Below are 114,044 nucleotides of genomic sequence, written 5' to 3' on the forward strand. Positions count from 1 at the left end.
AGGGTGGTAGGACGGGGTTGTGCTTCATGCACTGGCTTTTAACACACTGTTGAGTTCTCAAGAAACGGACGCGTACACCATCACCCAGACCCAGCCAACCAGCCGGGTAGAACTCCGGGGCGTTCCATTTCGTATTCACTATCTTATCGAGAGCGTCGTTTTCGTGTCAAACTGTCGGATTCTCCGACGCTCGACTCGATCCCGTCGAACCCGCTAGGATTGCGACGCCCCGTTTCCAGGGCAACCCCTCTAACTTACTCCAACATCCGGCCGCTGTCCAATCGTACGGACGCGCCCGGTTTGCCGGGATGGAGAGAGGGGTGTGCCGGGCAGTTCGTCCGCCCCTGGAGGTTTAAACCTGGGGGTTCGCTGCCCTGCGGAAAGAACACTACCAGGACTCTCACGTCACAGAGACAACTTGCCAACCTTCCCAGCGGCTCGCGCGTCCCAAACAGTCATAGGAAGTCGAAGCGCGCAACCAGACGTCAAGCCATCCGCAATCGACGCTGGATACGAAGTAGGCGCGAGGGTCAGATTCCTGACTCCGCCGTGGAGGTGAGCATCATGACCCGCTCGGAGTTCGACGACATCCGCGCGCACATCGACGCGGAGGCCGACCACCCAGGTGACCTACTGAGGGTCGCCAGGTCTCTGCTGAACGACCTTGAAGACGCACGTATGAGAGAGGCGACCCTCCGCGCCTACTATCTGCGTCTCCTCACCGCGGCTCGGGCAACGGTCGCCGCGGAGGCGGCCGGCTACCCGGAGCCGTTGACCTTCCTCACCGACGAGCTCGCCAAGCGCGGCCAGCTCCCGACATCCGAGGACGAGGTGAACCGGATCCTCGCCGACGCCCACACCGCGGCGGCACTGCTGGCCTGTCTTGAGGAGAATCCTTTTGGAGCGACTCCGATGAACACCGGCGGGGCTCGCGCGCGGAGGTGTGCCGGCACAAGCCGTAGCCTCCCACGATGAGGCGTTCCGCGTCATTGACCTGGGCTTGAACCAAGATCTGTAAGACTCCAGGCATGTTGCAGCGAGGGCTGAATTGGGCCGCGGCGACCCTCGTGGGCGCCTTCGGCTTTGTCTGGACCGGTGTAGTGATGTTCGCGGCCGTCGAGACCTCGACGTGGACGTGGATCGGGCAGGTCTCCTTCGGGGCCTTCCTCACCTGCTGGGCTTTCTACAAGGTGAGCCTGCTGGCGCGCCGCACCAAGCCCAGTTTCGTCCCGAGACATCGCCGGGTGCGGGCCAGAGCCTGAGAGACGCCGTCGCGGGCCGGGGCCCGGCAGCCGCCCACCGGCGCCGGACCCCGGCCCGGAGTCCAAGGACGCCGGGAACGGTCCCGGGGACGAGCCCCAGGTCGCCGGGGACCGGGCGGGCTACGACCCCGTCCGGAACGAGCGGAGCTCGTCGGCCACCTGCTGGCACGGCACCCCCAGGTCGAACCGGCTGAGCAGGTGGATGCCCTCCCCCGTGTCGATCTCCAGGAGTTCCGTACGCGAGGTGAAACGGGTCCGCGTGTCCACCCGGATACGCTCGACGGACCTCCACGGCACCCGTTCGAATCCGGCGAAGCCCCTCACCACGACGAGGCCCTCGCCGTCGGCGGTCAGCCGTACCGGCGCGAGGACGTCACGCACCGCCAGCGCCGCCAGGATCGCGGACGCGGCACCCGCCAGGAGCGCCCCCCGGACGTCGCCGAGGGTCAGGATCGTGAGCACCGCGAAGGCGAGCGCGCCGACGATCTTCATGATGAGGAGGTCGCGGCGCACGCGCCAGCGCAGGACAGGTTCGGACGTTTCGGCCACAGCCGCACGCTACCTCTCGGACTCGGGCACCCGTCGCACTCCGGCGTCCCCCGTACGTCCGGTGCGTACGACGTGCCTTTCCCGCGCCGACGCCCAGCACGGGAGGCCGGAAATGCGAAAAGCCCTGATCTCTGGGAGATCAGGGCCTTCCGATTGGTAGCGGGGACAGGATTTGAACCTGCGACCTCTGGGTTATGAGCCCAGCGAGCTACCGAGCTGCTCCACCCCGCGTCGGTGTGTTTGAACAATATCCAGAACCCCCCTCCGGCTGCAAATCGGCGCGGGAACGCGGGGTGGCGCGCCTCGCTCTCCCAGCCGGGTGGCGCGCCTCGCGCTACCCCTCCCGTGGGGACTCGGGCCGCGGTGTGATCACCCAGACCAGCATGCCCACGGTGAGCGCGATGAGCCCGAGGGCCAGGGGCACGTGGACGACGGTGATGCCCTCACCGCCGGTCATCGACTGCGCGAAGCCGCCGACGAGGAGGACGAGGCTCGCCAGGGCGGGCCAGGCCGGGCCTCGGCCGGGCCGCCAGAGCAGCACCGCGGTCACCAGTTGGACGAGCCCAAGCACGTGGACGGGCAGGGCGCCCATACCGTGCAGGCTCAGGGCGTCCGTGGCGCCACCGAGGACCTGCCCGGCGGTCAGGCCCTGCAGGACGATGACAAACACCTGCAGGGCCAGTACGGCTCCGAGGACGATCCGTGTCCTGGACTCTCGGGGTCCGGACCCGCCGGGCTCGGTGCCTGCCTTGCCCCCGGCGGTCGAGGAGCCGTCGGATGTGGGATCCGTGTGCATTCCATCTGCCTTTCACCGCTCGACTCACGTCTGGAATCGGCGGAAGAGGCGGGTGAGAGGCCCGCCGTCTCCCGTACGGCTCAAGGGTTGTCCCGGACACGTGGCCGGGTCGTCAGACCGTGGGCGGTGGATGCCCTACACCCGTCGGCGTAGACCGTGCCCGGCGAGGGGCGTGACCCGGCTTTTCGGAGACGGACACGTGAAAAAGGCTGAGTGGGGCAATACAAAAAGCCCCGGTCGCCGTTTCCGGCGACCGGGGCCTTTCTTTGGTAGCGGGGACAGGATTTGAACCTGCGACCTCTGGGTTATGAGCCCAGCGAGCTACCGAGCTGCTCCACCCCGCGTCGGTGTATGTCTCAACCATACCCGGCTTTGGTGGTGGACGCGAATCGAATAGCGCTGAGCCCCCGGTGTCTTCTAGGGATTCGGTGTGGGTGTCGGTGTGGCCGATGGGACCGGGGTGGCGGACGGTGTCGCCGACGGCGCCGGGGATCCCGACGACGAGGGCGACGGGGTGGGCGCGGGGCTCGGCGTCGCCTCGGTGCCCTTCAGCTTCGACAGCGCCGCCTGGAGCTCCTTCTGGGCGTTGCCGTAGTCGGTCCAGTTCGGCGGGTTGGCCCGGAGGGCGGCCTGCGCCTTGTCGTACGCCTTCTGCGCCTCGTCGATGGCCTGGGCCAGCGCGGTGGTGGACTGTGCCTCCTCCGGCTTGGCCTCGCCGGGCTGGGTCTCCTGCTGCGGCGCGGCCTGGGTGCCGTTGCCGAAGACCTGCTCCAGCGCGCCCTTGAGCGTGTCGGCCGAACCGACCTTGCTGCCGTAGGCCACCAGGACGCGGCGGAGGATCGGGTACGGCTCCTGGCCGGAGGCGGCCGCGATCTCCACGTAGACCGGTTCGACGTAGACCAGGCCGTCGGCGAACGGCAGGGTCAGCAGGTTGCCGTAGCGGACCTTCGCCTGGCCGAGTCCGAGCAGGTTGAGCTCGCCGGAGAACTTGTTCTGGAAGTTGTTCTGCACCTGACCGGGGCCGGGGATCGTGGTGTTGGACGGCATGCGCAGGATGCGCAGCTTCCCGTAGTCGTCTCCCGGGGTGGCGTCCACGGCCATGAACGCGGCCAGGTTGGGGCCCTGGCGCGGCACGAACGTGGTGGTCAGCGAGAACGAGGGCGCATCGGTCTTCGGCATCTTGACCGACAGGTAGTACGGCGGCTGCTTGATGTCGCGCTCGCCCGAGGACGGGTCGTTCGGGACGTTCCAGAAGTCCTGGCCGCTGTAGAAGGCGTTCGGGTCGGCGATGTGGTACTGGGAGAGCACGTCACGCTGGACCTTGAACAGCGCCTCCGGGTAGCGAAGGTGCTGCCTGAGCTCGGTCGACATCTCCGTCTGCGGCTTGATGACGCCGGGGAACGCCTTGCGCCAGGTCTGCAGGATGGGGTCCTTCTCGTCCCAGGCGTACAGGCTGACGGTGCCGTCGTAGGCGTCGACCATGGCCTTCACCGAGTTGCGCATGTAGTTGATCTGGTCGCGCGGCTGCGGGACCACCAGGCGCGGGTCGGTGATGGTGTCGCGCGTCATCGCCTCCAGGCTCTTGCTCTGGGAGTACGGGTAGGCGTTGGACGTGGTGTACGCGTCGGCGATCCAGACCACCCTGCCGCCGACGATGGCCGGGTAGGGGTTGTCGTCCAGGCTCAGGAACGGCGCCACCTTGGCGATCCGCGCCTGCGGGTTGCGCTCATAGAGGATCTTGGAGTTCGCGTTGACGTCACCCGACAGCAGCAGGTTGATCTCACCGTACTTGGCGGCGTAGAGCATCCGGTTGAGGAAGGACCCGACCGGGACGCCGCCCTTGCCGTCGTAGGTGGTGTTCTTCTGGCCGGTGCCGCCGCTCTCGGGGTAGTCGAGCTCCTGCTTCTGCTGGCCGGTGCCGCCGACGACGACGTACTCGGTCGAGCCGGGTGCCTCGCCGAAGTAGATCCTCGACTCCTTGAGCTTCGTCCGGTCCACCAGGGCGCCGGTGACCGGCATGTCCTTGGCGTCGAAGTTGGGCAGGCCCTCGGAGTCGACCTCGTTGCCGGGAGCGGCCACGAAACCGTTGCCGTGGGTGTAGACGAGGTGCCGGTTGATCCAGTTGTTCTGCTCGGCCGGCGGTCCGGTGAGCTCTCGCACGGCCACGACGGTGTCGCGCATCGTGCCGTTCGCGTCGGGGTAGCGGTCGACGTCGAGCGGCTCGTGGAAGTCGTAGTAACCGCGGATCCGCTGCTTCTGCTGGTAGGTCTTGGCGACCAGGCTCGGGTCGAGCAGGCGTACGCCGGAGATGGAGCTGTCGGCGGTGACGTTGACCTTGGTCGGGTCGCCCTGAGCCGTGTAGTCGATCACCTCGGCGTCGTTGACGCCGTAGGCTTTTCGGGTCGCGTCGATGTTGCGCTTGATGTACTCCTGCTCCTTGCCCTGCTGGTTCGGCTTGACCTGGAACTGCTCGACCAGGGCCGGGTAGACCCCGCCGATCAGGATGGCCGAGAGCACCAGAAGGCCGAAGCCGACGCCGGGCAGCATGCCGCCGGACCGCACGACCCCGGCGAAGAACAGGACCGCGCAGATCAGGGCGATGATCGCCAGGATGCTCTTCGCGGGAAGCACCGCGTTGACGTCGGTGTAGGAGGCACCGTGCCGGAATCCCCGGTCGGAGAAGACCAGCCCGTACCGGTCGACCCAGTAGGCGATCGCCTTCAGCAGCACGAAGATGCCGAGCAGCACCGACAGGTGCGCCCTGGCGCCGCGCGAGGCGTGCACGCCGGGCGACTGGAGCCGGAACCCGCCGTACAGGTAGTGCACGATCGCCGCCAGCAGGGCGGAGAGCACCACCGCGACGAACAGGAAGTTCAGCACCATCCGGATGAAGGGATAGGTGAACATGAAGAAGGAGATGTCCATCTTGAACTGCGGGTCGGTCTCACCGAACGGCGTCGCGTTGATGAACTCCAGCCAGGTCTTCCACTGACCGGAGAAGGACGATCCCGAGAACAGGCCGAGCACCGCCACGCCGATGAGGAAGATCAGCTTGCGGTGCGGGTCGAGTGCCATCCGATACCGGTCGGCGCCGCTGGCGCCGCCGAACATCCCCGGACCGAACATCGGCCGCATGCGGTACGCCATCAGCATGTTGCCGCCGACGATCCCGACCATCAGCAGTGCGCCGACGGCGAACAGCAGGATCTGCGTGACGACCACACCGGAGAAGACGGCCGTGTAATTGACCGATTCGTACCAAAGGTAATCAGTGAAAATACCGGCAAAAAGGAAGAACAACGCAACTATCGCGACCAACGCGATCGCGACGGGAACTAGCAGTCGTGGCCGGCGGGGCAAGCGCATTGCCCTGCCGGCTCCGGGGGTCCGGAAGCTCAAGGCCAACCCCTTGTCGTAAGAGCACGGTCCGTGTCTGGCAACCTACACCGGCGGGAGTTGGGTCGCGTTCAGCCTTTCGGGCACGGTCCGGCCACAACACCCGTCTGGTCTCGGGTCCACAGGTCCAACGTACGAGAGCCCTGATGAGTGCCCCACGACGCGGTCCAGGAGCGGAAAACCGGATCTTTTTACCTCATTCGGATGCCGCGTCCCGCTTTCCGGGCTTCTCCTCCCGCCCGATTCCACGGCCGATTCCGGGGTCGGCCCGCCCGGTTCGGGGGTCAGCCGGCCGGACAGGCCGGCACGGGGCCGGAGCCGGTGCGGATCGCGTCGACCGCCTGGACGGCCTCGCGCAGGGTCGCGACCTTGACGAGCCTGAGGCCGGACGGGATCGCCTTGACCGCCTCGGCGCAGTTCTCCGCGGGGGTCAGGAAGACCGTCGCCCCCGCCTTCCTGGCGCCGACCATCTTCTGCTGGATGCCGCCGATCGGGCCGACCTGGCCCTCCGCGGTGATCGTCCCGGTCCCGGCGATGGATCTGCCGCCGGTCATCGCCCCGGGGGTGAGCTTGTCGACGATGCCCAGCGAGAACATCATCCCCGCGCTCGGCCCGCCGACGTCACCGACGTTGATCTTGACCTGGAAGGGGAACTTGTAGCCGACCCGCATGGTGATGCCCACGAGGGGGGTGCCGTCCTTGCCCGCGGCGGTCGGGACGGCGACGGTCACGCTCTGCGCGCCCCGGTTGACGACGAAACCGACCTGCTCCCCCGGCTTGTGCCTGCGGACCGCGGCGGAGACGGTCTCGCGGTCGGACACGGGCGTGCCGTCCACCGAGACGATCTCGTCGCCGACCTTGAACTTCCCGTCGGCCGGCAGGCCCTTCTCCGTGGAGGCCACGGTCACGACCGAGCTGTAGGGGATCTTCAACTCCGTCAGCGCCGCCGCGGTCGCGTCGTCCTGGGAGTTCGTCATCTCCTGGGTGTTCTGCTCCTCGACCTGCTTCGCGGTGGTCGCCGGAGGGAAGATCGTCTCCTCGGGCACGACCGCGATGGTGGGATCGATCCATCCCTTGAGCGCGCTGAAGAGGTCGATCCTGGTGCCGGGGCCGCCCTGGTAGGCGACGGTGACGAGGCTGAGCTTGCCCTCCGTCGGGTACGTCTGGCGCCCCTCGACGCTGATCACCGGCTTGCCGTCGACGTCACCGATGGTGTTCTCGGTCGGCCCGGGGCTCAGCACGACGTACGGCACCGGCAGCAGGCCGCCGACCAGCGCGAACATGAGCGTGAGGAAGCCCGCCACCATGAGGGTCAGCGCTCGTCGGGACATGGACAAAGCCTATGCCGTACGACAGGTCATGAAACCGCACCCGGACGTCGCCGCGCCGACGGCCGATCTCACTCGCAGGCCCCCACCCACTCGGAGGAGCCATCGGTGAAAACCTGGTTCTTCCAGATGGGGACCTGGCTCTTGAGGTCGTCGATCAACCTGCGGGATGCCTCGAACGCCTCGCCCCGGTGTGGCGCGGCGACCGCGACGACGACCGCGACGTCACCGAGTCGCAGGTCGCCGACCCGGTGGACGGCGGCCAGCGCGGTCACGGGGAAGTCCGTGGCGATCTTCTCGGCCACCCGGCGAAGCTCGTCCGCGGCGCTCGGGTGCGCCGAGTAGGACAGGCTCGTGACCGGCTTGCCGTGGTCCTGTTCGCGTACCGTGCCGACGAAGACCGTCGTGCCGCCCGCGGCGTGGTCGCCGACGGCGGCGAGCACCTCGTCGACGGAGAGCGCGCTGTCGCGAATATCGAGCAACCGGATGACATCCACGCCGCAAAGCGTACCGCCAGGGAGAAACGGCCCTCGGCCGCGTACCCCCCGGGATCTCTTGCCCTTCGCATGGGCGTACGAGCCCGTACGGCCCGCGCGGACGTCAGGTGCGGCGCTTCTTGCGGGCGGCGCGGACGATCGCCGCGGTACCGAGGACGGCGACGGTGGCGCCGGCCGCGGTGAGCGTGGCCTCCTTGCCGGACAGACGGCGGCCCACGACGGTGTGCCTGCCCTCGCGCAGCTCCAGGAGCTGCTCGAACGCGGCCTCGTTGGTCCACACCGGCTTCCATCCGGCCTCGCGCAGCGCGGCGCAGTCGACCACCCACGGGTAGACGACGTAGTGCAGGTCGGTGGCCGGGGCCGGGGTGACGCCGAGGCGGTGCAGGCGCTGGGCGGTGCCGAAGGTCAGCCCGGCGGGCAGCTCCAGCCGGCGCAGCCCGGAGATCTCCTCCACCTGCTCCTGCTCCAGCCAGCCCTCGCCGCCGACGGCCACCACCCCCGAGACCGTGCCGAGCGCGGCCATCTCAAGGGCCGAGACGAGGTCGTCCACATGGCAGAACTGCCAGCGGGGTTCGCATCCCTTGACGGTCAGCAGCCGGGGCGCCTCGAAGTGCCGGGTCACCACGCTGTCGACGCCGGGACCGACCACGGCGGCGGGCCGGACCACGGTCACGCCGAGACCGGGGTGGCTGCGCAGGGAGCGCCTGGCCAGCGCCTCGATCTCCAGATGGTCGCCGACCATGCCCGTGTCGGGCTCGGCGGCGACCGGCGCCCCCTCCGGCAGCGGGACCGGATTGTCGGGAACGGCGCCGTACACCATCGCGCTGGTGACCAGCACGACCCGCCGCACCCGGGCGGCGGCGCTGGCGGTGAGCACCGTCTGGGCCGCTCGCAGATTGTAGGCGCGCCGCTCCGCCGGGTTGGCGTCGAGGGCGTAGTCGGCCGCCAGATGCACGAGCACGTCAATATCGGATATGCGGTTCGCCAAGAGCGGATCTCGAACATCGAGGACCCGCCAGGTGACGTCGGGAACGTCACCACGCTGCTCGTCGATGGCCACGACCCTGCGGAAATCCGCAGACGAGGCGACCTTCGCGAGGAAGGCACGGCCTAGGCCCGAGGCGGCGCCGGTGACGGCGACGACGGGGGGCCGGGAGCGTTTCGAGGTAGGCACCAGGTCCTCACTTTGCACTGACCCGCCATGCGACGGATAACGTGGCGGATGTGGACTCCTCCATCCTGCACGAGGTAGAGCGGTGACTGACTTGCCAGGTCGGGAAAACGACCCCAACGAGAATCCGTTCGCCATGTTCGGCAACCCGGAGCAGATCGCAGCGGCAATGCGTCAGTTCGCCGACATGCTCTCCGCTCCGCCGACCTCAGGTCCCGTCAACTGGGACATGGCGAAGAACATCGCACGACACGTGGTGGTCGCCGAGGGCGATCCAAGTGTCATGGAGGGTGAGCGGCGCCAGATCGTCGACGCCCTGAATCTGGCCGACCTGTGGCTCAACGAGGCCACCTCCCTGCCGAGCGGGGTGAGCAACCCCCAGGCGTGGAGCCGTTCCGAGTGGATCGAGAAGACCGTCCCGGTCTGGCAGAAGCTCTGTGACCCGATCGCCGCCCGCATGGTCGAGACCATGAGTGGCACGCTCGGCGCCACCGGTCTGCCCGCGGAGGCCCAGGCCATGGCCGGGCCGCTGATGGGGATGATGAAACAGATGGGCGGCATGATGGTCGGCCAGCAGATCGGCCAGGCCGTCGGCTCGCTCGCCCTCGAAGTGATCGGCTCCACCGACATCGGCCTGCCGCTGTCGGACAACGCCGCCCTGCTGCCCGGCGGCGTCGCGGCGTTCAGCCAGGGCCTGGAGACCCCCGCCGAGGAGATCCGCCTCTACCTCGCCCTGCGCGAGGCGGCCCACCACCGGCTCTTCCAGCACGTGCCGTGGCTGCGCGCGCACCTGCTCGGAGCCGTGGAGGAGTACGCCAGGGGCATCACGGTGGACGCGTCCGCGCTGGAGGAGCAGCTCCGCGGGCTCGACATCAACAATCCCGAGCAGCTCCAGCAGGCGCTGAGCGGCGGCAACCTGCTCAAGCCCGAGGAGACCGAGCGGCAGAAGGCCGCCCTGTCCCGGCTGGAGACCATGCTCGCCCTGGTCGAGGGCTGGGTCGGCACCGTCGTGGACGGCGCCGCCGACGGCAAGCTCCCCTCGGCGACCGCGCTGTCGGAGACCGTACGGCGCCGCAGGGCGACCGGAGGCCCCGCCGAGCAGACCTTCGCCACGCTCGTCGGCCTCGAGCTCAGGCCCCGCCGCCTGCGCGAGGCCGCCACCCTGTGGCAGGCCCTGGAGGCCGACCGTGGCGTCGACGGCCGCGACGCGGTCTGGAACCACCCCGACCTGATGCCCACCGCCGACGATCTCGACAACCCCGAGAGGTTCGTCCGGGGCGAGCCCGAGCTCGACCTGTCGTCCCTGGAGGGGACCCGGCCTCCGGCCGCCCCCGGCGAGGAGGGCGACGGCGACGGGAAGGGCCGGGAGGACGACGGCGGCCGGGACAGCGGCCGGGACGGCGGCGCGTGAGCCTGCGCGCCGATGCGAAGGACGTGCTCACCGGGTGGACCGCGCCCACGGCCGAGGAGGAGATCCTCCGCAAGGAGTTCCTGGAGCACGTCCACGCCCATGACGACGCGATGTGGCGCGAGTGCGTCCCCGGTCACCTGACGGCCACGACCGCGGTGCTCTCCCACGACGGCGAGCGGGTGCTGCTGACGCTGCACCCCAAGGCCGGGATGTGGCTGCCCATGGGAGGTCACTGCGAGCGCGGCGACGCCTCCCTGGAGGCGGTGGCGCTGCGTGAGGCCACCGAGGAGTCCGGCATCCCGGGCCTGCGGCTGCTGCCGGGCCCGCTGGCGCTCGACCGGCACGTGGTCTGGTGCCACCCGCCGCACAGCAGCCACCTCGACGTCGAGTACGGCGCCGTCGCCCCCGCCGACGTCGAGGCCGTGATCAGCGCCGAGTCGCTCGACCTGCGCTGGTTCCCGGTGGAGGAGATCCCCGAGCTCTCCGACGAGGCGACCCGCCGCCTGGCCCGCCGCGCCCGCGAGGTCCTGCGCACGGTTCCGTGACCGGTCCCGGCCCGTCCCGCGCATGCCCCGGGGACGTTGGACCGTTTTACGCTTGTCTCACCTCTCCCCGGATATCTTCATCCTCGTTGAGCTGTACGAAGCGGATCGGGGCACTGTGAGCATGGACGTTGTGGCTGACAGGGGCACCGATGACATCGGGGGCACCGTCGTATCGCCGGGGCGACGGCGGCGCTGGAGGATCCCCACAACCCTCGCCTGGGCCGCGGTGACCCCGTTCGCCGCCTGGGCGGTGGCCCGGGTGGCCGGGCTCGAACGCGACGCGCTGACCACCCAGCTCATGACCGGCACCCCGTACGTGGCCGCGGCCTCGCTCGTACCGGTGCTGCTGGCCGTACTGGCCCGCAACCGGGCGGTTACGGCGGTGGCCTTGGTCACCACCACGGCCCTCGGCTTCAGCGTGCTTCCCCGGGCCTTCCGTTCCGGGGATCCCGTGGCGGGAACGCCCCTGCGGGTGCTGACGCTCAACACGCTGTTCGGGCACGCCGAGCCCGAAGCCGTGATGGCCCTGGTCAGGCGGCTGAACCCGGACGTGTTCAGCACCCAGGAGCTGACCCCGGGGATGGTCGAGAAGTTCCAGGCGGCCGGGCTGGAGAAGATCATGCCGTACCAGGTGCTGGAGCCGGAGTGGAGCGCCGGCGGCAGTGGCCTGTACTCGCGGTATCCGCTGACCGCCAGGAAGGACCTGTTCGAGGCGATCGGGCACAACATGCCCGCCGCGCTGATGACCGTGCCCGGCGCCATGCCCGTCGAGATCGTCGACGTGCACCCCTTCCCGCCGCTGGGCAGGCAGGTGTACGACTGGACGGCGGCGCTGGACGCCCTGCCCTCCGCCGCGCCCGGCACGATCCGTATCCTCGCGGGCGACTTCAACGCCAGCCTCGACCACGCGGCCATGCGCCGTTTCCTGAGCCGCGGCTATCTGGACGCGGCCGACAGCGCCGGGGAGGGCCTCACTCCCACCTGGCCGGTCAACAAGCGCGTCCCGGCACTGATCACGATCGACCACGTCGTGGCGGACCAGCGGGTGGGGGTGAACGCGGTCAGCGTGCACACCGTTCCCGGCACCGACCACCGGGCGGTCTTCGCCGACCTGCGCCTGCCCCCGCCCTGAGAGCCTCTTCGGTTTTCCCGGGTTTCTCGGGGTCCTTGGCTTCCCTGGGCTGTGGATCTGCTTGGGCACTCGGCCTGAGCTCCTGAAATCAGGGTGATCAGGGTGATCAGGGTGAGAGGAGGGCCCGGGTGTTGTCCCAGCCCTCCAGGCCGGGGTCGAGGAGACGGATGTCGTCGGGAGTGCGCAGGCGGTGCCAGCCGGGGCCTCTCGCGACCATGCGGCTGCCGGGCGCGGAGGCGCGGAGCGTCTTGACCGGGTCGAGGTCGTCGAAGCCCACCGCGGCCCATTCCGGATAGGGCAGGTGGGCGGCGAGCGCCACCGTACCGCCCCCGGCGTCCGGGCAGACGGCGATCCTGGCCCGGCCCAGCTCGCGGAAGAGCTTGCCGATGAGCAACGGGGGCAGATCGGGCGCGTCGGCGCTCAGCAGGACCGCCTGCCGACCGTACGGCAGGGCCGCGAAGGCGGCCTCGACCAGGGCGCCCCCCGAAAGATCGGGGATCTCGACGACCGGGGTGCCCGGCCAGACGATCTCCTCCATGCCGGGGACGCTCGTCACCACGACGGGGGAGACGAAGTCGAGCCCGGCGACGAGCTCGTAGGCGTCTTCGGCGACGGCCGTGAGGAAGTCGGCGGCGTCGACTCCCGGGGGGGCCGCGTCCGCCACGGAGGGCGTGACGAGGACGGCCACCACTCGATCTTCCGTCAACATTCCTCCGCGGAACCGTGAGCCGCCGTGGAGAATCCCTCCAGGAAGCCCCGTGCCCGCTCGGCCTTGGGATATCGTTCCACAAGCGCCCAGAAGCGTGAGCCGTGGCTCGGCACCAGCAGGTGGACGAGCTCGTGCATGATCACATAGTCGACCACCCACGATGGCATGCCCCGCAGCCGCGTGGAGATCCTGATGGTCCCGTGGTCAGGGGTGCACGAGCCCCAGCGGTGTTGCTGGTTCTCCACCCAGCGCACGCTCGACGGCTTCGCCTCTCCGCCCAGATAGCGGGCCGACAGATCGACGGCCCGATCGAGGAGATCGTCGTCGGAGGGGCGTCTGCGCTGTTCCTTGGCCGCGAGGCGATCGAGCATGCGACGCACCCATTGTTCCTCATCGGTGCTACTCAGACCGGCGGGGAGGAGCACGATCGTTTTCTCGCCGTCGCGGTACGCAGAAACCGTCCGCCGGCGGCGAGAACTGCGGCGGACCTCGACTGTCTCGGGGGGCACATATGAACGGTAGCCGAGAATGACGAATTCACACCAGGGGGTAGAACACGTTCCCGCTGGTCAATCCCCGTTCGCCGATTGTTCAGCGCGGGTGATCAACTATGACCGTGACTTATCTAATTAACCTGGATATCAGCCGTCTCATGCGTTGCCGAAACGCGGGACCCGCTGTTCTCTCTGGGCTGCCAGCCCTTCGAGCATGTCGTCGGAGACCATCGTGACCGGCTGGGCGAGGGACTCCCAGCGCAGCGCGGCGTCGAGGTCCGCGTGCCCGCCACCCGCTAGAGCGATCTTGGTGAGCCGGGTGGCGACCGGCGCGTTGGCCGCGGTGCGCGACGCGATCCCCATCACCTCGGCCATCAGCGACTCGCGGGGAAACGCCCTGGTCACCAGCCCCGCGGGCGCGGCCTCCGCCCCCGTCATCGTCCGTCCTGTGAGCAACATCTCCCTGGCCACGCCCACCCCCGCGACCCTGGGCAGCAGGTAGGTGGCCGCCATGCCGGGGTGCAGGCCAAGGGAGGTGAAGGGGGCGAGCAGCTTGGCCTCCTCGGCGGCGTAGACCAGGTCGCAGGCGAGGGCGAGGCACAGCCCCGCCCCGACGGCCGCGCCGTTGACGGCCGCGATCGTCGGCACCTCCAGATCGGCGATCGCCAGCCAGGTCCGGTAGAAACCGAGCATCCGCTCACGCAGGGCGGGAACTCCCTCGGTCGCCCGCTCGGCGAGCCAGGACAGGTCTCCCCCGGAGCAGAACGCGTTTCCCGCCCCGGTGACGACGACGCATCGGAGATCGCGGTCCGCCGCGAGATCGGCGACGGCCAGCCGCCACCGCGCGGTCATTCCGTCGGTCATCGCGTTGCGCCGGTCCGGGCGGTTCAGAGTGAGCACCGCGACGCCGTCGGCACGCCGGTCGACCAAGAGCTCGTCCATGCCGGGGAGCGTAACCCACCCTCTCCCGGCTCCCGCCCGGGGATGGGTTATCCACAGGGTGGGAGTTATCCAGTGGGAGTTATCCACAGGCGGCGGGAAAGGCGTCCGGGATCTTGAGGGAGCGTGCCACGCTGACACCCCCGGCAGGCCACTTCACCTGCTCACCCCCTGCTCACCTGCTTGCCTGCTCGCCTCGCCTGCTCACCGGCAGGCTGCTCCCACGAAGGGCTCTCCGATGAGACCACGCCTGAAGCCCGCTCTGCGCCGCGTCGCCCGCGACGGACGCACCCTGCAGTTCGGTCTGCACCCCCGCCACGCGGTGGTGCTGACCGATCTCGAACCGGAGGTCCGCCGCTGGGTGGAGAGCCTCGACGGCGTGCGAGATCTCGCGGGTGTGCTGGCCGGAGCCGCCGAGGCGGGTCTCGGCGAGGAGCACGGCCGGACCCTGCTCGACCTGCTGGTCAGCCGTGGCGTGGTGGACGACGCGGGTGCGGGTCCCGGCCCGCTGCGCGCGCTCGCGATGGCCGAGCGTGACCGGCTCCAGCCTGATCTCGACGCGCTCTCCCTCACTCCGGGCACGATCGACGGCGGGCTCGCCGCTTTGGAGCGCAGGCGGGAGGCCCAGGTGCGGGTCTACGGCGCGGGCCGGGTGGGCGCGCAGGTCGTCGGGCTGCTCGCCGCCTCCGGGGTCGGCCGGATCTGCGTCATCGATCCCGGTACGGCCCGGCGACGGGATGTCGTCCCCGGCGGGCTCGGCTGGACGGAGGTGGGGATGAGCAGGCAGGACGGCGCGGTCGCGGTGGCCAAGCGGCTGGCGCCCGGTCTCATCGCGTGGACCGGCGACGGGGCGGCCCAGCTGGCCGACGGGGCGAGGCCGCCGGACCTGGCGGTGCTCGCTCCGGTGGTGCCCCTGGACGGCCTCCTGGTCAAGGAGCTCGTCGAGTGGGAGATCCCGCACCTGCTGGTCACCGCCTTCGAGGGCTCCGGGTCGGTCGGCCCTCTGGTGTTGCCCGGACGGAGCACGTGCCTGCACTGCCTGGATTTGACCCGGCGAGATCGCGACCCCGGCTGGCCCGTCGTCAGCGCCCGGCTGGGCGGTTTCCCCGCGGGGGAAATCGCGTGTGGGACGGTGCTGTCGACGCTGGTGGCGGCGTCGGCGGCAGGCCACGCACTCGCTGTGATCGACGGCCGTGAGCCCGCTGTGACCAACAGCACAGTGGAAGTATTGCCAGATTGGAGCTGGAAGAGGCGATCCTGGAGTGTTCATCCTCAATGTCGTTGCTTCCGAAACGAGTTGGGTTCGCTAACAATGGTCGCGTCGGCTACCTGCCGCTGACGGACACACAGCGAAGGGAGGGAGCGGCGTCTCGCTATACCAGCGGATGCGCCGCTAACCAAGGTGAGTGACCTTCCGCGCCGCGCCGTTGCGCGCTCCGCCAAGCTGGCCGCCCTGCCAATCGGGTTCGCCGGACGCACCGCTCTCGGTCTCGGGAAACGGATCGGCGGCAAGTCAGCCGAGATCGTCGCCCAGGAAATTCAGGAACGCACCGCCGAGCAGATCTTCAAGGTTCTCGGAGAGCTCAAGGGCGGGGCGATGAAGCTCGGCCAGGCGCTGTCCATCTTCGAGGCGGCGCTGCCCGCCGAGGTCGCCGGTCCCTACCGCGCGACCCTGACCAAACTCCAGGACGCGGCACCGCCGCTTCCCGCGGCGACCGTGCACAAGGTTCTCGTCGAGCAGCTGGGCGACGACTGGCGGGAGAACTTCCTGTCGTTCGACGACAAGCCCACCGCCGCCGCGTCGATCGGGCAGGTGCACAAGGCGGTCTGGCACGACGGCCGGACGGTCGCGGTCAAGATCCAGTATCCGGGGGCGGGGAAGGCCCTGCTCTCCGACTTCACCCAGCTGGCCCGGCTCGGCAAGCTCTTCGGGGTGTTGCTGCCCGGCCTCGACATCAAGGCCGTCCTGAGCGAGTTGCGCGAGCGGGTGGTCGAGGAGCTCGACTATCTCCACGAGGCCGAGGCGCAGCACGCCTTCGCCCTGGAGTTCAAGGACGACCCCGACTTCCTGATCCCGGACGTGATCGCCGCCAACGAACAGGTGCTCGTCTCCGAATGGGTCGACGGCACCCCGCTGTCGCGGATCATCACCGACGGCACCCAGGAGGAGCGTGACCGGGCCGGGCTCCAGCTCGTCCGTTTCCTGTTCTCCTCCCCCGCGCGACTGGGCATGCTCCACGCCGACCCCCACCCGGGCAACTTCCGGATCGTCGAGGACGGCCGGATGTGCGTGCTCGACTTCGGCGCGGTCAACCGGATGCCGCACGGATACCCACCGATCTTCGGGAAGCTGACCCGCATCTTCAACAACGGCGACATGGCGACCGTGGTCCAGGGCCTGCGCGACGAGGGCTTCATCCAGCCGCACATCGAGATCGACCCCGAAGCCCTGCGGGCGTTCCTCGCCCCCTATGTCGAGCCGACCGCCGTGGAGGAGTTCTCGTTCAGCAGGGAATGGCTCCAGCGGCAGGCGGCCACCGCCACCGATCTACGTCCCGGCAATGTGGTGCGCCAGCTCAACCTGCCCGCCTCGTACGTCCTCATCCACCGCGTGCACGCGGCGGGGGTCGGCGTCCTCTGCCAGCTCGGCGCCACCGCCCGCTTCCGTGAGGAGGTCATCCGCTGGGTCCCCGGATTCACCGACGAGGATTCGGGAGAGCCCACCCTCACCAGCGCCTGAGAAATATTTTCCTTCTTACATCCGGCGACACCCGCCCTCTACAACGCCCGGCGACGTCCCACAATGTCCGCCGACCTCTCGCGCCCCCGCAGTATCCAGCGATGTCCCACGGTGTTCGCCGACCCCCCATACCCCCGCAGTGTCCCTTGACGTTCAGCGACGTCCCATGGTGTCCACCGATCTCCCGTGACACCCGCGACGTCCCATGGTGTCTATGGTGTCCACTGACCCCTCGCGACACCCACGACATCCCACGGTGTCTATGGTGTTCGCCGACCTCCCGTGACACCACGACGCCTGGCGACGTCCCACGACATCCCATGGTGTCCGCCGATCCCCACGACAACCACAAGGCCCGGCGACATTCCACACGACATCCCACAGTGTCCGCCGACCTCCGCGACTCCCCGCAGCGTCCAGCGACGTCCCACAATGTCGGCCGATCTCCCGCGACTCCCGGCGGCGTCTCATTGTGACGTCCCCTTGTGGGGTGGGCTCGGCGAGATGGCTGAGGGGTGGCCCGCCGAAGCGGGTCACCCCTCGTTGTTCGTTCGTCTCGCTCTTCTGGTCCGTCTCGTTCTGTGATCTGTCTGTTTTCCGTGCGGCTTCGCGGATGTCTCGTGCGTCTTCTCCACGTCGCCGCCGGTCCTTCCGGTCAGGTCAGACAGGCCAGACAGATCAGACGAGGCGCAAGATCGCGCTCCGCAGGCGTGCCGAGGCGCGCTCCGCGTTGCGCTGGGCGCGTTGGAGGCGCTGAAGGCTGGCGGCCCTGCGATGCTCCTCCGCCTCGCGGTGGAGGGTCCGTATTCGGTCACGGACCAGTTCTTCTTGCATAGACGACAGGTCGAGGCCTCTGGAGGTGAAGTAGCTCATCGGAATGGTCCTTTCGGAAACCGCGGCTCGTGGTCGGCCAGGTTCTCGGTGGTTCAGGTTCTCGGTGGTTCGGGTTCTCGGTGGTTCGGGCGACGACCGGATTGTTCAGGCAGCGACCGGGTTCTTGCGGGGACGCCCGCGCGGACGCTTCCGGGGGACGATCGCTCCCCGCAGAACGAGCTCGCCGCCCCAGACACCCCACGGCTCCTCGCGCTCCAGCGCGCGGGCCAGGCATGCCTCACGGATCGGGCAGCCCCCGCAGAGCGCCTTGGCGAACTCCACGTCCTCCGGAGACTCGGCGAACCACAGGTCGGGGTCGGTACGACAGGGGATTGTGGCTTCGTCGATCAGGTCCATGACCGTCTGGGCCCCCATCTGCTTCACCTCTCAGCTAGGTGTTGATCTTCGGTTACCTCTTGGGGTGGGGGTCAGGAATGACGCGGACAAACAAGAAGGCCGCGGATCCTGGATGCGGATCCGCGGCCTGAAGGCTTTTTCCTCGGTCAGGTTATGACCGGAGGATGCCCCCAGGGTTGCGGACCGCGCAGTCCACCGTTTCCGATGTGCTTGGTCATTGCTGCGTAGCTGCCGCCCACCCGGTTACGAGTAGCCGGGACGTCCGTCGCCGGGAAGGCGATCGGAGCGAGCCAACGGCCGGTTTCGACCTGGAAATGGGCAGAATCGGCCTGCGGAGCCAGAGCTGCCACACCATCGGCGAGGATGGTCTGACCGCCGCAAGGCAGAGCGGTGTTACGGCGCGCGGAAGTGAGCCCCATCTGGGACGACATCAGGATGTTCTTCACAGCGGACTCACCTCCATTCGTGGATCGTCGGACAGTAGCGTCCGACTTGCTTGACCATGACCCTAAACCCCGGCCCGGGGAGGGGGCAACATATTTTCTACCTGCGACTTTGCGACTATCTCACGCGGATCATCGCCTCCTGCACTACCGACACGGCCAGTTCTCCGGACCGGGTGAACATCTCCCCCTTGGCGAGCCCCCTCGCCGCCCCCGACCACGGCGACTCCTGGGCGTAGAGCATCCACTCGTCCACCCGAAAGGGACGGTGGAACCACATCGCGTGGTCCAGCGACGCGCCGGAGAGGTTGGACGCGCCCCACGCGAGGCCGTGGGTCAGCAGCACGGTGTCGACCAGGGTGAAATCGGAGGCGTAGGCGGCGAGCACCACGTGCAGCAGCGGATCGTCGGGAAGTTCCGCGTCGTAGCGGAACCACACGTTGGTGTTCGAACCGCGAAGCTCCGGATCGCGATGGGCCTCCCAGGTGAGGGGGGTCACATAACGGGCGTCCACCGGCCTCGGCCTGGACACCCACTCGCGCAGCGGCGAATCCGCCCCCACGGCCCGGAGCAGCCGGTCCTGGAAGGGTGGCAGGCCCTCGGGATCGACCACCTGGGGCATCGTGGCCGCCTGGTGCTCGACGCCGGGCTCCGTCACGTGGAAGGAGGCCGACATGGTGAATATCGCCTTGCCGTGCTGGATGGCCACCACCCGCCGGGTGGTGAAGGACCGGCCGTCACGGACCCGTTCGACGTTGTAGACGATCGGGATGGCCGGGTCGCCGGGACGGATGAAGTAGGCGTGCAGCGAGTGGACGTTACGGTCGCCGGGCACCGTCCGTCCCGCGGCGACCAGTGCCTGGGCGGCCACCTGGCCACCGAAGACCCGCTGGATGCGCTCCTCCGGGCTGCGCCCCCTGAAGATGTCGAGCTCGATCTGCTCCAGGTCGAGCAGGTCCAGGAGCTCCTTCAACGCCTCGTTCACGCGCCCTCCGTCTGGTTCGCGGCGGTACGGCACAGTTCGAGTACCGCCTCGCCATAGCGATCCAGTTTGACCCGTCCTATTCCAGTGATCGCAAGTAGGTCCTGTTCTGAGCGCGGTGCCCGTTCGGCGATGGCCTGGAGGGTGACGTCGGTGAAGATCGCCCACTGGGGGATCTTCTGGTGTTTCGCCACTCCCGTACGCCAGGATTTGAGCGCCCCGAGCAGCGCCTCGTCGTAGTCGGCGGGGCAGCCGACACACCTGCCGAGCTTCTGCTCCGCGGCGGCCGCCAGGGTCTTGCCGCAGACCCGGCAGCTGATCGGCGCGGCGACCTGGCGGCGATCGGCTGCCACGGCCGGGGTCGTGGCGCGGTTTTTCTGCGCGGAACGGCCGGTGAGCCCGTCCAGGAAGCGGGAGGGTCTGCGGGAACGCCGTCCGCCGGGCGAGCGTGCCAGCGCCCACGACAGCGCCAGGTGGGCGCGGGCGCGGGTGACGCCGACGTACAGGAGACGGCGCTCCTCCTCGATCTGCTCGGGCGTCTCGGCGTAGATGATCGGCAGCATGCCCTCGGTGACGCCGACGAGGAAGACCGCGTCCCACTCCAGGCCCTTGGCCGCGTGCAGCGAGGCCAGGGTGACCCCCTCGACCGGCGGCGCGTGCTGCTCTCCGGCCCGGCGTTCCAACTCGGCCACGAAGGCGGGCAGGTCGGCGCCCGTGGCGGCGAGGTCCTCGGCGAGGTCGGCGAGGGCCTTCAGCGACTCCCACTTCTCGCGGGCCTTGCCGCCGCCGGGGGCCTCGGGGGTGAGCCCGGCGGTGGACAGGATGTGGTGCACGGTCGAGACGAGCGTGTCGCCGGGCTCGAAGGAGCGGGCGGCGCCGCGCAGCAGCATGACCGCGTGACGGACCTCGGGACGCTCGAAGAAGCGGTCGGCGCCACGCAGCACGTACGGCAGACCGGCCTTGGCGAAGGCCTGCTCGTACGTCTCGGACTGGGCGTTGACCCGGAACAGCACGGCGATCTCGCGGGTCGGCACGCCACCGCCGACGAGCTTCCTCACCGCCCGCGCCACGCCCTCCGCCTCGGCGGTCTCGTCGTCGTACTCGGTGAAGACCGGTTCGGGGCCGTCCGGGCGCTGGGCGATCAGGGCGAGCTTGTGCGGGGTCCGCGCCCTGTCGAGCACCCGGTTGGCCAGGGAGACGACCTGGGGGGTGGAACGGTAGTCGCGGACCAGCTTGATCACGGTGGCGTTGGGGTGCTCGACCGAGAAGCCGGTCAGGTAGCGGGGGGTGGCGCCGGTGAAGGAGTAGATCGTCTGGTTGGGGTCGCCGACCACGCACAGGTCGTCGCGCCCGCCGAGCCAGGTGTCGAGCAGCAGCTTCTGCAGCGGGTTGACGTCCTGGTACTCGTCGACCACGAAGTAGCGGTACTGCTGGCGGATCTGGGTGGCCACCTCGCGGTGCTCGGTCATCACGGCGGCGGTGAGTTCCAGGATGGTCTCGAAGTCCACCAGGTGCCGCTCGCGGCGGAGGGTCTCGTAGGCCTCGTAGAGCCGGAAGACCTCCTCGGGGGCCACGGGCGAGGTGCGGCCCGCCTTCTTGGCGGCCTCCGCGTAGTCCTCGGGGGCGATCTGGGTGACCTTGGCCCATTCGATCTCGGAGGCGATGTCGCGCAGTTCGGAACGGTCCTGGTTCTTGCGCAGGGAGCGGCAGGCGTCGATCAGCAGCGGCAGCTTCGACTCGATCACCCTGGGCGGGTCGCCGCCGATGACGCGCGGCCAGAAGTAGGTGAGCTGGCGCAGCGCGGCGGCGTGGAAGGTGCGCGCCTGCACGCCCGGCGCGCCGAGCTGCCGCAGCCGCTGCCTGAGCTCACCGGCCGCACGTGTGGTGAACGTCACCGCCAGCACGCCCTGGGCGTCGACCACCCCGCTGTGGATCGCGTGCGCGATGCGGTGGGTGATGGCACGGGTCTTGCCGGTCCCGGCTCCGGCGAGGACGCAGACCGGCCCTCGGACGGCTTCGGCCACCTCACGCTGCTCGGGATCCAGGGCCGCCAGAACGTTGTCGGGCTCCACGGGGACTCCTTACACGCAGTCGAACGGACCGGGCGGCAACATCCTCCCAGTCACTGGCCAAGCATCAGTCATTCTGGCAACATGCCGCCGTCAACCTATGCGGTTCGTCGAGATGCACAAAGTGGGCTTTTTACTCCACAATGGGGACCGAACGATTCGGGGAAGGAAGAGGCCCGTGCGAACTGGGGTAACCGTGGGTGCGCTCGCCCTGGCGACGGCGATGATCGGACCCGCGGTGGTGTACACAGCCGCACACGCCCACACACTCTCGGCTCCGACCCAGCCCGGTGGCACACCCGGCCCGGCGAAGGCCGTCGGCGAGAGGGCCTCCGCCAGTACGGCGAAGGCCGGCTCGGGCAAGACGGACGTCGGCACGTACGGCATAGCGAAGGCCAGTACCGGAGTGGCCGACATCGGCACGGCCGATACACACGCGACCGAGACCGGGACAGGTTCCGGAGCGGGCAGGACCGGTACGGCCGCGGCCAACCCGGAGAAGACCGCCACCCAGAAGACCACCACCCGGAAGAGCGGCGCGGGCGATCCGACGCCCCCTCCGGTGGCCCAGCCCGACCCGCTGGTCCAGGGCACCGTCGTCAACACCGTCGCGTACGGCCCGCACGTCCGCCAGCGCATGGACGTCTGGTACCAGACCGACGAGCTGAAGCGGCCGGGTGTCTTCCTGATCCACGGCGGCTGGTGGTCGTCGGGTGACAAGAAGTACATGACCGAGATAAGCCGGAGCTACGCCGAGCAGGGCTACGTCGTCTTCAACATCAACTACCGCCTCTCCACCGACGCCTCCTGGCCGGCCCAGCGCACCGACACCCTCGACGCCATCGCCACCGCGCGGCGGCACGCGGCGCTGTGGTCCTTCGACCCGGGCAACTACGCGATCGTCGGCTTCTCCGCCGGAGGCCACCTGGCCGGTGCCACGGGCACCTACAAGAACGGCCTGCCCGGCCTGCGCGGCGTGGTCGGCATCTCCCCGGTGATCTCCCCGCTCACGGCGTACACCGAGGGCACCGACACCTTCGACCTGGAGAGGCGCAAGCTTCGCGAGTCGGCCATCAAACTCGCCGGGGGCTGTGAGCCCACCGGCAGGTGCGCCAAGGTCTGGGCGAGCATGGAGGTGCCGTGGCACGCGAGCCGTGGGGACGCGCCCATGCTGGTCGTGCACTCGGAGGACGAGTTCGTGTCGCCGGAGCACGGCAGGCAACTCAGGGAGCACCTGCGCCAGGTCGGCGTGCCGGTGACGCTGCTGACCGCCCCCGGTATCGAGCACAGCGCGCCTCTTTACCGGCTGCCCGGCGTGGCGGAGCGGGTTCAGCAGTGGGTCGCGGAGAGGCTGCTCTCATCGGGAAGATGAACGGCCCTCGCTTTGTTGCCAATGGCGCCGGACATCACATGAGGGGATTTCTCACGACATGGCGCTGACTGTGTACACCACGACCTGGTGCGGCCCCTGCAAGCGACTGAAGAGCCAGCTCAGTCGCGAGGGGATCTCCTACAACGAGATCGACATCGAGAGCGACCCGGACGCCGCCACGTTCGTCATGAGCGTCAACAACGGCAACCAGGTCGTCCCCACCGTCGTGGTCGACTCCCCCAGCGGCCGGGTCGTCAGGACCAACCCGTCGGTGATCGAGGTCAAGCGCATCCTGGCGGGCGCGAGCGTCTAGCCGCCCCCTGCCGGCGTCGGAGCCCCGATCCCGTTCCCACGGACACCGGGGCTCCCCGCGTGCCGGGGGCTCCCGCGACGCCGAGACTTTTACGAACGCCGGAACGGCCTTGGCGTCGCGGCCCGGCGACCCTGCGGTGGGTGGGATTACCAGTCGCCGGTCAGCGGTTCGCCGTACCAGGTCTCGATGAGCCTGCGGGCGATCGACACCTCGGGCGGCAGACGCACCTCGCCGCTCTTCGTCGCGGCCAGCAGCTCGGCACGGCTGAACCAGTGGGCCTCGGCGATCTCCTCGTGATCGAGGACGAGTTCCGTCGATGTGGCCCGTGCGAAGAAGCCGAGCATCAGGCTGCGCGGGAACGGCCAGGGCTGGCTGCCCAGATAGCGCGGCTCGGTGACGCGCACACCGACCTCCTCGGCCACCTCGCGCGCCACGGCGTGCTCCAGCGACTCGCCGGGCTCGACGAACCCGGCCAGCACCGACAGCCGCCTCTCGGGCCACTGCGGTCCCCTGGCCAGCAGGCACCTGTCATCGTCGTCGTGGATCAGCATGATCACCGCGGGGTCGACCCGGGGGAAGTGCTGGCTGCCGTCCTTGGGGCAGACGCGCACGTGGCCGCCCGCGCGCACCTCGGTGGCGCTCCCGCACCGGGGACAGAACTCGTGGGTGGAGTGCCAGGCGTCCAGGGCGACCGCGTACACCAGCAGCCCGGCGTCCAGATCCCCCAGCAACGACCCCACCTGGCGGAGCCCGGTGGTGAGGGTCTGTCCCTCCTCCAGCTCCGAGGGGGCGAGCGGGGAGACGATCCGTTTGAGGGAAGCGGTGTGGGTGCTGTCGGCCAGCGGCGCCGCCACGGCGAAGTAGGCGATCCCCTCGGCGTCGACGCCGAGCAGGTAGCGCTCACCGTCCGGCGCGTCGGCCGTGGGCAGCAGGACCAGCTTGGCCTCTCCGCCGCTGCGCCGGATCAGCGCCTGCCCGTCGTCGACGACCACGACCCTGGTCGCGGTGTCCGACCAGGCCCTTTCGAGCCACTCGGCGTTGCCGCGAAGCGCCGCCGACCGGTCGACGGCACTGCGTGCGAGCAGCAGTGGTCCCAACAGTCCTTCTTGTGCCGTGATCTCCACGCCGTTCCGCCTCCCCCAACCGAGTGCACATACTATGCCGCCTGACGAGGCCCCTCTATGCGCGTCTCGGCGTACGGACGGGAGGGATACCGTGCATGTCGTCACATCACCGGCTTTTCCATTACTTCTCGCTCTTTGTCCGGTTCTCCTTGCCCCCGGTTCTTCCGGTTCCGGGCTCCCCGGGGTTTCGCTTGGCCCTTTGAAGTTTTTCCAAGCTTTTCCAGTTACTTCCGTGCTTTTTGGCACGACCGAGGTGCGGGGATACCGGCGGAGGCGCGGGTACCGGGGGGTTCCCCGGTACCCGCGCCTCTCGTGACGCCCCACCCGCTGTGCCGGTGGTGCCGCGCCGTCAGTTCGCGAACACGATCACGTTGTCCCGGTAGCTGCGCCGCTTGCTGTCGAAGGTCCCGCCACAGGTGATGAGCCTCAGCTCGGCTCCCTTGGAGGATCCGTACACCTGCCTGTCGGGGATCCGGCTCTTCGGGAAGCGGGCCAGGCGCCGGACGGTGAACGTCACCGTGCTTCCGTCGGCCCTGTCGACGTGGACGCGGTGTCCCGGACGGAGTTTCCCGAGCCTGTAGAAGACAGCGGGTCCCGTCCTGGAGTCCACGTGCCCGGCGATGACCGCCGCACCGGCCTCGCCGGGCTCGGGACCGGCCTTGTTCCAGCCCACCCGGTCGAAGCGGACCGGGGCGACCAGCTTGTTCCTCGCGTCCAGCTTCAACGCGATCACCGTGGTGGAGACGCCGATCGCCGGTACGCGGAGCCGCACGGGGTTGGCGACCTCACCCTTGGCGGGAGGCCGTACGACCCGGGCGGCCGTGGAGCCTGTGGAGGTCATGGAAACCGTGGAGGCGCTGTGCGCGGCGACCTCGGTGGAGCACGCGGTCAGGGCCACGAGGGCGGAGAGAGTGGAGAGAGCGGCCACGAGGGCACCGGGGGTCCGCACGGTCAGCTCCCCGAGGTGAATCGGCGGTTGAACCAGAAGCCGCCACCCGCCAGCAGACCGGCACCGGCCAGTCCCACCGGCACCCAGAGCGGCATGCCCTCCCCCTCGGCCGTCCCGCCGAACCCGGTCTCCACCCCGCCGACCGGAGCACGGTCGTCATCGTCGTCGTCATCGCGGGAGACACCACCCTGACCGGTGTCCACCCCACCGGCGGGCGCACGGTCATCGTCGTCATCGTCGCGGGAGACACCACCCTGACCGGTCTCCACACCACCCGCAGGCGCACGGTCATCGTCATCATCGTCATCGTCGCGGGAGACACCACCCTGACCGGTCTCCACACCACCCGCAGGCGCACGGTCATCGTCATCATCGTCGTCGTCCCGCGACGCACCGCCCTGACCGGTTTCCACACCACCGGCCGGAGCACGGTCATCGTCGTCATCGTCGTCGTCCCGCGACGTACTGCCCTGGCCGGTTTCCACGCCGCCCCGGGGGAGGTCGTCGTCGCGGTCTCCGGCGGGTCCGGCTCGCCGGTCGTCGCGGTCGTCGTCACCGCCGTCGTCATCACCGCCTCTGTCGTCGTCGTCATCATCGTCGTCGTCATCGTCCGCGACGTGGGTCGCCGCCGTGGGCGAGGCCGGGAACGCGGACGCCTGGGCCGCCGGGATTCCGGCGAGGACGCCGGTGGTCCCGAGTCCGAGGGTGATCGCGATGGCGAGCAGGGTCCGCCGCAGTACCAGGCTCATCTGGCCCTCCTGAAGGTCGTTCCGCACCTTCTGTGCGGATGACTCCAGATTTCCGGTGGCCGGTGGACCCATCATGAGCGTGGGATGAGAGGGCTCTCACCCGACGCGCAGGCGGTAGCCGGAACCCCTGACGGTCTCGATCCGCTGGTTTCCCAGCTTGCGGCGCAGGTAGCGGACGTAGACGTCCACCACGTTCGAGCCGGGGTCGAAGTCGAACCCCCACACGTGGCTGAGCAGCTGCTGGCGGGTGAGAACCTGGTCGGGGTGGCGGCAGAAGATCTCCGCGAGGGCGAACTCGCGGGTGGACAGGTCGACGGTGCGGTCGCCCACGTGAGCCCGCCGGGTCCGCAGGTCCAGGGCGAGGTCACCGACGCGCAGGACGGTCGCCTCGGGAACGCGTTCCGGGCGCAGGCGGAGCCGTACCCGGGCCAGCAGTTCCTCGAAGGAGAAGGGTTTGGCGAGGTAGTCGTCCGCGCCGCCCTCAAGGCCCGCGACGGTGTCGGCGACGCTGTCACGGGCGGTGAGGATGATCACGGGGATGGTCGCCATCTCCTGCCGGAGCCGTCGCAGGACCGTGAAACCGTCGCTCAGGGGAAGCCCGATGTCCAGGATCATCAGGTCGAAGCGACCCGCGCGGGCGTACTCGTACGCCGCGACCCCGTCCGTGACGACGGTGGTCGTGAAGCCGTTGCCTCGCAGGCCCTTCTCCAAGAAGGACGCGATCCGGCCCTCGTCCTCGGCTATCAGGATGCGGTTCACCCTCGGCTCCTTCCTCGCTTCCTCGGGGACTGTCACGGTCGCGTCTTCCACACCGCGCGGCGTGGAAGAACCTCGTACGGGGACATCAGTTCTCGTACGGGGATGTCAGGGGGATCTCCTCGTACGGGAAGGAGATCAGGAAGAGCGCCCCGCCCCCGTTCGCCTCGCGGACCCGCACGGTGCCCCGGTGTGCCTCGGCGATGGAGCGGACGATGGCGAGGCCGAGTCCCGCTCCGTCGTGCGCCCCGGTGCGGCCGGTGCCCCGGACGAGCCGTTCGAAGATCCGTTCGCGATCCTGCTCCGGCACGCCGGGGCCGGTGTCGCGCACCCACAGCTTCACCTCTCCCTGCCGTACGGCGGAACCGACCGCGATCAGGTCGCCGGGAACGGTGTGCCGCACGGCGTTGGCCACGAGCTGCATCAGCGCCTGGGTGAGGCGCTGCCTGTCGGCCATGACCTGTTCCTCGGCCACCTCGTCCACCCGCCAGCGGCGTTCTCCCAGGGCGCGGGCCTTGGCCACGACCTCGACGGTGAGGTCGGCGAGCTCGACCTCGCCGGGGGTGACGAAGCCCGGCTGCTCCGACCTGGCGAGGACGAGCAGGTCGTCGACGATCCGGTTCATCCGTCCCAGTTCGTCGGTGACCAGGGCCAGGGTCGCGGCCCGGTCGTCGGGGTCGTCGCCCATGAGTTCGAGGTGGCCCCGGACGACCGTGATCGGGGTGCGCAGCTCGTGCCCGGCGTCGTCGAGAAACTCGCGTTGCACGGCGAAGGCGCGTTCCAGCCGGTCGAGCATGTGGTTGAAGGTCGCGGCCAGCGCGGAGACGTCGTCATCGCCGAGGACGACGAGGCGTCGGCTGAGATCGCCGGAGCCGCCGATCCGCTCCGCCGTCTGGCGGACCAGCCGCACGGGGGCGAGGACCCTTCCCGCGACGAACCATCCGGCGGCCCCGGCCAGGACCAGCGCCGCCAGCGCGGTGAGGCCCAGCACGCGCACCGCCTCGACGACCTCGCGGCGTTCGAGGTCGTAGAAGACGATGGCCACGAAGGCGCCCTCGACCTCGCCGTCGGCGACCACCGGGGCGACCGCCCAGCGGACGAGCCCGGCCGTGCTGGGAGCCCAGTCCCAGGTGGGTTCGGTCGCGGCGGCCATCCGCGCCACCAGCGCCCGGTCGGTGTCCAGCGCGGCCGGGGGTTCGGCGTACGTGCGCCAGCGGACCTTCCCGTCCAGGATGACGAAGAAGGTCTCGTGGCGGTCGGGCGCGTTGACCTTCAGGTACTCCTCCAGCAGCGCCGGTGGGGAGGCCTTCGAGTTCTTCGCGTACCAGTGGAGTTTCTCCACCTCGTTGGCCAGCTCGGCGTTCACCCGGTCTTCGAGCCTGACCAGCAGGATGGTCCAGGTGGCGAACACCGAGACGCTCAGGGCGAGGGCGACGACCGCGAGCGTCCACCCCACGATGCGGGTCCGTGCGCTCACCGTCCGGCCGTCACCGCTCCGGCCGTCGCCGTTCCGCCGGTCACCGTCTTGACCGTCGCCGCTCCGGCCGTCGCCGCCCTAGTCGTCTCCGTCATCGCCGCCGTCGTCATCGTCGTCGTCTCCCCCGCCTCGCGGCGGCGGTGGCGGCTGTACCCGTTCGGCCCGTTCCCTTCCGGTCAGGCTGGACGCGCCGGGCTCGTCGGAGGTCGCGGAGTCCGGAGGCGTCCGGTCGTCCCGCGCCTTCGGATCGCCGGGCGCCCCGGAGCCGTCCGAGGCCCGGGGGCCGGCCGGTGCCGTGGGATCCACGGAGGGACTCGGCCGCGCGCTGCCCGTCCCGGCCGTCTCGTTCCCCCGGCCCCGGTCGACCACGACGGCCTCCCCGAGACCGCTGGAATCGCCCTGGACCAGCACCACGACCGCGACCATCGCGACCGCGGTGGCGAGTATTCCGATCACCAGGGAGACGGTGGATGTCCTGCGGCTCATGGCCTCCACGCTAGGCGCCGCCGCAGGAGATCAGGCTGTGATGGAGATGAGAAGACTCTCATCATTGGGCGACACGGACATGTAATGTCAATAGGCCGATCGCCCCCGCGTAATGATCGACCTCAGGCTAGGATCACCGAGTTAGGTTAGCCTTGCCTGATATTCGGGGGTCCCTGCATTGCGGCTGTACCTCACCGCGCTGAAACCGACCGACTCGGTCACCGACGGCTTCCTCCCGGCGGCACGCGCGCTCGGCTGCGAGGTCACGATCCTCACCGACCGCCCCGAGCGGTACCGCGACTCCGGGGCCGAGGTGCTCCGCTGCGACGTGCGCGACGCGCGAGCGGTGATCGACACCGTCGCGCACCACCGCGTCCCGGACGCGATCTTCTCCAATTCCGACCACATCCAGGCGGAGACCGCGCTCGCCGCCGCGTACTTCGGCCTCCCCGGCAAGGACTGGCGGGCCTGCGTCGACACCAAGAACAAGGCGCTCACCCGGAGGCGGCTGGCCGCCGCCGGGGTCGAGACCGTCCGTTCCGCGCGGCTGGCACCGGCGGACCCACTGCCCTCGGACATGCCGTTCCCCGCGGTCGTGAAGCCGCGCGAGGGCGTGGCCAGCGAGGACGTCGTACTGGTCCGCGACGCGGGCGAGCTCGCGGCGGCCGTCGCGGCCATCCGGGACAGGCGGCCGGGAGAGACATTGGTCGTGGAGGAGTATCTCGACGGCCCGCTGCACACGATGGAGACGCTCGGCGACGGCGAGCGGGTCAGGGTGCTCGGCGGTTTCCGCACCACCCTCGGGCCGCTGCCGCACTTCGTGGAGGAACGGCTCGACTGGGAGCCGCCTCCCGGCCGCGACCACGTGCTGCGGGCGCTGGAGGCGCTGCGGGTGGGGTTCGGCGCCTGCCACACCGAGTACGTGATGACCCCGGCCGGGCCGCGGATCGTCGAGGTCAACTACCGGGTGATCGGCGACCACTGCGACTTCCTGCTGGCGAGCATGCTGGACGCGCCCCTGTTCGAGCTCGTACTCAGGGTGCACCTCGGGGCGGAACCGCAGCTGCCCGACCGGACCGAGGGGCACGCGACCGCGCTGAGCCTGGTCGCCGACCGCCCGGGGACCGTGGTGAGTGCCCCCGGCACGGTCGTTCCCGCGCCCGGCGATCCGGTCCGGATCTGGCACCGGCCGCTGCGCGCCGTGGGTGACCGGATCGACCTGAGCAACACCAACCGCGACTACATGGGCATCGTCCGCGCCGTCGGACCCGATCGGGCACGTGTGGACGCGGCCGTCGCCACGTTCACGGCGGAGAACCCGTGGGTGATCGCGTGAGCCGGGAACGATACCTCGCCACCAGGGTGCTGAACGCGCTCCTGCGCGAGGACTACGGCGGCCTGGCCGGGCGGGTGACCCGCGGCAAGGACGGTGTCGCGCTGGTCCTGCCGGGGGGCAGGCGGGTGCGGCTGATCCCCGGCTCGCTGTTCCAGGACTTCGTGGCGGCCCCGGAGGAGTCGCTCCGCCTGGAGGAGGTCCTGCACGCCCTGCGGGAGATCTCCGCCCCCGCCGACGCCGCCGGGGTCGAGTCGTTCGTCACCGAGTGCCGCGAGGCACTGCGCGCCCTCGACCTTCACGACGTCCACCGCGAGGAGGTGTTCGCCAGGCTGAACGCGACCGTCGCCACCCCGCGCCCCGACCTCACGCGTACGACGGAGAACGAAACCGGACGCGCGGCGGGAAACGGGACCGCGCGCACGGCGAGCGGCGCAAGGGGAAGCGGGAACGGGCGGGGCGGTGTGTGGTACGAGACGCTGGCCGCGTTCCTCGACCACCCCGTCTACCCGACGGCCCGGTGCCGGACCGGCCTGTCCGACGAGGATCTGACCGCGTACGCGCCGGAGTTCGCGCCCGCCTTCGAGCTGCGGTGGGCCGCGGTGCCTCGGGAGCGGCTCACCGGGACGGAGATGCCCGGGGCGCCCGGATTCCCCGCCGTCGGCCTGGCCGGGGAGCTCGCGGAGACCCATGCGCTGTTTCCCGTACACCCGCTGACGGTCCCCACGGTCGAGGAGATCCCGTGGACGATCGTGGCCCCGCTGGCGCACCTGGAGGTCAGGCCCACGCTGTCGATGCGCACGGTCGAGGTCGCCCCGGGCACGCACCTGAAGCTGCCGCTGACCACCAGCACCCTCGGGCTGCGCAACCGGAGGTCGCTCAAGCCGGAGACGCTGGCCGACGGGGCACGGGCCGAGTTGCTCCTGCGGGCCATGCCCGACCCCGATGTGCTCCTAGCCGACGAGCAGACGTACGGGCACGCCGGGCACGAGTACCTGGGCTGGCTCCTGCGCCGCCATCCCGCGGGGGAGGTCGTCCCGGTCGCGGCGCTTCCGGCGCCGCTGCCCGGGGGCGGGCTGGTCGTGGAGGAGCTCGCCGGGCGGTGGTTCGGCGGGGACGTCACCCGGCTGCTCGGCCGGTACCTGCGGATGTTGTTCCGCTTCCACGTGCGGCTCTTCGTCAGGTACGGCACGGCGCTGGAGGCCCACCAGCAGAACCTCTCGCTGGTGTTCGGCACGGAGGAGGCCTTGGACGGAAACGCGAACGGCGAAGGTGTCGTGCGGCTGCTTGTCAAGGACAACGACGGCCTGCTGACCTCGCCCGACAGGCTGAGGGACGCCGGGCTCGCGGTGCCCGACCTCACCGACGCGCGGATGTTCACCGACGACCCGCACGCGCTCGCCGACGTGTTCGTGACCATCACCCTGCACCTGGCCGCGGCGGCCGTGACGTTCGGCGCGCTGCCGCCGCCGAGGGCCTTCGAGCTGGTCCGCGACACGCTCACCGAGGCGCTCGACGAGTACGGGGAGGATCCGATGGCCCGGCTGCTGCGGGCCAGGACCCTCGACGCCGCCCGGCTCGTGGGCAAGTCGATGGTCACCGCCGGGACCCTGGTGGACAAGACGCGCACCGGCGCGCGGGACGTGAACAAGTTCTATGGCACGAGCGGTCCGAACTATCTCCGCCAGCCTCCCCCTCTCCAGATCACACGAAGGACGACATGACCAGCCTCGCCCTCGGCTCGCCCGCCGCCGTCGCCGTCGCCGAGGAGGCCTCACTGTCGGCGCTGCTGCGCTGCTGCGTGCGGGAGCTCTCGGGGCCTCGGGGGCAGGTCGGTCACGAGGATCCGTACCTGCTGCTGCGTGTCGCGGGCACCCGCCTGCGGGTCCGCGCGCACGGCGGGCTCGCGCTGCGCTTCGAGGGGCGGCCCGAGTGGCTGGAGAACGGGTCCTGGCGGCCGCTCTCGGCGGACATGCTCGTCCGGCTGGTGGAGACCGAACTCGGCGAGGACAACGACGAGTTCGCCGCCCAGGTGGCCGCGAGCAGGGACGCCATGGCGGCGCTGATCGCGGCCCGGCGGGAGGTGCCGCCGCCCGCGGACCCGTGGCTCGCCTCGGAACAGGCGCTGGTCTTCGGGCACCCGTTCCATCCCAGCCCGAAGGCGCGCGGCGGCGAGGGCTGGCTGCGCTACGCGCCCGAGGCGCACGCGAGCTTCCCGTTGCGGCTGCTCGGGGTGAGGGACGACGTGCTGGCAGAGGCGGGTGACAGCGGCTCGCTCGACGAGCTCGGCCAGGCGCCGCCCGGCTACTCGCTGCTGCCCGCGCACCCGTGGCAGCTGGAGTTGCTCGCGGCGGACCTGGCCGCGCCGCTGGCCGACGGCCGTCTGGTCGACCTGGGCGACAGTGCCAGGACGGCGGTTCCCACGTCGTCGGTCCGCACGGTCTACGAGCCGCTGATCGACCGGTGCCTGAAGTTCAGCCTGGACGTGCGGATCACCAACTGCCTGCGGAAGAACTCCTGGTACGAGCTGGCGGGCGCGGTCGAGCTGAGCCGTCGTCTCGAACCGGTGTTCCTCGACCTGGAGGCCGCCTTCCCCGGCACCCGCTGGCTGCCCGAGCCGGGCTACCGCTCCGCGGAGCTGGGCACCCGGCTGCTGGAGGGGCTCGGCGTGATCGTCAGGATCGGCCCGTGGTCGGTCTGCAGGCCGGGGGTGACCCCCCTGCTGAGCGGCGCGCTGGCCGCCGGGCCGCAGACGGCCGGAACGGCGCCGGGCGGCGTACCGGGAATGGCCGGGTGGCCGGTGGCCGATCCGGTGCGCTGGTGGCGGGCGTACGTGGAGCGCGTGGCGCCGCCGGTGTTCGACGCCTACCTCGACCACGGCGTGGTGCTGGAACCCCACCTGCAGAACGTCCTGATCGGCGTGGACGCGGACGGGCTGCCCGTGGAGGCCGTCTTCCGCGACCTGGAGGGTACGAAGCTCGTCGCCGGGCGGCACGACCTGTCCGGGCTGCCCGGCCGGGTCGCCGAGGCGCTCACCTACGACGCGGCCTCCGGCTGGAACCGGGTGGTCTACTGCCTGCTGGTCAACCACCTCGCCGAGATCGCCGCCTCTCTCGCGGGGACCGGGTCCACACGGGAGCTGTGGGCGGTGGCCGGGGAGGTCCTGGCGGAGTACGCGGCGTCACGGGGGTGGCCCCGGCCGCTGTCGGACCTGCTGTCGGGGGCGCCGCTTCCGGCCAAGGCCAACCTGTCGGTCCGGTGGGCGCGCTCGGCGGACCGCTCCGCGGGGTACGTGACGGTCGCCAACCCGCTGGCCACGGCCTGACCTTCCCTCGGGATCCGGCCCGGCGGCAGGCTCGGGCCCGAAAGTGGGAGACGGCGGTGACCGTCACCACCGTCTCCCCGGCCGGTGACGGTCGCCACCGTCTCCCCGAACGGTGACGGTCGCCGCCGTCTCCCGGGGCGGTGACCATCACCGTCGTCTTTCTCCCTCTACGTCACCGGGGATAGACCTCCAGCTCGTAGAGGGAGTAGCCGTACGACGTCCCCCGCGTGACACCCTGCATGCGGACGTACCGGGCGCTGGTCGGGGTGAACCTCACGTTGTCCACACCCCCGTTTCCGGTGGTGGTGGAGTAGACGGTGGTCCAGGTGGAGCCGTCGGTCGAGGTCTGGATCGAGTACGCGGCCCCGTAGGCCGTCTCCCAGCGCAGCAGGGCCCTGGACACGGTCGTGGCGGACCCGAGATCGACCTGGAGATACTGGTTGTCGCTGGACGAGCTCGACCATCGGGTGGTCGGGTCGCCGTCGACGGCCCTGCTCGCCGGGTAGAAGAGCTGGGTGCTCGACGCCCTGGCGCTCCTCCCCTCCGCCACGTTGGCGATCGCGTCGCCCCGGTGGGCGGGGAACGACAGGACCTGCTGGTAGGTCGGCCGGTTCTGCCAGGAGATCAGCGAGTGCGTGATCCCGCCGAGCGGCGACTGCTCGACGGCGTCGGAGCACCACTGGTCGCCCGCCGAGCACACGTCGTCCGCCGGGTAGGTCGTGGCCGAGGGTTCGGCGAGCGCCGCCGCCAGGCTCTCCAGCAGGACGGTACGGCAGCCCGCCACCGTGCCGTTCCCGCAGTACCTGGCGGGCAGCGGTCCGGAGACCGGGTCGCCGAGCACGCTCCTGAGATCCTTGCTCACGTAGCCCCACCAGCCGTACTGAAACGCCGACCCCTTGTGCGCCTGGGCCTCGTTCGCGGAGGTGGGCAGGGTGGACAGGTCCCCCTGCTGGTGGCCGGAGGGTGACTCGTTGATCTGGATGGCGTTGACCACCGACTGGTAGAGGCCGTCACCCAGCCCCGGCCTGAACTGCGCGCGGACGAGCTTGGGCCACCACGCGTCGAACGCGCGGATCGCCTCGGCGTGGGCGTACGCCCTGCTGCCCGGCGAGGTCTCCAGCCTCCTGGACCCCGACGACGTCCAGGCCGACAGCTTGGCGACCGCCGAGGCGAGGGCGGGGTCGGTCACGGCCACGCTGTTGATCACCCGGAGCAGGTCGGGCAGGACCCTCTTGCCGCGCAGGTCGGTCACGGCGGCATCGGCCATGATCTTCGTGGTGCCCGCCCTGTCGAGCTTGCCGCCTCCCGACAGGGCCGCCTTGATCGGGGCGTCCAGCAGGTCGGCCCGGTGAACGGGGCCGAAGCTGAAGTTGCCGTCCGCGGCGCCGTAGTCCTTGGCCTGCTTGTTGTTCCAGCTGACGAAGTAGTCCTGGTTGACCGCCTGCGGGTGGGTGGCCGGGGCCGTGTAGGTCGCGGTGTTGGCGGCCGGGTCGTAGCCCGCCCACTCGTGGGCCGCGTCGGCCGTCATCGGCAGGTTCGGGTCGGACACCGCGGACCTGACCGGGGTGTTGCCCGACATGAAGTACGCCGAGTCCCTGGAGTTGACGTAGAACCAGTTGAACGCGAAGCCGATGGTGGAGGCCGAGTTCGTGAACGCCGCCGGGTCACCCATCTGGGCCGGGTCGTTGAACATCTGGAAGCCGATCGCCGAGTCGACCTCGTGGTGGTACGTCGACCGCAGCGTGGCGAAGGCGGTGGGCTGCCCGCCGACGGTGCCGCGCCAGCTCACCAGCCCGTACTTCGTGCGCTGGATGACGAGGTCGTACGATCCGGCGGCGGTGGAGTCGGCGACGGTGGGCTTCCACCTGTTGGTCTTCCGCAGCGTCTCCATCTCCGTGCAGACGCCCCGGTAGAGGTAGTGGTTGGACGCGGTGGTGACCGCGCCGCCGCCGGGCGCGCAGAGCTGGAGGGCGTAGGTGTCGGTGATGTCCTGGCCGCTGGAGGTCGCGCTCCAGGCGTAGTCGGTGCCCCGGCCGAGCAGCACGTAGAGGTTGAGCCCGGCGAACGCGGCGCCGCGCGCCCGGACACCGGGTCCGGAGAGCTCCTGCAGCATGAGCAGCTGGGGGGCGAAGTAGCCCGTCTGCGGACCGAACACCGCGACCGGGTTCCCGGTCGCCGACTTGGCCGCCGACACCACCACGGCGTTGGACATGCCGGGCTTGGAGTTGTCGACGAGCAGCCCGTCGAGCACGCCCTTCTGTGCCGAGGCCGAGGCCGGGGAGGTGGCGGAGCCGGTCTCGTTCGCGGTGACGTCCACCGGCGCCGTCGACGGGTCGGGGAGGACGACCCCGGTGGCTCCGGCGGGCGCATTACCGAACGGGAAGCTCTGGCCGTCGTGCAGGGTGAGCGTCGTCTCCGGGTCGTTCCGCGCCCGGAACGCCGACCAGACCTGGTCGCCGACCGCGGTGCCGTACTTGGCGCGGGCCGCGACCCGCACCAGCGCGGACTGCATCTCCGCTCCTCCGCCACCGCCGAACAGTCCGCCGATCACCCCGGAGATCGCGACCAGGTCGGTCATGGTGAAGTCCACCGGCCCGCCCGCGTTGGTGATCGCGTCGAGGTGCCCGGTCAGGACGTACTCGCCGGGGCAGTTCCGGTCGGCCATGCAGCGGTCGATGTAGGCGTTGACACCGGCGATGTAGTGCTGCACGTCGGTGTAGAGCCGCGCACCCCGGGGGCCGGAGTCCCTGAGCCTGGTGATCTGCGCCTGGAGGTCCGCCTCGGTGTAGGGGGAGTTGCGCCAGGCGCTCTGCTCCAGCGCCCGGTTGCCCGGCGCGCCACCGGCGAACGGCGTCAGTTCGCCACGGCCGACGTGCCGCATCAGGTCCATCACCCACAGGCGGTCCTGCGCGCCCGCGTACCCGGCGCCGAACATCGTGCCCTCGCGGGTCGTCCCGGTGATGTGCGGGACCCCGGTCGCCCTGTCCCTGACGATCGTCACGTCCGACCGCGGGCTCACGGTGCTCTCCACCTGCCCGGCGGGCACCCCGAACGAGGCGTCGTTGAAGAAGTCGGCGATCTGGTCGTTGGTCAGGCCGGTGTAGCCGGACAGGAGGTTCGCGTACCTGCCGAGCTGGTCGTCGCTGTGCCTCGGCTTGGTCCCCAGGGTCTGGTGGGCGAGGATCCCGGCCAGGGTCGCGTTGCCGTTCTGCCCCGGGGGCAGGATGTCGGCGCACTCGCCGAGGCAGTAGTCGTCAGGAGGGAGGACGGCCGCCTTGGTTTTGGACGCGGTCCTGGACGCGGTCTCGGACGCGGTCTCGGACGCGGCGGCGGATGCGGGCACGACGGGGGATGCCAGCGCGAGGACCAGTAACAGCCCGGAGGCCGCCGTGGTCACCCGCCGGAGACGTGCATGCATAGGAGGGTCCCCTAAACATGAGGCGTACTCGGATGGTGAGAGGACCATACGTTCCGCCCAACACCGAATCAATGGTGACTGTGATAATCGCCCGTACCATTTTTGACTCGTTGTCAGAACGCCCGGTCGACTCTTCCACGGAGCCCGGCAACCGGGACCGGATCCGCACAACCGACGGCGGAGCGGGAGACCCCCCACGCGACCCACACCGTCTTGCCTCCTCCGTCGGCTTCGACGGGAACGACACCCCAGCGGTCGGCCAGCGCCCCGACGATCGCGAGCCCCCTGCCGTGAGAGGCGTCCTCGCCGAGGTCGAGCGGGCGAGGCCATCCGGAGCCGTGATCGGTCACCCGCACGCAGACTCCCCGCGCCATGCCCCACAGCGACAGCCGGATCGATTCCTCCCCACCCCCGGAGCCTCCGCCGACCACCAAAACCGCGCCGTTGACGAACCCGGACGGACCGGACGGTCGACGGCTACCCGAGGCCGTGAACGATTCGCCCCCACACGGCTTCGGCGTCCCGCTGGGAACCGCGCGCCGTCTCGGTCATGGTGACTCGGCCGCCCTTCCGCTCGGTTCGTCGAACGACGTGGTTACCGCCTTCGGCGCACAGCTCGTACTCGACGTCGCCACGTACGACGAACTGCTTCATGCGAGAGCGCGAACCTCGCAAGAAGTACGGCTGCCATTCCAGATCGGGAAGCGACTCCGACGCTGTCATTTCGCGTCCTCCGTACTTGGCTCACACCGGTGAAGCACGCGATTCGTCATCGTGCTGTCCGCGTTCGATCCACAGCGAGGGCAGGGAAACAGGCAACTGAACATGCCGGAGCACGCCGGACAGGCGTGGATCGTGAGCGTGGAACCCCGAGACGGTTCGGGCGTGGTCATCGGGCGTTCCCCCACGTGGCGTGGTAGGTCGCGATGACGCGTACACCGCACGCCATGACTTCCAGCTCGATCCATGAATTCGCGATGATCTCGTTTCCCGTTGACCGATGGCGCCCTCGCCATCGGCCGTCAGGGTCACGCGAAATGTCGAAATCTGGAATCGCTGTAGCGAGTTCGGACTGTACGGGAGCATTTCCCGCGTCCGTGCGCCGAGAGGATTCGTACTCCACGCCTCCCAGGAAACGAGAACGCGACCGTTTCGGGGGTAGCCCGGACTAGTAGCCCCGCGAGAACGATTAAGCGCCAAGCGGGGCAATATAGACATTCGCAAAGAACGTCCCGACGGAAGCCGCGTGCAGGTGACCGGACAGTCCCCGGTCACCTTCAATGGCCATCACGACGTGAATGTGAGGCTTACCGTTGACAATCTCCCCGGTACCGGCCATCTCGGCAGGCTGGTCATAGTCCGTGACGATATCTTTCAGCGCGTCGTCGGCGGACATGGTAGAGATCCGGAAGGAATCCACGGCGCCGATAAGGGAGACGATCGCACCGTTCGTGATGCCGAGTTCGGCAACCCTGGCCGTAAGCGTCTCGATCAGTTCGCCGTTCTTGATCTCGATCAAATGCACGGGTCCACTCCATTCAAGATCAGGCCAATGGTTCGGATGTTCTCCGAAACCGGCTCAGATCGTAGAGCAGCGAGAAGCGCCGACGTCGTGACTTTGCCCGGTGTGTCACGGAGCAACATCGCCGAGCACCACCGAGCCCCCGCGTCCTTCGGGTTGTACAGCTCCCGGATCAGGGCTTGCGGACTCTCGCCGACCCGCTTCGAGACGGCCGACAGGTACAGAGCTCGCATGTCCGCGTCTCGCCGTAGCGCGTGTGATGCCGAGTCGATCAGGTCGAGCTTCTCCGTCTTCGCGATGATCCCGCACGCGTTGACGCGTAAGACGGCTGAGCCTTCGTCCAGCCATCGAACGAGACGGCGCACGCTCCCTGAATCCTGGGAAGCGAAGTGCGAGATGAGCAGGTCGGTCTCGTGCGAGGTCTGCACGGTGGCCAGCGGGCTGGAGTCGCCACCGGCGATCGATGACACGATCTCGGATGCCGTGTCTCTCGTGACCGTCGGCACAAGCGGACTCAATGCGCCGAGGGTGGCCCCGACCACGAACGTACGTCGTTTCACTTCCCCGGACTCCAATACACTCAGGGGAACGTTCAGCGCTTCCGAGAGGAAGGGAAGCCAGAACGTTGGATTGCGCTTCCCATTCTCCCAACGTGAGACCGTTTCGCGCGTCACCGTAGGTCTTTGAGAGAGATCACAGAGGATGTCCGCCAGCTTCGACTGTGAAAGTTCCGCTGCTTCACGCAGGTCTTTGATCAGGGGTCCGATCGACACGTCTCGATCGTACGCTTTGAAGCTCTGATCATGCTTGGATCAGGTCATTCTCACCAACATTTACCCCGTGCCTGTCGCGATACCTTGCCTTGTTGTTGAGGAATACCTACATGTCACCGTAGCCTCTGGAGGCGGGGTCGTGGCGTCGCCCACGAGCGTTCAACTCGTTCGTCACTCTGGAGTTCCCCAAGCTGACCGACCCTCATGCGGTGTATGTCGAAACCATGGCAGGTGACCTCTACCTTGAAGAACGCACCGATACCACCGACTATACGATCGCGTTCGAACGGTCGCGCGCCACAGCTCTGTCGTCGGGACTCCAGCGCGAATAAGGAGCCTGCTACTGGAGGCGTGCGATGACGGTGGAACCGACGTTCGATGACCTGTTCGGTGAGTGTCGCCGTTCCGCGCTCCATTTGGAGATGCGTGACGACTACGGCACCTCCAGTCCGGGATTCGTCGCCTGGCGCGACGGTTTCCCCTTCGATCGCGACCACTTCGACGCCCCATGGGTGACGCTGGTCAGCGGTGCGGTCGCTCGGGGTGTGACCGTACGACGTGCCCGGATCGTGTCGGAACCGGTGAGCGACTACATCCGCTACGAGCACTCGGCCACCCCCTACGCCAACCTCGCCGGAGGTGAGTGGGTGCGCTGGCTCCCCCGGCGACTGGCGTCCGGCCTGTCCCTGCCCGGCAACGACTTCTGGTTGTTCGACGAACGGTTGATTCGGTTCGGCTACTTCTCAGGAGACGGTGAGCCCACCGGTCACGAGTTGTGCGATGACCCCGCCGTGGTCAAGCTGTGCCTGACGGCGTTCGAAGCCGTCTGGGAACGGAGCGTCGACCACGCGGAATATCGGCCCACCTGACACCGACCCGCACATGTCCGCGAGCGGGGGCTAGGTGGTTCGAGTGACGGCACCCGGCGGGCGGAGGGCGTTCACGGCAGGATCTCCAGCCGAACGTCGGGGATGCTCTCGTACAGGTGCGGTGCGGAGGTGATGATCCGCCAGCCCCCGCGCGCCTCGGCAAGGATCACGGCGTGAGCCGCGGCGAGGAGCGCCACGAGAGCCATACCTCACGACGAGCCGCCACCATCCCGCTCGCAAGGCTGCCGATTTCGTCACATGACATATCTTGGCCGTCGCAGAGGTGGCAGGACAGCCCGCTCGGTCGGCGGAGGAAATAACCGTCAAACAGGACATAAATCACCTCCTGTCACTGCCAAGACGCGAAAGACTCTCTAAGATCAGCCCCAGTACAAATGCGGGAGAGTCTGGAGAAACCGTGGACGATCAGACTTCGCCGGCCGGTGTTGACCCGAGCGTGCCCAACGTCGCCCGGATGTACGACTACTACCTGGACGGCAAGGACAACTTCGCCGCCGACCGGGCCGCGGCCGAGCAGATGCTGAAGCTCTTCCCCGACGCCCGCGACTCAGCGCGGGAGAACCGGGCGTTCCTCGCGCGTGCCGTACGCCATGTCGTCGAGTCGGGTGTCCGGCAGATCGTGGACCTGGGCTCCGGGCTGCCCACGCGGGGCAACACGCACGAGATCGCGCACGCGGTCGCGCCCGACACCCGCGTGGTCTACGTGGACTACGACGCCGTCGTGTGCGCGCACAGCCGGGCACTCCTGGGGAACGGCGACAACGTCACCGTCGTGCAGGCCGACGTACGCGCCCCGGAGCCGCTGCTGGCCGAGCTGCGCGAGCACGTCGACTTCGACCGGCCCGTGGCGTTCCTGCTGCTCGCCATCCTGCACTTCGTCCCGGACGAGAACCCCGACGGCGCGGGCGCCTACCAGATCATCGAGCGGCTGCGCGAGGTGAGCGCACCGGGCAGCCACCTCGTGCTCAGTCACGCGATCGACTCCCGCTCCGACAGCACGCCGGAGGCGCTGGAGATCTACAAGCGGGCCACCGAGGCGCTGAGCCTGCGCACGCACGCGGAGATCGCCCGCTTCTTCGACGGCTACGAGCTGGCCGAGCCCGGCCTGGTGTTCCCCCAGGACTGGCGACCCGTCGATCCGCCCCTGTTCGGCGAGCGGAAGGCCCCGATCGGCTACGTCGGAGTGGGCCGCAAGCGCTGACGGTCACGCCCTCCCGTCCCGGGTGACGTGCCGGGCGAGCGAACAGGACCGCGTGTACGTGGCCGGTCAGACTTTGCGGCCGACTCCGCCGAACGCGTCCACCTCGTCCGGCTCGCCCCACGGGTTGTGCTCGGGACGCCACCGCGACACCGACACCACGCCGGGGTCCAGCACTTCCAGGCCCTCGAAGAACCAGGCGATCTGCTCGGGGGTCCGCAGCCGGTAGTCGTAGGCGCGGCCCTCCTCCACGAGCTGCTCCACCTCCTTGGCCGCGTCCGGGATCACCACGTTCGTGCCGTCCTCGAACACCAGGTAGCTCCCCGGGGCCAGCGCGTCCATGAACCGGCGGACGAGGGCCCGCGCCTCGTCGTTGTCGTAGACGGTGCCCATCACCCCGAACAGCATCAGCGCGATCGGCCGGGTGAAGTCCAGGGTGTCGGACGCGGCCCGCAGGATCGCCTCCGGATCGCGGGCGTCGGCCTCGATGTAGGCGCACTCCCCCTCGGGGCTGCTGGAGAGCAGCGCCTGGGCGTGGGTGAGCACCAGCGGGTCGTTGTCGACGTAGACGATCCGGCACGTCGGGTCCGCCCGCTGCGCGACGTCGTGGGTGTGGTCGAGGGTGGGCAGCCCGGTGCCGACATCGAGGAACTGCCGGATCCCGGCCTCGTTCACGAGGAAGCGGACGGCACGGCCCTGGAACGCGCGCGCCTGCCGCACGACGGTCTCCATCTGCGGATAGCTCTGGAGGATGTACTCCGCGGCGATCCTGTCGGCCTCGTAGTTGTTCTTGCCGCCGCCCAGGTAATCCCACACCCGGGCCTGGTGCGGCACGTTGGGATTGATGCCGGAGATGTCGGTCATGGCGTTCTCTTCTGTTGTGATCAATTTCTGCACAACATAAGGGGTTCGCCGGTATGGTGCGTCCACTTCGTCGGATGCTTTCGTCCTGATTCGCCCTCGGCGTGACGAACGAACGCCACGGCCCGCGTCTCCGTGACGAACGAACGCCACGGACCGCGCCTCCATGACGAACGAACACTCACAGACCGCATCTCCGGACCTGCACACGCCCGCGCGCGGGGCTGAGGGCTCCGGGAGGCGGCGATCGTCGTGCGGAGCGGACGCCCCTCACGACGGTCGCCGCCGGACCGCTCGCACGAAACCGCCTCACGAGCGGCAGGATCGCCGCGGCTCAGGAACCGGAGGTGAGCAGCGGCAGCCTCCGTACCCCCGTCATGTTCGGGCTCGGGATGAACTGCGGCGGCTCGTCCGGATCGGTGCGCAGGTGCGGGAAGCGGTCGAGCAGGATGTCGAGCGCGACCCTGCCCTCCAGGCGTGCCAGCGGCGCGCCGATGCAGAAGTGGATGCCCCTGCCGAAGCCGAGGTGGGGGTTGGGGACGCGGGAGGGGTCGAACACGTCGGGGTCGGCGAACTCCCTCGGGTCGCGGTTGGCCGCCGCGATCCACACCATGAGCAGCCGGTCGGCGGGAATCCGCTGCCCGCCGAGCTCGACGTCGGTGTTGGTGACCCGGCCGAGGGCCGCGAACGGGCTGAAGAAGCGCAGGGACTCCTCGATCACGGCGGGGATCGTCGACCGGTCCTCGCGGGTCCGGGCGAGCTGTCCGGGATGGGCGTCCAGGCACAGCACCGTGTTGCCCAGCAGCATGGTCGTGGTGATGTGCCCGGCCACGAGCAGGATGTTCGCGAAGTTCACCACCTCGGCCTGGGTGAGGCGCTCGCCGTCGACCTCCGCCTCGACGAGTTTGGTGAGCAGGTCGGCGCGCGGGTGGCGTCTGCGGTCGTCGGCGTGCTCGCCGATGTAGTCGGCGAGGTGCTTGAACTGCTCCATCGCGACCGCGACGCTGCGCTCCTGCTCCTCGCTCTCGTTGACGAGGGAGAACTGCTGGGTGTTCTCGAACATCTTGTCCACCCACTGCTTGAACAGGTGGCGGTCACTGCCGGGCACCCCCAGGAGCTCCGCGATGACGATGACCGGCAGCGGGTAGGCGAGGTCGGTCACCAGCTCCAGGCGGTCCGGGTCGGCCACCTCGTCGAGCAGCTCGCGGGTCAGCTCGGCGATTCGCGGTTCGAGGTCCGCGACGACCTTCGGGGTGAAGGCGTGGCTGACGAGCTTGCGCAGCTTGCCGTGCGCGGGCGGGTCCATCTGCGTCAGCATGCCCTCCCTGCCCGTCTCCAGGCTGGGCACCAGGCGGCCGGTGTCGGAGGAGAACGTCTTCGGGTCGCCGAGGATCCGCAACGCCTCGGGGTGACCGAAGACGTTCCACATCCCGGTGGCGGCGTCGAAGCTCACCGGCTGGTCCGGGTGCCGTCCACGCAGCCAGAAGTGCCCCTCGTGCAGGCCCCATGTGTCGGCGATGGTGGTCATGGTTTGCCTTTCTCGTCGGGACGGGTCCGGGATCAGCCGGGCTCGTGCTTGCGTTCGTACGCGTAGATCCAGGTGCGGTAGGGCGGGATGAGGGCCTCGAAGACGGCGATGACCTCGGCGGCGGCCTCGGCCAGCTCCTCGGGTCCCGGTGGCTCGGGCGGCTCGAAGGCGTGCCTGATGACGAACGAGATCGACTCGGCCCTGGCCCGCATGTCCATCTCGACGCCCACCAGGTGCGCGGTGTCGTCGAGGTGGAACCCCATCATCATCGCGCTCAGCGTGTACGACAGGCTCGGCACGTCGTCGCGGAACAGGCCGTGCCGGGTCATCAGGCCGTAGAACCGCTCGGAGGCGAGCAGCTCCTGGCTGTGCAGGAAGGCGTCGGTGAACCTGCCCTGCCTCTGTCGCAGGTATCCCTCGGACAGCGCCCGCAGCACCGGCCTGCCGCCGACGATGAGGAAGGACTCCGCCACGAAACGGTGCGGCAGCAGCAGCGCGGGATCCCTGCGCAGCCCGTCGAGGAGTTGCTCGACGTACGAGATGGCCTCGCGCAGCAACAGGGCCTCGAACAACTGCTGCTTGGTGCGCCAGTGCAGGTAGACCGTGCCCTTGCCGATGCCCGCGAGCTGGGCGATGTCCTCGACCGTCACCTTCCGGTAGCCGAGGCGTACGAGCAGCTCGCCCGCCGCGTCGAGGATCCGGTCGGCGCGGCCGTCGGCCTGCCCTGCTCGCTCCGCCATCCGGAACCTCTCACCCTGAGCACTCTGACTTCGTGACCAATTATGAAATCTGGTCAACACGTCAGACAGTAGACCTCTCCCCCGGGTATGGGCAACCCTCCTGGACGTCTCCTCGGCGACCACCGGCACCGGGCATCCCGCGCCCCCGCCGTGAAGCGCCCGCCGATCCGCGACACGCTCGCCGGTCGCGCAATCCCTCGCACGCCGACGACCGTCACTCAAAGTAGCATCATGAAAGCTCAGAGTCGCAACAGGGTTATCTCGCCCAGGAAAGCAGAACCCGATACACCACGTCGTGTCGTACTGCTGATCGGGCAGCTGAGAGTGGGCGGCACCGAGAAGCAGATCTTCCTCCTCGCCACGGGCCTGGCCCGCAGCGGCGTGAAGGTCGACGTGGTGACGCTGAACTCCGACGGCCCCTACCGCGACGCGCTGGAACTCGAGGGCATCCCGGTGCACAACGCGGGGTTCATCGGGCTGTCGACGGGGCCGCTCGCCCTTCCGCGCAACCTGCTCGCGGCGGCACGCCTGGTCAGGTTGGTGCGGCGGCTCAGGCCGGACGTACTGCACGCCTTCCTCTACCACGCCTACGTGGTCGGCGCGCCGATCGCCTGGCTGGCCAGGGTTCCGGTCATCGTGGCGGGGCGGCGCAGCCTGAGTGTCTTCAAACGGATCCGGTACGGAAGCCACGTGCTGGAGCGCGTCGCCACCCGGCTGACGCGGCACGTGGTGGCCAACGCCGTGGCCGTGGCGGAGGACGCCAGAAGGACGGAGGGGCTCACCCCGGAGAAGATCAGTGTGATCTACAACGGGCTGCCCGGGTCGGCCTTCCTCCCCGTCGTGCCCGCGTCGATCGTCACCGACCTGCCGGTCGTATGCTGCGTGGCCAGTTTGAGGGAGCACAAGGGACACCGCTTCCTCGTCGAGGCGATGGCGTTGCTGGCCGACCGGGGCACGCCGTGCACGCTGGTGCTCGCGGGCGAGGGGCCCGAGCACGACGTCCTGGCGCGACAGGCGGCGAGCCTGCGCGTGGACCTGCGCCTTCTGGGCCTTCGCCGGGACGTCGAGGCCCTGATGGGCCGGGCGTCGGTGGTGGTGCTCGCCTCGCTCCACGAGGGGATGAGCAACGCGGTCATGGAGGCGATGGCGGCGGGTAAGCCGATCGTCGCCACCGCGGTGGGCGGGACCCGCGAGCTACTGAGCGGGCGCGGGCTGCTGGTTCCCCCGCAGGACCCCCTGGCGCTGGCCGACTCCCTGGAGCGGCTGCTGCGCGACCCCGGCCTGGGAGTGTCCCTCGGCGGTGCCGCGCGCGCCTGGGCGCTCGGCAACCTCGGCGTGGACTCCATGATCGACCGGCATCTGACGCTGTACCGGCATCTGCTGGAGGAGCGATGTGCGCGATAGCCGGTGCCGTCTGCCCGGACGGAGTGGATCCGGACACGGTCCGCGACATGTGCGAGACGATCGCGCACCGCGGCCCCGACGGCGGTGGCCTGCACGTGGAGCACACGGCCGTGCTCGGGACGCGCCGTCTGGCCGTCGTCGACGTGGCCGGTGGCGACCAGCCCGTCTACAGCGAGGACGGCCACGTCGTCGCGGTGTTCAACGGCGAGATCTACAACTTCGCCGAGTTGCGGGCCGAGTTGCTGGCCAAGGGACACCGCCTGACCGGGAGCGGCGACTCCGAGTGCCTGGTCCACCTGTACGAGGAGTACGGCGACGCCCTGGTGCACCGGCTGCGCGGCATGTTCGCCTTCGCCCTGTGGGACGGGCGCAGGCGCAGGTTGCTGCTGGCCCGCGACCGGGTGGGCAAGAAGCCGCTGTACTGGGGGATGCGATCCGGCTCGCTGCGTTTCGCCTCCGAGCTGAAGGCGCTGGTCCGTGACCCGCACTGGCGCGGCGAGATCGACCCGGTCGCCCTGCACCACTATCTGACGTTCCAGTACGTGCCGGCTCCCTGGTCGATCTTCGAGGGCATCGGCAAGCTCCCGCCGGGCTCGATCCTGGTGTGGCGGGACGGCCGGGTGCGCGTCGAACGCTACTGGCGGCTGGACGCCACCCCCCGCCCGGTGGCCACCGTCGAGGAGGAGGCCGAACGGCTGCGCGGGCTGCTGGTGGAGGCGACCCGGTTGCGGATGGTCGGCGAGCGCCCGATCGGCGCCTTCCTGTCGGGGGGCGTCGACTCCTCCGCGGTCGTCGCGGCGATGGCGCGGCAGTCCTCACGGCCGATCCGCACCTTCTGCGTCGGCTTCGAGAAGGCCGCCTTCGACGAACGCGAGCACGCCGGGGAGGTGGCCGCCCTGTATGGCACCGACCACTCGGAGCTGATCCTCTCCGACGCCCCGCTGGACGTGTTTCCCGCACTGGCCTGGCACTTCGACGAGCCGTTCGCCGACTCCTCGGCGATCCCCAGCCTCCTCGTCGCCCGGATGAGCAGCCGCCAGGTGACGGTGGTGCTCACCGGGGACGGCGGGGACGAGTCCTTCGGCGGCTACCGCCGCTACGTGTTGCTGCGGCGGGCCTCCCGGCTGTGGCTGCCCCTGATGGCGGCGCCGTTGCTGGGCGCGGCGGGCCGGAGCGTCCAGGCCCTGTCGCACCAGGGGTCGATGCTCCGCAAGGCGGGGTGGGCCATGGAACTGGCCGGACTGCCGACGACCGGCAGATACACGCGCCTGATGTCCTACTTCACCGAGGAACAGAAGCGGAAGGTCTACACCCCGTGGCAGCGTGACCGGATGGCGGGCGTCCACAGCGGGGACATCGTCGAGCGGGCCTTCGCGGAGTCCTCCGCCGGCTGCGACCTCACCCGGGTCATGGACGTCGACGTCAACACCTACCTGCCCGGCGACCTGCTGGTGAAGACCGACATCAGCACGATGGCCTACTCGATCGAGGCGCGCTCCCCCTTCCTGGACCACGTCCTGATGGAGTGGGCCGCGGGCCTTCCCGGCGAGCTGAAGATCCGCGGCCGGACGACGAAGTACCTCCTCAAGCGCGCCCTGGCGGACTGGTTGCCCGAGCACCTGCTGCGACGTCCGAAGATGGGCTTCGGGGTGCCGCTGGCCTCCTGGCTCAGGAGCGGGCTGCGTCCCCTGGCCCACGACCTGCTCACCGACGCCACGGCCCGTGACCGGGGGATCTTCGACCCGGGGGCCGTCGCCCGCCTGCTCGCCGAGCACGCCGCCGGCCGTGACCACTCCGAGCGCATCTGGGCCCTGCTGCAGTTCGAGCTCTGGCACCGGACCCACCTGCCCGCACGACCGGCCGCGGATCGTCATCGGCGATCGCGGCTCACGTGAGTGCCCCGGCCACGGCGGGGCGCCGGGACGCGACCGCCACCCGCCTGGCCCACCTGCTCCTGACCCGCCTGACGCTCGCCGTCGCCGGAGGTCTCACCAGCGTCATCGTGGCCCGCGCCCTGGGGCCGGGCGACCGCGGCGCCTACTGGGTGATCGTCACCGTCGCGACCACGGCGGCGGCGATGGGGAACCTGTCGGTGGAGAAGTCACAGACGACCCTGTGGACGCGGGAGGGCGACCGGCCGGCGATCGCGGCGAACGCCCTGTGGCTGGGGCTCGCCGTGGGCGCGGCGGCGGCAGGGGTCTCGTTCCTCGTGGCCGTGCTCCTGCTCGGCGCGGCGGCGGACCGCTCCGCGCTGGTCTGGGGGCTGGCCGCGGTGCCCGTCATGATGGCGGTCGTCTACGTCAACAACGTGCACGTCCTGCGCGCCCGCACCGGGGTCGTGAACCGGGGCTCGCTGGCCGGAGCCGCCCTCCAGTGCCTCGCCCTGGGCGCCCTGGGGGTTCCCGGGTGGCTCACCGTCGAGGGAGTAGTGATCGTCTGGACCCTCTCCGCCGTGGTGAACCTGCTGCTCCTGCTGCCGTCCCTGCCCGTGTCCCGGCCACGCGAGAGGCGGCTGGTCGCCCGTACGCTGTCGTGCGGGCTGCGCCACCATCCGGGCTACGTCTGCCATTTCCTGCTGCTGCGGCTCGACATCCTCATCCTGAACGCCATGAGCACGCCCGCCGCGGTGGGGATCTACTCCATGGCGGTGACACCGGCCGAGCTCCTGCGGGCCATGACCGGCACGGTGGTCCAGGTCGCCCTGCCCCGCCAGATGGAATCGAGCCGGGAGACGGCCGCGGCGTACACGGCGCGGACCATCCGGATCACCGTCGTCCTCGCCACCGCGTCGGTCGTCCTTTTCTGCCTGGCGGGACCGTTCCTGGTGGTCGTCGCGGCGGGACCGGCCTTCGCGGAATGCGTCGTCCCGATGCTGGTGCTCGCACCGGGCGTCGCGGCCGCCGCGTCGGCGGCCCCGGCCGCGGCCTACCTGCTCCGCCTCGACCTGCCGGTCCGCACCTCGCTGATGTACAGCGCGGCACTGCTGGTGAACCTCGCGCTGAACGCCCTGCTGATCCCCCGGACGGGCGTCGTGGGGTGCGCCCTGGCGTCCACGATCGCCTACACGGCCCTCGCCTCGGCCCAGGTGGGCTGGTTCGCGCGATCAGCCGGGGTGCCCCTGAGACGGCTGGTCCCCGGTGCCGCCGAGGTGCGCGAGATCGCCCGCCGGGTCCATGGGCTCCTGCGCGCCGGGTGACCCGCCCGGCCGCCGGAGCAGATACTCGTTGCAGCCGAGCCCGCCCGCGCACGTCTTGAGGAGCAGGAGGCCGAGACCGTGCGCGCGGGCGCGGGCGAGGACCTGCTCGGGCTTGGAGACCTCGAACGGGTAGCCGCCCACCCAGTCGAGCATGTCGTGCCAGCGCGACATGCCCCGCGCCCGGACCGGCGCGGGACGGGTCTGGTCCTGGAGCAGCCTCGCGACGGTGACCAGGGGCCAGGCCCGGTAGACGTAGGCCGCGCTTCCGGCGATCAGGGCGCCGCGGGTCATCGGTCCCGACCGGTTGTAGCGTCGCTTCACCGCGGTCCACATCCGGCTCTGCCGCCCCTGGTCGTTGTAGAGCGAGACGAACAGCAGCCCGCCGGGGGTGACGAGCCCGACGGCGGCGTCGAAGGCCCGCCACATCGCCCCGGTGTGGTGCAGCACCCCCCAGGCGTACACCACGTCGAAGGTGCCCAGCCGCGCGAGGTGACCGGCGTCCAGGATCGATCCCCGCTCGATCGTCCAGGAGGCGTCGGGAGCGAAGGTGTGCCGCAGCCGCACCGCGGACTCCACCGCCTCGGCGTCGACGTCGAAGGAGTGCACGCGGGCTCCGAGGCGATGCGCGGCGAGTGAGAACAGGCCACTGCCGCAACCCACGTCGAGGAAGGTGCGCCCGGCGAGGTCCTCGACACCCAGGGTCGCCCGAAGCGAGTCGATCGCGCGCTGGACGCGGCCTTCGTCGACGAGGCCGACGAAGGACTTCCAGTTGCGGCCGAAGGCGAACCTGTCACCCCGCCGCACCTGCAGAAGGTTGCTGTCCACTGTTGTCTCCCGTCATGTTCCGTGCGTCGCGCATGCCGCTTCGAGATGTCGCGTTCCGAGCGGTGTCCCCGGGCGGACCCGGAACCGCGTACCGGCCATCGGGTTCGGCGGCACGACCCCCGCCATCACCGCCGACACCTCACCACCTCGCCGTTTCGCCCGTCCACGTCGATCCCGCCGCGAAGAGTACGCACGACCAGGCGCGTTATCAGGACCTCGAATGACGATCCATAACGTATCGCAGCCGCCCCGTTACGCAGGGAAGGCAACGCGGGCACAGCCGGGCGGGGGGCAGCCGAGACCAGGTTCACAAACCAGGCGGCGAACACCGGACACCCGGCGTCGAAGGGACGGATCCGGCACCCGCCCGCCGGCCGCCCCGCTGTCAGCCGGCTCCGGGGACCGACTCGACGAGGGCGACGAGACCGCGTTCGTCGAGGAGGTTGACGGGGCGGACCGTCTCGTTGAGCAGGACGTAGTGGAAGGCCGCGCTCACCCGGTCCAGCGGGACGGCGGCCAGGTGGGACCAGGCCAGCCGGTAGGCGGCGAGCTGGACGGAGGCGGCGGCCTCGGCCTTCTTCCCGTTCGGGCGGCGGCCGGTCTTCCAGTCGACGACCTCGTAGCGGCCGTCGGAGACCTGGAAGACCGCGTCCATCCGGCCACGGACCACCCTGTCGGCGATCATGGTTTCGAAGGGGACCTCGACGTCGAGGGGTTCCCTGCCCGCCCACTCGCTCTCCTCGAAGCGGGCACGCAGCTCGTCGAGGTGGGCGTCGGGCTCCTCGAAGTCGTCGGACGCGCCGGGCAGCTCGAACTCGTCCATCAGCCGCTGCTGGCCCCAGCGCCCCTCCAGCCAGCGGTGGAAGGAGGTGCCCCTGCGCGCCAGCGGGGCGGGCTTCTTGGGCACCGGGCGGCGGATCTGCCGGGCCAGCGCCTTGGCGTCGGAGGCCAGGGTGACGAGGGAGGACACGGTCAGGTGGGTGGGCAGCTCCACCCGGCCACCACCGCGCCGCCGGTTCAGCTCGCGCTCCCTGAGCAGGAGCTCGATGTCGCGCTCCCACGCCTTCGCCCGTTCCCTGTCCCACCCCCGCAGGTCGGCCACGGGAACCGGCCACGGGCCGGGCGGCTCACCGGCCCCGGCCTCGAACCCGGCCCAGGGCTCGGGCTCGGCTTCCGGCTCGGCTTCCGCCTCGGGCTCAGGCTCCGGTTCGGGTTCCGTCCCCGCCTCGGCCGACGCCCCCGTCTCGGACACCGCTCCCGGCTCGCTCCCGTGCACCGGCTCTGTCACCGTTCCGGGCATCGCCCCTCGCTCGGGTACGGCCCCCGGGCCCGTCCCGACCGGTTCGACCGGTTCGCCACGGCGGGCGGAGGGCACGGCCTCGGACACTCCGGGAGAGGCGTCCCGCGGATCGGCGGGGAACGGCACGTCCTCGTCCTCCGGGGCCTCGGGAACGGACTCGTCCTCCGGGAAGGACTCGTCCCACGAGTCGTCGGGGAAGGGCACGTCCGCTTCCTCTTCCTCGGGGAAACCCTCCCCGCCCCGCGCGGCCTCGGGGAATTCGGGGAACGGGACATCCTCATACGTGGACGCGGACGCGGAACCGGCCCCGGGAGTCGCGCCCCCGGCCAGCGCGGCGAGGGCGGCCTCGACCATGGTGGCGCCGTCGAGGACGGCCGCGTAGCGGACGTCCTCCGGGGCGATCGGCCAGACGGACTCGGCGGGCTCGGCGAGGAGCGGGTTGGCGGCGCCCTCCTCCACCTCCGGGGCCCAGAAGGCCACCCGGCCGCAGGTCTCGCGGATCTCCACCAGGAAGTCGGACGGCTCCAGCGGCTTGGCCGCCGTACCCCAGCGGTAACCGGAGGCGATCAGGAGGTAGTGGGCGCGGGTGACGGCGACGTACGCCAGGCGGCGCTCCTCCAGCAGGTCGCGGTCACGGCAGCGCTCGTCGAAGTCGGCGAGCTCCTCCTTGGAGAGCCCGGTGAGCCCCGGCAGGTCCGAGGCGTCGCCGCGCAGCGGGTAGGGCAGCTTGCGGGGGTTCTCCGTCCACTTCGGGCTCGTCGTGGCGCGGGCGGGGAACATGGTGCCGACGGTGAGCGTCCCGGCCTTCGACAGCGCCTGCGACAGGCCGGGCACCACGACGACCGGCCACTCCAGGCCCTTGGAGGCGTGCACGGTCATCAGCTTCACGCTGTTGCTCTCGCCCACCCGCCCGGCGTCCAGCCCGTTCTCCTCCTCGTCGGCCGCCTTCAGGAACGCCAGGAACGCGCCCAGCGTCGGGTCCTCGGAGTCTCCGGCGAACCGGGCGGCGGCGTCCAGAAAAGCGTCGAGGTCGGCACGGGCGGCGAACGGGCCGACGGCCGTCCCCCTGGCCGCCACCTCGATGTCCAGGCCGAGCCGGCGCTCGATCTCCAGGATCAGGTCGGGCAGCGGCTGGCCGGTGTGGGCGCGCAGGACACGCAGTTCCTGGGCCATGGCGACCAGCCTCACCGCGGCCAGGGGGGAGAACAGGTCCTGCCACTCGGGGCGGTCGGGCAGCTCGTCGAGGGCGTCGACCAGGCTGCCGCGCTCCTCGGCCATGTCCGCCACGACCTGGTCCAGCGGGTCGGCCACCGGCGAGGAGCCCTCGCGGGTCTCCCGGTTCAGCTCGCGGGCCCGCTCGCCCAGCTCCTTGAGGTCGGCGGGGCCGATCCGCCAGCGGGGACCGGACAGCAGCCGCACCAGGGCGTCCCCGGCGCTCGGGTCGTAGATGACGCGCAGAGTGGAGACGATGTCGGCGACCTCGGGCACGGTGAGCAGGCCGCCCAGTCCGACGATCTCGACCGGGATGCCGCGCGCCTCCAGCGCCCTGCGCAGCGCGGGGAACTGCGAGCGCTTGCGCGCCAGGATCGCCACGTCGTGCGGCTGGAGGCACTGCGGCCCGCCCCAGACGCTCTGCTTGGCCCGTTTGCGCTCGCCCTCCCCCCAGGGCATGCCGTCGGGCGCGCTCTCCGCGCCCAGCACCCTCGCGATCCCCGAGGCGACCCACTCCGCCTCGTCGTCGGCGGTCTCGTGGAAGGCGCACACCACCCGGCCGCGATCGACCCGGTTGCCGCCGGGCACCAGGACCGGCACCTCCCTGGCCTCCATCCGCAGCGGCAGCTGGAGCCGGGCTGCGACGTCCAGCACGGCGTCTCCGTTGCGGAAGCTGACCGACAGGCGGTTGATCGGGGCGAGCTCTCCGGACGCGGTCCTGAAGTCGCGGGGGAAGCGGGTCAGGTTGCCCGCCGAGGCGCCGCGCCAGCCGTAGATGGACTGACAGGGGTCGCCCACGGCCGTCACCGGGTGGCCCCCGCCGAACAGGGCGCGCAGCAGGACGAGCTGGGCGTGGCTGGTGTCCTGGTACTCGTCCAGGAGGACCACGGCGAACCGCCCGCGCTCGATCTCGCCGACGTCGGCGTGCTTGGCGGCGATCCGGGCGGCGAGCGCCATCTGGTCGCCGTGGTCGACGACCTCCCTGCCGCGCTTGAGCCGGTCGTACGCCTCGACCAGCGGCAGCAGTTGCTCCCTGGCCCGCTGGACGGCGAGCGGCCTGCGCTGGTCCTTGATCGGTGTGCCGGGCAGCTCGGCGTACCGCGCGGCGAGCCAGGCGCCGACGTCGCGCACGTCCCTCGGGGTGCGCAGGTGCTCGGCCAGCTCACCGGCGAGCTCCAGCACCGCCCGGGTGACGGTCGCCGGACTCCACTCGACCTGCTCCATCGGCCCGTCGTACGCGCTGACCACCCGTCCCGCGAGCTGCCAGGAGACGGCCGGGGAGACCAGGCGCATGGTCGGCTCCAGCGCCTCGCGCAGGGCGTGGTCGGTGACCAGGCGGGCCGCGTAGGCGTGGTACGTCGAGATGGTCGGCTCGCCCTCCATCAGGTCGGCGGGCACCTGCTTGGTCTCGACCAGGCCGTTGAGCCGCTCGCGCACGCGCGCGGCCAGCTCTCCGGCCGCCTTCCTGGTGAAGGTGAGCCCGAGGATCTGCTCGGGGCGGACCAGCCCGTTGGCGACCAGCCAGACGACGCGCCCGGCCATGGTCTCGCTCTTGCCGGACCCGGCTCCGGCCATCACGACCATCGGTTCGAGACCGGCCTCGATCACGGCGGCCTGTTCGGGGGTCGGCGGCAGGATGCCCAGCTTGGCGGCGAGCTGGACCGGGCTCAGCACGTGGCGCCCCTGTGCCGGGCCGCGCGGCGCGGGCCCGATCCTCCCGTACGTGTGACACCGCCGGGCGCGCGGCGCGGGCCCGATCCTGCCGGGCGCGTGACGCGGTTCAGCACGGGGCGTCCCCCGGGGTCGGGCGGCTCAGCACACCTGGTCTCCGTTCTTGCTGACCGGGCAGCTCGCCCGCACGGCGCAGGTGCGGCAGCCGTCGTTCACCTTGGCCTGGAAGAACGGCCCCGACATGCCGATCGCGACGGTGTCGACCATGTCGCGGGCCCAGCCGGGATCCGGGTCGTCCGCCAGAGGGGGTTGCGTCTGCTCCTTGGCGGCCTTCTTGCCCGCCGCGTCGCCCACCTGGACCAGGGCCGCGCCGCCCGGCTCGGTCATGCCGTGCCGCTGGAAGGCGCCCAGCAGCGCGGCGAGCTGGTAGACGCCGAGCTGGGGGTGGCGTTCGAGATCGGCGTCCTTGGGACCGTTCTTGCCGGTCTTGATGTCGATGATCACGGCCCGGCCGTCGCCGTCGCGCTCGACCCGGTCGACCCTGCCCTTGATCTGCACACCCTCGGAGACCATGGCCGTGAACGCCTCCTCCAGGCCGACCAGCTCCCTGGGGTTCTCCTCGTGCCAGCGGACGAACTTGGAGATCATCTCCTCGGCGACCCTGCGCTGTTTGCGGTTGTACCAGACACCGCCGAAGTCGAGCTCGTGCCAGACGTCGTCCAGGCGCTTGCCGAGGGTCTCCTCGGTGGGCATGCCGGTCGCGGCGAGGACGGCGAGCGCGTGCACGACCGTGCCCAGGCCGCGGGCCACGTCGGTGCCGCCCGCGCCCACGGAGGTCTCCAGCAGCCAGCGCAGGCCGCACTTGCTGAAGCTCTCCACCGCCGAGGGCGAGACGCGCACGATGTCGTCGGGCCAGCTGAGCGGGCGGTCGTCGGAGATGGGGGTGAGGGCGTACCACTCGTTGGGGTGGGCGCCGGGCACCCCGGAGGCGGCGAGCCTGGCCAGGTGCTCGGCCGCGGACCTGCGCAGCGGCTCCGGCCTGGTGGAGTCGGCGACCGCCGAACGCAGGTCGGCCACGAGCGCGGACATGCTGAGCCAGCGGGAACGCTCGTCGACGCCCGCGTCCTCGGCCGAACCGGGGACCAGCTCGGTGAGGAAGCGGGAGGGCCGCTCCTCGGTGTCGTCGCCGCCCACGGCGGTGACGATGAGCCGCTTCCTCGCCCTGGTCGCGGCCACGTAGAACAGGCGGCGCTCCTCGGCCAGCAGCTGGGAGGCGAGGGCGGCGGAGACGGCCGCCGGGTTCTCGTGCTCGGAGCCCTCGGCCCTGGCGACCATGTCGTCGGTGCTCAGGATGGACCCGCGCAGCCGCAGGTCCGGCCAGGCGCCCTCCTGGACGCCCGCGACGACCACCACGTCCCACTCCAGGCCCTTGGAGCGGTGCGCGGTGAGGATGCGGACCGTGTCCCCGTCGGGGGCGCGCTCGGCGAGGGAGTCGCCGGGGATCTCCTGGGCGACCAGGTCCTCGACGAACACGTCCACCCCGGCGTGCGGGAGCCGGTCGACGAACCTGGCCGTGTGGTCGAACAGCGCCACGACGGCGTCGAGGTCGCGGTCGGCCATGGTGCCCCTGACGCCGCCCCTGAGGCTGACGTCGGTCCACTTCCTGGCCAGGCCGGTGGCCTGCCAGACGGCCCACAGCACGTCCTCGGCGGTGCCGCCCTGCCGTACGGCCTCGGTGGCGGCGGTGATGAGACCGGCGAGCCGCTCGGCGGGCGCCGCCACGTGCGGCTCCACCCTGACCAGCTCCCGCGCGTCCTTCAGCGCGGCGACCATCAGCTCGCCCGAGGAGCGGGGACCGGAGACCTCGCGCTCCACCACGTCGTCCACGTCGTCCGCGTCATCCGCGTCGTCCGCGTTGTCCATGTCGCCCATGTCCACGTCGTGCTCGCCGGGGTCGGCCAGCGCCTCGTTCTCGGCGATCCGCAGCGCGCGGCGCAGGCGGCGCACCCCGATCATGTCGGTGCCGCCGAGTGCCCCGGTCAGCAGTTCCTCCGCGACCCCCTCGTCGAGGGTCTCCGGGTGCAGCGCCACCTGGATGAGCCTGATCAGCGGCCGTACGCCCGGCTCCTGGAACAGCGGCACCTCGCCGCCGCCGACCACGACCGGCACCCCGGCGGTGACCAGGGCGCGGCGCAGCAGCGGCACCTGGCGCGTCGCCGACCGCACCAGCACGGCCATCCGCGACCAGGGGACGCCGTCCAGCAGGTGCGCCCTGCGGAGCGTGTCGGCCACGATCGCCGCCTCCTGGGTGGCGCCGTCGGCCACCAGCACCCGTACGTCGCCGGGCTCGGCGTCCGGCAGGGCGCGCAGGTCGCGGTGGGCGGCACCGCCGGGGGTGGCGGGCAGGCGGGCGGTGACGCGGCGGGTGGCCCTCAGCAGGTCCCGGCCGCTGCGGCGGCAGACGCGCAGCGCGACGACGGGGGCCTTCGCGCCGTCGGCGTCGCGGAACCGGTCGGGGAAGTTCATGATCCCGCGGACGTCGGCGCCGCGGAAACCGTAGATCGACTGGTCGGGGTCGCCGACCGCGACCAGGTCGCGGCCCTCCCCCGCCAGCTGCTGGAGCAGGAACTCCTGTGCGGGGTCGGTGTCCTGGTACTCGTCGACGAAGACGGCGTCGTACGCCGACCGCTCGCGGGCGCGCACCTCGGGGTCGGAGAGCAGCGCCCCCGCCGCGCGGATCAGCTCCGCGTAGTCGAGGACCGGTTCGAGGTCGAGGTCGAACCTGGCCTGGTAGCGGTCGGCGAACCCTCCGGCGGCGACCCAGTCGGCGCGGCCATGGCGGCGGCCCAGCTCCCTCAGCTCGGGCCCGTCGAGGCCGCGCTCGGCGGCGCGGGCCAGGAAGTCGCGGAGCTCCTGGGCGAAGCCGCGCGTCTTGAGCGCCTCGTGCATGTCGCCGGGCCAGTATGGGGCGCCGTCCTCCAGCTCGCCGTGCAGCAGGCGGCGGATCTCCAGGAGCTGCTCGGGGCCGGTCAGCAGGCGCGGCGGCAGCCCTCCGGCGAGCACGGCCTCGCGGCGCAGCAGCGCGTAGGCGTAGCTGTGGAAGGTGAGGGCGAGGGGGGTGCGGGTGGTACGGCGCATCCGGGCGGTGATGCGCTCGCGCAGCTCCTCGGCGGCCTTGCGGCTGAAGGTGAGGACGATCACCCGCTCGGGGTCGACGCCCCTGCGCTCGATCCTGTCGACGACGGTCTCGACGATCGTGGTGGTCTTGCCGGTGCCGGGCCCCGCGAGCACGAGGAGCGGGCCGCTCTCATGGGCCACCACCGCCCGCTGGTGCTCGTCGAGCACAGGGGCAACAGCCCTCCCCGCGCCCTCACGACGTATCAGCCGCCAGTCCTGACCACTCACAACTCGCCATTCCACCAGATCCCGGACGATGATCGTGCCGAGTCGGCGGGTACGGCATGGCGGATTCTTCACCGGACGCGGCGGGCGGCGGGCGGCCTTGGGGAGAACAGGTGGCCGGAGCACCGCGCGGACCTGGGACGGAACCCGCGGAGGGCGGGTCAACGGGCGGACGGCCGGGCCCCTCGCGGAACCGCTTGGAACCGCCCTGGAACCGGCCGGGGATCGCGAGACGGCCCGGGAACGAGCCCGGAGACGACTTCCGGGGCCGTTTCGGCGAAACGGCCCCGGGAGGGCGTCCCGGTCACCCGGACCGGTGCGGGACGGTCAGGTCGAGAAGACGCGGTCGACGAGCCTCGCCGTCGCCTTGCCGTCGTCGCGGGGCGCGTAGGTGCGCTGGAAGAGGTCGTACTTCTCGGCGTGGGTGGCGGCCACCTCGTCGATCGACCGCAGGGCCTGGATGACCTCCGCCCCGGTGGACAGCAGCGGGCCGGGGGCCTCGGCGGCCAGGTCGAGGTAGACGCCCCGCTTGGACGCGTAACGCTGCAGGTCGTAGGTGAAGAAGAGCATCGGCCTGCCGGTCGCCGCGAAGTCGAACATGACCGACGAGTAGTCCGTGATCAGCACGTCCGTGATCAACAGCAGGTCCGTGATATCCGGATATGTCGTGACGTCGCGCCCGAGACCGGCGCGCACGTTCGGCGCCGCCTGCATCGAGTGACCCCGGATCAGGAACTCGTGGCCGGGACCGAGCACCCGGTGCGCCTCGGCCAGGTCCAGGCGGATCGAGGCGTTCTTGCGGTCGTAGTCGCGGTAGGTCGGCGCGTAGAGCACCACCTTGGCGCCCTCGGCGATGCCGAGCCGGGCGCGCACCGCCGAGGCCAGCTCGTCGCGGTCGGGGGCCACGAGCACGTCGTTGCGCGGGTAACCGCTCTCCAGGACCTCGCCCTGGTAGCCGAACGCCTTGCGCAGGACGCGGGTCGCCCAGGGGCTCTGGGTGACCAGCAGGTCCCAGCCGCGCACCTCGACGGCCTGCCGGTGCCAGGCCGGCGGCTTGGGGTCGCGGGACATGTGCGGCAGGTCGTTGCCCAGGCGCTTGACCGGGGTGCCGTGCCAGGTCTGCACCACCACCTGGTCCTCGCGGGAGCGGAACCACGGCGGCAGGAAGCCGTTGGTCACCACGTAGCGCGAGCGGGCCAGCACCGCGTAGTGCTCGCGGCTGCCCGCGCGCACCACGGTCGGACCGGCGCCCGCGCCGAAACCGAGCTCCGCCGGGCCCGGGGGCACGAACGCGCCGTCCTTGACCACCCAGATGTGCTCACCGGCGTCGCCGCGCCGCACGCGCTCCTCGTAGATCGCGCGGACGCTGCCCTCGTACTGCCGCCCATCGTAGGCGACGTAGACGGTCGCGTCGTTCAGCTCGCGGGTCCGCTCGGCGGGGTAGAAGTGGCGGCGCAGGGCGAACAGGCCACCGGCGCCCTTCTCGTCGTCGGGAAGGTGCTCGGCGACGGACAGCACCGGGATGTCGAAGCGGGTGGAGATCAGGCGGTATTCGCGGCCGTCACGGATCTTCGTGTCCTCGTCCAGCCCGTCGAGGATGGCGTGGTCGACGCGGAACGGGACGATCTGCCCGGCCGCGTCGCGGACCGCCATGCTCCAGGTGCCGCTGCTCAGCGGGGCCGTGTCACCGAAGCGGGGCATCGCGGCGGGCGCGAGCCCGACCGTGAAGCGGGAGCCCTCGCGCTCCAGGGGGACGGCGTGGATCAGCCCGCTGCGGTGCTTGAGGGTGAGCGCGGCCTCGCCGGAGCCGGGGTAGGAGCCCTCCAGGGTGAGCACGCCCCGCTCGTCCCAGGTCGCCGCGGTGATGACCGGGCGGATCCGGTGCGCCGAGACGCTCACCCGGTCGCGCCGGTCGCGCAGCACGGTGATCTCCCGGTCGCCCACGACCGTACGGCTCTCCTGAGCCTTGCCGATCATGACGGAGGCCGCGGGGTCGCCCTTGGGCTCGATCCAGAGCCTGCCGCCGTCGCGTTCCTGCAGCAGGGAGTCCGTCGCGAGCGGCACGACGACGGTGGTGCCGCCCTCGACGGGGGTGAAGTCCGCGGCGATCCGGTGGCCGTCCAGGCGGGCCTGCCCCCTGGTGAAGCCCTTGCCCGGCAGGAAGACCTCGACCTCCAGGCGCTCGCCGTCCAGCCGCACACCGGCCAGCTCGGCCCGGGTGGGCTGCAGCACGACCTGGAGGGCGCGGTCGGAGGTCCAGACGGGACGGATCCACCAGCCCCTGCCGAGGTCCAGCCCCGCGGGGCGCTCGGTGCGGCCGGTGGAGGGACCGCGCAGCAGGCCGCCCGCGCGGGCGCCCCGGCTCCAGATCACGATCTCGGTACGCCAGGTGGTGGTGTCCTGGACGGTCGCGCGGCGGCGCAGCAGGCGCTTGCCCCCGCGCACCGCGGCCCGTACGGCCGAACGCCAGCGCAGCGGCCAGGGGCTCATCTCGGCGGTGAAGCCGGACCAGTCGTAGTTGCAGCCCGCCTCCTCCGCGCCGTGGGTCGCCTCGGGGTGGAAGGTCCTGCGGGTGCGAAGCCGCACCGGCGGCAGCCAGCGCGGGCCGCGCAGCACCACCGTGGCCCGGTTGAAGCGGCGGCTGCGCACGGACAGTCCAGCCAGGTAGGCGTGGCCGCTGACGCGCAGCCGCCCGCCCGACCAGGAGATGTCCTCGACCTGGGTCACCGGGATGAGGTCGGCCGCCCGCAGGCGGTACAGGGTCTCGGGGAGCTCGTCCTGGAGCGGCAGGTCCGCGTACCAGCGGAGGCTCTTGCGGACGCGCCTGGACGGCTCGGCCGCGGCGGTCACGAGCCTCTGCAGCTCGTCGCCGTCGGCGAGGGCGTCGATCCCCCGATGTTCGATCAGGTGGAAGGCGATCCTGCGGGCGACCGGCAGGTCGCGCTTGACCTTCGCGTCGACACCGGTCACGTACGGCTTCAGGAGCGTGACGAACTCGCGGCGCCTGGCGGCGCCCCGCTTGGCCGCGATCTCCAGCCGGGACCCCAGGGGGCCGGCCAGCGCGTCGGCGTCGAAGCGGCGGCGCTCAGCCGGTTTCAGCCCGTCGGCCAGCACCGCGGCCATGATCGAGTCGAGTGGTTCTCCCCGGTCGCAGAGATCCTGGACAGCCCGCAGACGATCAGCGACGGGGTCGCCGCTGGCTCGTGCGGGAGTGGCACCGGTGGCCATGGGGAAAGCACCGCCTTTCGGACAGAGCGCTGTCCTAGGCCATGTTAGTGCGCCACGGCAGGGCCGGTTACGCCGTGATTTACGGGCTTGCGGGATTTACAGGCATTTGTGATCTAGCGGGTTTCCCGCTCCGTACCGTCGTACCGGCTACGGATTCCCGTCCCATCTGGCCGCCCGCATGTCGGCGCGGGCGCCCCGCAGCGGGGTCCGCTCCTCGCGCCAGCTCGCCAGGCACCGCTGCTCGTGGCCGGGCGGCGGGGTGCCGTCGGCGTGCACGACGCGCCACCAGGGCACGCCCCCGCCCCAGGTGGACATCACCCTGCCGACCTGGCGCGGGCCCCCCTCGCCGAGATACTCGGCGATGTCGCCGTAGGACATCACCTTTCCCGGCGGGATGCGCTCGACCAGGTCGAGCACCCGCTCGGCGTACGGGGTGGGATGGCCTACTGACTCCATACGGTCGGTCCGGCGGAGAGGATCTCGTCGAGTTTGCCGAACTCGTAGGCCGCCGAGCCGTTCAGCTGCTCGACCAGGCCGCCACGGATGGCGTAGGACTCGCCGTCCTCGCCGACCAGCCGCGCCCCGAGGAGGGCGGACACCCGCGCCAGCTGGGCCACCTGCCAGTCGGATCCGGGGGCACCGGAAAGCCTGCCGTTCCATACCGCTATGGCATGGACCGCGCCATTGTGACGGGCGAGAATCTCCCCCGACTCCTGCGAGCCCCTGAACTCGAACCCCGCCTGCCCCAGCACAGTCGCGAGTTCCGCGAAGGCGAGAGGCGCAGGGCGCTCCACGCGCAACTCGTACCCCATAACGCGCGAGACTAGCGAACCTTCCCGGCTTTCCGGGGCGTGAATCCCGGCATCGGGGATACCGCATCCGAACGGTGTCCAAAACGCATTCGAATCGCAGTCGAATTGCGGTTATCTCCGCGACTTCCCATGCCGGATCGGCTCGGGGGAGGCCATCATCGGCCCTCCCCGGCCGGAATGCCGATTGAGCATCGCCACGGCCGCCGCGAACGCCAGCAGGCCGCCCGCGAGGCCCGCTCCGTACAGCCAGAGGCGCGCGGGCTCGGGGCCCGGCCTGCTGGGCTCGGTGGGCAGGGTGCCGTCGCCGAAGTGCTTGCCGTCGGGGACCGGGACCTCCGTGGCCCCCGCGACGAGCCGGCCCGCCTTGGCCAGGGCGGCCTCGGCGTCGACGACGCCGAACCCGACGTGGTCGTCGTAACCGGCGGCGGGACGCGCCGTGGCCGTGGAGGTCAAGGCCTGCGACACCATTTGAGGCGATATATCCGGATATTTTGCTTTTATAAGGGCGGCGACTCCGGCCACCAGCGCGGTCGCCGAACTCGTCCCCTCCGAGGACCCGTACTCTCCCCCCGGAACGACCACCGGCACGCCGACACCCGGCGCCGCGACCAGGACCGACAGGTTGTCGCTGCTGAACGTCGCCGCCCTGCCCAGATCGTCCACCGCGCCCACACCGATCACCCCGGAGTATCCGGCGGGGAAGTTCCAGAACGAGGTGGCGTTGTCCATGGCGTACTGGGAGTCCCCGTCGTTGCCCACGGCGGCGACGAGCACCACGCCCCTGGACAGCGCGTAGGCGACCGCCTCCCGCTCGCTCCTGTGCGGCCCGTAGGCGCCCAGCGACATGCTGACGACCTTGGCCCCGTGGTCGGCGGCGTAGCGGATCGCGCGGGCCAGGGGGCTGTCGTTGCCCGAGCGCAGATCCTCGTCCGGCAGGGCGGACCCGTCCTCGGGCCGCTCCTCGACGATCAGCGGCAGCGAGAGGATCCTGGCCTCGGGCGCGACGCCGAGAAGGCCCTCCTCCCCCTTGCCCGCCCCGGCGATGAGCGAGGCCATCGCGGTGCCGTGCCGCCCGGCGTCCGGCGTGTCCCTGTCGAACCGGACCGACCCCATGTCGGGCCCGGAGATCACCCGCCCCTGCAACTCGGCGACCTGGTCGTCCACCCCGCTGTCGACCAGGGCCACGATGACGCCCGACCCCTTGGTGACCTTCCACGCCCCCTCGGCGTTGAGCATCTCCAGCACCCAGCGCTGGTCCTCGCGGACGTCCGCGGCGCCCCCGGGCGGCGCCGACACGGGTGACGTCGGCTCGGGCAGGGCCGACTCCGACGAGACCGACTCCGACGGCGCCGACGCGGGCGGCACCGTCGACGCGGGCCCGGCGAGCACCGGGGCGGCCGTCGCCGGGGCCGCGACCGGCACCGGACCCGCCACCGAGAGCGCGGCCAGCACTCCCGCCGCCCAGAACCTCCGCGACCTCAGCGACCTCAGCACACGTTCCCCTGGGTGCACTGGGGCACGGCGCTGGGCTCGTCGCCGAGGGCGCGGGCGATGCGCCCCGCGACCGCCTGGGCCGCGGGCCACAGCTCGCTGTGCAGGATCTCCTCGGGGGCGACCGCCTGGCGGGTGCGGCCGTCGGTGTAACCGGCGGTGGAGAAGACGATGTAGGGGCCGACGCCCACCCAGGCGTTGCGCTGGCGTTGCGCGGCCCCGAACAGCTCGGTCGCCGTGCCGGGGAAGGCCACCGGACGCACCCCCACCCGATCGTCCACGGCCAGCTGGCCGGAGGCGGCGACCCTCCGCTCCTCGTCGCCGAGCACGGCGATGCCCACGGTGAAGGCGAACGAGGACGTCTGGTCGACGTAGGTGGCCCGCAGCAGGGTGCGGCAGCCGTGCGCGGAGAGCACCGACCCCACCGGCGCGTCCGTCCCCGCCGCGCAGGCGACCTCGGGGGCGAGACCGACCCTGCGGGCGTACTGCTGGACCCTGCCCAGGCCGATGTACTGCAACTCGACGGGGAAGACCAGGTCGGCGGTCCAGGTGTACCAGCGCCTGGCGATGTCGTCCTGGATGTAGCGGGCCTGCTCGGCGGCGGTCAGCGGGCGCGAGCTCGTCTCGCGCACCAGCCCGACCGTGCCGGTCAGCACGTTCGTGGCGGCGATGGCGAGGATCGTGCCCATCAGGATCAGGAAGATCGTACGGAAACGGATGCCCTGTTCCAGGGTCGCCAGCTCGGCGCGTCTGACCGCCGTACGATCGCGGCCCGCCGCAGGCCAGGACCGCACGCGGGCCCGCCTGGCGGGAGAGCCCGGCACGGGCGCCCGGCGGACCCGGCCGCCTCCGGCACCGCCGATGCCGCCCACCCGGGAGCCGGACGGCGGCCAGCCGCCGCGAGCGCGGGGGGCGGGGGCTCCCAGAGGCCGCTCCGGCTCCTGGGACCGCCCTTGCTGCGACATACTCCGATGCTACGTCGAAGGACCTCTCCGCCCTATCGGCGGCGGGTATTTTCGCGGCACTCCCCGTGGCCGCAGCCGGTGCCCCGGCCGGAACCGGAGCCCGGCTCCGGCCGGGGAACGGGCCGAAATCCGTGCCGGGACCTGGTTCCGGCGTCCCGAGCCGAGGGCCCTACCAGGGCCAGGGGCAGGGCCGGGCGCTCAGGGCCAGGGGGCCCTGAGCGGGTCCGGCACGGGTTCGTCGAAGATCTCCGACGAGCGCGTACGGCCGACGAACACGGCGAGCGCGGTCAGGGAGACGACCGCGCCGAACCCGGCGGCCACGGCCACCCCGCCGTACAGGGTGATCCGGTCCCGGTCGCGGTGGACCACCCGCACCGGCTCGACCGCCAGGCCCAGCGGGCGGGCGGGGTCGTGCCCACCGGCACCCCGGGCCCCCTCGGCGGTGAGGGTGTGCCGGGAGATCCTGGCGGCGGCGGCGAGTGCCCGGGTGGCGTTGACGACACCGAAGCCCGTACCGGTGTCGTAGCCGCCGGTGGGCCGCCGGGTGGCTCCCGCGGTGATCGCCTGCACGACCAGCACGGGCGACATCCTCGGATACCTGGCCTTGATGAGCGCGGCGACGCCCGACACCAGGGCGGTCGCCTGCGAGGTGCCCCGGCCGACCCAGTACTCGTCACCCGGACCGGCGCCGAGGATGTCCACCCCCGGCGCGGCCACCAGGACCGAGGGGTTCCGGTTGGAGAACGAGGCCCGGCGCAGCCCCCGGTCCGTCGCGGCGACCGAGACCACCCCGGGGAAGGCCGCCGGGTAGGAGTAGGGGGCGTAACCGCTGGAGTCGGGCTCCTCGGCGCCCTCGTTGCCCGCCGCCGCGACGAGCACGACCCCCTTGGAGATCGCGTAGCGGATCGCCGACCGCTCCTCCCGGGTCGCCAGCTCCTTGGAGATCGACATGTTGATCACGTCGGCACCGTGGTCCACCGCGTGCCTGATGCCCCTGGCCACCACGTTCTCGTAGCGCTCGGCGGTGTTGAACTCCCGGAAGCCGGGCTCCTCGTCCTCCAGGATGACCCGCACCGACAGCACCTTCGCGCGGGGCGCGACGCCGATCACCCCGTCGGCGCCGCCGGGGCCGTGCCCGTGCCCGGCGATCAGCGACGCCATGTACGTGCCGTGCAGCCTCAGGGGGCTCACCCCCGGCGGGTTGGCCCCGGCCGTGAAGTCCTTGCCCTCGATCACCGAGCCGGTCAGGTCGCGGTGGTCGCGGTCCACCCCGGAGTCGAGCACGGCCACGGTCACGCCCCTGCCCTCGGAGATCCGCCAGGCGGCGGGCAGGTCGAGGGTCCGCAGCACCTCCCGCTGGCTGTCCCTGACGTCGTCGGCCCGCGCGGCCGGGGCCGGGGCCAGCACCGCGGGCACCGCCAGGACCGCGAGCACCACCGGCACCACCCGCGTCACCGCGTTCCTCAGCGTCCCCAGCGCTCTCGGTGCCCTCCGGGTCACCGGCGGCCTCGTGGACGGTCCGGTCGCGGGGAGACGCCTCGGTGTGGTCAGCATCGCCACTCCGTGGAGACGCAGTCGGGGCGGGCGGGCCTGGACAGGTCGGCGAGGATGCGGTCGGCGATGTCCCCGGTGAACGCGAACAGGGTCGGCCGCTGCTCGCCGACCGCCCTGGCGGGCCGGCCGTCGGTCTGGCCGACCGTGGCCATCACCACGTACGGGCCCGCCTGACGGACGAGGCCCGCCTGGCGCCCCGCGGAGACGAACCTGTCGGTGACGGTGCCGGGGAAGGCCAGCGCCCTCAGGCCCGGCGAGGGCCTGCCGCCCCTGGGCAGCGCCGCCCTCGCCCTGGTGGCGCCGATCTCGTCCGCGAAGGCCGCGACGCCGACGGTGACGACGATTCCCTGGAGCGCGTCGATGTAGGTGGCCCGCAGGACGCCCAGGCAGCCCGCCCGCCGCAGCGCCTTGCGCAGCGAGGCGTCGACCGCGCCGTCGCAGCGGGTCTCCGGCGAGATGCCCACCCGGCGGGCCTTCTCCTCGCCGCCCTGCTCCGGGGCGTAGGAGACGGTCTGGGGGAAGACGCGCCCGGCGGGCCAGGCCTGCCAGCGCCTGGCCACCTCGTCGAGGGCGGCCCTGTCGAGCTCCGCCTGGGTCGGCCCCCGGGTGAGTTCCGTCGCCGCGGCACTGCTCGCCACCCCGGCCACGATCGCGCAGAGCAGTGTCAGGGCCGAAGCCACGACCAACGTCGGCCATGAACGCCGCCGCTGACGTGGGACTTCATTCACGTCCCCGACCTTAATGCGGTGAGGCGAGTGTCATCCGCCGTTCCGTCCAGATCCGTCAGTGTGGAGAGCACTTGGTGACCTCGGCGGAACCCCGGCGGGACCTTCTGGGCGGCGAGTTGCCCCGCGGAGCGCGTACTCCACGGGGCGCGGGGGCTTCAGTAGGTGGGCAGGCTCGGGTCGACCGTCTTGATCCAGCTGAGCACGCCGCCGCCCACGTGGACGGCGTCGGAGAAGCCGGCGTTCTTGACGACCGCCAGGACCTCGGCGGAACGGGCACCGGACTTGCAGTGCAGGACGATCTTCTTGTCCTGCGGGAGCCGCTCCAGCGCGGAGCCGTTGAGGAACTCGCCCTTGGGGATGAGCACGGCGCCGGGGATGGAGACGATCTCGTACTCGTTCGGCTCGCGGACGTCGATCACGTAGATGCTCTCGCCCCTGTCCTGCCAGGACTTGAGCTCGGCGGCGGTGATCGTGGAGCCGGAGGCGGCCTCCTGGGCCTCCTCGGAGACCGCGCCGCAGAACGCCTCGTAGTCGTCGAGCAGCTGGGTGACCGTCGGGTTCTTGCCGCAGAGCACGCACTCGGGGTCCTTGCGGACCTTGACCGAGCGGTAGTTCATCTCCAGGGCGTCGTAGATCATCAGACGGCCGACCAGCGGCTCGCCGATGCCCGTGAGGAGCTTGATGGCCTCGTTGACCTGGATGGAGCCGATCGACGCGCACAGCACGCCGAGCACGCCGCCCTCGGCGCAGGAGGGGACCATGCCGGGCGGCGGGGGCTCGGGGTAGAGGCAGCGGTAGCAGGGGCCGTGCTCGGCCCAGAAGACACTGGCCTGGCCGTCGAAACGGTAGATCGAACCCCAGACGTACGGCTTGCCGAGGAGGACGGCCGCGTCGTTGACCATGTAGCGGGTGGCGAAGTTGTCGGTGCCGTCCACGATCAGGTCGTAGGCGGCGAAGATCTCCATCACGTTGTCCGTGGTGAGCGCCTCGTTGTGGACGACCACGTTGACCAGGGGGTTGATCTCCCCGACGCTGGCGGCGGCGCTCTCCGCCTTGGGGCGGCCGACGTCGGACTGACCGTGGATGACCTGCCGCTGCAGGTTGGACTCGTCGACCACGTCGAAGTCGATGACGCCGAGGGTGCCCACTCCCGCGGCCGCGAGATAGAGCAGCGCGGGGGAGCCGAGGCCTCCGGCGCCCACACAGAGCACCTTGGCGTTCTTCAGGCGCTTCTGCCCGGCCATGCCGACGTCCGGGATGATCAGGTGGCGCGAGTAACGGCGCACCTCGTCGACGGTCAGCTCGGCTGCCGGCTCTACCAGCGGTGGCAACGACACAGTTCTGCTCCCGTTTCAGGGGTCCTTGATGCGGCTGGCGCAGCACGCTCCACTCACAACCTAACCCGGGGCCCCCGTCATTCCCCAACCGGCGCGAGGACCGTCTCGGCGATCAGGAGCCCGGCCTCGCGGGCCACCCGCCCGGGGAACTCCATCTGGGCCACGTGCCCGGCGTCGGGCAGCAGCACCAGCCTCACGCGCGGGAACGTCCGGACGGCGCGGGCTGCCATCCGGGGGTTGACGAGCCGGTCGTGGCGGCCGTGGATGACCAGCGTGGGCGCGCTCACCTGGGCCGCCTGCCGCCACAGGTTCGTCTCTCCGCGCCTGAAGTACTCGGCGACGATGCCGCGGGCCGAGTTGATCAGCGCGTCGATCGCGTACGGGAGGCCGTCCCTGCGGCGCAGCTCCTCGGCCGCCTCCTTGAGCCGGTCGGGGTGGATCCGCCCGATGTCGGCGTAGCACATGGCGAGCGTGGCGCCGAGCCTGCGCTCGGCGGGCAGGAGGGTGAGCCGGCCCGCGGCCCACTCGCCGATCCGCGGCACGGTGGACAGCGCCACCCGCGCCGGGCCGTACCGGGGCAGGAGGTCGGGCAGGGCCGGTGAGATCAGGGTCAGCGAGCGGACCAGGTCGGGGCGGGTGGCGGCGACCCGCACCGAGACGGCGCCGCCCAGGGAGTTGCCGAACAGGTGTACGGGGGTGTCGGAGACCCGCTCGATCAGGGCGGTGACGGTCCGGGCGTGGGCGTCGACGGAGTAGTCGCCGCCGGGCGGCTCCGGGGAGTATCCGGCGCCGGGCAGGTCGAGGGCGTACCCCGTCACCACCCCGGACAGCTCGCCCATCAGATCGGTCCAGTTGGTCGCGGAGCCCGCGAGGCCGTGCACGTAGACGGCGGTCTCGGCGGGGCCTCGCGGGGTGGATCGCACGTGGATCCGCTGGTCGCCGAGGTCGATCGTCTCCCCCGGCCAGATGGGGATGGGGTTGTTCACCTCTCGCCTCCTGTCGTTCCACTGCCCTTCCACGATAGTTCGGCCCGTGACATGCCAGGCGACAGCCTCCAGACACCGCATAAAGCACATAAGGTCATTTTCGCCAGATGTACTTTATTGCAGGATTTATCAGCATTAATTCGACGGCGATCCACCCCGTCCGCGCCCGCCGGGGGCCGCCACGACAGGTGAAGCCCGCGCCCTGCGCTCCACCCCCGCAGAACAAATACGACATTAAAGACATTTCACTTCAAAGTAACCAATAAGAGTCCAAGGCATGTCATAAATAGATAAGAAGAGCGCAAAACCCTTTGATTCTCGTTTCTCATCAGACATGGGCGGAAATCATGACAAGCAGGGATGGCCCATCACCAGCCATCTCTGGCAATTCCGAATTCATACGGAAAATGTCGGAAATCGGGATAACCGATTATTTCAAGGGGGAAACGCATGCCCAAGTTCAAGGGTGTTCTGGCAGGTCTCGCGATCAGCACGGCGCTGACCGGCGGAGTCGTCGGCCTGGGCGCGGCGACCACCGCAACGAGTGCCGGCGCGATGACCACCACGGTCACCGCCGCCGCCTTCCCGACCTGTGGCGGCGGCGGCTGCGGCTGGCGTCGCGGCTGCGGCTGCGGTTGCGGCTGCCGGGGCCACCGCCACCACCACCGCAGCCACCACCGCTTCAGGGTGATCATCAACAACCACAACAACAACCACAACGTGCTGCGTAACGAAAACCGCAGCGGTCTTCTCCGGCCTCTGGCCTTCGGCGACGACGACGACGAGTAGCCGCCGGTCCGGAGTCGCGTACCTCCAGGGGGCGCGGCACCGTCAGAGGACCGGACCACTCACGGCCGGATCCGCGATTTCCCGCGGTTTCGAGACCGTGACGGAGAGACAGGACCCCGCTTTCACCGCGGTCGCACCTCTCACCCAGAGGAATCGGCCAAACAGCGAAAGCGGAAACTTGAGAAGAGATTCCCAAGACCCTGACTCTCACCACAGTGCGAGTTCTCATCTCACGAAGTGACAGCGAGGCCCCGCGGTTTCCGGACCGCGGGGCCTTCGCGCGTCCTCCCCGGCCTCTCGCCCCCCGCCTTTCCCGGCGCCGTCCCGCCATCTCCCCCCGGACCGCCCCCTCCTTCCGTCGCCTCGGCCCCGGCCGCGAGGGCGGCACCGGCTCTCCCCCGGCGGCGCCCCGCGCCTCTCCTCGCCATCCCCAAAGAACAAATCGGACATTAAATACATTTCACTTCAAAGCGACCAATAAGCATCCAACATCGACGATAAATAGCTAAGAGGAGTGCAAAAGCCTTCGATCTCCGTTTGTCAGCAGACATGTGAGGAAACTATGACAACCAGGGATGGCTCATCACCGGCCATCCTCGGCAATTTCCGTTTTATATGGGAAATGTCGAAAACAGGGATAATTAGTTCTTCCAAGGGGGAAACGCAATGCCCACGTTCAAGAATGTCATGGCAGGGCTCGCGATCAGCACGGCGCTGGCCGGCGGGGTCGTCACCATGGGCGCGGTGACCACCGCCACGACCGCCAGCGCGATGACCACCACGGTCACCGCCGCTGCCTTCCCGACCTGTGGCGGTGGCGGCTACGGGCGTCGCTGCTGCTGCTGCCGCGGCGGCGGCCACTGCTTCCGTCACCACGAGCGCAAGCGCTTCAGGCTGATCATCAACAACCGCAACAACAACGACAACGAGCTGTTCAACGACAGCCGCACCGACCGCGTCGTGCCGCTCATCGGCGGTGGCGTCCTCGGTTAGTCGTCGGACCAGGGCCGCACACCCCGATCGGGGCGCGGCATAGTCGGAAGACGAGATCGATCACGGCCGGATCCGCGTTTTCCCGCGGCTTCGCGACCGTAACGGAGAGACAGGACCCGCGCACTCGCCGCGGCCGTGCTTCTCACCCAGAGGAACCGGCCGGACGACAACGGGAACCCGAGGAGAGATCCACGGGCTTCTGACTCTCACTACAGTGCGATTTTCATTTCACGAGGTCACAGCGAGGCCCCGCGGTTTCCACACCGCGGGGCCTTCGTCCTTTGTACCCATTTCCCGTACGCCCCTTCGCCCCACCGCCCCCGATCCGGAGCACGGCGGCGGATCACCCCCGGGAAGGACCGACGCCCCTCCCGGGGGCACGCGATCGAGGCGCCCGGCGCCGGGGCCGTACGGCGACCCCACCGGCACGCGAGCCACACCGGCCCGCCTCCTGGCGAATCCGGCACCCTCTTCGCTTTTCAGAGAACAAATCCGACATTAAATACATTTCGCTTTAAAGCGACCAATAAGCATCCAACATCGACGATAGATAGCTAAGAGTAGGGTAAAAGCCTTCGATCTCCGTTTGTCAGCAGACATGCGAGGAAACTATGACAACCAGGGATGGCTCATCACCGGCCATCTCTAACCATCTCTGATGATTGCCGTACTCATACGGCAATTGTCAAAAATTGGTAAATCGATCCTTTCAAGGGGGAAACGCAATGCCCGAGTTCAAGAGTGTCCTCGCAGGGCTCGCGATCAGCACGGCACTGGCCGGCGGAGTCGTCGGCCTGGGCGCAGCGACCACCGTCACCAGCGCCGGCGCGATGACCACCGCCGTCACCGCCGGCACCTTCACGACCTGGGGTGGCGGCGGCTGCGGCTGCGGCGGCCGTGACCGTCACTTCCGCCGTGACCACCACCGCTTCAGGTTCAGGCTCAACCAGGACAGCAACAACCGGAACCGTCTGCACAACAGGACCCGTTCCGACCGTCTCGTGCCTCTTACGGACACCATCCTGCCTCCGGTCGCGGCTCCGGCCGCTGCTCCGGCCGCTGCCAACGCGTCCTGATCCACCGCTTGACACAGGATCGGAACACGAGACCGAACAACGGCTCGAACCGCGTTTCACAGCGGCTCGGGAACCGTTACGGAGAAGTAGGGATCACGTATTCACCAGGATCGCGTTCCTCCACGGAGAGACGCCGGCCCGAACGGTGAAAACGGAAAGCCGGGGATGACATCCTCGGGATTCCGACTCTCAATAGAGTGCGAATTCTCATTTCTCACGAATCGCAGGCGGGGGCTCCACGGTTTTCCGACCGTGGGCCCCCGCTCTGTGATATCCGACGCCCGGCACAGGTCCTCCCCGCCCTGTGATATCCGATGCCCGGCACATGTCCTCCCCGCCTCCGCGCTCTTCCCCTGTTCCCCTCGGGCCACCGTCCTCCCTCACATCCCAAGCGACACGGCTCCCCGGCCCGCCGCCTCACTCCACGTATCGAACGCATGTTCGCGAACGTCGCCGACAGCCGCGAAACACCGGCGACACGGCGGGCGGCGCCATGGGCAATCCGATGCCGCGTCTTTCTCGGCGCGCGCCATCGGAGGTCGTACGCTGAGCGATGTCCGACGTTTGCGGGAACCGGGTCAGGAGAGGGAACACGCCGAAGCCCGGATGACGACAGATGACGACAGGGGATGTCAGACATGAACGTGCGCGACGAAAGATCGCACGGGGAAACGGTCGACGACCTTCCCGAGGACCTCTCCATCGAGACGCCCGAGGCCGACGCCGCCGAGCAACACCGGCGGCTGCGCGAGAACGGCTCCGAGACGCCCGCCGACCTCCCGATGGACGTGGACCCCGCCGACGCAGCCGAGCAGCGACGCACGGTGCGCGAGGAAGAACCGGAGTGGCCCGACTCCATCCCCCTGGAGGCCGACCCCGCCGACGCCGCCGAGCAGCGACGCACCGTCGAGCTCGACGAGGACGATTATCGCTGACCCGGGTTACCCACGCGTAGGATGGCTCCAGACGCCAGGAGCTTGACACGAGGAGACCACGTGACCGCTACCCCGGACGCCAAGCCCCGGGGCACCCGGCTGCCCCGGACAGCCCGCCGCCGCCAGCTGCTCAGCGCGGCGCAGGAGGTGTTCGTGGAGAACGGCTACCACGCGGCCGCGATGGACGAGATCGCCGAGCGGGCAGGGGTCAGCAAGCCGGTCCTCTACCAGCACTTCCCGGGCAAGCAAGAACTCTACCTGGCCCTGCTTGACCTGCACGTGGACGACATGATCGCCCGCTGTCGCGACGCCCTCGCCTCCACCACGGACAACAAGCAGCGCGTCCAGGCCGCGATCGGCGCCTTCTTCGACTTCGTCTCCAGCCAGGGCGAGGCGTTCCGGCTGGTGTTCGAGTCGGACCTGCGCAACGTCGCCCCGGTCCGCCAGCGCATGGAGCGCAATCTCCGCGAGAGCGCCGAGATGATCAGCCAGGTCATTCAGGAGGACACCGGCTGCTCCAGCGACGAGGCGCGCCTGCTCGGCGTCGGGCTCGTCGGCATGGCCGAGGTGAGCGCCCGTTACTGGATCAGCAGCAACGGCTCCATCCCCAAGGACGCGGCCACCCAGCTCATCGCCCGCCTGTCGTGGCGCGGCATCTCCGGCTTCCCCCGCACCGTCGCCGACCACTGAGAAAAACCGAATCCGCTTTCCCCCGCGCTGTCGACGACCACTGAGAACCTCCGGGCGTCACCGGCGCTCCGCCCATCGGCCCGGTCTCCCCGCACCGTCGCCGGCCACCGGCGACCCCTCGGGCGCCCCCGGGCTCCGGACCGGCTGTTCGCTTGCCGCGATCAACCGGCGCGGCGGGGCTTCGATGGGGCGACCATGGGACGGGCAGCCCTCATCGAAAGATCGAAAGGGAGCACGATGGAAATCAAGATCGGCGTACGTTCCGTACACCGTGAACTCGTAGTGGAGACCGACCTCACGGCCGAGCAGATCGAGAGCGAGGTCAGCGCGGCCCTCGCGTCCAGCAGCGGTGTCTTCACCATCACCGACGTCACCGGCCGGAAGATCATCGTCCCGGTCGCCTCACTCGGCTTCATCGAGATCGGCGAGGAGGAGGCGCGTCCCGTCGGCTTCGGCGGCACGCTCTGACGGATTCCAGGCTCGCGCCGGGTCGTCGTCCTTCGCCGGCATGGCGCGGCCTGTGGACCCGGTGCGAGCGTGCCGCCGAAACCGGCGGGAGGAACGCCGGGCTCGGGCCCACCCGGCGGTGACACCCCACCCCGGGAACGACCCTGGGAACGCTCGCCCTCAGGTGCCGGAGCACTCGTCCCGCTCGCCGAGCCCGCAGCAGCGCGGGCGTCTGACGCGGCGGAGATGCTCCCGCCCCCGGCTCACCGCCGGGCAGCCCCCGCCTCCCCTGCGCAGCACGGGACGCGAAGTCCAGCGGTTCGGCCCACATCTCGTCAAGGAACTGCCATAGCGGCGCGAGGCCCTCATGTCTCGCACGCTACAGCCGTTTGGCGCCTCACGCGTCGTGATCCGCGGACCGGCTTGCCGTCTCCGCCCCGGGCGAACAGGCTCCGGGGCCGCGCGGAAACCCTGAGTCAGGCTCGGTGACCGCCTGTCAGGCCGGGCGTCCAGCCGACCGCGACAGCCCGGCCGAGGACACCCGGCCGCCGCGCGAACGCTCAGCCGCGCTAGGGGCCCGGGGTCAGTCCCAGGGCGGCCATCCGGTGGCCGTGCTTCTCGGTCAGCCGGGCGAACATCCGGCTGATGTCCTCCCCGGCCGCCTCCACCAGCAGGGCCGCGAGCTCCGGCCTAGCCGCGGCCACGTGCTGTCCCTGGCTCAGCGCCTCCCCCACCAGGCGCCTGGCCCACAGCGCCAGCCGCCCGGCCTGCCTGGGGTCCTCCTCGAGCGCCGCGCGGACCCGCTCGACGGCGAACTGCGACCGCCCCTCGTCCGCGAGGACCTCGTCGACGAGCTCCCGCGTCTCGTCGTCCACGCCGATGGCCGCCTCTCGGTAGAAGTCGAGTGCGATCCCCGTACCGACGTACGCCTTGACCAGAGCCTCCAGCCAGTCTCCCGGGAAGGTCTGGGCGTGCCAGTCGTCCAGCGGCCCGGCGAACGGCGCCATCGCCTCCTCGGGATCCGTCCCGAGGGAGGCGAGCCGGTCGCGGAGCAACTCGAAGTGCGCGTACTCGGCCGCCGCGAGGCCGCCGAGGGCCGCCCGATCGGTCAGCGAGGGGGCGTACCTGGTGGCGTCCTCGGCGAGCCTGAGGAACGCGGTCAGCTCGGCGTACGCGAGGACGCCCAGCAGGTCGGAGACGCCGGGAGGGGAATCGCTCATGGACGCAGCCTACGAGCTGAGCGACCTCGCGATTCACCGGGAATAAGAAGAAATCGGTTCTCCGTTGTGGTATCGAGTACACTGCTCTGTGAAAGTGCGACCGCACCGTGTTAATCCGGGATATCCACGCCCGGACGCCCCCAAATGTCGGCATGACGCCGCAGCGGTCGCTGATGACATGAGAGGGCTGGACCTTCCGCGAGGACCCGGCACGGGGAACACGTTTTCTGCCCGTGGTCCCGGCAGGCCTGCCTTCAACGGAGATTTAGGCAGGCCAAGCTGACGACGTTCCGAGACCTCGGAGTCACCCCAGAGATCGCCGATGCCCTTGAGACCGAGGGCATCATCGCGCCGTTCCCGATCCAGGAAATGGCACTCCCCCTGGCCCTCAACGGCCAGGACATCATCGGCCAGGCGCGCACCGGCACCGGCAAGACCTACGCCTTCGGCGTGGCGATGCTGCAACGTGTCGGCAAGCCGAGGAAGAACCGCAAGAAGCCCCGCGGGCTGGTCGTCGTACCGACCCGTGAGCTCGCCGTCCAGGTCACCGAGGACCTGGTGACGGCGGCCGGCAAGCTCGGCTCGCGGATCCTCACCGTGTACGGCGGGCGCGCCTACGAACCCCAGATCGAGGCTCTCAAGCAGGGCGTCGACGTCATCGTCGGCACCCCGGGCCGCCTGCTCGACCTGGTCAAGCAGAAGCACCTGGACCTCAGCCAGATCGGGATGCTCGTCCTGGACGAGGCCGACCGGATGCTCGACCTGGGCTTCCTGCCCGACATCGAGCGCATCATCAAGCTCATCCCTGCGGAGCGGCAGACGATGCTGTTCTCCGCGACCCTGCCGGGCGAGATCGTCGCCCTGTCCAGGCGTTACCTCACCCGCCCCACCCACGTGCGGGCGGAGAACAACGACGTCGAGGCCGAGGCGACCCCGCAGACGACGCAGTTCGTCTGGCGCACGCATCGGATGGACAAGATCGAGATCGTCGGCCGCCTCCTGCAGTGCGAGGGCCGAGGGCTCACAATGATCTTCTGTGAGACCAAGCGCGCCTGCGACATGGTCGTCGAGCAGCTCAAGGAGCGCGGCTTCGCCGCCGCGGCCGTCCACGGCGACCTCGGTCAGGGCCAGCGTGAGCAGGCCCTGCGGGCCTTCCGCAACGGCAAGATCGACGTGCTGGTCGCGACCGACGTCGCGGCGCGCGGCATCGACGTCGACGACGTCACCCACGTCGTCAACTACGACTGCCCGCAGGACGAGAAGGCGTACGTCCACCGGATCGGCCGCACCGGCCGGGCCGGCAAGACGGGCGTCGCGGTGACCTTCGTCGAGTGGGAGGACCTCACGCGCTGGAAGGTCATCAACAACGCGCTCTCGCTCTCCTTCCCCGAGCCGGTCGAGACCTACTCGACCTCCCCGCACGTCTTCAGCGACCTGGGCATCCCCGAGGGGACCAAGGGCGTGCTGCCGCGCGCCAACCGCTCCCGGGCGGGCCTGGCCGCCGAGGAGGTCGAGGATCTCGGCGAGACGGGCCGCATCCGCTCCCGCTCTCCCCGCAGGGGACGCGAGGACGACTCCCGCAGGGGACGCGATGACGATCGCGAGGAGCGTCGCGAGCGCCCCGCGCGCGCGTCCCGCGAACGTCGCCGCACCCGCGGGGGCCGTACCAGCGAGGAGACCCCCGTGCCGGTCGCGGCCGAGGAGGTCCAGGAGGTCCAGCCCCCTGTCGTCGAGATCGCCGAGGTGGAGACGGACGTGGCAGCCCGCAGGGACATCCGTGACGAGCAGCTCGCCGAGACCGCGCCCCGCAGGGGACGGGCTCGCAGGGCCGGGCTGAATCCCGATGTGAGCCTCGTCGGCACGCCAGAGGCCCCGGTTCACCCGGAGCCCCTGGCGGAGGAGCCGGTTCGCCGCCAGCGCCGTGGCAGGCGCGAGCAGGTGGCGGACGTCGCCGCGCCCTCGGTGACCCCGGAGACCGCTCCGGCCCCGTCGTGGGCCGAGGAGCGGGTGGCGGAGTTCACCGGCCTCGGAGAGGACGACACCGTGGCGGAGCGCTGGGACGACGAGCCCGTGGCGAAGGCCCCCGCACCCCGGCCCCAGCCCGAGAAGATCATTCCTCCGAGCCCGTTCTCGGTGATCTTCAAGTCGCCGGACCTGGCGTCGGACGACGACGAGATCGCCCCCTCGGCGGCCTCGGAACGCGTGCAGAGCCGTCGCCGCCCACCGGTGCGCAACGGCCAGCAGCGGGGAACGCGTCGCCCTAACTAGCAAATACCACCATGAAAAGGGGCGCGACCGTATCGGTGGCGCCCCTTTTCACGCTCCCGGCCCCTTCCGGACGCACGGAGCGATGTGACCAAGAGAGGTATCGTGGGGCCACGTGAGTACGCCGCGTTTTCTGACCCTGCCTCCCGGCGTCCGCTCTCGCCAGATCGAGACGGCGGTGGGCGCCTTCGCCGTACTGGAGGCTCTGCCCGTCAGCGGCATCCCCGAGCGGTGGCCCGCCCTGCTGGTGCCGGGCCTGACCGGCAGCAAGGAAGACTTCATCGCGGTCCTGCAGACGCTCGCGCAGTCGGGACGCCAGGTCGTCGCGATCGACATGCGCGGCCAGTTCGAGACGAGCGGCCCTGACGACAGGAGCGCCTACACCTGCGCCGCGCTCGGCAACGACGTCGACGTCCTGGCCCAGGTGATCGGCCACGGCGGCCCGATCCACCTGGTCGGCCACTCGTTCGGCGGCCTGGTCACCCGGGAGGCGGTCATCGACGGCCGCACCCGGTTCGTGTCCTACACGCTCATGAGCTCCGGGCCCGCCGCGATCGTCGGGCCCCGCGAGCGCGCGGGCCGCTTCATGATCTCGGAGCTGCCCGGCGTCGGCCTGGAGCACCTGTGGCACACCCGGATGGAGCCCGAGGCCCTCGCCTCGGGAGTGACCGACGAGATCATCTCCTTCCTGCGCAAGCGGCTGTTCGCCAACTCGGCCGTCGGCATGCTCACGATGACCGAGCAGGTGCTCACCGCGCCGGACCGCTGCGACGAGCTCACCCAGGTCGAGGTCGACACCCTGGTCCTGTACGGCGAGCACGACGACGGCTGGCCGCCGCGCATGCAGGCGGAGATGGCCCGCCGGTTGAACGCCGAGTGCGTGGTCGTCCCCGGTTCGGCCCACTCCCCGGCGGTGGAGGCCCCGGAGACCACGGCCGCCGCCCTCATCCGCTTCTGGAACGCCGCCGAGAGCCGTCTGAGGAGCTGAGCCGGGTGACCCCGTTGGACGGGTCGTCGGCCGCCGTGTAACCATTTACCGACCATGGCGAGCATCGAGGACATCGTCGTCCAGCCTCCGCACACGGTGACGTGGCTGGTGCACATCGACCGCTCCATGTGGATCGGCGGGGTGAGCGGCCTCATGCTCCAGGCCCTGCACCCGCTCGCGATGCGCGGGGTCTGGCAGAACTCCGACTTCCGGCGGGATCCGTTCGGGAGGCTCCACCGCACGGCGGACTTCGTGGGCAGGGTCACCTTCGGCAGCCCCGCCGAGGCCGACGAGATCGGCCGCCGCGTCCGGGGGATCCACCGGCGGCTGCGCTTCGACGACCCCGGCACCGGCCGGATCCACCGGGTCGACGACCCGGAGCTGCTGCTCTGGGTGCACTGCGCGGAGGTCTCCTCCTACCTGTCCGTGGCGCGGCGGGCGGGCCTAGGGCTCAGTGACCGCCAGGCCGACCGCTATCTGGCCGAGCAGCGCCGCAGCGCCACCTACGTCGGCCTGCACGCCGAGGACGTGCCCGGTTCGGTGGCGGAGCTGGACGACTACCTCGCCTCGACGCGCCCCCTGCTGAGGGTCACCCCCGAGGCCGTCTCCGCGGTCCGTTTCCTGATGTGGCCGCGCCTGCCCGCCGGGCTGCGCGCCCTCACCCCCGGCAAACCCGCCTACTTCCCCTTCGGGGCGCTCTGTTACTACGCGCTGCCCGGCTGGGCGAGGCGGATGTACGGCGTGCTGCCCGAGGTGCCGCCGGGTGCGGTGACCGCTGCGCTGAGAGCGTTCCGGCTGGTGATGGACACCCTTCCCGAGCACGTCCACGACCGGGCGTTCATGCCCGCCACCCGCGCGATGCTCGCCGCCTCGCGTGAGCGGCTCGGCGCGGCGGGCTACGACATGGCCGGGGGGCTCAGGGGGCTGACCGATCCGCGCCGCTGGCCGTCCCGCTGAGGGCGCGGGATCAGTCGGCGAGGGCGGCCCAGGGCTCGCGCTCCTCGCCCGCGGCCTGCCCCTCGGGGCAGTGGCGGCGGAAGTCGCACCACGAGCACAGCGGGCCCGTACGGGGCGGGAAGGCCGCGTCGATCTCGGGGGGCACCGAGGGCGGGGTGCGGTCACCGCCGCGCGCCCTGGCCGGGGCGGCTCCCCCGGGCCGGGTCGTGGCCGACCACTCCCGGTAGCGATCGTCGGCCTCGGACGCCTCGACGGCGATCTCCTCGGCGTTGCCCAGGTGGCGGGCGAGCGACTCGTCGGTGTGCTCCCACTCCACGATCGAGGCGGTCGGCAGGTGGTGGAGCTCGACCCGGTGGCAGGGGCGGCGCATCATCCGGGAGGAGGCGATGGCGTAGACCGCCAGCGCGAGCGAGGAACGGGCGTCGTCGGTGGTCAGCGGGCGGCGGCCGGTCTTGTAGTCGACCACGACCAGCTCCTCACCGCGCCGGTCGAGCCGGTCCACCCGGCCGGAGAGCGCCAGGACGGAGGTGCGCGTGGCGACCGTACGCTCGACGCCGACCGGCTCGGCGGAGGGGTCGAGGCTCGCCACGTATCCGGAGACCATCTCCGTGGCACGGTCACGCCAGGTCCGCGACTGCTCCGCGTCGCGGAACCCCTCGGTGATCCATCCCCTGGCGAGCAGGCTCCCCGCGACCTGTGGCGTACGCCGCTCGGGCGGCTCGCGCCACCAGGCGGCCAGTGCGTTGTGCACGCTGACGCCCACGCTGTTGTGGGCCCACGGCGGGCCCTTCTGCGGCGCGGGCCGGTCCAGGTAGGTGAACCGGTAGCGGCGGGGACAGTCGAGCCAGTTGTTCAGCCGCGACGGCGTGCAGGCGTAGAGCCGCCGCGGCATGCCCTCCAGGGGAAGCTGGTCCATCTAGAGCAGATCGTTCCGGGGATTCAGCCGGATCCCCGCCGCGCGCGTGCCGTCGGTCAGCGGCCCCTCCTCCTCCGGCGCCTCGGCGCCACGGGTCAGCGAGCCGGAGAGCCAGGCGTCGAACTGGGGCTCCAGATCGCCGATGGTCGTCTCCTCCCCGTGCGCGGGCAGCACCCGGGTGCGGTGGGGCAGGGTGAACAGCCGCCCGCCGATCGCCGTCAGCTGGTCGGCCAGGGCGGGATACTCACCGCCGATCTTGCCGGGGCCGTCGGCCTGGAGGGTCTTGCCGGTGAAGACCGCGTCCAGGGCCTCGCAGTACAGCGAGACGCCGCCGTGGGAGATGCCCGGGGTGGACATGACCTCCAGCTGGACGCCGCCGACCTCGAACAGGCCCTCGTCCTCCATGTCGATGTCCGGCCAGGTGTCCGGCCAGGTCAGCCGCCACAGCGGCCGGTCCTTCGGGTGGAGGGCGACCACCGCCTCGTCTCTGGCCGCGACCTCGATGGCCGCGCCCACGTGGTCGGGCAGGCCGTGGGTGCAGATGATCGCCAGCACCTCCCGCTCGCCGACCTTCTCCAGGATCTTCTCCGCGTCGCGCGCGGCGTCGATGACGATGACATCCTCGTCGTCACCCAGGATCCACGTGTTGTTCTCGACCTTGTGCTCGACGCCGTCGACATCGACGACGCCCTCGGTCACCACTCGCTCGATACGCGCTGTCACGCTTCCGAACTTTACTGCCTCCCCCCGCCCCCCGGTTCGGACGGAACGGTCAAGGCTCCGGACAGCGGGTGGGCGGAGGCGCCGGCGGTGTCAGGGGGCCGGGACGTCCAGACGCGGGGAGAACGCCCCGAAGGGCAGGTCGAGGGCCTGGTCGCGGTCGCGCAGGTCGCGCAGCGACAACCCGGCCAGGGTGATGAGGTAACCGGCCTCGGCGGGCCACACGACCGCCCAGAGCCAGTTTCCCAGCGCCTCACCCGCGTAGACGGCCCGGTCGGGGGCGGCGGTGACGCACCACAGGGCGCACGGATGGCCCCTGACGTCGATCTTGGCGTGCGGCGGGCCCTTGTCGAACCCGGTGCCGGGATCGGTGCCCTCCACTCCCGCGAACGCCGCGCCGAGCCCGACCCCGGGCTCCTCGGCGATGATCAGCAGGTCGGCGGGGCCCTGGGTCAGCGAGGGGCCGGAGACCGCGACCACGGTGGCCCGCACGCCGCCGCGCTCGTCGCCCGCCTCGGCGAACCCGGTGACCAGCCACCCCGTGGGCAGCGGCCAGGGAACCCAGACGGGGACGCGGGAGTCTCGGATGACGGCCTCCACCGCGGCGGAGGACGGGGGTCTGGGTGGCTGGAACGGCGGGACGTCGCCGTGCGGACCGCATCTCCAGGAGCTTGACCAAGCACTCGGCGGACGAAGCGGGCCGAAACACCGTGGGCACGTAGGGGCGGCTTTCACGCCTACCCACGCTGCTTCTTCCGCGGCCCATCCGTCAAGAGGCTGGCTCGTTATCACAACGTAATCTTGTTCACGTGCGCGTAAATTGTGTCGGAGCGATCATCCTCGACGGCTCGGGGCGGTTGCTTCTGGTCCGCCGTGGCCGCCCGCCCGGTGCGGGCCTGTGGTCCATCCCCGGGGGGCGGGTCGAATCCGGGGAGTCCGACCCCGAGGCGGTCGTCAGGGAGGTCCTCGAGGAGACCGGGCTCACGGTCGTCCCCGGGCGCCTGGCCGGGACCGTCGACCGCCCCGGTCCCGGCGGCGCCGTCTACGAGATCCGCGACTATCTCGCCGAGGTCTCCGGCGGCACGCTCGCCGCCGGGGACGACGCCTCGGACGCCCGCTGGTTCACCCGCGAGGAGCTTTCGCGGCTCCCCCTCACCCCCGGCCTGCTGGACGCGCTGGCCGAGTGGGCGGTCATCGCGCCGGGGTGAGCGCCGGGGTGAGCGCCGGGGTGAGCGCCGTGTGACCCCGCGGGGGCGCCACGGGACCGCCGCGAGCTCCACGACTCCCCGTCACCGTTCCCCGTCATCTTGACGAGGTGAGTGTGGAGCGCCACAGGGTGAGGTGGTCGGCGCTGTAGGTGGTGGAGCGGCCCAGGGCCACGACCTGGCCGCCGGAGACCGCCACCGCGCCGAGCCACTGGGCGCCGTCGCCGTCCAGGCTGCCCTGGCTGGGGGTGTGACGGTGCCAGCTCAGTCCGTCCTCGGAGGTCCAGGCCGCGCTGTCACCGGCCCCCGCCGTCCCGTGCCAGCCGACGGCCACCACGCCCTCCGGCGTCGCGGCGAGGTCCTGGACGGCGGACGCCCGGTCCGTGGGGAACCAGGAGAACTCCCAGCTCGCCCCGTTGTCGTCCGACACCGCGCCGAAGGCCCTCCTGCCGTCCTCGGTCTGGGCCGTGCCCGCCGCGACGACGTAGCCGCCGTACAGGACCACGTGCCGCAGGCCCGCGGACGTCGCCCCCGGGGGCAGGACCGGCTTGCGCGCGGTCCAGTTGACCCCGTCGGCCGACACCCAGACCACGCCGGTCTCGCGCTCGGCCGTGCCGGTGCCGCCGACGGCCACGTACCCGGACGAGGTCGCCGAGACGTCGTGCAGCCGCACCCCCGTACCGCCCGCGGGGAGTTTCGCCGCCCTGGAGTAGCGCTTGAGGTCGGCGGAGAACCACAGGACGGGCACGGTGGCGGCGGGGCCTCGGTCCTCGCCCGCGATGACGTAGCCGGACGGCCCCGCCGCCACCGCGTGCGGGGCGAGGAAGTCGTGGTCGCCCGCCGGGGCGAGGGGGCCCAGCACCGGGACCCTGCGCCAGCTCTGGCCGTCGGCGGAGGTGAGCAGCAGCGGCTCGGTGGAGGAGGCGTCGGTCATCGTGCTGCCCGCGGCCAGCCAGCCCCGCCTGCCGTGCGCGACGTCGGCGAGCGCCTGCCGCCTGGGACCGCCGAAGAGCTGCGCCGGGCCGCCCGCCTTCCAGCTCTCTCCCTCGGTGCTGCTCCAGATCCCGGCGTCGCCGGAGACGGAGCCCACCGCGACGAACCTGCCGTCTCCGGCGGCCACCCTGGCCGTCTCGCGGGCGGCCCTGGCGAGGCCCTGGATCCCGCCCAGGGAGACCGGCCTCGGCTCGCCGCCCCTGGGCGCGGTGATGAGGACCACCCGGTTGTCCACGTCGGCGGCGCGCTCGTCGCCGCCGACGACGAGCGTGCCGGTGTCGGACAGCGCGAGTGCCCGAAGCGAGCCCGGCACCTCGCCGAGATCGGTGGTCTTGTCCCACTCGCGGCCGTCCTCACTGGTGTGGACGGTGTAGCGCTCGAAGCCGGACTCGACGACCGCGGCCACCCCCGCCGAGGAGGAGGCGAGACGCTTGACGCCGGTGCCCTCGGGACCCAGGCCGGTGATGGCGCCGCAGGCCTTCCAGTCGGCGCCCTCGGGCGAGCAGTAGACGCGGACCTCACCCTTGTCGCTGCGCTGCTGGGTCGGTACGAGCACGAACCCGCCGTCGGCCACGGCCAGCGCCCCCGGCTCGGGGATGACGTCGTTGAGCGCGGCACCGGTCCGCTGCCAGTTCTCGCCCCCGTCGGCCGAGCGCAGGATGACCGAGGTGGACTGCCCCTGGGCCGGGTCCGCCAGCGCGACGACGGCGTCACCCCTGGCGACGACCGCCTTGATGCCGCGTACCTTGTCCGGCATGCCGATCTCCCGGGTCTCCACCCGGTCCCAGGCGCGCCCGTCCGGGGAGACCCAGGCGACGGCGCCGGTGGTGCCGTCGTCCAGTACGGCGGCACCGACCGCGACGAAGCCGGAGGCGGTCCTGGCCAGATCCATGATCTTGTCCCCGCGCGCGAAGGCGCCCAGCTCGCCGGGGTCGGCCGCGGTCCAGCCGTAGCCGTCGGAGCTGGTCCACAGGCCGTGCCCGGAGCCGAGGGGGTCGTTCCCCGCGGCCAGCCAGAGGCCGTCGCCGCCCGCCACCCGGCCCACCGTGGTCGGCCCCGTCTCGTATCCCGCGGGGCCGGTCACCTTGCCCAGCTGCCAGGTCGTGCCGCCGTCGGGAGAGACCAGGAACAGCGGCCTGGGGACCGGGCTGGTGGTGTCGCTGCCGACCGCGACCATGACGGAGCCCACCGAGGCCACCGCGTTGAGGACCTGGTTGGATCCGTTGCCGCCGACACCGGCCCGCGGCACGAAGTTGTCGTCGCCCGACGTCACCTCGTCGCCGACCAGCCGGAGGCCGGTGGCGAACGGGCTGCTCACCCACCCCCACAGGACCAGGCCGCCGCCGACCGCGACGGTGAGGACCAGGACCATCAGGAACGGGATCACCAGCCCACGGCCGCGCCTGCGCCTGGTCGGGCTGGAGCGGCGCACGGCGGAGGGCGCGGTGGCCTGGCGGTGGTGTCGCCCGCCGTTCGGCCCGCGCCTGCCGGGCGGGCCCTGTGCGACGAGCAGGTCGGGCCTGGCGGGCCTGCCGCCGGGCGGGCGGCCCACCCGTCGTACGGGCTCGAAGTCGTCCTCGACCGGCGCGGAGGGCCGCTCGGCGGCGGGGGGCCACTCGGGCTCGGGGCCGGGCACCGGCCCGGCGTCGGGTTTGGCGTCAGGACCGGCGTCCGGCCTGGACCGCGCTCCGGGCTCGGGTCCGGGGTCCGGGGGCTCCGGCGCCGGTTCCGGCGTGGCCGCGATGCTCGGTTCGACCCTGATCCGATCCTCGGGCGGTGGCGGCGGGGACTCTGTCTGGCCGCTCCGCCCCGGCTGCCGGGGCGGTCCCGAGGCGACGAGGAGATCGGGCCGGTCCGCCCTTCTCCTGCCCCTGCGCTCGGGAGCCGGTCCGGAGGCGACCTCGGGAGCCGGTCCGGAGGCGACGAGGAGGTCCGGGCGGTCCACCAGGCGTGGCCGGCCCGGCTCGGGCGTGGCGTGGCGTCCCTGACCCGCGGGCCTCTCCTCCGCGGCCGGAGGATCGGCGGCAGGGGGGTCGGCGGCAGGGGGGTCGGTGGGAGACTCCGGCGGGGGCGGCGGCCCGGAGGACCGGGGCGCGGGAGGCTGGGGCGCGGGGGCGTAGGGGCGGGTGTACGGGCGGCGGCGCTCACTTCCGAGGCCCTCGGGACGGGCCTGGGGCGGCTCGCTGTCGTCCGGGGTCGGCGCCGCGAACGGCGGGAGCATCCACGGGGAGGCCATGGGGAGCCCTCGTGTCCCGTCGTCGGAGGGGCCCGGCGGGGAGTGCTGGATCGTCGGCGGGGACGTCCGGGGCTCCTGGGACCCGCCTTCGTGTATAGCGTCGTCGTGAACGCCGTCGTCATCCGCCGGCCACTCTCGCGAGCGCGGGTCGTGGGGGCCCGAGGCCACGCTCAGCACCTCCTTGCAGGAAGCCCGTTCCAGCCCGGGGTCACCGCCCCGGACCGTTCCAGTCGTCTCCGTAACAGCAGGCCGCAACCCCTATGGATGCGGCAAATCGCACGCGACCCTACTACTACCCCGTTCTCCGGAAACGATCACCTCCCGCGGCCGGATACCCGGCCCTCGGCCGTACACAGTCAAGAGCAACACGTCCGGGCCGCGATGACGAGACCTCTCTAGTCAGATTTATCAATCAAGCGCCGGAATTGTCAGGTTTTATCCTTTAAATTTAAAAAACATCAGCCACTGGAAGATCCCCCTGAATCCCCCGTCGCGGGGAGCGGATCACCGGCCCGCCTTGGCGGATGTTCCCTCCGTATGCGGATTAGTTCACAGACTCCCGGAACGACGGCGTGTACACCTGACCTCACAACCCACCACCCCAGGGAGCAGACATGACACGGCTGGGGCCCGTATACACACTGGCGGCGGGAGCGGTGATGGCCGTCGCCCTCGGCGTGGCCAGCGCCACCACCTCACCCACCACACAGACCGTCAACGCGCAGGACGACGTACCCGCCCCGGTGGCCCAGGCCACCACGGAGGCGTCACCGGAACCGGAGCCGGAGGCCGTCAAGACGGCCAGGCCCACCCCCGCCAAGGCCGACTACGCCGGGCGGGTCACCGGCAACGGCGGCCTGATCGCCATCTCCATCAGGAACGGCAAGGCGGTCGGCTACTTCTGCGACGGCAGGATCGAGGCCTGGATGAAGGGAAAGGCCGCCGACGGCAAGGTCACCCTCTCCGGCCACGGCAAGGCCACACTCACCGCGCAGCTCGGCGGCGGCAGGGCCGCGGGAACCCTCGGGTTCGGCGGCAGGAAGTGGAGCTTCAAGGCTCCGACCGTGAAGAAGCCCTCCGGCCTCTACCGGGCGACCGCGCTCGTCCGCGGCGCGAACGTCCGCGCCGGATGGATCTACCTCGACGACGGCACCAGGGTCGGCCTTACCCTCGTGGGCGACGAGGTCGCCGACGTGCCGATCCCCGAGCCGGGCGAGAACGCCGTCGTGAACGGCGTGGAAGTCGATCCCCAGGACGTCGACGAGTTCATCGAGGGGTTCTGATGAGTGACACACAGATCACACCGGTCCCGCAGCGGCAGAACCTCGCCCCGCTCCTCGTCCCGCTCGTCGTCGGCGGGCTGGTGGCGGTCGGGCTGGGCGTCTACGGGCGGGTCCACGCGCCCACCGGGTACGCGATCGGGCTCGCCGGGTTCTCCGGGGCGCTGGCCATGAAGGCCTGGCTCACCACCGGCGCGTTCCTGCTGGCGCTGGTCCAGGTCTTCTCCGCCATGGTCATGTGGGGCCGGATCAAGCTGGACGTGCCGTGGATCGGCACCCTGCACCGCTGGTCGGGCCGGGTGGCGTTCATCCTGACGATCCCGGTGGCCCTCCACTGCCTGTACGCGCTGGGCACCCAGTTCGACGTGCCGCGCGTGATGATCCACTCGTTGCTCGGCTGCTTCTTCTACGGCGTCTTCACCGCGAAGATGCTGTCCCTGCCCAAGCGGGGGCTGCCCGGCTGGACCCTCCCGGTCCTCGGCGGGCTGACCTTCGTCGCCCTCACCGGTCTCTGGCTGACCTCGTCGTTCTGGTTCTTCACCACGATCGGGGTCAAGCTGTAGGCGGGGTGAAGGCCGTGGTGCGCCGCAGACCGGCGGCCCTGCCCTTCGCCGCGACCACCAGCGCCATCTTCCTGGACGCCTCGTCGATCATCTCGTCGCCGAGCATGACCGCGCCGCGCCTCTCGACCGTCGTGTAGTACTCGTACGCGTCGAGGATCAGCTCGGCGTGGTCATAGTCCTCCTGCGGCGGGGAGAACACCTCGTTCGCGGCCTCGATCTGGGTGGGGTGGAGCACCCACTTCCCATCGAACCCGAGCGCCGCGGCCCGCCCGGCCACCCGGCGGAAGCCGTCGAGATCCTTGATCGCCAGGTACGGGCCGTCGATGGCCTGCAGGTCGTGCGTCCTGGCGGCCATCAGGATGCGCATCAGGATGTAGTGGTAGGCGTCGCCCTCGGTGTAGCCGGGCGGCTGCTCACCGACCACCAGGGTCCGCATGTTGATCGAGGCCATGAAGTCGGCCGGGCCGAACACGAGCGTCTCCAGGCGCGGGGACGCGCCGCCGATGGCGTCCACGTTGACCAGGCCCCTGGCGTTCTCGATCTGGGCCTCGATGCCGATCCGGCCGACCGGGAGACCGTTCGCCCTCTCGATCTGGGTGAGCAGCGTGTCGAGCCACATCACCTGGGCGGCGTCCTCCACCTTGGGCAGCATCAGGCAGTCGACGAACTCCCCCGCGCCCTCCACGACCTCGATGACGTCCCGGTAGGTCCACTGGGTGCCGAGGTCGTTGACCCGGACGACCCTCGTCCTGCCCGACCAGTCGCCCTCCCGCAGGGCGGCCACGATGTTCTTGCGCGCGCCCTCCTTGGCGAGCGGCGCGACGGAGTCCTCCAGGTCGAGGAAGACCTCGTCGGCGGGGAGCCCCTGGGCCTTCTCCAGGAACCTGGGGTTGCTGCCGGGCACCGCGAGACACGAACGTCGGGAACGCATGGGGAACACGCTAACGCCCGGCGAGAGCCGGACGACAGACCGGGCGACACCGTGACCTCCACGCCAGGACGAGCCGGACGAGGGGCCGGGCAGCGCCGCGACCTCCGCGCCAAGACGACGCGACGAGCCGGGCGACACCGCGACCTCCACGTCGGGACGAAGCGGACGAAGAGGCAGACAGCGCTGTGGCCTCCGCACAAAGACCCCGCCCTGTTCTTGGCGGCGATCTCGTAGGACCCTTGCCGGAGATGTCAGAAGAATGGACGTCAACAACCTGTCAAGGGAGACACGCACGATGGCAAACGCTTCCTCGGTGGCCAGGCCCGCCGTACTCTCCGACCTCATCCCGGCCTCCCGCGCCCGCGACGTCGCGCTCGTGGTCGGCGGCGCCGCCCTCACGGGCCTGGCCGCGCAGCTCAGCTTCCCGCTGCCCGGCTCGCCGGTGCCGGTCAGCGGACAGACCTTCGCGGTCGTGCTGGTCGGCGCCGCCCTGGGCATGAACCGCGGGGTGCTGAGCATGGCGCTCTACATGCTGGCCGGTGTCGCGGGCGTGCCGTGGTTCGCCGAGGGCGCCTCCGGCTTCGGCGGAGCGTCCTTCGGGTACGTCATCGGCTTCATCGCGGCGGCGGCCGTCGTCGGCAAGCTCGCCGAGCGAGGCGGCGACCGCACCGTGCCGCGCACGATCGGCACGATGATCCTGGGCAACCTGGTCATCTACGCCTTCGGCCTGCCGGTTCTCATCGCCGTCGCCCAGATGGATCTCGCCACGGGCCTCGCCCTGGGCGTGGTGCCCTTCCTGCTCGGTGACGCCCTCAAGATCGTCGTCGCGGCGGGGCTGCTCCCGGCCGCCTGGAAGCTCTCCCGGCACTGACCTGGCGGCGTGTATGGCCTGTACCGCCATTCGGGGAGGCGCAGGCCGTACATTCGTCTCATGGGCGTGATCGAGGAGGGCGCGAAGAAGTCGAGCGTCCTGTGGCTGTCGCTGGACCGGCCCCGGCTGGCCTGGCACACCTGGCACGACGACGCGATCTACCTGGTCACCGGCGGGGGCGAGCAGCCGCTGCCGGGGCTGGCCGAGGCCGAGGAGGTACGGGTGACGCTGCGCAGCAAGGACAACGGCGGGCGTCTGGTGGCCTTCGACGCCTCCGTGGAGGTGGTGGACCAGGCGCAGGCGCCCGACGCGGTGGCCGCGCTCGCCAAGGAGCGGCTCAACGCCCCCGACGGCACGAGGCTCCTGGAGCGCTGGGCCGCGGCTTCCAAGGTGATAAGGCTCGTCCCGCGCGAGCCCGCCTGACGGCTCGTCCCGCGTGAGCCCGCCCGAGCCCGCCCGGCCCGTCCCGCGCGAGTCCACCCCGCCCGAGCCCGCGCGAGCCCGCCGACGGCCCGTCCCGCGTGAGTTCGCCCGGGTCCGTCCGGGGCCGCCCGAGACGGCCCACCCCGTGTGAGCCCGTCCAACGGATCCAGCGCACCGGGCGCCGCTCCCCGGTCGATCGCTCCGGTGCGGCGGCTCACCCCACGCGAGCCGGTTTCCTGACCTCCCGGACGGGCGAGGGCAGCGCGGCCGTGGCCCGCTGGGCCAGGTAGGCGCCGAACAGGACGATCACGCCACCCCCGATCTGGAAGGGGCCGAGCGCCTCGCCCAGCAGGATCCAGGCGACCACCGCCCCGGCGATGACCTCCAGCGAGGCGACCGTGGCGCCGATGGCGGCCGAGAGGCGGCGGATCGCGAGGACGCCGAGGATGTAGGCGGCGGCCGTGGCGACCACGATCAGCCAGACCAGCGCCCCGACGACCGGCAGCGTGTGGCCGCCCGCGGGGGTGGCCGTCCCGCTGATCGCCCCCCAGGGAATGTCCCACGGCCGGGAGATCGGCAGCAGCGCCACGGCGGCGCCGAGCAGGCCCCAGGCGATCAGGCCGAGCGGGTCGATGTCGTCGCCGAAGCTGTCGCTGAGCAGGAAGTATCCGGCGCAGCCCGTCATCGCGGCGAAGGCGAGCAGCAGGCCCAGCGGGTCGAGGGCGAGGCCCGACCAGACCTCCACCACGATGCCGAGCCCGACCACGGCGACGACGGCACCGGCGAAGGCCGCCCGAGGCAGCCGTACCCGACGGACGAACCGCACCCAGAGCACCACCAGCACCGGCGAGGTGTACTCGATCAGCAGGGTGACGCCGACCGGCAGCCGGGTGATCGCCGCGAAGAACAGCGCCTGCACACCGGCGACCGCGATCATCGCGTACGCCAGGAGGAACGGCAGCCGCGAGCGGGGGATGCGCAGGGCCGAGGGCCGGGCGACCGCGAGGACGCCTGCGAGCAGCAGCCCGGCGCCCGCCATGCGGATCCAGACCGCCTCCAGCGGGGCCAGCCCCGCCGCGCCCAGATATTTGGCCATGGGCCCCGAGAAGGCGAAACACAGGGACGACGCGAGCGCGATCAGCAGTCCTGCACGTCTCATGACCCACCGTTTCTGTAACTACCGTCAAGCGGCTTTGATGCTGTCACGCTGGGATATCGAGCGGCAAGTGGATTCCGGCATGTGAGCCGGGAGCGTGGCAGCGACCGGTCGGCCCGGGACGCGGCCTACGCTTCAGTTGTGAGGATCTTCATCGCGCGTCTCGCCGGAACCCCGGTCTTCGACCCCGCCGGGGACCAGATCGGCCGGGTCCGGGACGTCGTGGTGGCCATCGCCGGAAGCACGCCGCCGCACGTGCACGGCCTGGTCGTCGAGGTGCAGCCCCGGCGGAGGGTCTTCCTGCCGATCACCCGGATAAGGTCCGCCAAGGCCGGCGCCGTCGTCTTCAGCGGCCAGCTCAACATGCGCAGGTTCGAACAGCGGGCGACCGAGACCCTGGCCATCGCCGAGTTGCTCGATCTCGGCGTGGAGGTCGAGGGTGAGCGGATGACGGTCCTGGACCTGGCGATGGAGGAGACCAGGCGCTCGGAGTGGCTGATCACCAAGGTGGCGGTGCTGGGGAGCCCTCCCGGCATGGGACTGCGCCGGCGCGGCGCGACCAAGATCGTCGACTGGGGCGAGGTCCGCGGTTTCGGCGCCGTCCAGAAGGACCAGGGCGCGGCCAACCTGCTGGTCGCCTTCGAGTCGATGCGCGCCGCCGACCTGGCCGGCGCCCTGCACGAGCTGCCCGACAAGCGGCGGGTCGAGGTCGCGGCGGCCCTCGACGACGTACGGCTCGCGGACGTGCTGGAGGAGCTTCCCGAGCGGGACCAGATCGGCATCCTGAGCAGGCTCGCCCCCGAGCGGGCCGCGGACGTGCTGGAGGAGATGAACCCCGACGACGCGGCCGACCTGCTCCAGGACCTCCCCGCCGAGCAGGCCGAGGCGCTGATGGCGCTGATGGAGCCCGAGGAGGCCGCGCCGATCAGACGGCTGCTGATCTACCCGGAGAACACCGCGGGCGGGATGATGACGAGCGAGCCGGTGGTCCTGCCGCCGAACGCGACGGTCGCCGAGGCGCTGGCCAACATCCGCCAGCGCGACATCACCCCGTCGGTGGCCGCGCAGGTCTACGTGGCCCGGCCGCCCGTCGAGACGCCCACCGGCCGCTTCCTCGGCCTGGCCCACTTCCAGCGGCTGCTGCGCGAGCCTCCCTCGACCCTGCTCGGCGGCATCCTGGACACCTCCCTCGACCCGATCAGACCGGGGTTCACCCTGAACCAGGTGACCTCCTATCTGGCCCACTACAACCTCGTGGCGGCTCCCGTGGTGAACGAGGCGGGACGCCTGGTCGGCGCCGTCACCGTGGACGACGTGCTCGACCACCTGCTGCCGGACGACTGGCGCGAGCGGGACGACCGGCCGAGAGAGACGATAGAGACAAGAGAGGGCGGGAATGCCTGACCGTCTCGACCAGCCCAGGCAGCCCGGCCTGCGGCTGCGCCCCCACTACGACCCCGAGGCGTTCGGGCGGCTGTCGGAGCGGATCGCCCGCTTCCTCGGCACCGCCAGGTTCCTGGTCTACATGACGGGGTTCGTCACTGTCTGGGTCCTGTGGAACGTCCTCGTTCCCCAGTCGCTGAAGTTCGACCCCTACCCGTTCATCTTCCTGACGCTGATCCTGTCGCTCCAGGCCTCGTACGCGGCGCCGCTGATCCTGCTCGCCCAGAACCGGCAGGACGACCGCGACCGGGTCCAGAACGAGCACGACCGCAGGGCGGCGGAGCGGAACCAGGCCGACCTGGACTACCTCACCCGGGAGATCGCCGCCCTGCGCATGGCGCTCGGCGAGGTGGCCACCCGCGACTACATCCGCTCGGAGCTGCAACGCCTCCAGGAGGACCTCCAGGAGCCCCAGGAATCCATGGAACCGTGAGCCGGGTCAAGGGCCCGGCTCACGCCTTCCCGCCCGCCGGGCGCGCTCTGAGCCCTGTGCCGGCGGTGACACGGGACGGGGTGTGAACCGGGCGTCGCGCCCCGCTCACACCCCGCGGTCCCTGGAAGGATTCAGAGGCTCCCGAAGATCAGAAGAACGTGTTCTCCGGCTCCGGCAGGTCCAGCTGACGCGGACCACTCCACCTGCTCGTGTCCTTCGGCACGTCGGTGCTCCGCAGGGTGCTGAGCGCCAGCGGGAGGAGCACCTTGCTCCCGGCCAGGTCGACGGTGACGTTCGCGCCGGTGGCCCTCTCGTCGCTGTAGGTCGAGTCGGTGCCCGCGATCACGAGGGCCAGCCTGTGCCCCTTCTTGAAGACGTAGTCATGCGGCAGCGTCTCCCAGCTCACCCTGCCGTACGTGCCCGCGGGAAGCGGCGAGGGCGTCCTGAGCGAGTCGCGGTTCTGCACGTCGATCCAGCCCCGGGCGACGATCTCCAGCGGGCGGGTGGCCCGGTTGGTGACGACCTGCTTGTAGCAGGCGTCGTCGGAGGCCGTGCTCTCGCCGTGGCAGCTCTCCTCGGTGAGCGTGGTGATGCCCTGGCCCCGCCGCCAGTCGATCCGGGTGTCCTCGCCGAAGTCGACGAGGAGCGCGGTCAGGTTCGAGGTGGGCTTGTCGAGCGCGACGCGCAGGTCCACCACGGGCGTGCCGGACAGGCGCAGGTCCAGCGGCAGCTCGCCGGTGGTGAAGGCCACCCTCCCCGGCTTGGCCGTGCCGACGTCGGCCACCATGGCCTCCTCGGACTGGCGGATGTCGGTGAACGTGGCGGTCTGCCCCTTCTTCGCCGGTACGAGACCGAACGAGCCGTCGGCCGCGGGACGGAAGGGGATCTTCAGGGCGAGCGGAGCGGGCCAGTCACGCTGGGTGGTCCAGCGGTCGAGGCTGCTCTGCACGTCGGCGCGGGGCTCGCGCATGATGCCGTTCTGCACGCCGAGCAGCCAGTAGTCGAACCAGCGGTGCAGCGTGTCGACCCAGAGGTCACGGCGTCCCTCGAAGTCGAAGGGGTCCACGTGCTGGTACTGCCCGACCCAGATCTTGCGGGGTACGTTCCTGTCGGCCAGGGCCTTCCACCAGGTGGAGAAGTTGTCGGGCATGACGTTGAGGTCGTTGACCGTGTGCACGGCGAAGACGCTGGCGCGCACCTTGGAGACGTCGGCCAGCGAGCCCGCGATGTAGTCGCGCTCGGCCCAGAAGTCGTTGTAGTTCCCGGTGTCGTCGCCGTCCTGGGCGTCCAGGCGCGCCCACGTGGCCGCGCACTTGGCCGTGGGCTCGCTGTCGACGTAGTCCCCCAGCCACGACATGTAGTCGTAGTTGTAGACCACCCCGTTGGAGCGCTGGTACTTGTACCAGGAGCTGATCGCGGAGATCGGGACGATCGTCTCCAGTCCCCGCACGCCGGTCGCCGCCACGGCGTTGGCCAGCGTGCCGTCGTACGACTTGCCGATCATCGCGGCCTTGCCGGTGGTCCAGTCCGCGACCGCGGGCGTGCCGTCGGGGCGGTAGGCGGTGGCGCGGCCGTTCAGCCAGTCGATGACGGCCTTGCCGCCCAGCACGTCGGCCTGCCCGCCGACGTCGGGGCAGCCGTCGGACCGGGTGGTCCCGATCATGTCGACGTTGAGGACGGCGTAACCGCGCGGTACGAAGAAGTTGTCGTAGTACAGGGGGAATTTCGTGACGTTCCCGGCGGCGTCGTAGACCTTCCGCTCGGCCTCGTTGCCCCGGCCGGAGTTGTCGTAGTACGGGCTCTCGTCGATGATCACCGGCACCTTGAGCCCGGGACCGGACTCCTTCGGCCTGATGATGTCGACACGGACCCGGTCCGGCTTCCCGTCGGAGTCGCTGTCGACACTGGATTCGACGTAGACGTGCTCGCGGACGGCGTCGGCGTACGAGAAGACCGGCTGGGTCCGCCCCCGCTCGACGGTGAGGGAGGGTTGGGTGGCCGCGTGAGCCGGGGTGACGCCCACCGCGACCATCGTGAGGGCGATGAGGGCTGCTCGTAACTTTGGCATCGAGCCTCCGCATTAGGGGGGAATATCCGCAATCTCAATGAATGTCCGTATAACCGGCAAGATCCTTTATATGTTCGAAATCACTCTGGGGCTGGTATGTGACATATCGCTCGACGGCCTTGTCCGGAGAAAGGTCAAGAGGGGCGAGGCGGGCCATGGCGGCTGTACGGGGCAGTGCGGCCCAGGCGTGCGTGGAAGACCCGCGCGGCTCAGTACGGATCCGTGGGAACCTGCGGGTCCGGGAAGAGCCTGTTCAGCATGGCCGCGCACCGCCGCAGCTCGTCGGCGTCGAGCATGTCCGGGAACTGGGCGCGGACCCCGCGCAGGTAGGTGGGGCTGGCCTCGGCCAGCCGCGCGGCGCCCCCGTCCGTCAGGACCGCGAACAGGCCGCGCGCGTCGCTGGCGCAGGCCTCGCGCTCGACCAGGCCGTCGCGCTGGAGACGGTCGATGAGCCGGGTCAGCCCGCTGCGCGACAGCAGCACCCGGTCGGCCAGGTCGTTCATCCGCAGCCGCCGCTCGGGCGCCTCGGACAGCTGCAGCAGGACCTCGTACGAAGCCAGGGCCAGGTCGTGCTCGACCAGCAGGTCGGCCTCCAGGACCCGGGTGATGCGGACCTGGGCCCGCTGGAGCATGCGCCAGACCACCAGCTCCTCCGAGCCGATGCTCTCTCTTGACTCGCCCGCCGTGAGGGTCACGGAGTAACCTTAGAACGTTGCACGCGCACCTACACAGCGAATTGTCCGAATCCAGCGACCGTCACCGGTTTCGGAATTCCTTCCGACGTCCCCGGGTTCATACCATTGGGCTCACGACGCCGACCGTTCCCTGACGGGATCGGCCTCCTGCCAAGCCACATCGGCGCGACAACGGGTAGATCCTGCCCGTGAGACGCCTCATCGATAACAGACAAGGAGGGACGGCATCCTCGTCGCCCCCAGGGTGACGTGATTGCCGACACTTCGATGGCACCTACCACGGAACTGGTGATGGCCGCCCTCGCGACCGTCAACGACCCTGAGATCCGTCGGCCGATCACCGAGCTCGACATGGTCAAGAGCGTCGACATCTCCCCCGAGGGGGCCGTACGTGTCGCGATCTACCTGACGGTGTCCGGCTGTCCCATGAAGGACACCATCACCCGGGACGTCACCGGCGCCGTTTCCAAGATCGACGGGGTGACCGGCGTCTCCATCGAGATGGACGTCATGAGCACCGAGCAGCGCAAGACGCTGCAGACCAAGCTGCGCGGCAACAAGGGGCCCGAGAAGGAGATCCCCTTCGCCCAGCCCGGCTCGCTGACCCGCGTCTTCGCGGTCGCCTCCGGCAAGGGCGGCGTCGGCAAGTCGTCCGTCACCGTCAACCTGGCCGCCGCGATGGCCGCGAGCGGCCTGAAGGTCGGCGTCGTCGACGCCGACATCTACGGCCACAGCGTTCCCCGCATGCTCGGTGTCTCCGAGCGCCCCACCAAGGTCGAGGACATGATCATGCCGCCGGTGGCGCATGACATCAAGGTCATCTCGGTCGGCATGTTCAAGCCGGAGGGCAACACCCCGGTCGTGTGGCGCGGCCCGATGCTCGACCGTGCCCTGCACCAGTTCCTCGCCGACGTCTACTGGGGCGACCTGGACGTGCTGCTGATGGACCTGCCCCCGGGCACCGGCGACATCGCGATCTCCGTGGCGCAGCGGATGCCGTCGGCGGAGCTCCTGGTGGTGACCACCCCGCAGCAGGCCGCCGCCGAGGTCGCCGAGCGCGCGGGATCGATCGCCGTCCAGACCCACCAGCAGATCGCCGGTGTCATCGAGAACATGTCGTGGCTGCCCTGCCCGCACTGCGACGAGCGGATCTCGGTCTTCGGCGAGGGCGGCGGCCAGACCGTGGCCGACGCGCTGACCCGCACCCTGGGCTCCCGCGTGCCGCTCCTGGGCCAGGTGCCCATCGACACGCGCCTGCGCGAGGGCGGCGACGAGGGCAAGCCGCTCGTGCTCACCGACCCCGACGCCCCGGCCGCGGCCGAGTTGAGCCGCATCGCCGCGTCCCTCAGCAAGAAGTCGACCAGCCTCAAGGGCCTCCAGCTCGGCATCTCGCCCACCCGGCGCGGCTGAGAGCCTCAGGGGGCCGGAAGACCGGTCCCGCGAGGCCCGGAACGGCCTCTCCCGCGACACCACGACGGCGGCGCCCCTTTACCAGGGGCGCCGCCGTCGTCGGCCGTGTGAGGCGAGAACGCCCGGGACGTCAGATGACCGGGTCGGCCAGGTCGGCCAGATCGGCTAGGTCGCGTCGGAGTCGTACGGGGGGATCTCGCCGTAGCCCAGCTCGTCGGCGCCGCTCATCGCGTAGGAGGCCGGTTCGGCGGTGGCGGTGGCGGTGCTGTTCCAGTCGTCCTCGAGGTCGGCGGTGAGGTGCTTGCGGACGAAGTTCTTCGGGTTGAGGTCGGCCGGGTCGAAGTCGGCGAACTCGGGCCCGAGCCCCGTCCGCAGGTCGTCTCTCGCGCTGTTGGCCATCCGGCGCAGGTTGCGCAGTGTCTTGCCCGCCTGCGAGGCGGCCTGGGGCAGCTTCTCCGGGCCGAAGACGAGAAGGGCGATCACCACCAGAGCCACGATCTCAGGCCAGCCGAGTCCGAACACGGTGATCTCCTACCGGGAGGATGCCAGAATCACCTCTCCGGCCATACACCGGAGAGGTTCCACACTAACGCCCCGACTCGTGAGCACGCGCCCCCCCCGCCCCTCAGGAGGGTGCGGGCGAAGGCTGGTCGGGCGCGGTGCCGACGGTCACCGTCGCGGTCTTCTCCTGGCCGCCGCGCTGGTATTTGATCGCGAGCTTCTCACCGGGAGCCCTGTTGCGGATCATGGCGATCAGCTCGTTGCCGTCCTGGAGCACGACGCCCTCGACCTCCAGGATGACGTCTCCGGGCTTGAGGCCCGCCTGGGCGGCGGGGCCGTTCGGCTCGACCGGCTGGGAGCCCTGCCTGGACTCGGTGGCGATGCGCACCCCGACGCCCTGATAGGTCGGGTCGATGGCGACGCCGATACGCGACTTCTTGGCCTTGCCCGTGGTGATCAGCTCCTGGGCGACCCGGCGGGCGTGGTTCACCGGGATGGCGAAGCCGAGACCGATGCTGCCGCTCTGGCCGCCGACCGACCTGCCGAGCGTGGCGATCGCCGAGTTGACGCCGATGACCTCGCCGTTGACGTTGACCAGCGGCCCCCCCGAGTTGCCGGGGTTGATGGCCGCGTCGGTCTGCACGGCGCTGAGCCAGGTGGTGTCGGAGCTGTTCTCCTCGCCCGCCTGGACGGGGCGGTTGAGCGAGCTCACGATGCCGGAGGTCACGGTGCCGGTCAACCCCAGCGGGGATCCGATGGCGATCACCGGGTCGCCCACGACCACGTTGTCGGAGTTGCCGAGGACGATCTCGGGGGCGCCGAAGGTCTCCGCGGGCTTGACCACGGCCAGGTCGGACTCGGGGTCACGGCCCACGACGACGGCCGAGGTGGACTTGCGGTTGTTGAACTGGATCTGGATCTGGCCGCTCGGGTCGGCACTCGCCACCACGTGGTTGTTGGTCACCACGTAGCCGCCCTTGATCAGGAAGCCGGAGCCGGTGCTGGCACTCGCCCCGCCCTCGACGGCCAGCGACACCACGCTGGGCAGGACCTTCGAGGCCACCCCCGCGACCGAGTCGGGGGGCCGGACGTTGGAACCCGTCGGCGCCCCGCCCAGGCTGAAGGAGGGGTCGCGCCCCGGTCCCGCGGGCTTGGTGAGGAGATAGGTGCCGACACTGCCCAGCGTGGAGGCGAGCAGCGCGACCACCACGGCGAGGATCACCAGTGTGGCGGTGCGCGGCCCGCGCCGGACGGGGGCGAGCGGCGGACCGCCGAAGCCTCCGGGGCCTCCCGGACTCCCCTGGCCCGGGGGCGGGGGCGCCCAGCCGGGGCCCATGCCGAACGCCTGGGCGGGCGGCGGGGGCGGGGCGGGCTGGGAGGCGAAGACCGCCGTGTCGTACCTGGGCCTGCCCGAGGGGTCGCCCCAGGTCTCCCCCGCGGGGCCGGGGCCCTGGACGCCCTCGCCGGGCGGCGTGTCCCTGTCGTCGTGGCGGATCAGCTCGGGCTGCTCCTGCGGCCGGGCCCACCGGTCACGGTCGGGCTGGGCGCCCAGCTGGCTCCAGCCGTCGTCGCGGGGCTGCTCGGCCTGGAAGGGCGTGGCCTCCCCGGCGGGCAGGAACTCCGGGCGGGAGAACTCAGGGCCGGAGGAGTCGGCGCGGCGGGCCTCGGGGGTGCCGTGGCCGCCGTCGGCGAAGTCCGACGGCGTACGCCCCTCAGCATCGTTCGCCTCGTGGGAAGTACGGGCATCGTCGGTCATCGAATACTCACTACTCCTTGCCTCGCAGGCGGCCGCTCACCGAGTCAACCCGGCAATCTTCCCCCGAGCGGCATACGAGATGTGTAAAGCACGCGTTATCCGAAGGGATTGACCCAGGAGAGCAGGCGGCTCGCGCCGCGGCCAAGCCGCGTCCAGAGATCGGGAACGGGCTCGTGCGGCAACGCCGCGACGGCGGCGTCGACCATGTCGGCCGGCGCGTCGGCAAAGACGGTGTAGACATGACCCCCACTCGCCCAGATCGTCTCCTGCCCAGCTGGGTCTCGAACCCAGATCGTATGCCCCTTACGCCGTTCCGCATGCCAACCTTGGAGACGTTCCTCATCAAGCATCCCAGACTGGATAAAAACCGACACGACTGACAATCCATCTGAGTACCCCAGATACAAGTATCCAGGAGGGGTGTCGTGCGCGGCGAACAGCTCCAGGCGCCCCGGCAGTGCCCGGGGGAAACGCCAGCCACCGGCCGCCAGGCGGGGCAGTTCGGCCAGGTCGGGACCACCGGCGGCCAGCGCGGGCGCCGCGCTCCTCGCCACCGGATCGAGGGTCAGGTCGACGAAGGCCCCGGCGCTGACGACCCGGCCCTCGGCGTCCATGAGCTCGCGGCGCAGCACCGGCCCCCCGGCCTCGTCGAGCCAGTAGCGGGCGGCGACCGTGCCGTCGGCCCGCAGGACGTTCACGAGGCGGGCCGGTCGCCCGCAGGCGAAGCCCCCGCCCGCGGCCACCACCCGGTAGTTGCGGGCCAGCACCTCGAGCATCGCCTCGGACGGGCTGGACATGCCCCCGGCGGGGGTGCCGGGGTCGGCGTTCCGTACCGACCCCGAGGTGGCGGCGTTCCGTACGGAGCCCGAGGACCCCGGGGGCCCCTCGGAGGGCCCCGAGGGCGCGGCGCGCACCGTCAGCCCCTTTCCCGGGATGTTGCGCACCTCCAGTACCGCGGAGGCGGCGCCGGAGGCGCCCCAGGAGGTGACGTACTGGGTGCCGGAGTATTTGCGGGACCGGCCGGCGATCGCCGCCTCGCGGAGCAGGTGCAGACCGCTGTCCTCGCTCTCGATGTCGTCCGGCGGCACGGCGTGCGGGGACCGGACGGCGTGTGCCGTGCCGCTCGCCACCAGCCCCAGCAGCATGACGGCGGCCAGGACGACCGTGACGGGCAGCTTGATCACGGAGAGGGGGAGAGGGTCGGCGTCGCCGACCCGCCATAGGGCGCGGTGTTCCTGTGCTGGTTGGCGAACATGTCGACCGGCGGCACGACACGCGGATTGGGGTCGGCCCCGCCTACCACGAACAGGGTCCCGATCGCCACGGCCGCCGAGGCGACGCCCACCGCGACGTATCCCGCCCTCCGCGCGCGGCGAGGCCCTCCGGCACGGCCCCGGGGCCGGTTGTCGGGGGGAGCGATGCTGTGCATGCTCGGAATGGGCGCTCCACCGAAGGTGCGTGAGGCCGGAAAGGGGCGCTCACGCGGCGGCAACGGGCCGCCGGGCTCCGCCATCCGGAGCAGGGACATCGTGAGGTCGGTCGACATCGCCGGACCGTCGAGGGACCGCAACCGGCTCTTCAGCGCCCGCATGGCGTCGACCTCGGCCCTGCATGCGGCGCAGAAGGTGAGGTGCGACAGGGCGCGGTCGCGCTCGTGGTGATTCAGCTCACCGTCGACCAGCGCGGAAACGCGTTCTCCAAGGTGACTCATGCGCACTCCTTGCCAAGTGGCTCGTCGTGACATTCGTCATGACTGTGGTTTCTCATGCGAATTCCTCCCCGTGAGTAACGCTCGGGGGGAGTTGGTCGTTCCGCGGCGCGCGATGCTCCAGCGCCTCACGCAGCTGCGCCCGCCCACGATGGATCCGGCTGCGGACGGTGCCGAGCTTCACGCCCAGCGTCGCCGCGATCTCCTCGTAGGACAGCCCCTCGATGTCACACAGAACGACGGCCGCGCGGAACTCGGGCGCGAGCGCGTCGAGTGCCGCCTGGATGTCGGGCTCCAGATGGGTGTCGTCGTACACCTGCGCGGGAGAAGGCTCGCGCCCGCGCAGCCGCTCGGCGGCGTCGTCGGCGAGCCCCTCGAACCTGATGCGCTGCTTGCGCCGCGCCATGTCGAGGAACAGGTTGGTGGTGATGCGGTGCAGCCAGCCCTCAAAGGTGCCTGGCGTGTAGTTCGACAACGACCTGAAGACCCGGACGAAGACCTCCTGTGTGAGATCCTCCGCATCGTGCACGTTCCCGGTCAGCCGATAGGCCAGCCGGTAGACGCGCGCCGAGTGCGTCCGGACCACCTCCTCCCAGGTGGGAGGTGTCCAATCGGACACGGGAGCTTCGGCCTGGTGGTCGGACTCCTCCACCAGCACTCCTCTCTCCGGGACCACCGCTATCGCCATAGTGCCTGGTTTCGTCCCTTCGTGCGCACTGACTACCTTCAGGACCGGCAAAGGCCGCTTAAACCGTGCAACGCACCGGGGGTGACATGAGTTCCCGATCGGGCCTGCCTCCCTTAGGCTGCGACCCAGCGCCTATATGACTGTGTACGGAGAAAGCGGGAGGAGAGGCCGATGGCAGAGACGCCGACAAGTCCGTTGGAGGCCACTCTGGCCTATGCCGACGAGTTCCACCGGGAGGACGACATCCTGCGAGCCGCGCGCATGCGCGGCGCGGAGGTGGGGGCGCCCCCGATCCTGCCCGGCGGCGGCGCCGCTCTCTGCTTCCTCGCCACCGCCATCAACGCCCGCGCCGTCGTGGAGATCGGCACCGGCTGCGGCGTGTCGGGGCTGTGGCTGCTCCGCGGCATGCGCCAGGACGGCACGCTCACCAGCGTCGACGTCGAACCCGAGCACCAGCGGCTGGCCAGGCAGAGCTTCGCCCAGGCCGGATTCTCCGGCGGCCGGATCCGCCTGATCACCGGCCGCGCCCTCGACGTGCTCCCCCGTCTCTCCGACGGCGGCTACGACCTGGTCTTCTGCGACGGCGCCATGCACGAGTACGCCGACTACCTGGCCGAGTCCATCCGGCTGCTGCGGGTCGGCGGCATCGTCGTCTTCGACAACGCCCTCTGGGGCAACAGGGTGGCCGACCCCGTGCAGCGCGACCCCGACACGGTCGCCATCAGGGAGCTGGGCAAGCTGGTCCGCTCCGACGAGCGGCTCCGCCCGCTGATGATGCCCCTGGGGGACGGCATCCTGGCGGCCGTCAAGCTCGCCGACTGACGGCGCCCGCTGACGACGCTCGCTGAACAGTGCCCGCTGACAGGGCCCGCTGACGACGCTCGCCGACAGGGCCCGCCGACACCGCCCGCGACACGCCCCAGGATTGGGCAATGCCGTTCACACGGGTCCGAAAAGCGATCACCAGGATCCTGAAAGACGCGGGTCAATCCCCTACGGGCCGGAAACGATGCCGGTAAGGCCATAGCGACACAACGCGGGCCTTTTCCATGATCATCGATATACAGGGGTGCGCCATGACGGTTGCCGCCAAGCTGGACAAACTGCTCGACAAGGACTACGAGGGAGCCGACCTTCACTCGCTTCCCAACGCGCCGGTCAGCGCGCTCTCCGGGGTCAGCGAGAGCGACGCCCAGGACCTGGCCAAGGCGTTCGGCATCAAGACCATCGGCGACCTCGGCCGCAACAAGCACTTCCGGGCCGCGGAGGCCATCGTCAGCCTCTCCGAGGCGAGCAGGTAGAGGCGCCGGGCGGCGCCCGCGCACCGGGCCGGCGCCAGGCTCGCGAGCCTGGCGCCGGTCACCCCTCTCCGGTCACCGTCCTCCGGTCACCGTCGTCGAGCCCCGACAGCCATTCGAGCAGCAGGCGCACGCCGTATCCGGTGGCTCCCTTGCTGAGGAGGCCCTCGTCGGCGCCGCTGCGGCCGACGCCCGCGATGTCCAGGTGCGCCCACGGCCGTCCGCCGGTGAACTCGCGCAGGAACAGCGCCGCGGTGACGGAGCCCGCGCCGTAGGTCGATCCGGCCTCGACGTTGGTCAGGTCGGCCACCGACGATTCGAGCGCCGGGACGTAGTCGTCGATCAGCGGCATCCGCCAGAGCCGCTCCCCGCTGGCCGCCCCCGCCCCGATCAGCGCGCCGGCCAGCTCGTCGTCGGAGGCGAAGACCGCGCCGAGCTCCTTGCCCAGGGCGATGCCGATCGCCCCGGTCAGCGTGGCGACGTCGACCATGACGTCCGGGTCGAGCTCCGCGTCGGCGTAGGCCAGCGCGTCGGCCAGGACCAGACGGCCCTCGGCATCGGTGTTGAGCACCTCCACCGTCCGGCCGCCGTACTGCGTGATCACGTCGGAGGGGCGCTGGGCCGTGCCGGAGAAGGAGTTCTCGGCGGCGGCGACGAGGCCGGTGACCCGCACCCGCGCGCCGAGCGCGGCCAGCGCGCCCAGGACCGCGATGACGACGGCTCCGCCGGCCATGTCGGTCTTCATGAACACCATGTTGCTCGTCGGCTTGAGCGACAGGCCGCCGGTGTCGTACGTGATGCCCTTGCCGACCAGGACCACGTGGCCGGTCGCGTCCTCGGGCTCGTAGGAGAGCTGGATCAGCCGGGGCGGGTTCACCGACCCCTGGCCGACGGCGAGGATGCCGCCGAAGCCGCCGGAGCGCAGCTCCCGCTCGTCCCACACCCGCACCGCGACGCCCCACTCGGCGGCACGCTCGGCGGCGCGTTCGGCGAGCCAGGCGGGGAACTTCACCGAGGAGGGGGTGTTGGCCAGGTCCCTGGCGAGCGCCACGGCCCCGGCGATCACCTCGGCCCCGGCGACCTCCGCCTCGACCCCGTCGCCGACGAATTCGAGCGTCACCGGGGAGGACTTCGCCTCGCCGACCCTGAAGGTGTACGTGGCCAGGAGGGCGCCCTCCACGAACGCGGCCACCGGCCCGTCCGGGAGCACGATCCTGATGGCGTCCCTGCCCTTGCCGCGCCGCGCCACCGCCGCGCCCGCCCTGCGCAGGGCGGGCGCCGAGCCGTCGCCGACCCCGTAGAGGAGCACCCGGCCGACGGCGTCGCCGTTCGCGACGGGGACCTCGACGATCTCGCCCGCCTCGCCCTTGGCCTTGTGGTGGGCGAGCAGGGCCGCCGCGGGCACCGGCAGCTCGATCTCGGGGGCGAGGTCGTCCGCGAAGGGGACGGCGAGCAACTCGGCGTCACCGGGGAGCGCGGTCCCGGCGTCCTCCCCGGTGGCGGGCTCCGCGCCCCCGGGGGGCGCGCCGGACAGCCCCCGCGCGTAGGGAACGCGAGGCAGGAGCAGATGGGGGGAGATGGGCATAGGGGTAACTCCAGTCATCAGACCCGGCGTGGAGAAGGACACCGGGGAGAACACCGCGGCCCTGGCGCGAGCCGCCGTGAGGCGGTCCGACGGCCAGGGCCGTGTTCATCGTCGGTCTCGCGGGCCGTCGCAGGTGTCATGCTCCCCGAGCAAGCTCAAATAGGGCCCGGCTCCACCACTTCCGGTGTGGATCGGGATCAACCGACGATTTTCTTCAGTTCCTCACCGAGGGCGCTTGCCTCGTCCGCCGAGAGCTCGACGACAAGGCGGCCGCCACCCTCCAGGGGAACCCGCATGACGATCCCCCTGCCTTCCTTGACGACCTCCAGCGGACCATCACCGGTCCTCGGCTTCATAGCCGCCATGCGTGTATCCCTTCCTGCTTCGGGCTCCGGATCTCCGACTGACCCGAGGGTGGCCGACGCATTCACGTCTTCTGTGATGTCCTATTATCCCGCCTCCGCACGGAGAATGGGAACGATCAGTCTCAGCGTCGGCTCATCCGGCGATCAAGACCGTTGTCCGAGACCCCTCAGACGACCAAACTTGTCCTCGTGAACGCCCGCGCCGCTCTCTTCGATCTGTACGGGGACCACCTCAGGTCCCGAGGCGGTCGCGCGTCCGTGGCCGCCCTCGTCCGGCTCCTCGCCCCGCTGGACATCGCGGCCCCCGCCGTGCGCACCGCCGTCTCGCGGATGGTGCGGCAGGGCTGGCTCGCGCCCGCCCGGCTGCCCACGGGCCCCGGCTACGAGGTCACCCCCAAGTGCGTGCACCGCCTCGACGAAGCCGCACTGAGAATTTACCGAGTCGGGACGATCACATGGAACGGCCGGTGGCACATCCTCGTGGTGGAACCCGTGCGCGAGCGCTCCAGGCGGGAGCGCCTGCGCTCCGACCTGGCCTTCATCGGGTACGCGCCCCTGTCGGAGACGACCTGGATCGGGCCGAGGCCCTCCCCCGAACTGGACGCGATCCTCGACGGCGAGGGCTTCGCCGCCGACCGGTTCGACGCGGTGCTCGACGGTGACCCCGCCGCGCTGGTCGCCAGGACCTGGGATCTGAACGGCATCGGAGCCGCCTACGAGGAGTGGATGGCCCAGGCGATGGACCTGGTCGGCGCGCTGCCCGACACCGCGAGCGGCGACCAGGTGTTCGCCACCCGGAGCAGGCTGCTGCACGGCTGGCGCAACTTCCTGTTCCGCGATCCCGGGCTCCCCGCGGAGCTCCTGCCTCGGGGCTGGCCGGGAGAGAAGGCCAGGATCTACTTCGAGCACGAGGCCGGACGGCTGCTCCCGGCCGCCGCCGCCTTCGTCGACCGCCACCTCGGCGAGGCGTAGCGGAGGCCGCTCGCGGAGGGGAGGGACGTCAGGCCCGGCGTGTCCAGCAGTCGGCCAGGTGATCGTTGACCAGGCCGATGGCCTGCATCAGCGCGTAGGCGGTGGTCGGGCCGATGAAACGGAAGCCGTGCGCCTTGAGCTCCTTGGCCAGGGCCTTGGAACCGGCGGTCTGGGCGGGCACGTCCGCCAGGGTCTTCGGGACGGGCGCGTCGGGGTCGGCGTGCTTCCAGACGAGGTCGGACAGGCCGACGCCGAGCGCGGCCCGCGCGTTGGCGATCGTCGCCTCGATCTTGGCCCGGTTGCGGACGATGCCCGCGTCACCGAGCAGGCGGGCGACGTCCTCGTCGCCGAACGCGGCCACGGCCGGGATGGAGAACCTCGCGAAGGCGGCCCGGAAGTTCTCCCGCTTGCGCAGGATCGTGATCCACGACAGGCCGGACTGGAACGACTCCAGCGCGATCCGCTCGAACACCCGGTCGTCACCGGTGACCGGGCGGCCCCACTCCTCGTCGTGGTAGGCGACGTAGTCGGGGGCCGAGGTCGCCCAACCGCAGCGCACGAGCTCCACGGACTCTGCGGATTCTGCGGACCCTGTGGGCTCCGCGGGGGCCACGGCTCGCGGGGTCTCGGTCACCGGGGGTCCTCGGTCTCCTGCCGCTCCCCCGTACGGAGGCCGACGGAACCGGGAGACGACTCCTTCGACTCCTTCGACTCCGAAACCCCGGATGAGGAGGGCTGGGAGGACGAGTCCGGCACCTGGGACGGCTCGGACGGCCTGGCGAACCGCGACACACCGGACTTTTCGGACGCCTCGGCGACCCGGGGAAGCTCCTCCGGCTCGAAGGACTTGGCGGGCTCGGCAGGCGCGGTGGGCTCAGCAGGGGCGAAGGGCTTGGCAGCCTCGGAAGACCCGGCGGAGACGGAGGGGTCGGCGGGTTCAGAGAGCTCCGCGGGCTCAGAAGGCTTGGCAGGCTCGGCGGAGGTGGAGGGGGTGGCGGGCTTGGCCCGCCACTCGCCGGACAGCTCCTCGGACGCCTCGACCCCATCCCCGCCGGAGGAGTCGGAGGACCCGGGCGGCGTCTCGCGCTCGGTGCGTGAAACGACCGGCGACCCGCTGGACAGCTCCTCGGACGCCCCGAACCCGTCCCCGCCGGAGAGCTCGTACGGCGCCTCGGGCCGGCGCGCGGGGGGTTGGGAGCCGGGGTTGAGCTCGTGGCGGGCCTGGAGCCTGCCGGCGAGCAGCTCCGACACCCGCTGCTCCAGCACGGCGATCCTGGTGTCGCGCTCGCTCAGGGCACCGGCGACCCGGTTCAGCGTCTCGTCCACGCTCTGCGTGTTGTATCCGACGAGGCTCACCGGGAGCTGAAGGGCCATGAAGTCGACCGCGCCGAGCTGACCCGCCTGCGGCAGGTTCAGCGGGGGCACGTCGGGGGCGAACTCACTCAGCTCACCTCCCCGGCCCATGGCGACCACCGTGACACCGGCGATAACGGCTACGGCAGCGAGAGCTAATACGACCAGCACATACGAATCGTGCCACATCTGTGCTGACCTAGGATCGGATCATGATGTCCTCCCCGGCGTGGAGGGCCGGGGATGTCGGCGTCCGGCCTTCCGGCCGGGTCCGTCGGATCGCGGTTCACCGGCCGGGTAGCCTCGAAACCTCCCCGCGCGGACACCGCGCACCCCGCCGCGTTCGGAGAAACATGTCCCACCTGGTCATCGCGGAACATCCCGCCCTTACCGGGCCGCCTCCACGCGCAGGGAGACGTCTCCCTCCCGTCCGGAGGGCTCCGGGGGTTCCAGCTCCGAAGGGCCAAGTGTCCGCCCTGGCCACCCTGGACGTCCGGTGACGGCCTTCGTCGTGCTCCGTCCCGGTGACCCGGCCGAACCCGGCTGGGTCGAGGCCCGTTCGGTCGGGGAGGTCGAGGAGCTCGTCCGTGCCGGGCACACCGTGGTCGTCACCCCCGCCCGGCTCGCCGCCGTCATCTCACCCGTCCCACCCGCCGGTGACACCGAAGCCGCCGCGAAGGAGCGGGACGCCGAGGCCGCGGAGCTCACCGCGGCCTCGATCTGCGCCTGGGCCGGTGCCCGCGTCTTCCGTACGGACCGCGTCGAGCAGGTGCGGCTCGCGGTCGAGATGACGGACTCCCTCGCCGGGCGGCGCCCGCCCGCGCTAACCCGCCGTGGCCTCGCCTAGCTCCTCCGCGCTCGGCTCCAGGTGCGTGGTCGACTTCTCCAGCAGCCGGAACGCCTCGTCGACCGTGGTGGTCCAGGAGATGGCGTCGAAGACGTTCGGGCGGGTGAAGCCCGCCTCGTCCATGCCCTCGACCAGTTCCCGCAGCGGCGCGTAGATCCCCCAGGGGTCGAGGACCACCAGCGGCTTGTCGTGCAGGCCCAGCGTGCGGGACGTCCAGATCTCGAACAGCTCCTCCAGCGTCCCGATGCCGCCGGGCAGCACCAGGAAGGCGTCGGAGCGGGCGTCCATCACGCCCTTGCGCTCGCGCATGTCGGTGGTGACCACCAGCTCGTCGGCTCCCTCGTCCGCGAGCTCGATGTCCACCAGCGACTGGGGGATCACTCCGATGGTGCGGGCGCCGCCCGCGCGGGCCGCGCGGGCCACGGCTCCCATGCAGGAGACCCTGGCTCCGCCACTCACCAGGGTGTGCCCGCGCCTGGCGAGCTCGGTGCCGACCTGCTCCGCCAGTTCCGGATACTTCTTGTCGATCTTCTGACTCGATGCGAGGAATACACAAATGAACACGCACTGACCTTATTCGGCATCGCCGACCGTGGTCATCGCCGCCTTCCGCTCCTCTTCCAGTCGGCCGCCTCTCTTGCTGTCGGCCTCCGTGATGATCCGGACCGCCTCGTCCACGTCGTCGGTGACGTGAATGAGATCCACATCCGCCGGAGAGATCTTGCCCGTTCCCACGAGGGTGTTCTTGATCCAGTCGATCAGGCCGCCCCAGAACTCCGTCCCCATCAGCACCACGGGGAAAGAGGTGACCTTCTGGGTCTGGACCAGGGTGAGCGCCTCGAAGAGCTCGTCCATGGTGCCGAAACCGCCGGGCAGCGTGACGAATCCGCAGGAGTACTTCACGAACATGGTCTTGCGGACGAAGAAGTAGCGGAACTCGATGCCGAGGTCGACGTACTCGTTCATGCTCTGCTCGAAGGGCAGCTCGATGCCCAGTCCCACCGAGATGCCGTCCGCCTCCACGGCCCCCTTGTTGGCGGCCTCCATGCAGCCGGGGCCGCCACCGGTGATCACGGCGTAGCCCGCCTCGGACAGCTTCCGGCCCAGCTGGATCCCCATCTCGTACTCGGGGCTGTCCACGGGGGTGCGCGCGGACCCGAAGACGGTCACCGCCTGGGGGAGTTCGGCGAGCTGGCCGAAGCCCTCCACGAACTCGGCCTGGATGCGCAGCACCCGCCACGGATCCATGTGCAGCCAGTCGGCCGGGCCCCTTCGATCAAGAAGCCGCTGGTCATGGGTGGAGTCGGAGACGAGATCGCCGCGAACCACGGCGGCTCCCTGGCGACGTTCCGGACGTGTTTTCTTCATGCGGGTCACCGTAGCGCCGTCCCGGAAAAATCTTGAAAAATCTCCACGAAAACATGGAACCGGATTTTGAACAGTGCGCGTCTAACTGCCGAGGGTGCTGCTCGGGACTGAAAGTGGCTTTCCCCGCCAAATGGCCGGCGAGGAAAGCCACTTTCATTTGTGCCCCACCCCTCATGGCCCCTCCCCGCTCTCGCGCGTCGAGGCCCGCGTCCGCCGCGAACAGGCGCCCCGGCCCCTTTCAGGACAGCCAGCCGAGCATTCCGCGCTCGCAGTCGGCGATCTTCTTCAACGAGACGAACTCGTCCTTCTGGTGCGCCAGATTCGGATCGCCGGGACCGTAGTTGACCGCGGGCACGCCCAGGCCGGAGAAGAGCGAGACGTCGGTCCAGCCGAGCTTGGCCCGCGGTGTGCCGCCGACGGCGTCGACGAAGGCCCGCGCCGTCGGGTGGTTCAGGCCGGGCCGCGCGGCGGCGGCGGCGTCGGTGAAGTGGATCTCGTACCCCTCGAACACCTCGCTCACGTGGGCGCGCGCGTCGTCCAGCGACAGGTCGGGGGCGAAGCGGTAGTTCACCGTCACCGCGCACTCGTCCGGGATCACGTTGCCCGCGACGCCGCCGCCGATGCCCACCGCGTTCAGGCCCTCGTGGTACTCCAGCCCGTCCACGACGGGAAGCCTCGCCTGGTAGGCGTTCAGGATCGCGAGCACCGGCTCGGCGGCGTGGATGGCGTTCACCCCGAACCAGGACCTGGCGCTGTGCGCCCGCTTGCCCCGGGTGACGATCCGGGCCCTGAGCGTGCCCTGGCAGCCGCCCTCGATCACCCCGTCGGTGGGCTCCATGAGCACGGCGAAGTCGCCCGCGAGCCAGTCGGGACGCCTGCGGCTGAGCCGGAGCAGCCCGTTCCGCTCGGACTCGATCTCCTCGCAGTCGTAGAAGACGTACGTCACGTCCCTGGTGGGCTCGGGAAGGGCGGCCGCCAGTTTCAGGGCGACCGCGACACCGGCCTTCATGTCCGAGGTGCCGCAGCCGTACAGCCGGTCACCCTCGACCCGGCTGGGCAGGTTGCCGACGACGGGGACGGTGTCGAGGTGCCCGGCGATCACCACCCGCTCGCCTCGGCCCAGGTGGGTGCGGGCCACGATCGCCTCGCCGTCGCGCTCGACGGTCAGGTGCCGGAGCGGACGCAGTGCCTCCTCCACGGCGTCGGCCAGGGCCTTCTCGTCGCCGCTGACCGACTCGACGTCCACGATCCCGGCGGTGAGCTCCCCGACATCCTGCGTGAGGTCCAGACGCGTACTCATGCCCGCGACCCTAGTGCCCGCACGGGGTCCGGCCGAGTCCGGCCCCTGACGTCGTTATCTGTACCCACTGACGGCTATCCGTGCAGGATCCGGTTGATTTCAGCCCTGCCGGGCCGGTGGCCCTCCTCCAGGCGCTCGACCACCAGGACACAGCCCAGGCCGAAGGCGCCGCCGGGAAACTCGCGCTCGCGGGTGCCCCCGGTCGCCACGCACCAGCCGGGGACGCGCCCGCGCTCCAGTTCCTCGCCCGTCCGCGCGTCGAGGACCGGGGTCGAGGCCGACAGGATCGTCCCGGCACCGATCACGGCGCCCCGGCCCACCCGGGCCCCGTCGGCGATCACGGCCCGGCCGCCGATCAGCGCGCCGTCCTCGACGATCGCGGGCACCACCCCTGACGGCTCCCCGGCGGCGCGAAAGTCCTCCGCGCCGTCCCGGCCGCCGGTCTCCCCGACGCCCACTCCCCCGGACAGGTGGACGTTCCTGCCGATCTGGGCGCACGAGCCGATCGAGGCCCACGTGCCCACCGTGCTGCCCTCGTCCACGTGGGCGCCGATGTCGACGAACGAGGGCATCAGCACGACGCCCGGCGCCAGGTGGGAGCCCCAGCGGGCGATCGCCCCCGGCACGACGCGTACCCCCTCGACGGAGGTCTTCAGCGGGACGCGGTCGTGGTGGTGGAAGTCGCCCACCTGGGACCTGGCCGCGCCGAGCACCCGGAACGCGAGCAGGACGGCCCGCCGGGCGCGCTCGTCCACGACCACCTCGCCGGTACGGGAGACCTCGGCCACCCGGGCCTTGCCGCTGTCGAGCATGTCCACCGCGCTCACGACGACGGCGCGCGCCCCGGTGTCGGCGGGACTCAGCTCGGCCCTGCGCCACCACAGCTCGTCGACGGCCGCGGGCAGCGGGCTGGCATCGCTCTGGATCATGGTCCGGAGCCTACGTTCACGGCGTTCCACCAACCCGCGCAATCGCTGGGGACCTGTAGGTTCTTGACCGTGCCAGGGCGCTTCTCAAAAGGGGTCATCGCGATCATCGCGATCGTGACCGTGCTCGCGGTGGCCATCACCGTGGGTCTCTTCAGCCTGCTCAGGCGGGTGACACCGCTGGTCGACCTCGGCGAGGGGTGCAAGATCACGACACCGGCGGGCTCGCTGGACCTGGACATCGAACAGGCGAAGGTGGCGGCGGTCATCGCGGCGGTGGCGGCCCGCAGGAAGCTGCCCGAGCGGGCCGTGGTGATCGCCTACGCCACCGCCATCCAGGAGTCCAAGCTGGAGAACCTGGTGGGTGGCGACCGCGACTCGGTCGGCGTGTTCCAGCAGCGCCCCTCCCAGGGGTGGGGCGAGCCCCGGCAACTCGTCGACCCCGTCTACGCCTCGGGGAAGTTCTTCGCCGCGCTGGTGAAGGTGAAGGGCTACCGGAAGCTGCCGCTCCACGAGGCGGCCCAGGAGGTGCAGCGCTCGGCCGACGGGACGGCGTACGCCCAGCACGAGGACGACGGGAAGATCCTCGCCGCGGCGTTCACCGGGCGCGTCCCCAAGGCGGTGCACTGCTGGTTTCCCGCCCCGACGGGCAAGACCCCCCTGCCCGACGCGCGCGGGGCCGAGCGCGGGCTCGCCAGGGCGCTCGGGCCCGGCGACACCTTCGAGGCCCCCTCGCGCAGGCGCGGCTGGCTGGTGGCCGCCTGGTCGATCGCCCACGCCAAGACGTTCGGGCTCGCCAGGATCCGCTACGACGGCCAGTCGTGGACGGCCGCGAGAAGTCACGACGGCTGGACGGCCGACCCGAAATCCTCCGTCAAGAAGGTCGAGCTGTCCTAAGGCCTGTTTCGTGGCTCTTTTCGCCTACCGCGGTCGCCACGGCGAAGATCCACAAAACAGGCCCTAACCACCCTTCTTCTTCTCGATCCTGATCGTCCCGGGGGCGAGGGGCTGGGCGTGGGAGGCGCTCCAGCGCTTGCCCTGGAGGCGGTCGAAGCTGAGCAGGCGGCCGTCGGCGGCCCGGTAGTCGGCGAAGTCGAGCAGGCCCCGCTCGGGCATCGAGGTGACGCCCTCCCCGCGGAAGGCCGCGGTGCCCCGGTCGACGGGGAAGAAGTCGACCCCCTCGACGCTCAGCGTGGCCTTGGCGGGGATCATGCCCTCCGTGGGCACCGGCGTCCACAGCAGCACCTCCAGGTGCGGCGAATCACCCGCGGCCAGGCCGGCGCGCATCTGGATCGACAGCCACTGGTAGCGGCGGGTGCCGTCGTCGAGGAGGTATTCGGTCCACTGGCTGCCCTGCCACGACAGGTACAGGGCGCCGAGGACTCTGCTGCGGACCCCCTGGCACTCGATCGTGTCGCCGACCTTGATCGTACGGGGGTCGGGGTAGTCGATGCCGACATGGCCCGCGGACGGTCGGGCCGGCGGCCGCTCGGCCTCAACCGAGGGGAGGGGGGTCTCGCCGGAACGCCCGGACTCGCCGGCCTCCCTGTCCTGACGCGTCGTCGCGAAGAACGCGACGAGCAGCAGGACGAGCGTGGCCACACTCAGTCCGATTATCACGGCGACCTCGGGGGTCATGCCGCGCGATCCTACTGGAGGCGCCGCACCGCCGCACCGACCCGTTCGTCGTCGGCCGTCACGGCGATCCTGATGTGCCGCTCGCCCGCGGTCCCGTAGAAGTCACCGGGGGCGACCAGGATCCCCTTCTCGGCCAGCGCGCGGACCTGGTCCCAGCAGCCCGCCCCGTTGGACGCCCACAGGTACAGGCCCGCGGTGGAGTGCTCGATCTTCCAGCCGGCCGCCTCCAGGGCGGGACGGAGCGCCGCGCGGCGGGCGGCGTAGCGGGCCCGCTGTTCCTCGGCGTGCTCGTCGTCGTCCAGGGCGACGGCCATCGCCGCCTGGACCGGCGCGGGCATGATCATCCCGGCGTGCTTGCGTATCTCCAGCAGCCGCTTGACCAGCACGGGGTCGCCCGCGACGAACCCGGCACGGTAACCGGCGAGGTTGGAGCGCTTGGACAGCGAGTGCACCGCGAGCAGGCCCTCGTGCGAGCCGCCGCAGACGTCCGGGTGCAGGATCGAGACCGGCCGCTCCTCCCAGCCCAGCTCGATGTAGCACTCGTCGGAGGCCACGACCGCGCCGTGCTCGCGCGCCCACGAGACGACCTTGCGCAGGTGCTCGGCGGGCAGGACCCTGCCGGTCGGGTTGGACGGCGAGTTCACCCAGACCAGCGGCACCCGCTCGGGTCCGAGCCCGAGCAGCCCGTCGGTGGCGTACGGCTCGGCGCCCGCGAGGCGCGCTCCCACGTCGTAGGTGGGGTAGGCCAGCTCGGGGAAGATCACCCGCTGGCCGGGGCCGACGCCGAGCAGCGTCGGCAGCCAGGCCACGAACTCCTTGGAACCGATCAGCGGCAGCACGTTCGCCTGGTCGAGGAGCACGCCGTGCCTGCGCCGCAGCCACCCGGCGGCGGCCGAGCGGAGGCGCTCGGTGCCGTACGTCAGGGGGTATCCGGGGCTGTCGGAGGCGTCCGCGAGAGCCTGCCGCACGACGGCGGGCACCGGGTCGACGGGCGTGCCCACCGACAGGTCGACGATCCCGTCGGGGTGCGACGCCGCGAGTTCCTTCAGCGGCGTGAGCCGGTCCCACGGGAAGTCCGGCAGACCGTTCATCGGAGCCTCGCCGGGACGCTCGGGGCCTGGGCCTGTGACCGGTCGGGAATGGCGTTCATGGTGATCAGCCGTCGTCCTTCACTGGAACGGGTCTGCCGATGACGGCGCGGGGGGACGGCCGTCGTGACCGTCCCCCCGGCACCGGCTCCTAGTGGCTCTCGGCCTGCGGGGGCAGGGCCGCGACGACCGGGTGGTCCTTCTCGATCTTGCCGACCTTGGAGGCGCCGCCGGGCGATCCCAGGTCCTCGAAGAAGTCCACGTTCGCCTTGTAGAAGTCCTTCCACTGCTCGGGAAGGTCGTCCTCGTAGAAAATGGCCTCTACCGGAC

Annotated in this window: 106 protein-coding genes and 2 tRNA genes (1 of these 108 running past the window's edge); 40 read left to right on the forward strand and 68 right to left on the reverse strand. The window is 70.8% G+C overall.

The features are described from left to right. Nucleotides 1-564: 564 nt before the first annotated feature. Both ABD817_RS28040 and ABD817_RS28045 read left to right on the forward strand, forming a co-directional pair. Nucleotides 565-975 (forward strand): hypothetical protein, encoded by a 411-nt coding sequence (locus tag ABD817_RS28040; protein WP_344921184.1) that lies wholly within the window; start codon nucleotides 565-567, stop codon nucleotides 973-975. A 53-nt stretch (nucleotides 976-1,028) separates the two neighbouring features. Next, entirely contained in the window at nucleotides 1,029-1,262 is a 234-nt protein-coding gene (locus ABD817_RS28045) for a hypothetical protein (protein ID WP_344921185.1), read from the forward strand. A 120-nt stretch (nucleotides 1,263-1,382) separates the two neighbouring features. Here ABD817_RS28045 and ABD817_RS28050 read toward each other — a convergent pair whose 3' ends face one another. The 8 genes from ABD817_RS28050 to ABD817_RS28085 all read right to left on the reverse strand — a co-directional run bounded on the left by ABD817_RS28050 (nucleotide 1,383) and on the right by ABD817_RS28085 (nucleotide 9,005). Beyond that, nucleotides 1,383-1,811 carry a PH domain-containing protein gene (locus ABD817_RS28050; RefSeq protein WP_344921186.1) on the reverse strand — a complete coding sequence of 143 codons (429 nt, stop codon included), beginning with the start codon at nucleotides 1,809-1,811 and terminating at the stop codon, nucleotides 1,383-1,385. A gap of 154 nt (nucleotides 1,812-1,965) precedes the next feature. Continuing rightward, nucleotides 1,966-2,042, reverse strand: a tRNA-Met gene (locus tag ABD817_RS28055). A 103-nt stretch (nucleotides 2,043-2,145) separates the two neighbouring features. Beyond that, nucleotides 2,146-2,607: a hypothetical protein gene (locus ABD817_RS28060; RefSeq protein ID WP_344921187.1), complete on the reverse strand. Its 462-nt coding sequence runs from the start codon at nucleotides 2,605-2,607 to the stop codon at nucleotides 2,146-2,148. A gap of 267 nt (nucleotides 2,608-2,874) precedes the next feature. Next, a tRNA-Met gene (locus ABD817_RS28065) sits at nucleotides 2,875-2,951 on the reverse strand. Between the two features lie 73 nt (nucleotides 2,952-3,024). Then, nucleotides 3,025-5,973: a UPF0182 family membrane protein gene (locus ABD817_RS28070; RefSeq protein ID WP_344921188.1), complete on the reverse strand. Its 2,949-nt coding sequence runs from the start codon at nucleotides 5,971-5,973 to the stop codon at nucleotides 3,025-3,027. A gap of 314 nt (nucleotides 5,974-6,287) precedes the next feature. Beyond that, nucleotides 6,288-7,334 (reverse strand): YlbL family protein, encoded by a 1,047-nt coding sequence (locus ABD817_RS28075; protein WP_344921189.1) that lies wholly within the window; start codon nucleotides 7,332-7,334, stop codon nucleotides 6,288-6,290. Between the two features lie 68 nt (nucleotides 7,335-7,402). Next, a complete protein-coding gene (locus ABD817_RS28080; protein ID WP_344921190.1) occupies nucleotides 7,403-7,828 on the reverse strand; it encodes a molybdenum cofactor biosynthesis protein MoaE in 426 nt (141 codons plus the stop codon). Nucleotides 7,829-7,931: 103 nt separating this feature from the next. Beyond that, nucleotides 7,932-9,005 (reverse strand): NAD-dependent epimerase/dehydratase family protein, encoded by a 1,074-nt coding sequence (locus tag ABD817_RS28085; RefSeq protein WP_344921488.1) that lies wholly within the window; start codon nucleotides 9,003-9,005, stop codon nucleotides 7,932-7,934. A gap of 130 nt (nucleotides 9,006-9,135) precedes the next feature. Between ABD817_RS28085 and ABD817_RS28090 the strand changes: the two genes are divergently transcribed. The 3 genes from ABD817_RS28090 to ABD817_RS28100 all read left to right on the forward strand — a co-directional run bounded on the left by ABD817_RS28090 (nucleotide 9,136) and on the right by ABD817_RS28100 (nucleotide 12,087). Continuing rightward, a complete protein-coding gene (locus tag ABD817_RS28090; RefSeq protein WP_344921489.1) occupies nucleotides 9,136-10,410 on the forward strand; it encodes a zinc-dependent metalloprotease in 1,275 nt (424 codons plus the stop codon). Next, a complete protein-coding gene (locus ABD817_RS28095) occupies nucleotides 10,407-10,955 on the forward strand; it encodes an NUDIX hydrolase (RefSeq protein WP_344921191.1) in 549 nt (182 codons plus the stop codon). Before ABD817_RS28090 ends, ABD817_RS28095 begins: the two co-directional genes overlap by 4 nt. 121 nt (nucleotides 10,956-11,076) lie before the next feature. After that, nucleotides 11,077-12,087: an endonuclease/exonuclease/phosphatase family protein gene (locus tag ABD817_RS28100; protein ID WP_344921192.1), complete on the forward strand. Its 1,011-nt coding sequence runs from the start codon at nucleotides 11,077-11,079 to the stop codon at nucleotides 12,085-12,087. Between the two features lie 106 nt (nucleotides 12,088-12,193). Here ABD817_RS28100 and ABD817_RS28105 read toward each other — a convergent pair whose 3' ends face one another. The 3 genes from ABD817_RS28105 to ABD817_RS28115 form a co-directional block, all read right to left on the reverse strand. After that, on the reverse strand, nucleotides 12,194-12,793 hold the full coding sequence (locus tag ABD817_RS28105; protein WP_344921193.1) for a glycosyltransferase family protein: 600 nt from the start codon (nucleotides 12,791-12,793) through the stop codon (nucleotides 12,194-12,196). After that, complete coding sequence (locus tag ABD817_RS28110) at nucleotides 12,790-13,305, reverse strand: M48 metallopeptidase family protein (protein WP_329085638.1); 516 nt, start codon at nucleotides 13,303-13,305, stop codon at nucleotides 12,790-12,792. Before ABD817_RS28110 ends, ABD817_RS28105 begins: the two co-directional genes overlap by 4 nt. 141 nt (nucleotides 13,306-13,446) lie before the next feature. After that, entirely contained in the window at nucleotides 13,447-14,232 is a 786-nt protein-coding gene (locus tag ABD817_RS28115) for an enoyl-CoA hydratase/isomerase family protein (protein WP_344921194.1), read from the reverse strand. Nucleotides 14,233-14,467: 235 nt separating this feature from the next. Between ABD817_RS28115 and ABD817_RS28120 the strand changes: the two genes are divergently transcribed. Together ABD817_RS28120 and ABD817_RS28125 are read left to right on the forward strand one after the other, a co-directional pair. After that, entirely contained in the window at nucleotides 14,468-15,568 is a 1,101-nt protein-coding gene (locus ABD817_RS28120; protein ID WP_344921195.1) for a ThiF family adenylyltransferase, read from the forward strand. A gap of 63 nt (nucleotides 15,569-15,631) precedes the next feature. Beyond that, nucleotides 15,632-16,969 (forward strand): ABC1 kinase family protein, encoded by a 1,338-nt coding sequence (locus ABD817_RS28125; protein ID WP_344921196.1) that lies wholly within the window; start codon nucleotides 15,632-15,634, stop codon nucleotides 16,967-16,969. 678 nt (nucleotides 16,970-17,647) lie between these two features. On the opposite strand, the gene ABD817_RS28130 is transcribed toward ABD817_RS28125, so the two are convergent. The 5 genes from ABD817_RS28130 to ABD817_RS28150 form a co-directional block, all read right to left on the reverse strand. Then, entirely contained in the window at nucleotides 17,648-17,842 is a 195-nt protein-coding gene (locus tag ABD817_RS28130; RefSeq protein ID WP_344921197.1) for a hypothetical protein, read from the reverse strand. Between the two features lie 105 nt (nucleotides 17,843-17,947). Then, nucleotides 17,948-18,217, reverse strand: coding sequence for a WhiB family transcriptional regulator (locus tag ABD817_RS28135; protein WP_329085648.1), 270 nt, complete (start codon nucleotides 18,215-18,217; stop codon nucleotides 17,948-17,950). Nucleotides 18,218-18,345: 128 nt separating this feature from the next. Continuing rightward, a complete protein-coding gene (locus ABD817_RS28140; protein WP_344921198.1) occupies nucleotides 18,346-18,645 on the reverse strand; it encodes a hypothetical protein in 300 nt (99 codons plus the stop codon). 115 nt (nucleotides 18,646-18,760) lie between these two features. Beyond that, entirely contained in the window at nucleotides 18,761-19,627 is an 867-nt protein-coding gene (locus ABD817_RS28145) for an acyl-CoA thioesterase (protein ID WP_344921199.1), read from the reverse strand. Beyond that, a complete protein-coding gene (locus tag ABD817_RS28150) occupies nucleotides 19,624-21,696 on the reverse strand; it encodes an ATP-dependent DNA helicase UvrD2 (RefSeq protein WP_344921200.1) in 2,073 nt (690 codons plus the stop codon). The genes ABD817_RS28145 and ABD817_RS28150 overlap by 4 nt, the downstream gene beginning before the upstream one ends. 175 nt (nucleotides 21,697-21,871) lie before the next feature. On the opposite strand from ABD817_RS28150, the gene ABD817_RS28155 reads away from it, so the two are divergent. Together ABD817_RS28155 and ABD817_RS28160 are read left to right on the forward strand one after the other, a co-directional pair. After that, nucleotides 21,872-23,065, forward strand: a complete 1,194-nt coding sequence (locus ABD817_RS28155; protein ID WP_344921201.1) for an alpha/beta hydrolase — start codon at nucleotides 21,872-21,874, stop codon at nucleotides 23,063-23,065. Between the two features lie 58 nt (nucleotides 23,066-23,123). After that, nucleotides 23,124-23,378 (forward strand): mycoredoxin, encoded by a 255-nt coding sequence (locus ABD817_RS28160; RefSeq protein WP_344921202.1) that lies wholly within the window; start codon nucleotides 23,124-23,126, stop codon nucleotides 23,376-23,378. Between the two features lie 146 nt (nucleotides 23,379-23,524). Here ABD817_RS28160 and nudC read toward each other — a convergent pair whose 3' ends face one another. The 6 genes from nudC to ABD817_RS28190 form a co-directional block, all read right to left on the reverse strand. After that, entirely contained in the window at nucleotides 23,525-24,475 is a 951-nt protein-coding gene (nudC, locus tag ABD817_RS28165) for an NAD(+) diphosphatase (protein WP_344921203.1), read from the reverse strand. Nucleotides 24,476-24,851: 376 nt separating this feature from the next. After that, complete coding sequence (locus tag ABD817_RS28170) at nucleotides 24,852-25,451, reverse strand: class F sortase (protein ID WP_344921204.1); 600 nt, start codon at nucleotides 25,449-25,451, stop codon at nucleotides 24,852-24,854. 2 nt (nucleotides 25,452-25,453) lie between these two features. Then, nucleotides 25,454-26,200, reverse strand: coding sequence for a hypothetical protein (locus tag ABD817_RS28175; protein WP_344921205.1), 747 nt, complete (start codon nucleotides 26,198-26,200; stop codon nucleotides 25,454-25,456). A 96-nt stretch (nucleotides 26,201-26,296) separates the two neighbouring features. After that, the gene (locus ABD817_RS28180; protein WP_344921207.1) at nucleotides 26,297-26,959 is read right to left on the reverse strand and encodes a response regulator transcription factor; all 663 of its coding nucleotides are present in this window, start codon (nucleotides 26,957-26,959) and stop codon (nucleotides 26,297-26,299) included. Nucleotides 26,960-27,044: 85 nt separating this feature from the next. After that, nucleotides 27,045-28,433 (reverse strand): sensor histidine kinase, encoded by a 1,389-nt coding sequence (locus ABD817_RS28185; RefSeq protein WP_344921208.1) that lies wholly within the window; start codon nucleotides 28,431-28,433, stop codon nucleotides 27,045-27,047. Between the two features lie 78 nt (nucleotides 28,434-28,511). Then, nucleotides 28,512-28,919, reverse strand: a complete 408-nt coding sequence (locus ABD817_RS28190; protein ID WP_344921209.1) for a hypothetical protein — start codon at nucleotides 28,917-28,919, stop codon at nucleotides 28,512-28,514. 178 nt (nucleotides 28,920-29,097) lie between these two features. On the opposite strand from ABD817_RS28190, the gene ABD817_RS28195 reads away from it, so the two are divergent. From ABD817_RS28195 to ABD817_RS28205, 3 genes are read left to right on the forward strand one after another with little or no spacing between them, the layout of a single operon-like run. Next, nucleotides 29,098-30,255, forward strand: a complete 1,158-nt coding sequence (locus ABD817_RS28195) for an ATP-grasp domain-containing protein (RefSeq protein ID WP_344921210.1) — start codon at nucleotides 29,098-29,100, stop codon at nucleotides 30,253-30,255. Next, entirely contained in the window at nucleotides 30,252-31,976 is a 1,725-nt protein-coding gene (locus tag ABD817_RS28200; protein WP_344921211.1) for an IucA/IucC family protein, read from the forward strand. Before ABD817_RS28195 ends, ABD817_RS28200 begins: the two co-directional genes overlap by 4 nt. Continuing rightward, complete coding sequence (locus ABD817_RS28205) at nucleotides 31,973-33,577, forward strand: IucA/IucC family protein (RefSeq protein ID WP_344921212.1); 1,605 nt, start codon at nucleotides 31,973-31,975, stop codon at nucleotides 33,575-33,577. The genes ABD817_RS28200 and ABD817_RS28205 overlap by 4 nt, the downstream gene beginning before the upstream one ends. Nucleotides 33,578-33,749: 172 nt before the next feature. Here the strand turns inward: ABD817_RS28205 and ABD817_RS28210 are convergent, their stop codons facing one another. The 5 genes from ABD817_RS28210 to ABD817_RS28230 all read right to left on the reverse strand — a co-directional run bounded on the left by ABD817_RS28210 (nucleotide 33,750) and on the right by ABD817_RS28230 (nucleotide 39,290). Continuing rightward, on the reverse strand, nucleotides 33,750-36,995 hold the full coding sequence (locus ABD817_RS28210; protein ID WP_344921213.1) for a penicillin acylase family protein: 3,246 nt from the start codon (nucleotides 36,993-36,995) through the stop codon (nucleotides 33,750-33,752). A 113-nt stretch (nucleotides 36,996-37,108) separates the two neighbouring features. Then, complete coding sequence (locus ABD817_RS28215) at nucleotides 37,109-37,426, reverse strand: ATP-binding protein (RefSeq protein ID WP_344921214.1); 318 nt, start codon at nucleotides 37,424-37,426, stop codon at nucleotides 37,109-37,111. Between the two features lie 46 nt (nucleotides 37,427-37,472). After that, nucleotides 37,473-37,649 carry a hypothetical protein gene (locus tag ABD817_RS28220; RefSeq protein WP_344921216.1) on the reverse strand — a complete coding sequence of 59 codons (177 nt, stop codon included), beginning with the start codon at nucleotides 37,647-37,649 and terminating at the stop codon, nucleotides 37,473-37,475. A 535-nt stretch (nucleotides 37,650-38,184) separates the two neighbouring features. Then, nucleotides 38,185-38,520, reverse strand: coding sequence for a PCC domain-containing protein (locus ABD817_RS28225; protein WP_344921217.1), 336 nt, complete (start codon nucleotides 38,518-38,520; stop codon nucleotides 38,185-38,187). Continuing rightward, on the reverse strand, nucleotides 38,511-39,290 hold the full coding sequence (locus tag ABD817_RS28230) for a helix-turn-helix transcriptional regulator (RefSeq protein ID WP_344921219.1): 780 nt from the start codon (nucleotides 39,288-39,290) through the stop codon (nucleotides 38,511-38,513). The genes ABD817_RS28225 and ABD817_RS28230 overlap by 10 nt, the downstream gene beginning before the upstream one ends. A gap of 125 nt (nucleotides 39,291-39,415) precedes the next feature. On the opposite strand from ABD817_RS28230, the gene ABD817_RS39655 reads away from it, so the two are divergent. Then, nucleotides 39,416-39,622, forward strand: coding sequence for a Scr1 family TA system antitoxin-like transcriptional regulator (locus ABD817_RS39655; protein ID WP_425583420.1), 207 nt, complete (start codon nucleotides 39,416-39,418; stop codon nucleotides 39,620-39,622). 24 nt (nucleotides 39,623-39,646) lie between these two features. Next, on the forward strand, nucleotides 39,647-40,159 hold the full coding sequence (locus ABD817_RS28235; protein ID WP_344921221.1) for a DUF6879 family protein: 513 nt from the start codon (nucleotides 39,647-39,649) through the stop codon (nucleotides 40,157-40,159). A 71-nt stretch (nucleotides 40,160-40,230) separates the two neighbouring features. Here ABD817_RS28235 and ABD817_RS28240 read toward each other — a convergent pair whose 3' ends face one another. After that, complete coding sequence (locus tag ABD817_RS28240; protein ID WP_344921222.1) at nucleotides 40,231-40,365, reverse strand: hypothetical protein; 135 nt, start codon at nucleotides 40,363-40,365, stop codon at nucleotides 40,231-40,233. Nucleotides 40,366-40,577: 212 nt separating this feature from the next. Here ABD817_RS28240 and ABD817_RS28245 point away from each other — a divergent pair, with 212 nt between their 5' ends. After that, nucleotides 40,578-41,381, forward strand: a complete 804-nt coding sequence (locus ABD817_RS28245; RefSeq protein WP_344921223.1) for an SAM-dependent methyltransferase — start codon at nucleotides 40,578-40,580, stop codon at nucleotides 41,379-41,381. A gap of 66 nt (nucleotides 41,382-41,447) precedes the next feature. Here the strand turns inward: ABD817_RS28245 and ABD817_RS28250 are convergent, their stop codons facing one another. From ABD817_RS28250 to ABD817_RS28260, 3 genes are all read right to left on the reverse strand, one after another. After that, entirely contained in the window at nucleotides 41,448-42,242 is a 795-nt protein-coding gene (locus ABD817_RS28250) for an SAM-dependent methyltransferase (protein WP_344921224.1), read from the reverse strand. 331 nt (nucleotides 42,243-42,573) lie between these two features. Then, the gene (locus ABD817_RS28255; protein WP_344921225.1) at nucleotides 42,574-43,767 is read right to left on the reverse strand and encodes a cytochrome P450; all 1,194 of its coding nucleotides are present in this window, start codon (nucleotides 43,765-43,767) and stop codon (nucleotides 42,574-42,576) included. Between the two features lie 32 nt (nucleotides 43,768-43,799). Continuing rightward, nucleotides 43,800-44,507 (reverse strand): TetR/AcrR family transcriptional regulator, encoded by a 708-nt coding sequence (locus ABD817_RS28260; RefSeq protein ID WP_344921226.1) that lies wholly within the window; start codon nucleotides 44,505-44,507, stop codon nucleotides 43,800-43,802. Between the two features lie 231 nt (nucleotides 44,508-44,738). Between ABD817_RS28260 and ABD817_RS28265 the strand changes: the two genes are divergently transcribed. From ABD817_RS28265 to ABD817_RS28275, 3 genes are read left to right on the forward strand one after another with little or no spacing between them, the layout of a single operon-like run. Continuing rightward, nucleotides 44,739-45,911: a glycosyltransferase gene (locus ABD817_RS28265; RefSeq protein WP_344921227.1), complete on the forward strand. Its 1,173-nt coding sequence runs from the start codon at nucleotides 44,739-44,741 to the stop codon at nucleotides 45,909-45,911. Beyond that, on the forward strand, nucleotides 45,899-47,806 hold the full coding sequence (gene asnB / locus ABD817_RS28270; RefSeq protein ID WP_344921228.1) for an asparagine synthase (glutamine-hydrolyzing): 1,908 nt from the start codon (nucleotides 45,899-45,901) through the stop codon (nucleotides 47,804-47,806). Before ABD817_RS28265 ends, asnB begins: the two co-directional genes overlap by 13 nt. Then, nucleotides 47,803-49,107, forward strand: a complete 1,305-nt coding sequence (locus ABD817_RS28275) for a lipopolysaccharide biosynthesis protein (RefSeq protein WP_344921229.1) — start codon at nucleotides 47,803-47,805, stop codon at nucleotides 49,105-49,107. The genes asnB and ABD817_RS28275 overlap by 4 nt, the downstream gene beginning before the upstream one ends. Here the strand turns inward: ABD817_RS28275 and ABD817_RS28280 are convergent. The 12 genes from ABD817_RS28280 to ABD817_RS28335 form a co-directional block, all read right to left on the reverse strand. Further along, nucleotides 49,015-49,932 carry a class I SAM-dependent methyltransferase gene (locus ABD817_RS28280; protein WP_344921230.1) on the reverse strand — a complete coding sequence of 306 codons (918 nt, stop codon included), beginning with the start codon at nucleotides 49,930-49,932 and terminating at the stop codon, nucleotides 49,015-49,017. The genes ABD817_RS28275 and ABD817_RS28280 overlap by 93 nt on opposite strands. Before the next feature lie 385 nt (nucleotides 49,933-50,317). Then, nucleotides 50,318-54,118 carry an ATP-dependent helicase gene (locus ABD817_RS28285; protein ID WP_344921231.1) on the reverse strand — a complete coding sequence of 1,267 codons (3,801 nt, stop codon included), beginning with the start codon at nucleotides 54,116-54,118 and terminating at the stop codon, nucleotides 50,318-50,320. 138 nt (nucleotides 54,119-54,256) lie between these two features. After that, nucleotides 54,257-57,460, reverse strand: a complete 3,204-nt coding sequence (locus ABD817_RS28290; RefSeq protein ID WP_344921233.1) for an ATP-dependent helicase — start codon at nucleotides 57,458-57,460, stop codon at nucleotides 54,257-54,259. Between the two features lie 384 nt (nucleotides 57,461-57,844). Continuing rightward, a complete protein-coding gene (locus ABD817_RS28295) occupies nucleotides 57,845-60,745 on the reverse strand; it encodes a CDP-glycerol glycerophosphotransferase family protein (RefSeq protein WP_344921235.1) in 2,901 nt (966 codons plus the stop codon). Nucleotides 60,746-60,892: 147 nt separating this feature from the next. Then, nucleotides 60,893-61,201 (reverse strand): MGMT family protein, encoded by a 309-nt coding sequence (locus tag ABD817_RS28300; RefSeq protein WP_344921236.1) that lies wholly within the window; start codon nucleotides 61,199-61,201, stop codon nucleotides 60,893-60,895. After that, nucleotides 61,189-61,539 carry a hypothetical protein gene (locus ABD817_RS28305; protein ID WP_344921237.1) on the reverse strand — a complete coding sequence of 117 codons (351 nt, stop codon included), beginning with the start codon at nucleotides 61,537-61,539 and terminating at the stop codon, nucleotides 61,189-61,191. Before ABD817_RS28305 ends, ABD817_RS28300 begins: the two co-directional genes overlap by 13 nt. A gap of 129 nt (nucleotides 61,540-61,668) precedes the next feature. Beyond that, a complete protein-coding gene (locus tag ABD817_RS28310) occupies nucleotides 61,669-63,051 on the reverse strand; it encodes a S8 family peptidase (RefSeq protein WP_344921238.1) in 1,383 nt (460 codons plus the stop codon). After that, complete coding sequence (locus tag ABD817_RS28315) at nucleotides 63,045-64,013, reverse strand: hypothetical protein (RefSeq protein ID WP_344921239.1); 969 nt, start codon at nucleotides 64,011-64,013, stop codon at nucleotides 63,045-63,047. Before ABD817_RS28315 ends, ABD817_RS28310 begins: the two co-directional genes overlap by 7 nt. Nucleotides 64,014-64,211: 198 nt before the next feature. Beyond that, nucleotides 64,212-65,567, reverse strand: a complete 1,356-nt coding sequence (locus ABD817_RS28320; protein WP_344921240.1) for a S8 family serine peptidase — start codon at nucleotides 65,565-65,567, stop codon at nucleotides 64,212-64,214. Further along, entirely contained in the window at nucleotides 65,561-66,247 is a 687-nt protein-coding gene (locus ABD817_RS28325) for a hypothetical protein (protein WP_344921241.1), read from the reverse strand. Before ABD817_RS28325 ends, ABD817_RS28320 begins: the two co-directional genes overlap by 7 nt. A gap of 203 nt (nucleotides 66,248-66,450) precedes the next feature. Beyond that, nucleotides 66,451-67,632 carry an adenylyltransferase/sulfurtransferase MoeZ gene (gene moeZ / locus ABD817_RS28330; protein WP_344921242.1) on the reverse strand — a complete coding sequence of 394 codons (1,182 nt, stop codon included), beginning with the start codon at nucleotides 67,630-67,632 and terminating at the stop codon, nucleotides 66,451-66,453. Between the two features lie 77 nt (nucleotides 67,633-67,709). Then, nucleotides 67,710-68,618, reverse strand: a complete 909-nt coding sequence (locus tag ABD817_RS28335) for an alpha/beta fold hydrolase (RefSeq protein ID WP_344921243.1) — start codon at nucleotides 68,616-68,618, stop codon at nucleotides 67,710-67,712. A gap of 450 nt (nucleotides 68,619-69,068) precedes the next feature. Between ABD817_RS28335 and ABD817_RS28340 the strand changes: the two genes are divergently transcribed. The 6 genes from ABD817_RS28340 to ABD817_RS28365 all read left to right on the forward strand — a co-directional run bounded on the left by ABD817_RS28340 (nucleotide 69,069) and on the right by ABD817_RS28365 (nucleotide 73,569). Then, a complete protein-coding gene (locus ABD817_RS28340) occupies nucleotides 69,069-69,407 on the forward strand; it encodes a hypothetical protein (protein ID WP_344921244.1) in 339 nt (112 codons plus the stop codon). A 666-nt stretch (nucleotides 69,408-70,073) separates the two neighbouring features. Further along, nucleotides 70,074-70,400, forward strand: a complete 327-nt coding sequence (locus tag ABD817_RS28345; RefSeq protein WP_344921245.1) for a hypothetical protein — start codon at nucleotides 70,074-70,076, stop codon at nucleotides 70,398-70,400. A gap of 725 nt (nucleotides 70,401-71,125) precedes the next feature. After that, nucleotides 71,126-71,476, forward strand: a complete 351-nt coding sequence (locus tag ABD817_RS28350; RefSeq protein WP_344921246.1) for a hypothetical protein — start codon at nucleotides 71,126-71,128, stop codon at nucleotides 71,474-71,476. 638 nt (nucleotides 71,477-72,114) lie between these two features. Continuing rightward, complete coding sequence (locus ABD817_RS28355) at nucleotides 72,115-72,411, forward strand: hypothetical protein (protein WP_344921247.1); 297 nt, start codon at nucleotides 72,115-72,117, stop codon at nucleotides 72,409-72,411. A gap of 60 nt (nucleotides 72,412-72,471) precedes the next feature. After that, nucleotides 72,472-73,101 carry a TetR/AcrR family transcriptional regulator gene (locus tag ABD817_RS28360; protein ID WP_329085733.1) on the forward strand — a complete coding sequence of 210 codons (630 nt, stop codon included), beginning with the start codon at nucleotides 72,472-72,474 and terminating at the stop codon, nucleotides 73,099-73,101. Between the two features lie 237 nt (nucleotides 73,102-73,338). Further along, nucleotides 73,339-73,569, forward strand: coding sequence for a DUF3107 domain-containing protein (locus ABD817_RS28365; RefSeq protein ID WP_344921248.1), 231 nt, complete (start codon nucleotides 73,339-73,341; stop codon nucleotides 73,567-73,569). Between the two features lie 548 nt (nucleotides 73,570-74,117). Here ABD817_RS28365 and ABD817_RS28370 read toward each other — a convergent pair. Then, nucleotides 74,118-74,768 (reverse strand): ferritin-like fold-containing protein, encoded by a 651-nt coding sequence (locus ABD817_RS28370; protein WP_344921249.1) that lies wholly within the window; start codon nucleotides 74,766-74,768, stop codon nucleotides 74,118-74,120. Between the two features lie 369 nt (nucleotides 74,769-75,137). On the opposite strand from ABD817_RS28370, the gene ABD817_RS28375 reads away from it, so the two are divergent. From ABD817_RS28375 to ABD817_RS28385, 3 genes are all read left to right on the forward strand, one after another. Then, a complete protein-coding gene (locus ABD817_RS28375; RefSeq protein ID WP_344921250.1) occupies nucleotides 75,138-77,036 on the forward strand; it encodes a DEAD/DEAH box helicase in 1,899 nt (632 codons plus the stop codon). 112 nt (nucleotides 77,037-77,148) lie between these two features. Next, nucleotides 77,149-78,021, forward strand: a complete 873-nt coding sequence (locus ABD817_RS28380; RefSeq protein ID WP_344921251.1) for an alpha/beta fold hydrolase — start codon at nucleotides 77,149-77,151, stop codon at nucleotides 78,019-78,021. Nucleotides 78,022-78,075: 54 nt separating this feature from the next. Further along, on the forward strand, nucleotides 78,076-78,978 hold the full coding sequence (locus tag ABD817_RS28385; protein WP_344921253.1) for an oxygenase MpaB family protein: 903 nt from the start codon (nucleotides 78,076-78,078) through the stop codon (nucleotides 78,976-78,978). Nucleotides 78,979-78,988: 10 nt separating this feature from the next. On the opposite strand, the gene ABD817_RS28390 is transcribed toward ABD817_RS28385, so the two are convergent. From ABD817_RS28390 to ABD817_RS28400, 3 genes are all read right to left on the reverse strand, one after another. Beyond that, nucleotides 78,989-79,894 (reverse strand): RecB family exonuclease, encoded by a 906-nt coding sequence (locus ABD817_RS28390; RefSeq protein ID WP_344921254.1) that lies wholly within the window; start codon nucleotides 79,892-79,894, stop codon nucleotides 78,989-78,991. Next, the gene (locus tag ABD817_RS28395) at nucleotides 79,895-80,617 is read right to left on the reverse strand and encodes an MBL fold metallo-hydrolase (RefSeq protein WP_344921255.1); all 723 of its coding nucleotides are present in this window, start codon (nucleotides 80,615-80,617) and stop codon (nucleotides 79,895-79,897) included. It abuts the gene before it with no gap. A 90-nt stretch (nucleotides 80,618-80,707) separates the two neighbouring features. Further along, on the reverse strand, nucleotides 80,708-81,406 hold the full coding sequence (locus tag ABD817_RS28400; RefSeq protein WP_344921256.1) for a DUF6758 family protein: 699 nt from the start codon (nucleotides 81,404-81,406) through the stop codon (nucleotides 80,708-80,710). A 17-nt stretch (nucleotides 81,407-81,423) separates the two neighbouring features. On the opposite strand from ABD817_RS28400, the gene ABD817_RS28405 reads away from it, so the two are divergent. Beyond that, nucleotides 81,424-81,822, forward strand: coding sequence for an NUDIX hydrolase (locus ABD817_RS28405; protein WP_344921257.1), 399 nt, complete (start codon nucleotides 81,424-81,426; stop codon nucleotides 81,820-81,822). 94 nt (nucleotides 81,823-81,916) lie between these two features. Here the strand turns inward: ABD817_RS28405 and ABD817_RS28410 are convergent, their stop codons facing one another. Then, nucleotides 81,917-85,048 carry a hypothetical protein gene (locus tag ABD817_RS28410; RefSeq protein ID WP_344921258.1) on the reverse strand — a complete coding sequence of 1,044 codons (3,132 nt, stop codon included), beginning with the start codon at nucleotides 85,046-85,048 and terminating at the stop codon, nucleotides 81,917-81,919. 614 nt (nucleotides 85,049-85,662) lie between these two features. On the opposite strand from ABD817_RS28410, the gene ABD817_RS28415 reads away from it, so the two are divergent. Next, on the forward strand, nucleotides 85,663-86,331 hold the full coding sequence (locus ABD817_RS28415; RefSeq protein WP_344921259.1) for a hypothetical protein: 669 nt from the start codon (nucleotides 85,663-85,665) through the stop codon (nucleotides 86,329-86,331). Next, nucleotides 86,331-86,891, forward strand: coding sequence for a DUF6529 family protein (locus ABD817_RS28420; RefSeq protein ID WP_344921260.1), 561 nt, complete (start codon nucleotides 86,331-86,333; stop codon nucleotides 86,889-86,891). Before ABD817_RS28415 ends, ABD817_RS28420 begins: the two co-directional genes overlap by 1 nt. Here ABD817_RS28420 and ABD817_RS28425 read toward each other — a convergent pair. Next, nucleotides 86,881-87,822, reverse strand: coding sequence for an HpcH/HpaI aldolase/citrate lyase family protein (locus ABD817_RS28425; protein ID WP_344921261.1), 942 nt, complete (start codon nucleotides 87,820-87,822; stop codon nucleotides 86,881-86,883). The two genes, ABD817_RS28420 and ABD817_RS28425, sit on opposite strands and share 11 nt — an antisense overlap. Before the next feature lie 295 nt (nucleotides 87,823-88,117). Here ABD817_RS28425 and ABD817_RS28430 point away from each other — a divergent pair, with 295 nt between their 5' ends. Continuing rightward, entirely contained in the window at nucleotides 88,118-88,693 is a 576-nt protein-coding gene (locus tag ABD817_RS28430; protein ID WP_344921262.1) for a biotin transporter BioY, read from the forward strand. Between the two features lie 60 nt (nucleotides 88,694-88,753). After that, a complete protein-coding gene (locus ABD817_RS28435) occupies nucleotides 88,754-89,116 on the forward strand; it encodes a hypothetical protein (protein WP_344921264.1) in 363 nt (120 codons plus the stop codon). A 214-nt stretch (nucleotides 89,117-89,330) separates the two neighbouring features. Here ABD817_RS28435 and ABD817_RS28440 read toward each other — a convergent pair whose 3' ends face one another. After that, nucleotides 89,331-90,275: an EamA family transporter gene (locus ABD817_RS28440; RefSeq protein ID WP_344921265.1), complete on the reverse strand. Its 945-nt coding sequence runs from the start codon at nucleotides 90,273-90,275 to the stop codon at nucleotides 89,331-89,333. 138 nt (nucleotides 90,276-90,413) lie between these two features. Between ABD817_RS28440 and ABD817_RS28445 the strand changes: the two genes are divergently transcribed. Both ABD817_RS28445 and ABD817_RS28450 read left to right on the forward strand, forming a co-directional pair. Beyond that, entirely contained in the window at nucleotides 90,414-91,676 is a 1,263-nt protein-coding gene (locus tag ABD817_RS28445; RefSeq protein WP_344921266.1) for a magnesium transporter MgtE N-terminal domain-containing protein, read from the forward strand. Next, entirely contained in the window at nucleotides 91,669-92,148 is a 480-nt protein-coding gene (locus ABD817_RS28450) for a DUF1003 domain-containing protein (protein WP_344921267.1), read from the forward strand. Before ABD817_RS28445 ends, ABD817_RS28450 begins: the two co-directional genes overlap by 8 nt. A gap of 148 nt (nucleotides 92,149-92,296) precedes the next feature. Here ABD817_RS28450 and ABD817_RS28455 read toward each other — a convergent pair whose 3' ends face one another. Beyond that, entirely contained in the window at nucleotides 92,297-94,216 is a 1,920-nt protein-coding gene (locus ABD817_RS28455) for a Xaa-Pro dipeptidyl-peptidase (RefSeq protein ID WP_344921268.1), read from the reverse strand. Nucleotides 94,217-94,425: 209 nt separating this feature from the next. Then, the gene (locus tag ABD817_RS28460) at nucleotides 94,426-94,911 is read right to left on the reverse strand and encodes a MarR family winged helix-turn-helix transcriptional regulator (RefSeq protein WP_344921270.1); all 486 of its coding nucleotides are present in this window, start codon (nucleotides 94,909-94,911) and stop codon (nucleotides 94,426-94,428) included. Between the two features lie 267 nt (nucleotides 94,912-95,178). Between ABD817_RS28460 and ABD817_RS28465 the strand changes: the two genes are divergently transcribed. Further along, nucleotides 95,179-96,321: an Mrp/NBP35 family ATP-binding protein gene (locus ABD817_RS28465; protein WP_344921271.1), complete on the forward strand. Its 1,143-nt coding sequence runs from the start codon at nucleotides 95,179-95,181 to the stop codon at nucleotides 96,319-96,321. Nucleotides 96,322-96,486: 165 nt separating this feature from the next. On the opposite strand, the gene ABD817_RS28470 is transcribed toward ABD817_RS28465, so the two are convergent. From ABD817_RS28470 to sigE, 5 genes are all read right to left on the reverse strand, one after another. Continuing rightward, nucleotides 96,487-96,843, reverse strand: coding sequence for a sec-independent translocase (locus ABD817_RS28470; protein ID WP_344921272.1), 357 nt, complete (start codon nucleotides 96,841-96,843; stop codon nucleotides 96,487-96,489). 103 nt (nucleotides 96,844-96,946) lie between these two features. Further along, the gene (locus ABD817_RS28475; RefSeq protein WP_344921273.1) at nucleotides 96,947-98,578 is read right to left on the reverse strand and encodes a S1C family serine protease; all 1,632 of its coding nucleotides are present in this window, start codon (nucleotides 98,576-98,578) and stop codon (nucleotides 96,947-96,949) included. Between the two features lie 95 nt (nucleotides 98,579-98,673). Continuing rightward, nucleotides 98,674-99,762, reverse strand: a complete 1,089-nt coding sequence (locus ABD817_RS28480) for a sigma-E factor regulatory protein RseB domain-containing protein (RefSeq protein ID WP_344921274.1) — start codon at nucleotides 99,760-99,762, stop codon at nucleotides 98,674-98,676. After that, nucleotides 99,759-100,289, reverse strand: coding sequence for an anti-sigma factor family protein (locus ABD817_RS28485; protein ID WP_344921275.1), 531 nt, complete (start codon nucleotides 100,287-100,289; stop codon nucleotides 99,759-99,761). Before ABD817_RS28485 ends, ABD817_RS28480 begins: the two co-directional genes overlap by 4 nt. A 52-nt stretch (nucleotides 100,290-100,341) precedes the next feature. Then, entirely contained in the window at nucleotides 100,342-100,974 is a 633-nt protein-coding gene (gene sigE / locus ABD817_RS28490) for an RNA polymerase sigma factor SigE (RefSeq protein WP_344921276.1), read from the reverse strand. A 171-nt stretch (nucleotides 100,975-101,145) separates the two neighbouring features. On the opposite strand from sigE, the gene ABD817_RS28495 reads away from it, so the two are divergent. After that, complete coding sequence (locus ABD817_RS28495) at nucleotides 101,146-101,796, forward strand: O-methyltransferase (protein ID WP_344921277.1); 651 nt, start codon at nucleotides 101,146-101,148, stop codon at nucleotides 101,794-101,796. A 254-nt stretch (nucleotides 101,797-102,050) separates the two neighbouring features. Next, on the forward strand, nucleotides 102,051-102,275 hold the full coding sequence (locus ABD817_RS28500; protein ID WP_344921278.1) for a hypothetical protein: 225 nt from the start codon (nucleotides 102,051-102,053) through the stop codon (nucleotides 102,273-102,275). A gap of 58 nt (nucleotides 102,276-102,333) precedes the next feature. Here the strand turns inward: ABD817_RS28500 and ABD817_RS28505 are convergent, their stop codons facing one another. Beyond that, nucleotides 102,334-103,857, reverse strand: coding sequence for a leucyl aminopeptidase (locus ABD817_RS28505; protein WP_344921279.1), 1,524 nt, complete (start codon nucleotides 103,855-103,857; stop codon nucleotides 102,334-102,336). A gap of 197 nt (nucleotides 103,858-104,054) precedes the next feature. Continuing rightward, nucleotides 104,055-104,222, reverse strand: a complete 168-nt coding sequence (locus ABD817_RS28510; RefSeq protein WP_084195322.1) for a DUF3117 domain-containing protein — start codon at nucleotides 104,220-104,222, stop codon at nucleotides 104,055-104,057. Nucleotides 104,223-104,411: 189 nt separating this feature from the next. Between ABD817_RS28510 and ABD817_RS28515 the strand changes: the two genes are divergently transcribed. Continuing rightward, nucleotides 104,412-105,194 (forward strand): PaaX family transcriptional regulator, encoded by a 783-nt coding sequence (locus ABD817_RS28515; RefSeq protein WP_344921280.1) that lies wholly within the window; start codon nucleotides 104,412-104,414, stop codon nucleotides 105,192-105,194. 28 nt (nucleotides 105,195-105,222) lie between these two features. Here the strand turns inward: ABD817_RS28515 and ABD817_RS28520 are convergent, their stop codons facing one another. Further along, nucleotides 105,223-105,807 carry a DNA-3-methyladenine glycosylase I gene (locus ABD817_RS28520; RefSeq protein WP_425583421.1) on the reverse strand — a complete coding sequence of 195 codons (585 nt, stop codon included), beginning with the start codon at nucleotides 105,805-105,807 and terminating at the stop codon, nucleotides 105,223-105,225. Between the two features lie 17 nt (nucleotides 105,808-105,824). Further along, on the reverse strand, nucleotides 105,825-106,658 hold the full coding sequence (locus ABD817_RS28525) for a hypothetical protein (protein WP_344921281.1): 834 nt from the start codon (nucleotides 106,656-106,658) through the stop codon (nucleotides 105,825-105,827). Nucleotides 106,659-107,043: 385 nt separating this feature from the next. Here ABD817_RS28525 and ABD817_RS28530 point away from each other — a divergent pair, with 385 nt between their 5' ends. Beyond that, nucleotides 107,044-107,394 carry a hypothetical protein gene (locus ABD817_RS28530; protein WP_344921282.1) on the forward strand — a complete coding sequence of 117 codons (351 nt, stop codon included), beginning with the start codon at nucleotides 107,044-107,046 and terminating at the stop codon, nucleotides 107,392-107,394. On the opposite strand, the gene ABD817_RS28535 is transcribed toward ABD817_RS28530, so the two are convergent. The 4 genes from ABD817_RS28535 to ABD817_RS28550 all read right to left on the reverse strand — a co-directional run bounded on the left by ABD817_RS28535 (nucleotide 107,371) and on the right by ABD817_RS28550 (nucleotide 110,991). Further along, a complete protein-coding gene (locus ABD817_RS28535) occupies nucleotides 107,371-107,958 on the reverse strand; it encodes an LOG family protein (RefSeq protein WP_344921283.1) in 588 nt (195 codons plus the stop codon). The genes ABD817_RS28530 and ABD817_RS28535 overlap by 24 nt on opposite strands. Nucleotides 107,959-107,967: 9 nt before the next feature. Then, nucleotides 107,968-108,762, reverse strand: a complete 795-nt coding sequence (locus ABD817_RS28540) for an LOG family protein (protein ID WP_344921284.1) — start codon at nucleotides 108,760-108,762, stop codon at nucleotides 107,968-107,970. Nucleotides 108,763-109,000: 238 nt separating this feature from the next. Continuing rightward, complete coding sequence (gene dapE / locus ABD817_RS28545) at nucleotides 109,001-110,062, reverse strand: succinyl-diaminopimelate desuccinylase (RefSeq protein WP_344921285.1); 1,062 nt, start codon at nucleotides 110,060-110,062, stop codon at nucleotides 109,001-109,003. A gap of 74 nt (nucleotides 110,063-110,136) precedes the next feature. Then, nucleotides 110,137-110,991, reverse strand: a complete 855-nt coding sequence (locus tag ABD817_RS28550) for a 2,3,4,5-tetrahydropyridine-2,6-dicarboxylate N-succinyltransferase (protein WP_344921286.1) — start codon at nucleotides 110,989-110,991, stop codon at nucleotides 110,137-110,139. Nucleotides 110,992-111,060: 69 nt separating this feature from the next. On the opposite strand from ABD817_RS28550, the gene ABD817_RS28555 reads away from it, so the two are divergent. Further along, nucleotides 111,061-111,885 (forward strand): hypothetical protein, encoded by an 825-nt coding sequence (locus ABD817_RS28555; protein WP_344921287.1) that lies wholly within the window; start codon nucleotides 111,061-111,063, stop codon nucleotides 111,883-111,885. Nucleotides 111,886-111,948: 63 nt separating this feature from the next. On the opposite strand, the gene ABD817_RS28560 is transcribed toward ABD817_RS28555, so the two are convergent. The 3 genes from ABD817_RS28560 to fdxA form a co-directional block, all read right to left on the reverse strand. Then, on the reverse strand, nucleotides 111,949-112,626 hold the full coding sequence (locus ABD817_RS28560) for a DUF4178 domain-containing protein (protein WP_344921288.1): 678 nt from the start codon (nucleotides 112,624-112,626) through the stop codon (nucleotides 111,949-111,951). An 11-nt stretch (nucleotides 112,627-112,637) separates the two neighbouring features. Further along, nucleotides 112,638-113,717 carry a succinyldiaminopimelate transaminase gene (gene dapC / locus ABD817_RS28565; protein ID WP_344921289.1) on the reverse strand — a complete coding sequence of 360 codons (1,080 nt, stop codon included), beginning with the start codon at nucleotides 113,715-113,717 and terminating at the stop codon, nucleotides 112,638-112,640. Between the two features lie 148 nt (nucleotides 113,718-113,865). Further along, on the reverse strand, nucleotides 113,866-114,044 hold the 3' portion of the coding sequence (gene fdxA / locus ABD817_RS28570) for a ferredoxin (protein ID WP_344902423.1). 148 nt of this gene lie beyond the right edge of the window; only the last 179 of its 327 coding nucleotides appear in the window; the start codon falls outside the window, past its right edge; its stop codon occupies nucleotides 113,866-113,868.

The sequence above is a fragment of the Streptosporangium oxazolinicum genome (genome assembly GCF_039537505.1).
GTDB classification, from domain to species: domain Bacteria; phylum Actinomycetota; class Actinomycetes; order Streptosporangiales; family Streptosporangiaceae; genus Streptosporangium; species Streptosporangium oxazolinicum.

Bases quoted from the DNA above. Each gene is read 5' to 3' on its own strand.
- ABD817_RS28510 (WP_084195322.1), bottom strand. From the start codon at position 104,222: ATGGCGGCTATGAAGCCGAGGACCGGTGATGGTCCGCTGGAGGTCGTC.
- ABD817_RS28070 (WP_344921188.1), bottom strand. From the start codon at position 5,973: ATGCGCTTGCCCCGCCGGCCACGACTGCTAGTTCCCGTCGCGATCGCG.
- ABD817_RS28265 (WP_344921227.1), top strand. From the start codon at position 44,739: ATGAAAGCTCAGAGTCGCAACAGGGTTATCTCGCCCAGGAAAGCAGAA.
- ABD817_RS28430 (WP_344921262.1), top strand. From the start codon at position 88,118: ATGGCAAACGCTTCCTCGGTGGCCAGGCCCGCCGTACTCTCCGACCTC.
- ABD817_RS28450 (WP_344921267.1), top strand. From the start codon at position 91,669: ATGCCTGACCGTCTCGACCAGCCCAGGCAGCCCGGCCTGCGGCTGCGC.
- ABD817_RS28205 (WP_344921212.1), top strand. From the start codon at position 31,973: ATGACCAGCCTCGCCCTCGGCTCGCCCGCCGCCGTCGCCGTCGCCGAG.
- ABD817_RS28295 (WP_344921235.1), bottom strand. From the start codon at position 60,745: ATGGCCACCGGTGCCACTCCCGCACGAGCCAGCGGCGACCCCGTCGCT.
- ABD817_RS28190 (WP_344921209.1), bottom strand. From the start codon at position 28,919: ATGAGCCGCAGGACATCCACCGTCTCCCTGGTGATCGGAATACTCGCC.
- ABD817_RS28560 (WP_344921288.1), bottom strand. From the start codon at position 112,626: ATGACCCCCGAGGTCGCCGTGATAATCGGACTGAGTGTGGCCACGCTC.
- ABD817_RS28375 (WP_344921250.1), top strand. From the start codon at position 75,138: ATGGCACTCCCCCTGGCCCTCAACGGCCAGGACATCATCGGCCAGGCG.
- ABD817_RS28550 (WP_344921286.1), bottom strand. From the start codon at position 110,991: ATGATCCAGAGCGATGCCAGCCCGCTGCCCGCGGCCGTCGACGAGCTG.
- ABD817_RS28495 (WP_344921277.1), top strand. From the start codon at position 101,146: ATGGCAGAGACGCCGACAAGTCCGTTGGAGGCCACTCTGGCCTATGCC.
- ABD817_RS28045 (WP_344921185.1), top strand. From the start codon at position 1,029: ATGTTGCAGCGAGGGCTGAATTGGGCCGCGGCGACCCTCGTGGGCGCC.
- dapC (WP_344921289.1), bottom strand. From the start codon at position 113,717: ATGAACGGTCTGCCGGACTTCCCGTGGGACCGGCTCACGCCGCTGAAG.
- ABD817_RS28250 (WP_344921224.1), bottom strand. From the start codon at position 42,242: ATGACCGACATCTCCGGCATCAATCCCAACGTGCCGCACCAGGCCCGG.
- ABD817_RS28390 (WP_344921254.1), bottom strand. From the start codon at position 79,894: ATGGACCAGCTTCCCCTGGAGGGCATGCCGCGGCGGCTCTACGCCTGC.
- ABD817_RS28410 (WP_344921258.1), bottom strand. From the start codon at position 85,048: ATGGCCTCCCCGTGGATGCTCCCGCCGTTCGCGGCGCCGACCCCGGAC.
- ABD817_RS28210 (WP_344921213.1), bottom strand. From the start codon at position 36,995: ATGCATGCACGTCTCCGGCGGGTGACCACGGCGGCCTCCGGGCTGTTA.
- ABD817_RS28370 (WP_344921249.1), bottom strand. From the start codon at position 74,768: ATGAGCGATTCCCCTCCCGGCGTCTCCGACCTGCTGGGCGTCCTCGCG.
- sigE (WP_344921276.1), bottom strand. From the start codon at position 100,974: ATGGCGATAGCGGTGGTCCCGGAGAGAGGAGTGCTGGTGGAGGAGTCC.
- ABD817_RS28415 (WP_344921259.1), top strand. From the start codon at position 85,663: ATGACACGGCTGGGGCCCGTATACACACTGGCGGCGGGAGCGGTGATG.
- ABD817_RS28320 (WP_344921240.1), bottom strand. From the start codon at position 65,567: ATGCTGACCACACCGAGGCGTCTCCCCGCGACCGGACCGTCCACGAGG.
- ABD817_RS28540 (WP_344921284.1), bottom strand. From the start codon at position 108,762: ATGAAGAAAACACGTCCGGAACGTCGCCAGGGAGCCGCCGTGGTTCGC.
- ABD817_RS28040 (WP_344921184.1), top strand. From the start codon at position 565: ATGACCCGCTCGGAGTTCGACGACATCCGCGCGCACATCGACGCGGAG.
- ABD817_RS28340 (WP_344921244.1), top strand. From the start codon at position 69,069: ATGCCCAAGTTCAAGGGTGTTCTGGCAGGTCTCGCGATCAGCACGGCG.
- ABD817_RS28260 (WP_344921226.1), bottom strand. From the start codon at position 44,507: ATGGCGGAGCGAGCAGGGCAGGCCGACGGCCGCGCCGACCGGATCCTC.
- ABD817_RS28485 (WP_344921275.1), bottom strand. From the start codon at position 100,289: ATGAGTCACCTTGGAGAACGCGTTTCCGCGCTGGTCGACGGTGAGCTG.
- ABD817_RS28235 (WP_344921221.1), top strand. From the start codon at position 39,647: ATGACGGTGGAACCGACGTTCGATGACCTGTTCGGTGAGTGTCGCCGT.
- ABD817_RS28385 (WP_344921253.1), top strand. From the start codon at position 78,076: ATGGCGAGCATCGAGGACATCGTCGTCCAGCCTCCGCACACGGTGACG.
- ABD817_RS28505 (WP_344921279.1), bottom strand. From the start codon at position 103,857: ATGCCCATCTCCCCCCATCTGCTCCTGCCTCGCGTTCCCTACGCGCGG.
- ABD817_RS28435 (WP_344921264.1), top strand. From the start codon at position 88,754: ATGGGCGTGATCGAGGAGGGCGCGAAGAAGTCGAGCGTCCTGTGGCTG.
- ABD817_RS28175 (WP_344921205.1), bottom strand. From the start codon at position 26,200: ATGAGCCTGGTACTGCGGCGGACCCTGCTCGCCATCGCGATCACCCTC.
- ABD817_RS28160 (WP_344921202.1), top strand. From the start codon at position 23,124: ATGGCGCTGACTGTGTACACCACGACCTGGTGCGGCCCCTGCAAGCGA.
- ABD817_RS28315 (WP_344921239.1), bottom strand. From the start codon at position 64,013: ATGTCGCAGCAAGGGCGGTCCCAGGAGCCGGAGCGGCCTCTGGGAGCC.
- ABD817_RS28135 (WP_329085648.1), bottom strand. From the start codon at position 18,217: ATGGGGGCCCAGACGGTCATGGACCTGATCGACGAAGCCACAATCCCC.
- ABD817_RS28420 (WP_344921260.1), top strand. From the start codon at position 86,331: ATGAGTGACACACAGATCACACCGGTCCCGCAGCGGCAGAACCTCGCC.
- ABD817_RS28130 (WP_344921197.1), bottom strand. From the start codon at position 17,842: ATGAGCTACTTCACCTCCAGAGGCCTCGACCTGTCGTCTATGCAAGAA.
- ABD817_RS28100 (WP_344921192.1), top strand. From the start codon at position 11,077: ATGGACGTTGTGGCTGACAGGGGCACCGATGACATCGGGGGCACCGTC.
- asnB (WP_344921228.1), top strand. From the start codon at position 45,899: ATGTGCGCGATAGCCGGTGCCGTCTGCCCGGACGGAGTGGATCCGGAC.
- ABD817_RS28425 (WP_344921261.1), bottom strand. From the start codon at position 87,822: ATGCGTTCCCGACGTTCGTGTCTCGCGGTGCCCGGCAGCAACCCCAGG.
- ABD817_RS28120 (WP_344921195.1), top strand. From the start codon at position 14,468: ATGAGACCACGCCTGAAGCCCGCTCTGCGCCGCGTCGCCCGCGACGGA.
- ABD817_RS28525 (WP_344921281.1), bottom strand. From the start codon at position 106,658: ATGGGCCGGGGAGGTGAGCTGAGTGAGTTCGCCCCCGACGTGCCCCCG.
- ABD817_RS28345 (WP_344921245.1), top strand. From the start codon at position 70,074: ATGCCCACGTTCAAGAATGTCATGGCAGGGCTCGCGATCAGCACGGCG.
- ABD817_RS28500 (WP_344921278.1), top strand. From the start codon at position 102,051: ATGACGGTTGCCGCCAAGCTGGACAAACTGCTCGACAAGGACTACGAG.
- ABD817_RS28350 (WP_344921246.1), top strand. From the start codon at position 71,126: ATGCCCGAGTTCAAGAGTGTCCTCGCAGGGCTCGCGATCAGCACGGCA.
- ABD817_RS28220 (WP_344921216.1), bottom strand. From the start codon at position 37,649: ATGAAGCAGTTCGTCGTACGTGGCGACGTCGAGTACGAGCTGTGCGCC.
- ABD817_RS28300 (WP_344921236.1), bottom strand. From the start codon at position 61,201: ATGGAGTCAGTAGGCCATCCCACCCCGTACGCCGAGCGGGTGCTCGAC.
- ABD817_RS28115 (WP_344921194.1), bottom strand. From the start codon at position 14,232: ATGGACGAGCTCTTGGTCGACCGGCGTGCCGACGGCGTCGCGGTGCTC.
- ABD817_RS28455 (WP_344921268.1), bottom strand. From the start codon at position 94,216: ATGCCAAAGTTACGAGCAGCCCTCATCGCCCTCACGATGGTCGCGGTG.
- dapE (WP_344921285.1), bottom strand. From the start codon at position 110,062: ATGAGTACGCGTCTGGACCTCACGCAGGATGTCGGGGAGCTCACCGCC.
- ABD817_RS28440 (WP_344921265.1), bottom strand. From the start codon at position 90,275: ATGAGACGTGCAGGACTGCTGATCGCGCTCGCGTCGTCCCTGTGTTTC.
- ABD817_RS28355 (WP_344921247.1), top strand. From the start codon at position 72,115: ATGAACGTGCGCGACGAAAGATCGCACGGGGAAACGGTCGACGACCTT.
- ABD817_RS28255 (WP_344921225.1), bottom strand. From the start codon at position 43,767: ATGACCACCATCGCCGACACATGGGGCCTGCACGAGGGGCACTTCTGG.
- ABD817_RS28240 (WP_344921222.1), bottom strand. From the start codon at position 40,365: ATGGCTCTCGTGGCGCTCCTCGCCGCGGCTCACGCCGTGATCCTTGCC.
- ABD817_RS28060 (WP_344921187.1), bottom strand. From the start codon at position 2,607: ATGCACACGGATCCCACATCCGACGGCTCCTCGACCGCCGGGGGCAAG.
- ABD817_RS28075 (WP_344921189.1), bottom strand. From the start codon at position 7,334: ATGTCCCGACGAGCGCTGACCCTCATGGTGGCGGGCTTCCTCACGCTC.
- ABD817_RS28365 (WP_344921248.1), top strand. From the start codon at position 73,339: ATGGAAATCAAGATCGGCGTACGTTCCGTACACCGTGAACTCGTAGTG.
- ABD817_RS28465 (WP_344921271.1), top strand. From the start codon at position 95,179: ATGGCACCTACCACGGAACTGGTGATGGCCGCCCTCGCGACCGTCAAC.
- ABD817_RS28475 (WP_344921273.1), bottom strand. From the start codon at position 98,578: ATGACCGACGATGCCCGTACTTCCCACGAGGCGAACGATGCTGAGGGG.
- ABD817_RS28090 (WP_344921489.1), top strand. From the start codon at position 9,136: ATGTTCGGCAACCCGGAGCAGATCGCAGCGGCAATGCGTCAGTTCGCC.